The 115,343-nt window shown below is 32.5% G+C and carries 109 protein-coding genes, 2 pseudogenes and 2 other annotated features (2 of these 113 running past the window's edge); of the genes and pseudogenes, 13 read left to right on the plus strand and 98 right to left on the minus strand.

Annotated features, from left to right (window positions below):
• The 7 genes and pseudogenes from BN1075_RS06140 to BN1075_RS20640 all read right to left on the minus strand — a co-directional run.
• A protein-coding gene (locus BN1075_RS06140) for an ABC transporter ATP-binding protein (RefSeq protein ID WP_040192190.1) crosses the window boundary here: on the minus strand, positions 1 to 245 show its start. Its footprint begins 526 nt before the window's first position; the window shows 245 of its 771 coding nt (coding positions 1-245); the start codon lies at positions 243 to 245; the stop codon falls past the left edge of the window.
• A 169-nt stretch (positions 246 to 414) separates the two neighbouring features.
• Positions 415 to 1,443 (minus strand): ABC transporter substrate-binding protein, encoded by a 1,029-nt coding sequence (locus tag BN1075_RS06145; RefSeq protein ID WP_040192191.1) that lies wholly within the window; start codon positions 1,441 to 1,443, stop codon positions 415 to 417.
• Positions 1,444 to 1,577: 134 nt separating this feature from the next.
• Positions 1,578 to 2,228 (minus strand): response regulator transcription factor, encoded by a 651-nt coding sequence (locus tag BN1075_RS06150; RefSeq protein WP_040192409.1) that lies wholly within the window; start codon positions 2,226 to 2,228, stop codon positions 1,578 to 1,580.
• A 34-nt stretch (positions 2,229 to 2,262) separates the two neighbouring features.
• A complete protein-coding gene (locus BN1075_RS20625; protein ID WP_148315468.1) occupies positions 2,263 to 2,715 on the minus strand; it encodes a histidine kinase dimerization/phospho-acceptor domain-containing protein in 453 nt (150 codons plus the stop codon).
• Positions 2,716 to 2,965: 250 nt separating this feature from the next.
• Entirely contained in the window at positions 2,966 to 3,160 is a 195-nt protein-coding gene (locus tag BN1075_RS20630; RefSeq protein ID WP_052406422.1) for a hypothetical protein, read from the minus strand.
• Between the two features lie 108 nt (positions 3,161 to 3,268).
• Positions 3,269 to 3,586, minus strand: a pseudogene (locus BN1075_RS20635) (M15 family metallopeptidase); the annotation flags it as partial.
• A gap of 12 nt (positions 3,587 to 3,598) precedes the next feature.
• Entirely contained in the window at positions 3,599 to 3,877 is a 279-nt protein-coding gene (locus BN1075_RS20640) for a M15 family metallopeptidase domain-containing protein (RefSeq protein WP_052406424.1), read from the minus strand.
• 332 nt (positions 3,878 to 4,209) lie between these two features.
• On the opposite strand from BN1075_RS20640, the gene BN1075_RS21090 reads away from it, so the two are divergent.
• Both BN1075_RS21090 and BN1075_RS21095 read left to right on the plus strand, forming a co-directional pair.
• Entirely contained in the window at positions 4,210 to 4,524 is a 315-nt protein-coding gene (locus BN1075_RS21090) for a hypothetical protein (protein WP_081911503.1), read from the plus strand.
• A 136-nt stretch (positions 4,525 to 4,660) separates the two neighbouring features.
• Positions 4,661 to 4,990, plus strand: coding sequence for a hypothetical protein (locus BN1075_RS21095; protein ID WP_081911504.1), 330 nt, complete (start codon positions 4,661 to 4,663; stop codon positions 4,988 to 4,990).
• Positions 4,991 to 5,401: 411 nt separating this feature from the next.
• Here the strand turns inward: BN1075_RS21095 and hdhA are convergent, their stop codons facing one another.
• Positions 5,402 to 6,205, minus strand: a complete 804-nt coding sequence (gene hdhA, locus BN1075_RS06170; RefSeq protein ID WP_040192192.1) for a 7alpha-hydroxysteroid dehydrogenase — start codon at positions 6,203 to 6,205, stop codon at positions 5,402 to 5,404.
• Between the two features lie 264 nt (positions 6,206 to 6,469).
• Here hdhA and BN1075_RS06175 point away from each other — a divergent pair, with 264 nt between their 5' ends.
• Positions 6,470 to 8,239 (plus strand): M3 family oligoendopeptidase, encoded by a 1,770-nt coding sequence (locus tag BN1075_RS06175; protein ID WP_040192193.1) that lies wholly within the window; start codon positions 6,470 to 6,472, stop codon positions 8,237 to 8,239.
• 112 nt (positions 8,240 to 8,351) lie between these two features.
• On the opposite strand, the gene BN1075_RS06180 is transcribed toward BN1075_RS06175, so the two are convergent.
• From BN1075_RS06180 to BN1075_RS06190, 3 genes are all read right to left on the minus strand, one after another.
• The gene (locus BN1075_RS06180; protein ID WP_235777761.1) at positions 8,352 to 9,749 is read right to left on the minus strand and encodes an amino acid permease; all 1,398 of its coding nucleotides are present in this window, start codon (positions 9,747 to 9,749) and stop codon (positions 8,352 to 8,354) included.
• A 238-nt stretch (positions 9,750 to 9,987) separates the two neighbouring features.
• Positions 9,988 to 10,938 (minus strand): TDT family transporter, encoded by a 951-nt coding sequence (locus BN1075_RS06185; protein ID WP_040192194.1) that lies wholly within the window; start codon positions 10,936 to 10,938, stop codon positions 9,988 to 9,990.
• 11 nt (positions 10,939 to 10,949) lie between these two features.
• Positions 10,950 to 11,456, minus strand: coding sequence for a C-GCAxxG-C-C family (seleno)protein (locus BN1075_RS06190; protein ID WP_404988246.1), 507 nt, complete (start codon positions 11,454 to 11,456; stop codon positions 10,950 to 10,952).
• A gap of 309 nt (positions 11,457 to 11,765) precedes the next feature.
• Here BN1075_RS06190 and proS point away from each other — a divergent pair, with 309 nt between their 5' ends.
• Entirely contained in the window at positions 11,766 to 13,202 is a 1,437-nt protein-coding gene (proS, locus tag BN1075_RS06195) for a proline--tRNA ligase (protein ID WP_040192195.1), read from the plus strand.
• A 95-nt stretch (positions 13,203 to 13,297) separates the two neighbouring features.
• Here the strand turns inward: proS and trhA are convergent, their stop codons facing one another.
• From trhA to BN1075_RS22335, 3 genes are all read right to left on the minus strand, one after another.
• Entirely contained in the window at positions 13,298 to 13,966 is a 669-nt protein-coding gene (gene trhA / locus BN1075_RS06200; protein WP_040192196.1) for a PAQR family membrane homeostasis protein TrhA, read from the minus strand.
• Positions 13,967 to 14,110: 144 nt separating this feature from the next.
• The gene (locus BN1075_RS06205; protein WP_040192412.1) at positions 14,111 to 14,785 is read right to left on the minus strand and encodes a uracil-DNA glycosylase; all 675 of its coding nucleotides are present in this window, start codon (positions 14,783 to 14,785) and stop codon (positions 14,111 to 14,113) included.
• Between the two features lie 106 nt (positions 14,786 to 14,891).
• On the minus strand, positions 14,892 to 15,020 hold the full coding sequence (locus BN1075_RS22335) for a hypothetical protein (protein ID WP_268871535.1): 129 nt from the start codon (positions 15,018 to 15,020) through the stop codon (positions 14,892 to 14,894).
• Between the two features lie 297 nt (positions 15,021 to 15,317).
• Between BN1075_RS22335 and BN1075_RS20645 the strand changes: the two genes are divergently transcribed.
• On the plus strand, positions 15,318 to 16,652 hold the full coding sequence (locus tag BN1075_RS20645) for an RsiV family protein (protein WP_052406425.1): 1,335 nt from the start codon (positions 15,318 to 15,320) through the stop codon (positions 16,650 to 16,652).
• A 62-nt stretch (positions 16,653 to 16,714) separates the two neighbouring features.
• Here BN1075_RS20645 and BN1075_RS06220 read toward each other — a convergent pair.
• From BN1075_RS06220 to BN1075_RS06290, 16 genes and pseudogenes are all read right to left on the minus strand, one after another.
• A pseudogene (locus BN1075_RS06220) lies at positions 16,715 to 18,105 on the minus strand (MATE family efflux transporter).
• A gap of 153 nt (positions 18,106 to 18,258) precedes the next feature.
• Entirely contained in the window at positions 18,259 to 19,110 is an 852-nt protein-coding gene (locus BN1075_RS06225; RefSeq protein ID WP_040192198.1) for an ABC transporter ATP-binding protein, read from the minus strand.
• Between the two features lie 30 nt (positions 19,111 to 19,140).
• Positions 19,141 to 19,518 (minus strand): GntR family transcriptional regulator, encoded by a 378-nt coding sequence (locus tag BN1075_RS06230; RefSeq protein ID WP_040192200.1) that lies wholly within the window; start codon positions 19,516 to 19,518, stop codon positions 19,141 to 19,143.
• Positions 19,519 to 19,568: 50 nt separating this feature from the next.
• A complete protein-coding gene (locus BN1075_RS06235) occupies positions 19,569 to 20,237 on the minus strand; it encodes an ABC-2 transporter permease (RefSeq protein ID WP_040192201.1) in 669 nt (222 codons plus the stop codon).
• 11 nt (positions 20,238 to 20,248) lie between these two features.
• Positions 20,249 to 20,914 (minus strand): ABC-2 transporter permease, encoded by a 666-nt coding sequence (locus tag BN1075_RS06240; RefSeq protein ID WP_040192203.1) that lies wholly within the window; start codon positions 20,912 to 20,914, stop codon positions 20,249 to 20,251.
• Positions 20,914 to 21,777 (minus strand): ABC transporter ATP-binding protein, encoded by an 864-nt coding sequence (locus BN1075_RS06245; protein ID WP_040192205.1) that lies wholly within the window; start codon positions 21,775 to 21,777, stop codon positions 20,914 to 20,916. The genes BN1075_RS06240 and BN1075_RS06245 overlap by 1 nt, the downstream gene beginning before the upstream one ends.
• Before the next feature lie 337 nt (positions 21,778 to 22,114).
• Positions 22,115 to 23,296, minus strand: coding sequence for a murein hydrolase activator EnvC family protein (locus tag BN1075_RS20650; RefSeq protein ID WP_052406426.1), 1,182 nt, complete (start codon positions 23,294 to 23,296; stop codon positions 22,115 to 22,117).
• Positions 23,297 to 23,686: 390 nt separating this feature from the next.
• Complete coding sequence (locus BN1075_RS06255) at positions 23,687 to 25,477, minus strand: MutS family DNA mismatch repair protein (protein ID WP_040192206.1); 1,791 nt, start codon at positions 25,475 to 25,477, stop codon at positions 23,687 to 23,689.
• 330 nt (positions 25,478 to 25,807) lie between these two features.
• Positions 25,808 to 25,957 carry a clostri-philic family protein gene (locus BN1075_RS21890; RefSeq protein ID WP_197072279.1) on the minus strand — a complete coding sequence of 50 codons (150 nt, stop codon included), beginning with the start codon at positions 25,955 to 25,957 and terminating at the stop codon, positions 25,808 to 25,810.
• A gap of 225 nt (positions 25,958 to 26,182) precedes the next feature.
• A complete protein-coding gene (aspS, locus tag BN1075_RS06260) occupies positions 26,183 to 27,472 on the minus strand; it encodes an aspartate--tRNA(Asn) ligase (protein ID WP_040192207.1) in 1,290 nt (429 codons plus the stop codon).
• A gap of 273 nt (positions 27,473 to 27,745) precedes the next feature.
• Positions 27,746 to 27,969 (minus strand) — a binding site (T-box leader).
• Between the two features lie 152 nt (positions 27,970 to 28,121).
• Positions 28,122 to 28,520 (minus strand): hypothetical protein, encoded by a 399-nt coding sequence (locus BN1075_RS06265; RefSeq protein ID WP_040192208.1) that lies wholly within the window; start codon positions 28,518 to 28,520, stop codon positions 28,122 to 28,124.
• 81 nt (positions 28,521 to 28,601) lie between these two features.
• Entirely contained in the window at positions 28,602 to 29,951 is a 1,350-nt protein-coding gene (locus BN1075_RS06270; protein WP_042386992.1) for a sodium-dependent transporter, read from the minus strand.
• A 475-nt stretch (positions 29,952 to 30,426) separates the two neighbouring features.
• Entirely contained in the window at positions 30,427 to 32,046 is a 1,620-nt protein-coding gene (locus tag BN1075_RS06275) for an ABC transporter substrate-binding protein (RefSeq protein WP_052406427.1), read from the minus strand.
• A gap of 182 nt (positions 32,047 to 32,228) precedes the next feature.
• The gene (locus BN1075_RS20655) at positions 32,229 to 34,610 is read right to left on the minus strand and encodes a HAMP domain-containing sensor histidine kinase (protein WP_052406428.1); all 2,382 of its coding nucleotides are present in this window, start codon (positions 34,608 to 34,610) and stop codon (positions 32,229 to 32,231) included.
• Entirely contained in the window at positions 34,585 to 35,283 is a 699-nt protein-coding gene (locus tag BN1075_RS06285; RefSeq protein WP_040192209.1) for a response regulator transcription factor, read from the minus strand. The genes BN1075_RS20655 and BN1075_RS06285 overlap by 26 nt, the downstream gene beginning before the upstream one ends.
• A gap of 418 nt (positions 35,284 to 35,701) precedes the next feature.
• A complete protein-coding gene (locus BN1075_RS06290) occupies positions 35,702 to 38,365 on the minus strand; it encodes a cation-translocating P-type ATPase (RefSeq protein WP_040192210.1) in 2,664 nt (887 codons plus the stop codon).
• Positions 38,366 to 38,858: 493 nt separating this feature from the next.
• Here BN1075_RS06290 and BN1075_RS06295 point away from each other — a divergent pair, with 493 nt between their 5' ends.
• From BN1075_RS06295 to BN1075_RS06305, 3 genes are all read left to right on the plus strand, one after another.
• Positions 38,859 to 40,100, plus strand: coding sequence for a dicarboxylate/amino acid:cation symporter (locus tag BN1075_RS06295; protein WP_040192211.1), 1,242 nt, complete (start codon positions 38,859 to 38,861; stop codon positions 40,098 to 40,100).
• 215 nt (positions 40,101 to 40,315) lie between these two features.
• On the plus strand, positions 40,316 to 41,554 hold the full coding sequence (locus BN1075_RS06300) for a dicarboxylate/amino acid:cation symporter (protein ID WP_040192212.1): 1,239 nt from the start codon (positions 40,316 to 40,318) through the stop codon (positions 41,552 to 41,554).
• Positions 41,555 to 41,708: 154 nt separating this feature from the next.
• Positions 41,709 to 42,182: a YbaK/EbsC family protein gene (locus BN1075_RS06305; RefSeq protein WP_040192213.1), complete on the plus strand. Its 474-nt coding sequence runs from the start codon at positions 41,709 to 41,711 to the stop codon at positions 42,180 to 42,182.
• Between the two features lie 89 nt (positions 42,183 to 42,271).
• On the opposite strand, the gene BN1075_RS06310 is transcribed toward BN1075_RS06305, so the two are convergent.
• From BN1075_RS06310 to BN1075_RS06345, 8 genes are all read right to left on the minus strand, one after another.
• A complete protein-coding gene (locus BN1075_RS06310; RefSeq protein WP_052406429.1) occupies positions 42,272 to 43,135 on the minus strand; it encodes a C39 family peptidase in 864 nt (287 codons plus the stop codon).
• 233 nt (positions 43,136 to 43,368) lie between these two features.
• Entirely contained in the window at positions 43,369 to 44,868 is a 1,500-nt protein-coding gene (locus BN1075_RS06315) for a peptidoglycan-binding protein (protein WP_052406430.1), read from the minus strand.
• A 199-nt stretch (positions 44,869 to 45,067) separates the two neighbouring features.
• On the minus strand, positions 45,068 to 46,441 hold the full coding sequence (locus BN1075_RS06320) for a sodium-dependent transporter (protein WP_040192214.1): 1,374 nt from the start codon (positions 46,439 to 46,441) through the stop codon (positions 45,068 to 45,070).
• Between the two features lie 298 nt (positions 46,442 to 46,739).
• Positions 46,740 to 47,246 carry a hypothetical protein gene (locus BN1075_RS06325; protein ID WP_040192215.1) on the minus strand — a complete coding sequence of 169 codons (507 nt, stop codon included), beginning with the start codon at positions 47,244 to 47,246 and terminating at the stop codon, positions 46,740 to 46,742.
• 228 nt (positions 47,247 to 47,474) lie between these two features.
• Complete coding sequence (locus BN1075_RS06330; protein ID WP_042386994.1) at positions 47,475 to 48,260, minus strand: EcsC family protein; 786 nt, start codon at positions 48,258 to 48,260, stop codon at positions 47,475 to 47,477.
• Positions 48,232 to 49,143: a diacylglycerol/lipid kinase family protein gene (locus BN1075_RS06335; protein ID WP_040192217.1), complete on the minus strand. Its 912-nt coding sequence runs from the start codon at positions 49,141 to 49,143 to the stop codon at positions 48,232 to 48,234. Before BN1075_RS06335 ends, BN1075_RS06330 begins: the two co-directional genes overlap by 29 nt.
• Before the next feature lie 126 nt (positions 49,144 to 49,269).
• Positions 49,270 to 52,365 carry a ligand-binding sensor domain-containing protein gene (locus BN1075_RS06340; protein WP_148315470.1) on the minus strand — a complete coding sequence of 1,032 codons (3,096 nt, stop codon included), beginning with the start codon at positions 52,363 to 52,365 and terminating at the stop codon, positions 49,270 to 49,272.
• A gap of 452 nt (positions 52,366 to 52,817) precedes the next feature.
• Positions 52,818 to 53,927 carry a DUF362 domain-containing protein gene (locus tag BN1075_RS06345; protein ID WP_040192219.1) on the minus strand — a complete coding sequence of 370 codons (1,110 nt, stop codon included), beginning with the start codon at positions 53,925 to 53,927 and terminating at the stop codon, positions 52,818 to 52,820.
• Between the two features lie 546 nt (positions 53,928 to 54,473).
• Positions 54,474 to 54,739 (plus strand) — a binding site (T-box leader).
• Between the two features lie 134 nt (positions 54,740 to 54,873).
• Here BN1075_RS06345 and BN1075_RS06350 point away from each other — a divergent pair.
• Positions 54,874 to 55,428: a tryptophan transporter gene (locus BN1075_RS06350; protein WP_040192220.1), complete on the plus strand. Its 555-nt coding sequence runs from the start codon at positions 54,874 to 54,876 to the stop codon at positions 55,426 to 55,428.
• 102 nt (positions 55,429 to 55,530) lie between these two features.
• On the opposite strand, the gene BN1075_RS06355 is transcribed toward BN1075_RS06350, so the two are convergent.
• Both BN1075_RS06355 and glmS (BN1075_RS06360) read right to left on the minus strand, forming a co-directional pair.
• Positions 55,531 to 56,151: a DUF1847 domain-containing protein gene (locus BN1075_RS06355; RefSeq protein ID WP_040192221.1), complete on the minus strand. Its 621-nt coding sequence runs from the start codon at positions 56,149 to 56,151 to the stop codon at positions 55,531 to 55,533.
• 345 nt (positions 56,152 to 56,496) lie between these two features.
• On the minus strand, positions 56,497 to 58,323 hold the full coding sequence (glmS, locus tag BN1075_RS06360) for a glutamine--fructose-6-phosphate transaminase (isomerizing) (RefSeq protein WP_040192222.1): 1,827 nt from the start codon (positions 58,321 to 58,323) through the stop codon (positions 56,497 to 56,499).
• Positions 58,324 to 59,169: 846 nt separating this feature from the next.
• On the opposite strand from glmS (BN1075_RS06360), the gene BN1075_RS06365 reads away from it, so the two are divergent.
• On the plus strand, positions 59,170 to 59,835 hold the full coding sequence (locus BN1075_RS06365) for a hypothetical protein (RefSeq protein ID WP_148315471.1): 666 nt from the start codon (positions 59,170 to 59,172) through the stop codon (positions 59,833 to 59,835).
• Positions 59,836 to 59,900: 65 nt separating this feature from the next.
• Here BN1075_RS06365 and BN1075_RS20660 read toward each other — a convergent pair whose 3' ends face one another.
• The 14 genes from BN1075_RS20660 to BN1075_RS06435 all read right to left on the minus strand — a co-directional run bounded on the left by BN1075_RS20660 (position 59,901) and on the right by BN1075_RS06435 (position 72,410).
• Positions 59,901 to 60,491, minus strand: coding sequence for a GNAT family N-acetyltransferase (locus tag BN1075_RS20660; RefSeq protein WP_052406431.1), 591 nt, complete (start codon positions 60,489 to 60,491; stop codon positions 59,901 to 59,903).
• 15 nt (positions 60,492 to 60,506) lie between these two features.
• Positions 60,507 to 61,436 (minus strand): alpha/beta hydrolase, encoded by a 930-nt coding sequence (locus BN1075_RS06375; protein WP_052406432.1) that lies wholly within the window; start codon positions 61,434 to 61,436, stop codon positions 60,507 to 60,509.
• A gap of 113 nt (positions 61,437 to 61,549) precedes the next feature.
• On the minus strand, positions 61,550 to 62,899 hold the full coding sequence (gene glmM / locus BN1075_RS06380) for a phosphoglucosamine mutase (protein WP_040192224.1): 1,350 nt from the start codon (positions 62,897 to 62,899) through the stop codon (positions 61,550 to 61,552).
• A 145-nt stretch (positions 62,900 to 63,044) separates the two neighbouring features.
• Complete coding sequence (locus BN1075_RS06385) at positions 63,045 to 63,611, minus strand: chromate transporter (RefSeq protein WP_040192225.1); 567 nt, start codon at positions 63,609 to 63,611, stop codon at positions 63,045 to 63,047.
• Positions 63,611 to 64,150 carry a chromate transporter gene (locus BN1075_RS06390; RefSeq protein WP_040192226.1) on the minus strand — a complete coding sequence of 180 codons (540 nt, stop codon included), beginning with the start codon at positions 64,148 to 64,150 and terminating at the stop codon, positions 63,611 to 63,613. Before BN1075_RS06390 ends, BN1075_RS06385 begins: the two co-directional genes overlap by 1 nt.
• A 33-nt stretch (positions 64,151 to 64,183) precedes the next feature.
• Positions 64,184 to 65,062 carry a fumarylacetoacetate hydrolase family protein gene (locus tag BN1075_RS06395; protein WP_040192227.1) on the minus strand — a complete coding sequence of 293 codons (879 nt, stop codon included), beginning with the start codon at positions 65,060 to 65,062 and terminating at the stop codon, positions 64,184 to 64,186.
• 34 nt (positions 65,063 to 65,096) lie between these two features.
• The gene (locus BN1075_RS06400; protein WP_040192228.1) at positions 65,097 to 65,525 is read right to left on the minus strand and encodes a PPC domain-containing DNA-binding protein; all 429 of its coding nucleotides are present in this window, start codon (positions 65,523 to 65,525) and stop codon (positions 65,097 to 65,099) included.
• A gap of 95 nt (positions 65,526 to 65,620) precedes the next feature.
• Positions 65,621 to 66,040 (minus strand): hypothetical protein, encoded by a 420-nt coding sequence (locus BN1075_RS06405; RefSeq protein ID WP_148315472.1) that lies wholly within the window; start codon positions 66,038 to 66,040, stop codon positions 65,621 to 65,623.
• Between the two features lie 168 nt (positions 66,041 to 66,208).
• Complete coding sequence (locus BN1075_RS06410; protein WP_040192230.1) at positions 66,209 to 66,433, minus strand: hypothetical protein; 225 nt, start codon at positions 66,431 to 66,433, stop codon at positions 66,209 to 66,211.
• A gap of 21 nt (positions 66,434 to 66,454) precedes the next feature.
• Entirely contained in the window at positions 66,455 to 67,357 is a 903-nt protein-coding gene (locus tag BN1075_RS20665) for a polymer-forming cytoskeletal protein (protein WP_052406433.1), read from the minus strand.
• A 21-nt stretch (positions 67,358 to 67,378) separates the two neighbouring features.
• Positions 67,379 to 68,002, minus strand: coding sequence for a DUF4004 family protein (locus BN1075_RS06420; protein ID WP_040192231.1), 624 nt, complete (start codon positions 68,000 to 68,002; stop codon positions 67,379 to 67,381).
• A 63-nt stretch (positions 68,003 to 68,065) separates the two neighbouring features.
• Complete coding sequence (locus BN1075_RS06425; RefSeq protein ID WP_040192232.1) at positions 68,066 to 68,860, minus strand: polymer-forming cytoskeletal protein; 795 nt, start codon at positions 68,858 to 68,860, stop codon at positions 68,066 to 68,068.
• Between the two features lie 165 nt (positions 68,861 to 69,025).
• Positions 69,026 to 70,342, minus strand: coding sequence for an MFS transporter (locus BN1075_RS06430; protein ID WP_040192233.1), 1,317 nt, complete (start codon positions 70,340 to 70,342; stop codon positions 69,026 to 69,028).
• Between the two features lie 289 nt (positions 70,343 to 70,631).
• Entirely contained in the window at positions 70,632 to 72,410 is a 1,779-nt protein-coding gene (locus BN1075_RS06435) for a flavocytochrome c (RefSeq protein ID WP_040192234.1), read from the minus strand.
• A 226-nt stretch (positions 72,411 to 72,636) separates the two neighbouring features.
• Between BN1075_RS06435 and BN1075_RS20670 the strand changes: the two genes are divergently transcribed.
• Together BN1075_RS20670 and BN1075_RS06445 are read left to right on the plus strand one after the other, a co-directional pair.
• Complete coding sequence (locus BN1075_RS20670; protein ID WP_197072280.1) at positions 72,637 to 74,352, plus strand: cache domain-containing sensor histidine kinase; 1,716 nt, start codon at positions 72,637 to 72,639, stop codon at positions 74,350 to 74,352.
• A complete protein-coding gene (locus BN1075_RS06445; RefSeq protein ID WP_040192235.1) occupies positions 74,330 to 75,094 on the plus strand; it encodes a response regulator transcription factor in 765 nt (254 codons plus the stop codon). The genes BN1075_RS20670 and BN1075_RS06445 overlap by 23 nt, the downstream gene beginning before the upstream one ends.
• A gap of 110 nt (positions 75,095 to 75,204) precedes the next feature.
• Here BN1075_RS06445 and BN1075_RS06450 read toward each other — a convergent pair whose 3' ends face one another.
• The 11 genes from BN1075_RS06450 to cdaA all read right to left on the minus strand — a co-directional run bounded on the left by BN1075_RS06450 (position 75,205) and on the right by cdaA (position 85,555).
• Entirely contained in the window at positions 75,205 to 75,735 is a 531-nt protein-coding gene (locus BN1075_RS06450; RefSeq protein ID WP_040192236.1) for a 2-oxoacid:acceptor oxidoreductase family protein, read from the minus strand.
• A gap of 1 nt (position 75,736) precedes the next feature.
• Complete coding sequence (locus BN1075_RS06455) at positions 75,737 to 76,486, minus strand: thiamine pyrophosphate-dependent enzyme (protein WP_040192237.1); 750 nt, start codon at positions 76,484 to 76,486, stop codon at positions 75,737 to 75,739.
• A complete protein-coding gene (locus BN1075_RS06460; protein ID WP_040192238.1) occupies positions 76,486 to 77,556 on the minus strand; it encodes a 3-methyl-2-oxobutanoate dehydrogenase subunit VorB in 1,071 nt (356 codons plus the stop codon). Before BN1075_RS06460 ends, BN1075_RS06455 begins: the two co-directional genes overlap by 1 nt.
• 15 nt (positions 77,557 to 77,571) lie before the next feature.
• Entirely contained in the window at positions 77,572 to 77,781 is a 210-nt protein-coding gene (locus BN1075_RS06465) for a 4Fe-4S binding protein (RefSeq protein WP_040192239.1), read from the minus strand.
• Between the two features lie 197 nt (positions 77,782 to 77,978).
• Positions 77,979 to 78,656: a nucleotide-binding protein gene (locus tag BN1075_RS06470; protein ID WP_040192240.1), complete on the minus strand. Its 678-nt coding sequence runs from the start codon at positions 78,654 to 78,656 to the stop codon at positions 77,979 to 77,981.
• A 43-nt stretch (positions 78,657 to 78,699) separates the two neighbouring features.
• Positions 78,700 to 79,770, minus strand: a complete 1,071-nt coding sequence (gene buk, locus BN1075_RS06475) for a butyrate kinase (protein WP_040192241.1) — start codon at positions 79,768 to 79,770, stop codon at positions 78,700 to 78,702.
• An 11-nt stretch (positions 79,771 to 79,781) separates the two neighbouring features.
• Positions 79,782 to 80,687, minus strand: coding sequence for a phosphate butyryltransferase (gene ptb, locus BN1075_RS06480; RefSeq protein WP_040192242.1), 906 nt, complete (start codon positions 80,685 to 80,687; stop codon positions 79,782 to 79,784).
• A 16-nt stretch (positions 80,688 to 80,703) separates the two neighbouring features.
• Positions 80,704 to 81,795, minus strand: coding sequence for a butyrate kinase (gene buk / locus BN1075_RS06485; RefSeq protein WP_040192243.1), 1,092 nt, complete (start codon positions 81,793 to 81,795; stop codon positions 80,704 to 80,706).
• A 112-nt stretch (positions 81,796 to 81,907) separates the two neighbouring features.
• A complete protein-coding gene (locus tag BN1075_RS06490; protein ID WP_040192244.1) occupies positions 81,908 to 83,509 on the minus strand; it encodes an NAD(P)/FAD-dependent oxidoreductase in 1,602 nt (533 codons plus the stop codon).
• A complete protein-coding gene (locus BN1075_RS06495) occupies positions 83,493 to 84,737 on the minus strand; it encodes a CdaR family protein (protein WP_040192245.1) in 1,245 nt (414 codons plus the stop codon). Before BN1075_RS06495 ends, BN1075_RS06490 begins: the two co-directional genes overlap by 17 nt.
• Complete coding sequence (gene cdaA / locus BN1075_RS06500; protein ID WP_040192246.1) at positions 84,710 to 85,555, minus strand: diadenylate cyclase CdaA; 846 nt, start codon at positions 85,553 to 85,555, stop codon at positions 84,710 to 84,712. The genes BN1075_RS06495 and cdaA overlap by 28 nt, the downstream gene beginning before the upstream one ends.
• A 184-nt stretch (positions 85,556 to 85,739) precedes the next feature.
• On the opposite strand from cdaA, the gene BN1075_RS06505 reads away from it, so the two are divergent.
• Entirely contained in the window at positions 85,740 to 86,750 is a 1,011-nt protein-coding gene (locus BN1075_RS06505; RefSeq protein ID WP_040192247.1) for a hypothetical protein, read from the plus strand.
• A 183-nt stretch (positions 86,751 to 86,933) separates the two neighbouring features.
• Here the strand turns inward: BN1075_RS06505 and BN1075_RS06510 are convergent, their stop codons facing one another.
• The 33 genes from BN1075_RS06510 to map form a co-directional block, all read right to left on the minus strand.
• On the minus strand, positions 86,934 to 87,956 hold the full coding sequence (locus tag BN1075_RS06510) for a DUF4652 domain-containing protein (RefSeq protein ID WP_081911507.1): 1,023 nt from the start codon (positions 87,954 to 87,956) through the stop codon (positions 86,934 to 86,936).
• A 13-nt stretch (positions 87,957 to 87,969) separates the two neighbouring features.
• Positions 87,970 to 88,524 (minus strand): RNA polymerase sigma factor, encoded by a 555-nt coding sequence (locus tag BN1075_RS06515; RefSeq protein WP_040192249.1) that lies wholly within the window; start codon positions 88,522 to 88,524, stop codon positions 87,970 to 87,972.
• Positions 88,525 to 89,032: 508 nt separating this feature from the next.
• Entirely contained in the window at positions 89,033 to 90,217 is a 1,185-nt protein-coding gene (locus BN1075_RS06520; RefSeq protein WP_040192251.1) for a hypothetical protein, read from the minus strand.
• A gap of 679 nt (positions 90,218 to 90,896) precedes the next feature.
• On the minus strand, positions 90,897 to 92,435 hold the full coding sequence (citF, locus tag BN1075_RS06525) for a citrate lyase subunit alpha (protein WP_040192252.1): 1,539 nt from the start codon (positions 92,433 to 92,435) through the stop codon (positions 90,897 to 90,899).
• Positions 92,436 to 92,446: 11 nt separating this feature from the next.
• A complete protein-coding gene (locus BN1075_RS06530) occupies positions 92,447 to 93,316 on the minus strand; it encodes an HpcH/HpaI aldolase/citrate lyase family protein (protein ID WP_040192253.1) in 870 nt (289 codons plus the stop codon).
• Between the two features lie 11 nt (positions 93,317 to 93,327).
• On the minus strand, positions 93,328 to 93,591 hold the full coding sequence (gene citD, locus BN1075_RS06535) for a citrate lyase acyl carrier protein (protein ID WP_040192254.1): 264 nt from the start codon (positions 93,589 to 93,591) through the stop codon (positions 93,328 to 93,330).
• Between the two features lie 109 nt (positions 93,592 to 93,700).
• Complete coding sequence (locus BN1075_RS06540) at positions 93,701 to 94,258, minus strand: Fe-S-containing hydro-lyase (RefSeq protein ID WP_040192255.1); 558 nt, start codon at positions 94,256 to 94,258, stop codon at positions 93,701 to 93,703.
• A gap of 14 nt (positions 94,259 to 94,272) precedes the next feature.
• Entirely contained in the window at positions 94,273 to 95,115 is an 843-nt protein-coding gene (locus BN1075_RS06545) for a fumarate hydratase (protein WP_040192257.1), read from the minus strand.
• 34 nt (positions 95,116 to 95,149) lie between these two features.
• Positions 95,150 to 96,400, minus strand: coding sequence for a methylaspartate ammonia-lyase (locus tag BN1075_RS06550; RefSeq protein WP_040192258.1), 1,251 nt, complete (start codon positions 96,398 to 96,400; stop codon positions 95,150 to 95,152).
• Between the two features lie 71 nt (positions 96,401 to 96,471).
• The gene (locus tag BN1075_RS06555; RefSeq protein ID WP_040192259.1) at positions 96,472 to 97,923 is read right to left on the minus strand and encodes a methylaspartate mutase subunit E; all 1,452 of its coding nucleotides are present in this window, start codon (positions 97,921 to 97,923) and stop codon (positions 96,472 to 96,474) included.
• 20 nt (positions 97,924 to 97,943) lie between these two features.
• Positions 97,944 to 99,338, minus strand: a complete 1,395-nt coding sequence (gene glmL / locus BN1075_RS06560; RefSeq protein WP_040192260.1) for a methylaspartate mutase accessory protein GlmL — start codon at positions 99,336 to 99,338, stop codon at positions 97,944 to 97,946.
• 59 nt (positions 99,339 to 99,397) lie between these two features.
• The gene (glmS, locus tag BN1075_RS06565; protein ID WP_040192261.1) at positions 99,398 to 99,814 is read right to left on the minus strand and encodes a methylaspartate mutase subunit S; all 417 of its coding nucleotides are present in this window, start codon (positions 99,812 to 99,814) and stop codon (positions 99,398 to 99,400) included.
• A gap of 16 nt (positions 99,815 to 99,830) precedes the next feature.
• A complete protein-coding gene (locus tag BN1075_RS06570; protein ID WP_040192262.1) occupies positions 99,831 to 100,802 on the minus strand; it encodes a GntR family transcriptional regulator in 972 nt (323 codons plus the stop codon).
• Positions 100,803 to 100,972: 170 nt separating this feature from the next.
• Complete coding sequence (cwlD, locus tag BN1075_RS06575) at positions 100,973 to 101,701, minus strand: N-acetylmuramoyl-L-alanine amidase CwlD (protein WP_040192263.1); 729 nt, start codon at positions 101,699 to 101,701, stop codon at positions 100,973 to 100,975.
• A 199-nt stretch (positions 101,702 to 101,900) separates the two neighbouring features.
• Positions 101,901 to 103,520, minus strand: coding sequence for a Na/Pi cotransporter family protein (locus tag BN1075_RS06580; protein ID WP_040192264.1), 1,620 nt, complete (start codon positions 103,518 to 103,520; stop codon positions 101,901 to 101,903).
• 199 nt (positions 103,521 to 103,719) lie between these two features.
• Positions 103,720 to 105,495, minus strand: coding sequence for an oleate hydratase (locus BN1075_RS06585; protein ID WP_040192265.1), 1,776 nt, complete (start codon positions 105,493 to 105,495; stop codon positions 103,720 to 103,722).
• 137 nt (positions 105,496 to 105,632) lie between these two features.
• On the minus strand, positions 105,633 to 106,208 hold the full coding sequence (locus BN1075_RS06590) for a TetR/AcrR family transcriptional regulator (protein WP_040192266.1): 576 nt from the start codon (positions 106,206 to 106,208) through the stop codon (positions 105,633 to 105,635).
• Between the two features lie 366 nt (positions 106,209 to 106,574).
• Positions 106,575 to 106,793 carry a DUF3892 domain-containing protein gene (locus BN1075_RS06595; RefSeq protein WP_040192267.1) on the minus strand — a complete coding sequence of 73 codons (219 nt, stop codon included), beginning with the start codon at positions 106,791 to 106,793 and terminating at the stop codon, positions 106,575 to 106,577.
• A 195-nt stretch (positions 106,794 to 106,988) separates the two neighbouring features.
• Positions 106,989 to 107,381, minus strand: coding sequence for a 30S ribosomal protein S9 (gene rpsI / locus BN1075_RS06600; protein WP_040192268.1), 393 nt, complete (start codon positions 107,379 to 107,381; stop codon positions 106,989 to 106,991).
• A 31-nt stretch (positions 107,382 to 107,412) separates the two neighbouring features.
• Positions 107,413 to 107,847: a 50S ribosomal protein L13 gene (gene rplM, locus BN1075_RS06605; protein WP_040192269.1), complete on the minus strand. Its 435-nt coding sequence runs from the start codon at positions 107,845 to 107,847 to the stop codon at positions 107,413 to 107,415.
• A gap of 162 nt (positions 107,848 to 108,009) precedes the next feature.
• Positions 108,010 to 108,744 carry a tRNA pseudouridine(38-40) synthase TruA gene (gene truA, locus BN1075_RS06610; RefSeq protein ID WP_040192270.1) on the minus strand — a complete coding sequence of 245 codons (735 nt, stop codon included), beginning with the start codon at positions 108,742 to 108,744 and terminating at the stop codon, positions 108,010 to 108,012.
• Between the two features lie 18 nt (positions 108,745 to 108,762).
• Positions 108,763 to 109,569, minus strand: a complete 807-nt coding sequence (locus BN1075_RS06615; RefSeq protein ID WP_040192271.1) for an energy-coupling factor transporter transmembrane component T family protein — start codon at positions 109,567 to 109,569, stop codon at positions 108,763 to 108,765.
• A 31-nt stretch (positions 109,570 to 109,600) separates the two neighbouring features.
• The gene (locus BN1075_RS06620) at positions 109,601 to 110,455 is read right to left on the minus strand and encodes an energy-coupling factor transporter ATPase (protein WP_040192272.1); all 855 of its coding nucleotides are present in this window, start codon (positions 110,453 to 110,455) and stop codon (positions 109,601 to 109,603) included.
• Entirely contained in the window at positions 110,440 to 111,282 is an 843-nt protein-coding gene (locus tag BN1075_RS06625; protein ID WP_040192425.1) for an energy-coupling factor transporter ATPase, read from the minus strand. The genes BN1075_RS06620 and BN1075_RS06625 overlap by 16 nt, the downstream gene beginning before the upstream one ends.
• A gap of 152 nt (positions 111,283 to 111,434) precedes the next feature.
• On the minus strand, positions 111,435 to 111,776 hold the full coding sequence (rplQ, locus tag BN1075_RS06630) for a 50S ribosomal protein L17 (protein ID WP_040192273.1): 342 nt from the start codon (positions 111,774 to 111,776) through the stop codon (positions 111,435 to 111,437).
• A 12-nt stretch (positions 111,777 to 111,788) separates the two neighbouring features.
• Positions 111,789 to 112,736: a DNA-directed RNA polymerase subunit alpha gene (locus tag BN1075_RS06635; protein ID WP_040192274.1), complete on the minus strand. Its 948-nt coding sequence runs from the start codon at positions 112,734 to 112,736 to the stop codon at positions 111,789 to 111,791.
• 63 nt (positions 112,737 to 112,799) lie between these two features.
• The gene (rpsD, locus tag BN1075_RS06640) at positions 112,800 to 113,420 is read right to left on the minus strand and encodes a 30S ribosomal protein S4 (RefSeq protein WP_040192275.1); all 621 of its coding nucleotides are present in this window, start codon (positions 113,418 to 113,420) and stop codon (positions 112,800 to 112,802) included.
• A 19-nt stretch (positions 113,421 to 113,439) separates the two neighbouring features.
• The gene (gene rpsK / locus BN1075_RS06645) at positions 113,440 to 113,832 is read right to left on the minus strand and encodes a 30S ribosomal protein S11 (protein WP_035133342.1); all 393 of its coding nucleotides are present in this window, start codon (positions 113,830 to 113,832) and stop codon (positions 113,440 to 113,442) included.
• Between the two features lie 15 nt (positions 113,833 to 113,847).
• The gene (rpsM, locus tag BN1075_RS06650) at positions 113,848 to 114,216 is read right to left on the minus strand and encodes a 30S ribosomal protein S13 (RefSeq protein WP_040192276.1); all 369 of its coding nucleotides are present in this window, start codon (positions 114,214 to 114,216) and stop codon (positions 113,848 to 113,850) included.
• Between the two features lie 45 nt (positions 114,217 to 114,261).
• Positions 114,262 to 114,375, minus strand: a complete 114-nt coding sequence (gene rpmJ / locus BN1075_RS06655) for a 50S ribosomal protein L36 (RefSeq protein ID WP_003373491.1) — start codon at positions 114,373 to 114,375, stop codon at positions 114,262 to 114,264.
• A 15-nt stretch (positions 114,376 to 114,390) separates the two neighbouring features.
• Entirely contained in the window at positions 114,391 to 114,609 is a 219-nt protein-coding gene (gene infA / locus BN1075_RS06660; protein WP_040192279.1) for a translation initiation factor IF-1, read from the minus strand.
• Between the two features lie 8 nt (positions 114,610 to 114,617).
• Positions 114,618 to 114,881 carry a KOW domain-containing RNA-binding protein gene (locus tag BN1075_RS06665; RefSeq protein ID WP_235777763.1) on the minus strand — a complete coding sequence of 88 codons (264 nt, stop codon included), beginning with the start codon at positions 114,879 to 114,881 and terminating at the stop codon, positions 114,618 to 114,620.
• Between the two features lie 31 nt (positions 114,882 to 114,912).
• Positions 114,913 to 115,343, minus strand: the 3' portion of a protein-coding gene (map, locus tag BN1075_RS06670; RefSeq protein WP_040192281.1) for a type I methionyl aminopeptidase. It continues 313 nt past the right edge of the window; the window shows 431 of its 744 coding nt (coding positions 314-744); the start codon falls outside the window, past its right edge; it ends in the stop codon at positions 114,913 to 114,915.

Genomic DNA, 115,343 nt, shown 5'->3' on the forward strand with positions numbered 1-115,343 from the left:
AACATATACCCTAACTTACTTGAATACCCCTCTTGAAGTTCACCATCAATAAAAATTTCACCAGATGACGGTTTAATTAAACCTGCAATAATATTTAACAGAGTTGATTTCCCACATCCCGAAGGACCTACAATACTAACAAATTCTCCTGCCTCTACATCAAAGCTAATATCCTCTAAAGCAACAGTTTCAGCAGCAAGAGTATGATAATTCATATAGATATTTTTAACTTCTACTTTACTCATCTCTCCATCTCCATATCGTTTATACTATATTTTCTCTTTATCTAGCTCCGTAATCTTTTTAACTTATAGCTATAATTCAATATATGAAGACTTGCTTTATATTGACAATAAAACTTTAAAAGAAAAGCCATATCCATTTCTGGATATGGCTATATAGCTATTATTTAAATTACTTTATTGCTTCTGTACTGATAGTCGTATCAACAATATCAGCAAATGGTGGTCTCTTTGTAATAAGTTCTTTATCATAAGCTTGGATTATATCCATTAACCTATTCATATCTTCTTCATTTACAACTGGAGTCTTTGCATAAGCTTCTATCTTCTTGTAATTTCCTACTACTGTTGCAATAGTGCTTTCTTCGGTGCCCTCAAAGAAACTCTTAATTGATTTTGCTACAGTTGCATCATCGCTCTTCATTACCCAGTCTTGTCCTTTTTGAATAGCTCTAACGAATTTAACTAAAAGATCTTTATTATCCTTAATATAAGAATCTAAAGCATAGAAACATGTATATGGAAGATTTCCTGCGCCTTCTCCAACAGATGCAACTATTTGTCCATTAACCTCATTTGCAATAGCTGTTGCACTTGGTTCAAAAAGTGCTGCATAATCACCAGTTCCACCTAAGAAAGCTGCTGGAACAGCATCAAAAGAAATATTAGTAATTAATTCAATATCCGTATTCTTATCTATCCCTTTTTCATTTAAAACATATTCCAAAGCCATTTCTGGAACTCCACCAGGTCTTCCACCAATTACTTTTTTCCCCTTAATGTCGTCCCATGAAAAATTACTATGTTTATCCTTTGCAACTAAAAAAGATCCATCCTTTTGTGTTAATTGAGCAAATACCTTAGGCAAATCATCTCTGCCTTGATTATAAATATAAATTACCTGCTCCGGACCTGAGAACCCAATATCAACATTTCCGCTAATAAGCTGCTGCATAGTTTTATCTGCCCCTTGCCCTGTTGTTAAGTCAATTTTAATTCCTTCCTCTTCGAAAAAGCCTTGACTGATTGCTGCATACATTGGCGCATAGAAAATTGATCTTGTAACCTCGTTAAGCTTTATTGTTTTTAACTCATCACTGCCTTTAGCACTATCCTTTTTACTACTACACCCCGCAAACATACCTATAGTTAAAATCATAGCTGCTACGACACCAATTATCTTTAATGTGTTCTTTTTCATAATTTCCTCCTAAATGGTTTGTTTTATACTGCTATTGTATGTTGAAGTGTTCCTATGTGTTAATAATTCAATATATAAATTTAAAATAAAAAACTTTTTAAATTGGTAGCTTTTATCTACACCTCTAAAAAGTCTCATTCTTCAAATCTATATCCAACTTTAAAAACAGTTTTAATACTATCCTTTAAATTTAACTTTTCTCTAACCCTCTGAACATGAATATCTACTGTTCTCGTTTCTCCTACATAATCATATCCCCAAACTCGCTCTAAGATTTGTTCTCTAGATAATGCAATATTTTTATTTTTAATAAATAATAAAAGTAGTTCAAATTCCTTTAAAGTCATATCAACTATTTTGTTGTTTAACTTTACCACTCTTTGCTTCTCATTTATTTCCATATTCCCAAATCTTATAATCTCTTGTGACTTTCCATATCTTCTGATGACAGCTTCTATCCTAGCTAATAATTCAATATTCTCAAATGGCTTCACTATATAATCATCTGCACCTAATCTTAACCCTTTTACCCTATCCACAACAGATTCCTTTGCAGTTATAAATATAACTGGTATATCCTTTTTATTAATGTATGAAATTAACTCAAATCCGTTTATTTTCGGAATCATTACATCTAATAAAATTAAATCTAAATATTCTTTTTCAAATATATCTTTAGCTTTTTCACCATCCTCTGCTGTAACTACCTCATATCCAGCCATTTGTAAATTTATTTCTATTAACTCTCGTATAGGTCTATCATCCTCTACTACTAATATTCTCATTCTTCTTTCCTTAAATAATTTAATTTACTTATAGTTACACTGTATCTAAAACTCTTTCTTTAATAGAAACTCTTCCTTTACTTACATCTTCTTTTTTTATCATAATTAGCTTAATAAGAGTTGAGCTTAAATTCTCTAATCTCTTTCCTTGAGAGTTTATGTAATCTATAGCCTTAATCTTTATTTCATCATTAATGTTACCTTTTAATAACAAATCTGAATATCCAATTATTGAAGTAATGGGCGTCTTCATCTCATGGGTCAGATTATCTATAAATCTTTGCTTTGATTCATTCGCCCATTCTAATTCATGAATTTTATTATCTATAACCTTCATCATAGCATTAAAATTCTCGGATAAAGTATCTATCTCATCTCCACTCCCAGTGTACTCAGCTCTTTTTGAATACTCCCCCTTCTTTATACTATCTGAAACCTTAATTAAACCTTTTATTGGATTTGTGATATTTTTAGAAATAATATACATTCCAATTGCCAAGAGTATTGTAATAATAACACTTAATAAAAAAACAACTTATAATTATCAATCTTATTCTTACTTAAAAAACTTATATCTTTTGTTAAAACTAGCTTATGTGTTGTATCTCCTATTTTAAGTGCCGAACTCACAAATAATAGATTTTCTTCACCGACTTTTCTTATTATAAACTTTCTATTATCTACAGTAGCTTCCTCAACTTCACTTCTAACACCGTCTATAAAAAACTCCGAAGTATTTATGATATTTTCCCTTCTCCATCAAATAGTTCAATATTCTTTATTGAGGTTGCACCCGAATATAATATATATCTTTTAAATACAACCAAAAATCTCTCCCTTGAATATCTATTATAGCTTTCAATTAAATCTGAATTTAAGTATATAGAACTTCTTACGCTGCTGCTTTCATTTATTGTAGATTTTATTGCCATTTCTAAATTTCTATTGTATATATTCTCTATTATAAATATTCCAGCTCCATTAAATAAAAATATAAATAGAATTATTGAATATAAAAAAAAAGTGGAATTAAGCCACTCTTACTTATTTAAATACTCTTCTAATGTTAGTCCTGATTCTTCTATAGTTTTAGCTACCTCTACACCTACGTACCTAATATGCCATGGTTCATAATTATAACCTGTAGTATCCTCTTTTTCCTTCGGATATCTTAATATAAATCCATAGTCACTCATATTTTCCTGAAGCCATCTAAACTCAGGTGTTTTATCAAAATCTTCTGTTAGCGAAATATCATCTGCAGACATTAAATCTATAACTAATCCAGTATGATGTTCGCTATGTCCCGGTCTTGCAACGTATTTGTCAGCATACTCTTTTCCATAGTTACTAACCTCGTTATTATATAACTATTTTTGAAAATCATAGGTTCTATAACCTGCAGCAGCCATTAAATATATGCCTTCACCTTCAGCTTTCTCAAATAATATTTCAACATTTTTCACTGCTTCTTCTCTAGCTATATCCTTATTTATTATACTATTTATTCCTATAATAATTATTAATAAAAGTATTAATATTGATATGCACTGTCTTATCTTCCTCTTAATTTTTTTCTTTTTATTTACCTTCTTTTTATTTTTATAATTAATATTTCCATATCTTTTATCTTTCTCAATGTTCTTCATATTAAATCATCTCCTACGATAATTTAATATATACCTGCCATGTTTATATCTAATTTATATATTATTTCAAAGTTGTAAAATCAGCTTATTGTTTTATGTAATTATATACCAATTCATCAAATATACTGTAACAATATTATTATTTATGGAGGTCTGGAATGAATTTAATTAACAGCAGTTACTCTAAAAATTTTTATATTATTATTAGTTTAGAACTACTAGTATTCATATTCCTCATATCCTACATAATATATAACTTGAATTCAAAAAACTATGTTATGGTCATGGGATGACTCTTTCATACACAGCCTAATACCTGCGAAGCTTCAAATATGGATGCATCAGATATAAACTATGATAAATTTTTTAGACCCTCTTGCTCTGAAATATTGAATACTACTGATCTAAATTATAGCTTCTTCGATAAATATTTTAATAAAAAAACTAATGAAATTAACCTTGAGGACAGCCTTTTAAAAACTCCTGAAGATACTTTAATTAACTACTATACAATTTTAAAATCAGCTTCTTATTATGAAGAAAGCAGCGGTAAATACGCTGGCTGTGGTTCTATAGGCGCTGATAATGCCTACTATCCTGTAGCTTATAATTTTTTAAGTAAAGAATATAAAAAAATTAAATTATGAGGACTTTCTAAAATCCTTTATAAATATATTCCATATTAATCTTATTAAGCTAAAAGAAATCCCTATACCAAATACATCTAAAAACTTAAAAAGATATTTTGTTGAACTTGAAACCATAGAAGGTTCCGATAAACCTATGACTAACTTTGGGTATTACTACAGCTTTATTGATTTAACACAAGAAAAGGATTCATTCAAAATTTCCAACATGGATTTTTACGGAGAAGATTTTCTATGTACACCTTATCATGGCTGGCAATGGCAAGGTGAATCGGTCGTTGAAATTAAATATGGAGAATGGTGTAAGCTTATATCTGGAAATCCAACAACCCAAACTGATGATTATACAAAAACTATATACTTCGATGGTACTGATGGACATAAGTATATGATTGAATTTTTAACTATTACCAACAACACTGATGTGGAGGTTTCTCAATATAAGATGAGCAAAAATGGAAAGTAAGAAAGATTTCTCTTGAATCCTAAAAAATGCTTAAAACAACAATAACTTATAAGTACTCTAATAATATAAATATATCTTGTGGAAATTAAAATGAAAAACAAAAAATCTTAACTATTTCCATTATAGAACTATGTGTTGTAGCTCTATCTGCATTTGGACTTTCTAATTTACTAAAAAACATGATCAAAAGACTGCCATTGACTCTTCACCCTCAAATAAATCAACTTCTTCAGCAAATCCTAATGATGAAACCGCTTATGCAACAACTTCTAATGATGAAAAAATAAATGCCATTATAGATATTCTTGCTAAATCACTAAATAAAACTGCAGAACAATTATAACGTATAGCAAAACAGCTAACGCCTCATTTTCGTTAGCTGTTTTTATTATATAAGTTATACTTTTATATTTACTTACTTTTATCCATCATCTCTGAGAATTCAGCATATTGAGGAGTTCCTAGAGCATATCCTCCAGCAACCTCATGAATCATCCCTGTAACGTAAGATGAATCATCGCTTGCATAGTAAAGTACTGCTTTAGCAATATCTTCTGGCTTTCCAACCCTGTTTAATGGTACATGTCTTAAGAATGAATCCCTAAATTCATCACTCATATTCTCTAATGCTGCCTTAGTTCCAATTAATCCTGGAAGAACAGCATTACATCTAACCCCTTGCCTAGCATACTGAACAGCTATATTTTGAGTTAGCGAATTAATTGCGGCCTTTGAAACACAATAAGCAACTCTTCCCAAATCAGGTACAACTGATCCAATTGTAGATATATTTACAATACTTCCACTACCATTTTTAGCCATATGTGGTATTGCGGCTTTACATGGTAAATATACACTTTGCAAATTATCTTGAATTATTCTAAAAAATTCATCCGTATCTCCATTAACTACATCCCTATCTAATCTAGGATTAGTTCCCCCGTAGTTATTTACTAAAATATCTAGCCTTCCTTCAGCTTCTGCAACGGTATCTACCATAGAAGTATATGTTTGTGGCTCACGAGCATTAAAATATACAAACTTTGCTGTACCACCCTTATTTTCAATGTTTGATATAACTTCTTTTGCTAATTCCTCTGACCTTGCAGCTATATATACTAATGCACCATTCTCAGCTAGCACTTCAGCTGATGCAAGACCAATCCCTTTTGTAGCAGCTGTAACTATAGCTACCTTATTTTCAAGTTTTCTCATTACACTACCTCCTACCTTAAGCATTTAAATTTGAACCCCATCTAATATTCATTCGATGGAGTAAGTTTATGTTTCCAAATCAAAGATTCGGATATTCACTTAACATCTTAATAGTATCATTTACTAAATTTTCTTACAAACAACTTATTTATAAATTTATTTAACTCTATGTTAACAATTTTTATATTTTGGCATTCCCTCTTCAATTATATGATATAATATTGAAAATATTTCGAATATAGAAATAATAAGGAGATGATTTTTTTGGAATTAAACTGGAGTTTAAAGGAGCTATATCCATCCTTCCAGAGTGATGAATTTAAAAATGACTTTGAAACCCTGGATAAAATAATTGATGAATTTATTCATCTTGGAAAAGAAACTACTGGAATCGCCGTTGATATTAGAGATGTTCTTGAAAGATATATTTACATAAACACAGAACTCTCTAAAACCTCTAGAATGCTTGGTGCTATGACCCATTTAACTCTAAGCACAGATACTAAAAATTCCACAGCCCTACGTTATCAAGATATATTATCCTCTAAACTTAGCAATTTAGCCGAAAGTGAAGCACAGCTTACAAGGTGGATGGGACGCATAGAAAATCTTGATGTAATCATTGAAAGCTCACCTCTTCTTAAAGAGCATGAATTTATAATTAAGGAAGAAGCTGAAAAAGCTAAATACATTTTAAGCGACAAGGAAGAAGCTATAATAGCTAAAATGAAGACTACTGGGTCTAATGCATGGGAAAAATTAAAGAACATTTTAACCTCAAGCTTAATGGTTGATATAGAAATTGATAATGTACAGCAGCAGCTTCCTTTATCCGTAGTTAGAAATTTAGCTTATGAAGCTGACCCTATAACTAGAAAAGCTGCTTATGAAGCAGAACTTGCCAGCTATAAAAAAATTGATGATGGTATGGCTGCAGCTTTAAATGGTATAAAGGGCGAAGTTATCACTACTTCAAAATTAAGAGGCTTTGAATCTCCACTAGATGAAACTTTAGCTAATTCAAGAATGGACAAGGCTACTTTAAATGCCATGCTTCAAGCTATGGAAGAATATATGCCTGTGTTCAGAAATTACCTTAGGAAAAAAAGTGAACTTTTAGGACATAAAAATGGACTTCCTTTTTATGATTTATTTGCTCCTATGGGTGATATCGATATGACCTATTCTTACGAGGACGGCTGTAAATGTGTAATAGACAACTTCAGAACCTTCAGCGATGATTTAGCTGATTTTGCAAAAGAAGCTATTGAAAAATCTTGGATTGATGTTAAACCAAAGCAAGGTAAGGTTGGTGGAGCTTTCTGTTCTGGTATTCACCCAATAGGCGAATGTAGAGTTCTTCTTAATTATGGTGATACCTTCAGTGATGTTGTAACCCTAGCTCATGAGCTTGGTCATGGTTACCATGGTCACTGTTTAAACAACGAAAGCATATTAAACTCTGGATATCCAATGCCAATTGCTGAAACTGCTTCTACCTTCTGTGAAACTATAGTGAAAAAGGCAGCTATAAAAACAGCAACACCTGAAGAAAAATTTGCAATTCTTGAAGGAGAAATCTGTGATTGCACTCAGGTTATAGTTGATATCTATAGCAGATACTTATTTGAAAGTGAATTATTTAGAAGAAGAGAAGAAGCAAACCTTTCTGTTGAGGAAATAAATGAAATAATGCTTGATGCACAGAGAAAAGCTTATGGAGATGGCTTAGATCAAAACTACCTGCATCCATACATGTGGGCATGTAAAACCCACTACTATTATGCTGGCAGAAACTTTTATAACTTCCCTTATGCCTTCGGACAATTATTCTCCAAAGGACTTTATGCTGAGTATTTAAACCGCGGACAATCTTTTGCAGATGATTACAGAAAACTACTTTCTGTAACTGGCAAAAATAATTTAAAGGATATTGCTATGATTATGAACATTGATATTACTGACATTAACTTCTGGAGAAGCTCTCTTGAAATTATTAAAGGTGATATTGATGAATTCTTATCATTAAAATAAAACCAATTTCCCCAAAGTGAAATATCATAAATAAATATTAAAATCCCATGATTATATCATGGGATTTTATCATTTATCTAATTTAATTATTTCACCTTAAAATATGAATCTATTAAATATCCAGTCCTGCTGACTTTCTAATTTCATCTATATTTTTTGATTGCTTATTCTTTTGCATCATCATATATACGTATACTGGAATTCCAACAAGCATTAGAATAAATCCATACATTACTACTTCTGCACCGGTGCCATAAATTGCATAAATTGAGTATGCAAAGGCTAACAATGAGAAGAATGAACTCTTTAAGAAATTAATTAAACTGAAATCCTTTGATTTCTTGCAAAGTAATACTATCTCTGCTGCCGCTGTAAATGAATATGCTGGCAAGAAGGATAAAGTTGCAAGAAGAATCATAAAGTCAAATACACTTTGTAAGGAACCAATATAATTCATCAATAAAAGTAAGTTCATACACACACCATTAATAATTAAAGCTGCTACTGGTGTATTATATTTTGGATTTACCTTCTTAAATATCTTAGGGAATAATCCATCTTCTGCAGCACCAACTGCACATCTAGCTGTAGTTAAGAACCAGCCACAAGCTGCCCCTAAAGTTGATATTATAGCTCCAATGGCTATAAATGGTCCACCCCAACTTCCACCTGTCGCTGCGTCTATTATATCAGCCATTGGTGCATTTGAATTAGCTAAAGAAGCCTGATCCATAGCTCCCATTGCAGCAACGCTTATGATAATGTATATTATTCCAATTAATAATATTCCATATACTGTACTTCTTCTAATATTCTTTTCTGGATTCTTAATTTCTCCTCCTGCTACAGTTGCACTTTCAAGTCCAACGAAAGCCCATAAAGCAATTGCAATACCTGCTGGAAGTGTTCCCATACCTGAAACCTCTGGAGCAGAAACTGTACTCATAAAGCTTGGATTAAAATTAATGAAGGCTATAAAAATAAACACAACTAATACTGCTACTTTTAAAACTGTAGATACAACCCCAATCTTTCCAACATGCTTTACGCTCACAATATTTACAATAGTAAATACCCAAATAACTGCCGAACAAATTAGAATGGCGCTCATTGGATTGTTTGCGCCTGGGAAAAAATAAGTAAAATAACTCATAAATGCTGTAATTATCGCATCATTCCCTACCCATGATCCAATCCAGAAGGACCAGGCAATTAGAAACCCTGCAAAATCACCAAATGCTGCTCTTGTATAAACTACAGGTCCACCTGTTTTAGGCATCTTAGAGCCTAGGTTAGCAAAACTAAGTGCTATAAGTAATGAACCCACTGCTGTTAAAATCCATGCTATAATTGCAACCTTAGGGTTTGTAGCTCTTGCCATACTTCCTGGTGACATAAAGACTCCCGAGCCTATTACATTACCTACTACTATTGCCGTTGCCGCCCAAATCCCTAACTCTCTCTTTAGTTCTCCGCCATCTTGCATAATTTGACTATTCTTCTTAGCCATAATCTCCACTCCTACTAAAATAATAAAAATTGACGACTTAATAATACTAATTCTTTAACTAGCATCAAATAAAATAGAACAGCTTATAAGTTATTTAGTTTTAATTTTTTATTTTCCCCTTATCTACCACCTTCTTGATTAACAATATTTGCTAATTGTTTAACAAGATAATTATAGCACTTAGTATGTATTTTGGATATATATTCTTTTGTTATTTTATTTACAATAATGAAGATTTTTAACTACTTTTAACCTTTTGAGTCGTAACCTTTATAGCATCCTTAGCAAATATAAACATAATAAATCTTACTAAAACATATATAACTATAACGGCAGCTATAAACTCTTGAGCTTTAACCACATACTGAAGCCACGAAATACCTTTTCCTGCATTCATTAGTGTACCATTTGTTCCTTTTATCGCAATTGCACTTATAACCATAGGGAATGTAAACGCAGCATAACTTGGATAAAACCTTAAAGTTAACCCCTTAACTAAAAAACATAATCCAACTACATATAGTATTCCAACTAAGACTGCTAAAAAGTATAGCATCGAAATGTTTTTCTCCGTAAAAGAATTTAAGTATGCTGCTAAAGTAAGTGCTGCTGGTGCTGCAAAAATTACAGTGGTTGGCATTGCAGGTTCTTGAATCCCCTTCACAACCAATACTCTGTATCCTATGACAAACACTAATACTATTAATGTAGCTAATGCAAACCAGAAAATAGCTTGTCCAATTTTTTCAAAACCAAAGGCTGGGGCAGTTATCGACGCAGCTGCAATTCCAACATATACAATAAAGGTACTCGGAAATATTTTATTTATTTTAAATCCACATATAAAATTTTTAGTATACACAACAATTAAAACCACATGAATAATTACACCTAACCACCATAACCCTGCTCCAGCACTAGCTGAATAAGGTTTTAAGTATCCTGACAATATCATCATTGCCATTGAATAAGTTGGAATAACGCTTGCTATTACTGGATTATTCATTTCTTCCTTCACACTTTTCCAGCAAACTACCATTTTTAAAGTCAGTAAAATGAACATTATTGATGCTATGGCTCCAAATATATTTTTTGCCATAACTGTATAGCTTGATAACAAATTACCCAATGCGGCACATGCTAATATTACTGCTGCAAATGGTAATGGTATTTTTTTTATATAATTCATGATACTCCCCTTTACTCTGCATCAATATTTTTAATATTTAATTCTCTAACTATTATCTCTGCAGTTTTTTCTGCCATCTCTCCTGTAAATTTTACACATTGAGCCTTATGTTCACCTGATGCCATATCCATTCCTTTTGTAAGAATACTGCAACATGAAACCTTATTTTTCCCTCTGAAATATTCTTGAAGCTCCTTTGCTAGCTCAAGTGTTTTAACACTTCTTGGATCCTGTGGCGTGCTTCCAGCTGTTCTTCCAAAGAAATAACCAACACTTAAGACTGCTCCTGATATTGCTCCACAAGTACATTTTGTCTTTCCAATTCCAACCGGGAACCCTGATGCCATAGCTATCATTTCATCTGGCATGTCCAATTCAAAATTCTTTTTAATTGAAGCTACGATTGCCTCTGAACAATAGTACTCTCCTCTTTTGAAAAAATCCTCTGCATCAGCTTTAACCTTTTGTACACTTACTTCTTTAATCATAAATTCATCCATCCTTCCAATTTCATTCAATATAATTTATAACTCCCATAGCTATTATATTAACAACCCTCTTCATTTTCATTGATTATTCTTACTTTTAATAGATATTTCTCACCTATTCGATTTCATAATAACTAAAAGCACTAAAATCTAATAATCTTTTATACTTTTCAGTGCGAATTTTTCTTCAATTTAGTTTATACATTTGATATAATATAAAACTAGTGATAAATATACTTAAATCTGTTTAAAGTATTAAATATATTGATATATAAGGTGCTTTTAAGCCCTTATTTTTTCACAAAGCAACAAAATAAATAGAAATGAGGGAGTATTATTATGGCAAAAGGTAAAAAATTTGTTGAAGCAATTACCTCCATGGATGAGGATTTTGCAAAGTGGTATACTGACATAGTAAAAAAAGCTGAGTTAGTTGACTACTCAAGCGTTAAGGGATGTATGATAATAAGACCCTACGGTTATGCAATTTGGGAAAACATCCAAAAGAATTTAGATGAAAGATTAAAAGCAACTGGACACGAGAATGTATATATGCCTATGTTCATTCCAGAGAGCTTATTGAATAAAGAAAAAGATCACGTTGAAGGCTTTGCTCCCGAGGTTGCTTGGGTAACTCACGGTGGAAGTGAAGAATTAGCAGAGAGATTATGTGTTAGACCAACTTCAGAAACTCTATTCTGTGAACACTTTGCAAAAATCGTTCAATCTCACAATGATTTACCAAAACTTTATAACCAATGGTGTTCAGTTGTAAGATGGGAAAAAACAACTAGACCATTTCTAAGAAGTACTGAGTTCCTATGGCAGGAAGGACATACAATCCACGCAACTGCTGAAGAATCAGAAAAAGAAACAATCTCAATTCTTAACATGTATGCAGACTTCTGCGAGAATGTTCTTGCGATGCCTGTTGTTAAAGGAAGAAAAACAGATAAAGAAAAATTTGCTGGTGCTGAAGCTACTTATACTATAGAAAGCTTAATGCATGATGGTAAGGCTCTTCAAAGCGGAACCTCTCACAACTTTGGTGATGGTTTTGCTAAAGCCTTTGGCATCAGATACAACGATAAAAATGGACAATTACAATATGTTCACGAAACTTCTTGGGGAGTTACAACTCGTTTAATCGGAGCTATAATCATGGTTCACGGTGATGACAGCGGACTTGTTCTTCCTCCAAGAATAGCTCCAACTCAAGTTATGATAATCCCTATCGCTCAACACAAGGAAGGCGTACTTGAGAAAGCTGAAGAATTAAGAGAAAGAGTATCCAAAGTAGCAAGAGTTAAACTTGACAGCAGCGATAAAATGCCTGGTTGGAAGTTCAGCGAATGTGAAATGAAAGGTATTCCTGTAAGAGTTGAAATCGGACCTAAGGATATCGAAAATAATGAAGCTGTAATAGTAAGAAGAGATAACAGAGAAAAAATCGTTGTTTCTCTTGATGAATTAGAAACAAAAATAACTGAAACTCTAGAAATCGTACAAAATGCACTTCTTGAAAAAGCTAAAAAACATAGAGAAGAAAAAACTTACTCTGCTGTAACTTTAGAAGACTTCATCGAAATCGCAGATAATAAGCCAGGATTCATTAAGGCTATGTGGTGTGGAGATGAAGCTTGTGAAAACAAACTTAAAGAAGTTGCTGGAGTTTCTTCAAGATGTATGCCATTTGAACAGGAAAAGCTTTCTGACAAATGTGTGTGTTGTGGAAAAGAAGCTAAGACTATGGTTTACTGGGGTAAAGCATACTAATAAAAATGACTGCCATGGCAGTCATTTTTTTATGTAGAATTAAGAATTTATAATTAAAAATGGTGGTAGGAACTCCTTGAGGGAGTTCCTATATTTTATACTGCGTAAAACAAAATAGCAAAGAATTGCATTATGCTTCCCGCTATTACAAAAACATGAAAGATATTGTGCATATACTTTCTTGTTGAGCCTAATCCATAAAGAATAGCTCCAAAAGTATAGAACACTCCCCCAACAAACAAAAGCATAAAGCCTGGAAAGGTTAATGCTATAAATGCAGTTTTATAAATTAATATAACACTCCACCCCATACCGATATAGCATACCATTGAAAACACACCAAACTTCTCAAGATCAATAGCTGTCAACGTTATTGCTAATGCTGCAAAAGCCCACTCAATTCCAAATAAGCACCAGCCTAAAACTGGATTAACAGCTCTAATAGCACTTAAAGCTATTGGTGTATATGTTCCTGCAATAAGAAGATATATTGTACAATGATCAATTACTTGAAAAACCTTCTTCGCCATTCCAGGTCTAAGACCATGGTAAATGCTAGACATGGTATAAAGCATTATCATCGTTACCCCATAAATAACTGACCCTACAACACCATATGGATTGTGGTTAAGAGCTGCTGCAATTACACACAGCACAAGGACCACAATCCCTGCTACGGCTCCAACAATATGTGACACCATATTAAAAATTTCTTCTCCCTTAGTATAATTAGGTAGCTTCCTATCTGCAAGCTTTGTCCTCATATACTCCAACTCCTTTCTAAACACATTAACATAATTTCCTCTGTTACTATAATTATTCAAATATTATTGAACTTAATTACTATATTATGCAAAAATAAAAAGAGAGGTACAAAACTCCTCTCCTTTCACGTGAATTTAATTTTATTATAGATTAGGTATCTGCCAATTTATTTCTTTCTCGCCTAACTCCTTTAAGATTTCATTAGTTTTTGAAAAATGTTTGCACCCCATAAAGCCTCGAGTTGCTGATAATGGACTTGGGTGAACTGTTGTTAAAATGAAATGATTTGGGTTTGTTATAAGATTCATCTTCTCTTTTGCATTGTTACCCCATAGCAGGAAAACTATTGGCTTATCTCTTTCATTAAGCTTTTTAATTACCTCATCCGTAAAATTCTCCCACCCTTTCTTTCTGTGAGAATTGGCTTTTCCAGCTTCAACAGTTAAAACTGTATTTAAAAGTAATACTCCTTGTTGAGCCCATGGGACAAGATATCCATTATTAGGAATAAAACATCCTAAGTCATCACGAAGCTCTTTGTACATATTTTGTAATGACGGCGGTGTCTGTATACCTGGCTGAACTGAAAATGATAAACCATGTGCCTGACCTGGACCATGATAAGGATCCTGTCCAAGGATTACCACTTTAACCTCCTCATAAGGTGTTAACTTTAAAGCATTAAAAATATTATACTTATCTGGATAAATAACCTTTGTTTTATATTCATGTGTAAGAAATTCCTTTAACTTAAGATAGTATGGTTTTTCAAACTCCCCTGTTAAAATCCCATCCCATGAATTACCTAACTTCACCATCACAATCTTCCCTTCTCATATATCATCAATAGAAAACCCCACTGCTAACAGGCAATGGGGTTTCCCTTTTATATTATAACAATAAAATCATTATATTACCATGACGCTATTTAGAATATCTTCTCTTAGCTTTCCTCCATGGCATCTCTTCTGAAAATTCTTCTTTGAATTTTCTAAGTTGTTGTTTTGTTCTTGGACTAGTTGCTACGTGAGTTGCTTGATAAACATCTTTCATTAGCCGTTCCTCCTTAAAATTTCAATTCTATGTGAATTAGCAGAGCCGCAGTTCCTACTAGTAATAATTTATTCCTTCATAATCCCTAAGCTCTTCCATGACATAGATTTAAAAATTTCTTTCAAAACAAATAATGATTTTATTGGTATGCTATTATTATCTCCTTAATTTCTTTTATTATGTACTTAATAAAATTTAATTTTAAATTATTATATTCACCCTCAATTTAAAAACTAAAATCACAATTAACTATTTTTTGTATATTATAATAATGTAATACTATTAAGGAGAATATATATGTTAATTCGAAATCCTTACGTCACTAACCTAGATGCCATTGTTAATGACGAGTACTTAGAATTTGAAGAATTCTTCAGTGAAAATGGCGAAAGAGTATTTCCTCCATTTTTTCCTCCAAATAATAAACCAGGACCACCTAACTTTAATAATGAACCGGTTCCATCTAAACCACCTATGCCAGGTCCTCCTTCGAACCCAAATGATGTTCCTGGACCTCCACCATCCTATACTCCTAAACAGGCTACATCATCCAAAAGCTCTAACTCAAGCATGTTGAAAGTTTCACCTGGTTCATTAGCGCCATGTAGATATCAATATGTTTATGTATGGCAGACAAACGGTTCCTCCTATTGGGCATGGTTTACTAGAATAGATAGAACCACAGCTTCTGGATATCGCTGGAACGGTTATCGCTGGGTTTACTTTGGAGTTGATTTGAACAGAATCGAATCCTTTGAATGTTATGGCAGAAACCCTTTTAGAAGCACAGATAATGTTATCTCCAATCTTCAAACTCAAACACTTGCCCCATCAATGTTACAACTTGAATATCCTTTTATAAGTAATATGAAAACTGAAGACATAGAGAACATCATCAACACTGAAATAATTGATACATTGGATGATTTATTACAAAATCAAGTTTTAGTACCTGAAAAAGTAAACTTTCAAAAAGTTTTAAGCGCCTATGAAGTTCCTCTTGATGGATATGGTTTACTAAGCCTTGTTATGTCCCTAAGTACTTTAGTCGAAGGTGGAAAAAATCCTAGAATAACTTTTGATTCTCTTACTGTTGATTTAAATACAGGCAAAAAATATGATTTTGAAGATCTATTTAATTCTAAATCAACTTATAAAGAAGATATAAGCAAAATGGCTATGGACATTGCTAAAAAATCAAATGTTAAACTTGTTGTACCATATCAGGGAATTACCGATGGTCAAAAATACTATCTAACCCCTGAAGAATTAGTTTTATACTATCAGGTTGATGAATATACCCCTGCCAGCCAAGGTTTATTTAGAATACCTATCCCTTATAACCTAATAACAAAATATTTATCTCCAGAAAGTCCTATAAATAAGATTCTTAATCCTTCTAATGTAATTCCTGAGCCTCCATCAGCCGTCACTCCTCTCCCACAATCTGCTGAAGAAGGTGGAACTGCAATGGGGCCTGAATATCTTGGAACCTATACTGGGATAGTTCCTGAAGAGGAAGGTGGCTCTGCAATGAGCCCTGAGTATCTGGGCACTTATACTGGTGTCGTTCCAGAAGGTGAAAGTTATCCTCCTAAAGGACAACCAACCACTAATTCTCCACAAAAGTAACCAACTAAATAACGATTTATAAAAAAGCTTAGGTACAGCCTCACACTGTCCTAAGCTTTCTCTTATATTCCTATTTCTTCACTTGAATTCAACTTATTACTATTATGAAGCAAATCCTTCTTTTTAACAAAATACCAAAGAATAGATACAATTGTTACTCCTTTTAGCACCATAGAGATACTAATACTCCACCATACTCCGTTTAATCCCAATAATTCTGGTCTAGAAAGTATTAAGGCCATTGGTATTCTGGCTCCTGTTAAAATTATACTTACTACAGCAGGAATAGTTGTTTTTCCAAGCCCGTTAAATACTCCTACTGTCGTTATCTCTAAACACATAAACAACTGAGTATATCCCATGATTTTTAAGTAATCTTTTCCGACTAATATTGTTTCTGGTTCATTGCTAAATAATGAGAATATCCACTCTCCACCAAGTACTAAAAGTAAGGTAGCAAAAATACCAACTACACCTGCAAGTATAATGGTTGCTTTATATCCCTTCTTAATCCTGTCAAACTTTCCTGCTCCATAGTTTTGTCCAACGAAGGAGCTAAGAGCTGTTGAGAAGCCTCCAGCTGTCATCCAGGTAATTGCTTCAATTTGACATCCAACCTTTTGAGCTGCTATAGGAACCTCTCCCCATCCTGCAATTATTCTTGCAATTAGTATTGAAAACACTGTGAACAATCCACTTTGTATTCCAGCTGGCAACCCTAACTTACATAAACCTGCCACTGCTTCAAAATCCATTTTAGATAATAAATTTACCTTTAAGTACTTTTCCTTACTTTTTATCATAAAAAATATAAAGCATGCTACAACTATAGCCTGTGAGCCAATTGTAGCCAACGCAGCTCCAAGAACTCCAAGCTTTGGAATTGGACCTAAGCCAAAAATTAATATAGGGTCTAATACCATATTGAACACAAGTCCTATGGTGTTAATAATAAATGGCGTTTTACTATTACCTGAACCATTAAATATAGCTGTAAAAACTGGCATTAAATTTGTAATAACCATCCCCATTGCTATAATTGACAGATAAGATTCTGCCATGGAAACTACTTCTTTGCTTTCTAATCCAAAGAAGCCTATAAACTTACTTTTAAAGGTTAAAATAATAAGCCCCATTATAATTGAAGCTACTATTATCATCTGCAGTGAAGTTGTAACATATTTCTTGGCTGCTCTTTCATCCCTTCTGCCAATGCTTTGAGCAACTTTAATCTCTGCTCCTACCTTAGATATCATTGCTAATGCAACTGCTAATTGTGAAAAAAATCCTGCTGTTCCAACGGCCGCCAAAGCATTGGTTCCAGCCCTTCCAACCAAAGCATATCTGTTAAGTTATATGCCATTTGTATAAAGGATGTTGCCATTATTGGCAATGCAAGCTTAACTAACTTTTCTGCAATTCTTCCTTCTGTTAAATCAATTCTACTCTCCATATATCCCCCTTCTAACCCTTAAACAAAGGTTACTTAAACGCAATAAAACCTCATATATCCTAAGGATATATGAGGTAATATACTAATTTAAAATAATTATTTATAATTTTATTTTAATTCGTTTCTCTAAATAAATCAATATTTAAAATATTTTTATTTTTTATACAAAAGCATAATATCTTCAAGAGCGGCTCTTTCTAAAATAACCTTATCTCCAAGAAGTCTGCTTATTTCATCACCTTTATTCGTTATTGCTTCAAAGCCATAATTATTCTTACTTACCCCTTGGAATAAAGATTCAACTTCTTTTGTAAGAACGTCCTTGCTTCCTTTAACAATTCTATAATTATCCTCAATCTCATCCTTAGATGTTGAAAATACTATTTCACCGTCTTTTATGAAAGTTATATAATCAGCTATCTTTTCAAGATCTTCTGTTATATGAGTTGAAATAATTACACTAAGGTTTTCGGTTTCTAAAAGTCTTTGTAATTCTTCTAAAACTTCGTTTCTTACAATTGGGTCTAATCCTGCAGTTGGCTCATCCATTATAATAAGCTCAGCCCCATGACTTAAGGCAATACACAAAGAAAACTTCATTCTCATTCCCTTTGAAAGCTCTTTAAGCAACTGCTTCTTATTTAAGGAAAATTTATTTAGATATCTATTAAACTTCTCATTGTCCCAATTAGAATAAAGCTTTGCTACCATCTTCCCATTTTCCTCAAGACTAATATGGTCGTAATAATAACATTGATCATACACAAACCCTATTCTTTCCTTGACTTTTCTCTCAAACTTTAAGTTATCCATTCCAAATATATTAATACTTCCACTGTCACGCTTAACTAAGTTCATAATAATTTTTATCAAGGTACTTTTCCCTGCACCATTTTCTCCAATAAGCCCCATAATAAATCCTTTAGGCAAGTTTAAAGAAACCGACCTTAAAGAAAAATTTTTATATTCTTTATTTAAATTTTTAATTTCTAAAATATTCTCCATGATTATTTACTCCTCCTGCCCTTTGAATTGCTAATTAATTTCATGACTTAACACCTTTAAAATGTTACAGATTTCTTCCACTCCTATATCAGCCTTTGCTCCTTCCTCAAGAGCTTTTATTAAATATTCTTCCATATTTCTCATGATAGATTCCTTTAATAATTCTTTATCTTGAGCTGCTACAAAGGATCCTTTCCCAGGCAGAGTATAGATGAACCCATCTCTTTCTAATTCGTCATAGGCTCTTTTGGTTGTAATTACACTAATCCTCAAATCCTTAGCTAATCCCCTAATAGATGGTAACGGTTCATTCGGACTCAATTTATTTGTTAATATATCATCTTTTATTTGTTTTTCTATTTGAGAATAAATAGGCTCCCCTGAAGAGTTATTTATTATAATATTCATTGCTTCTCCTCCAAGACTTGTACTTTAAAGTACCTCTATTATATCACCATCTATAAATCACGTCTTCCATAGCTTCTTGCTGAAGCTACAGTCATAGTAAGGTATATTATAAATCCAATAAGAAACACCATACCAGCTAATAGCCAGGCATCTCTTCCACCAGCTTCTATTGACTTTATAATTGTAATCTTTAAATTTGGATTTATTCTATCCATTAGCCCACTTATCATTAAAGGCAGATTAGCTACCACAATAATAATTACAGCTGAGTATTTAGTCGCAACATCATAATCAAAGCGGTAATATACGTAATTCGGTATACCTATAAAAAGGATATAATATAAAAATGCGGCTCCCTGAACTAAAAATACAGTTACAAGAAAACTACTATCACTTAAGTTATTTATAACTACAATTCCTTGAAGCAGCAACGCTGTTAGGAAATGCATTATTAAATAATACATATACTTGCTAATTACAACATCTTTTCTTTTAACAGGAAAACTATTCATTACCACATCATAATTTTTTCTCATTTCCTCTGTTGCAGTAAATTTATTAACCACTATTGGAATCATAACGCTTCCTATTGTTGCTGTCATAAACGCTGCCATAGGATTTACCTTTACCAGAACAACCAAAACTGCTATAACTAGCAGTGTTATTACACTATATATATATCTGCTTGTTAGAAAGTCCTTTTTTAAAAGTGCTCCCACATTAATCCCTCCTAAAAATCTTTTTTATCATAAAAGATATATGAAACATATGCAAATAATCCAAGTAACGCCCCTACAATAATCACTAGGATTAAATTATTTACTAAAGCTGCACTTTCAATAAAACTATATAGTTGCTTAATTATCTGTGGACTGCTACTGCCAAATACTATATCATCCATTCCAACTATTCCAACCATTATTGCGAAGAATACAGCAAAATACCCAATTTTAGCCCATTTCAAACCTAACGCAAAGTATAACAAATAATAAATTCCTGTAAAAATCAACATGTAACTAACTACTAGCTTTACTTGACCCAAAGTTACTAGTAAATATTTTCCTGGCATCATTATATTTAAAATACTATTTAAAATTAAACCTACAATAGTCAAAATTCCTACCCATATTAAGTTTCCAAGGAATTTCCCAAACACATAATCACTTCTTTTACATGGACTACTTAAGATTGACATATACACCTTATCTCTTGATTCACCTTCAGTAAACGCTACACTTGTTAAGCCTCCCAGCATTATAAAGTAATTAAATACACTCATATTATCTGAACCAATTAAAAAGGGATATACAATTGCACATAACACAATTACTAAACCTCTAAAATTTTTATAAATAGATATATTAGTGCTCAGTTCTCTATTAATCATTTTCCACATTATTTCCCTACCCCCTTATTCACTGCCACCATAATTTCTTCAATAGATGGCTTCTCTATTACCAATTGCTTTTTAACTCCACTCTCAATTTTACTAATTTCTCTTGTAATTCCCTCAAAGCCATAAGGCGTTTCTATTAAACCATAAATTATATTTCTGTCAATCTCTCTTAATAGATTCTTATTTCCTTTAATCATCACATACTCATCTTGTAGCTCTGGAATTGACATAGAAAAAACTATTTTGCCATTTTTAATATAAGTTATATAGTCAGCTATCCTTTCCAAATCTGACGTTATATGACTTGAAATCAACATACCAACATTTTCATCCTCCATGACTTGTTGAAGCATCTCTAAAACCTGCCTTCTCATAACTGGATCAAGCCCAGAGGTTGGTTCATCAAGGATAATAAATTCAGCTTTGTGGCTTAAAGCTATTGCAATTGCAAATTTCATTTTCATCCCCTTTGATAATTCTTTTACTTTCTGCTTATCATCCAAATTAAATTTTCTTAAATACTTGTTAAATACATTCCAATCCCAAGCCTTATAAAACCCAGCAATTATTTTTCCATTATCTCTTATTGAAAGATTTTCATAATAAAAGCAATCATCATATACAAAGCCAATACGCTCTTTTATTTCTCGCTCATGCTTAACATTTTCTTTTCCAAATACTTTAATTTCTCCTGCATCCTTTTGTAAAAGATTCATTATAAGCTTTATTGTAGTAGTCTTTCCTGCACCATTTTCACCAATAAATCCCATTATAAATCCCTTTGGTATAACAAAAGAAATGTCATCAAGTTTAAAGTTTTTATATTTCTTTGTTAAATTCCTAATTTCTAATATATTCTCCATGATAACTCCTCCATTAGAACTCCGTTAATATTCAGTATATACAGTTGTAATAAAAAAATTCAAGTATTTCCTTTTTCAATACTTTCTTACTATATTAACAGTATATATTGTTTATATACACTATGTCAACATCATTATTAAACTTTTTAATAAAAAAAGCTTAAGGAAAATTCCTTAAGCTTTACACATTTATAATTTTTAAAAATAATATGGTGCTGAATCAACTCTTGATCCATCAATAATAACTTCAAAATGAATATGCGGACCAGTTGCCCATCCTGTAGCTCCAACATTTNAGCTTAAGGAAAATTCCTTAAGCTTTACACATTTATAATTTTTAAAAATAATATGGTGCTGAATCAACTCTTGATCCATCAATAATAACTTCAAAATGAATATGCGGACCAGTTGCCCATCCTGTAGCTCCAACATTTGCAATCTGCTGACCTCCTGAAACAGCTTGTCCAACACTAACTGATAATGATGAATTATGAGCATATAAAGTACTTATATCACCATGGTTAACCACAACTACATTTCCATAACCACTCATTACTCCAGAATAAGTTACTACTCCATCCTTTAAGGAATAAACTGGGGCACCATAAGGAGCACCAATATCAATTCCGTTGTGGAACTCTGACTTCCCACTTATTGGACTATATCTTGGACCATATGGAGACGTTATGCTATATCTAGTACCAGTTATAGAATACATTCCATCTTTAGAAACTGTAGTACTTCCCGTACTTTCACTGCCTGTAGATGTCGATCCATTTCCACGTGAAGGTCTATTAGCTTCTTCTTCTAAAGACTTTATACTTGCTAATACTTGATCAAATTCAGCTTCATTTGCTGCTAGAAGTTTTTCTGCTTCATCTAAATCTTCCTCAGCCTGCCTCATAAGATCCTTCTTTGCAGCTTTTTTGTTTTCTATATCTGCTAAATTGACATCTAAAGTTTTCTTACTTTCTTCTAAAATAGCCTTTTCATCATTAGACTCTTTTATATTAGCTGTAAGCTCTTGTTGTAACTTGCCATACTCTGCAATAACATCATTATTATGATTTGCCATTACAACTACTGTATCCAATCTCTGCAAGAAATCACCAAAACTATCAGACTCTATTAATAATTCAAGATATCCAACACCATTACTCTTATATAATGCACGATATCTTTTCCCCATTACCTCTTTATCACTTTCAAGTGCATTCTGAAGCTCAACTTCTCTAGTTTCAAGCTCTTCTATTTTTTTATTAGATTGACTTATCTGAGAATTCAATTCATTTATTTGTCCATAAACCGTATCTAATTCTTTATCTAACGCATCCATATCTGATAGTAAAACTTCTCTGTTTTTGTTTAACTCTTCAACCTTTTCCTTATCACTTTTAATTTGTGATTGGATACTTTCTGATTTTTCCTTAGCATCTGATAAATCATCAGCTAATGCTGTTGTTGTTACTAGGTTACAACAAACTAGTGCTGCAGCCAAAAATTTAACTCTTTTATTCATAATGTTCCCCCCTCTTATGAATTCTAAGTTTATATCTAAATATTAAATTTAGTCTTCATAACTTACTTATACATGTTAAAAGGCTTTAATTACCAACAAACATCTTAAACTCAACCCCTCTTTATCCCTGTTTACTATATTCGTCATAACTAAGCCAAACTTAAATCTTCTATACAATTAAAATATTTATTCATACTACTAATTCTAACAACCTGTTTATTTATTGTCAAGAAATTACAATGCTACATTTTCCACCATAACATCCCTAATTTCATTCTCTTTTTTAATAAATTTCAATTTAATTTCCAAATACTAATACTGTATATCGACCTTAAATTCATTTTTTCACATTAATATAGGGACAAAAATTTATTTTTGCCCCTATATTAATTATAATTCAATTCCTACAATCTTCATTAAGTATTTAGCATTAGTAGTTTTAGATACCCCTGATTTTAATTTATAATCAAAATATATCTTATTATCTTTATAATATTCTTTAAAATGAAAGTTTCTTATCCTTTCAGATTTCTCAAGTACACATAATTCCAAATCATGAGTAGTTATTGCCCCCATAACCCCTTCTCTATTTAGATTTTTAATCACTGCAAGGGCTCCCTCAATTCTGTCTCTTGAATTTGTTCCCCTAAATATCTCATCTATTAGAAAAATCATATTCTCCTGTCTACTTGCTCCCTCAATGATTTCTTTAATTCGAATAAGCTCACCATAAAAGGTTGAAATTCCAGCTTTCAAATCATCAGTTATTCTCATGGAGGTATACATATTCATTTTTGAGCACCTCATTTTTTTACTATATACAGCGCCTCCACAATAAGCTATAACTAAATTTATTCCTATAGTTCGTAAGAACGTAGTTTTACCTGACATATTTGAACCTGTAATTATAAGTATGCTTCTGCTCATCTTAATTGAATTATTAACTCTTGCTTTTTTTGATATCAAAGGATGACCTAAATCCTCTGCTTCAAAAATCATTGGTTCCTCTTCAATTATAGGAAATGTAACCTCATCACTGATATGATTTAAAACACTTATGCTCATTAAAGCCTCAACTTCTCCAATTGTATCCAGCCAATACTCAATAATATCGCTGTACTTCTCCTTCCAGCTTTCTATAGAAAAAATACATTGATAATCCCATAAAAATAACCCATTTAATACCATAAAAAAGAAGCCATTGTTACGCATATCAATTTTTTCTGCAATTCTAGTTAATTCCTTTATTGCACTTGCTGCTGATTTATCCTTGTTAAACAAGGATCCATAAATATCTCTAAGCATCTCTGTTTCAAACTTTTGATTTTCTAATAATTTAAGTATTCCTTCATAATCCTCTAAAGCTCCCTTAAAATAACTAATTGCTGCAAAGGCTCTGCTAATTCTCATTAATCCTGCAGCCCATGCCAACAATTGAAGGACTAAAAAAATTGTAATTAAATCATATAAATAACTGAGCTTAAATACTACGATGACCATTGAAACCGAAATAGTTACCATTGGCATATAATACAAAAATTTTTTCAACACTTTATTCTTAAACAACTTATTTTTATCTTTTATAAAGGCTAATAGTTTCTCCGGACTCTCCAAAGCACCACTTTTTCTTTTACCTTCATATTCCATGAACTGGCATAGTTCTAATTTATCTTTTAATTCATCTACAGCTTTTTGACGTTTACTAATATCCTCTGCACTAAAGTTAGAGTCCAATAATACTTTCGCTAGTCTATTTCTACCCTTCCAAGTAGAAGTAATATTAATTAACTGAAAAATCGATTCCTGTCCAACAATATCAAGGTCAAAAGAATATGGATGTGCCCTATCTACAAATTCACTTCCAATATCCTTAAAAGTTACCCATTCACCAGAAATTCTTTTTAAGTACTTATTATTTATATCTATCATTACTTCTGCTGCTTGGATTTTTTCTTTTATCTTCCCATGGTATATTATCAACCCTATAAAAAACAAAAGTAGTAATGAACTAATTACTATATTAATGACCAAAATAGGTTCCTTGAATAATTTGTATATATAGTATCCAGCTCCAATTGCTGTAACCAACCTCAGGTATCCAATTCTATCACTGCTTTTTTTATATAAATTAATTTCATTCTCATACTTTTCAATTCTTACTTTAAACTTTTCCTCAACCATTATAATCCCCCTAACTATTAATCCCTTTAAAATATTTTATAACTCAATATACTATACCTCTTATAAGTTATCCAAAATATCATTACAGAATAAAACTTTATATTTTTTGATCTCCTCTTTATTGTATCCATATATTGTATTTTATTCAAAGACTTTTTTATTATATTAATAATAATGAAAAATGAGTCAGGATGTACAATCCTAACCCATTTCCATTTTTGAAGCAACATTTAAAATTATTTTATAGTTGAACCCCTCAACTAATTGAAACACTATATATGTTACCTCATACCTTTTTAATTATGCATTATTTTTAAATTTAATTACTTATTACTCAAATTTATTGTCCTTATTATTTTGAAACACACTTGGTTGTTTCTGTGGACTTCCATGATTATCTTGCTGTTCATGAAGTTTTTGTCTTCTCTTTCCCTTTTGCATTGGATTTCCAATATTAGCTCTTCCATTACCTTGTTTCATTTTCACGCCTCCCTTCACCAATAGTTTCTACATATTTTTTACCTTTATGTAATCCATATAATTCTATAATTATTTATACTGATATTAAAATGGAGTAGATACTTTTCATCTACTCCATTTTAAATACTATATTATTTTCTTTTAAACAACTCATCCTTATAAGAGTATCTGCTATAACATTTTTGCAAATCCCATTTAAAGTTTATCATATATTTTATAAAGTTCTTAAGGAACTAGCCTTGTTCTATCCCTAGGAATCAATGTGGCTTCCCTGACATTTTCTAATCCTAACAGCTGAGCTGTAATTCTTTCAAGCCCTATTGCAAGGCCGCCATGCTTAGGCATTCCATATTTAAATATTGCTGTGTAACTTTTATAATTTTCTGGTTCTAAGCCTTTATATCTCATATTTTCAACTAACTGCTCATATCTATGAATCCTCTGTCCTCCTGTAGTTATTTCAAGCCCTTTAAATAAAAGGTCAAAGCTATGAGTTTCATTTTCGCCACAAGGCATGGTATACATAGGTCTCTTTCTTCTTGGATAATGAGTTAAAAATACAAAATCACATCCATACTGCTCTTTAACATGACGTGAAATTAGTTTTTCACCCTCTGGATCTAAGTCTCCTTTAAGCTCTGTTTTACCATACTTATTTTTCAATATTTCAATTGCCTCACTAAGCTTCATTCTTGGTATTGTTGAGTTTATTTGCGGAATTTCCATCTCTAATATACTTAAATATTTTTTTCCTTTTAATGAAATTTTACTAAGAATATATTTCAAAAGCTCTTCCTCTAAATTCATAACCTGATTTTCATCTTCAATGAAGCCCATTTCAAGGTCCATACTCACATATTCATTTAGATGTCTATTTGTATTATGCTGTTCTGCCCTATATACATGAGCAATTTCAAATACCCTTTCAAATCCAGCACCAACCATCATCTGCTTATAAAATTGTGGACTTTGAGCTAGATATGCCTTGTTTTCAAAGTACTTAACTTCAAAAATTTCAGTTCCACCTTCCGCGCCCTCTGAAACAATCTTAGGTGTAAATATTTCTATAAACCCTTGCGAAGTTAAATATTCTCTAAAACCTTCCACAATTAAATTCTGAATCTTAAATATGGAGTTTATCCTTTCATGTCTTAAACTAAGAACTCTATTATTAAGCATGGTATCTAAGTTCACATTAAGCTTCTCTGAATTAATCTCTATAGGAAGTTCTTCTTTTGTTCCATTAATAATTTCAAATTGCTCCACTTGAACTTCAAAAGAATTCAAAGAATTTTTACCTTCCTTAACAATCCCTTCAAAGGATACCACTGACTCTAACCTAAAATTCTTTTCTTCCATTGCAGTATTCTCTATGACACATTGAACAAGGCCCGTTCTATCTCTTAAGATGACAAAGGAAATAGACTTCAACTTCCTTATTTTATGCACCCATCCTTGTATTAAGACTCTCTCATTTATCATGCTGTTTAATTCATTAATTAATGTTCTCTTCATTAAAATCACTCCTTTTAATACTTTATAGTTTTTTATTAATACAACTTACTCTTCATAATAACTCCTTGGAGTTCCTTCCTTAATCCTTCATTTTAAATTTATAAAAAGAGCCCCTCAAACCAAACTTTGGTTCAAGGGGCAAAATCTGCGGTACCACCCTTATTAATTTAACTTGCTATAATAACTAATTTAAAACAGTTGCCCTAACACTACTCCATTTATCAACTTAATGAACGTTCAAGATTAAGCTAATAAAATAAAGCCTTCACTCCTGCTAGGAGTGAAGGCTATGTTCACGGTACCATCCTAATTTGATTAATTATAATTAATTAAATCATCTTTAACCCTTCTAACGGAGGAAGCCGATTTATCCTACTTCTATTTCAGATAAATATCTCCAGGATGTCCTTCAATGCTATTGTCCTCATAGAGCTTCCACTATCCTCTACTCGCTTTAGATACTATATAACATCTACTTTTCCCTTCAAAGAATTTTGTATATTTTCTATAAGTAAGCCTCGAAATCTTAATTTTGTCAGTGGAACTTACTCATTAGAGCACTCCTTCGAATAAATATGAGAAGGAGTTTCCTATATAATATTCCATCCAATCACATTTGTCAATATATTTTAAATGTTTAATCTTTTAATTAAGGTATAGTTACTTGAATTGCCTTCGCTCCCACTTGAGGTGGAATAGATTTTGTCATTACCTCACTGAGGACAAGATATATTGAATCTCCCTTATTTATTGAAAACTCTACTGGATTAACCTTTTCATATTGCTGATTCATATCCATTGGACATTCCTGAGGGATTATTAAGGTTTCTGGACTAACGATTGCAATAATCTCTTCCTTGTAAATAGTGCAGTTTTTAATATACCCCTTAGCTGTAATTCTCATAATATTATTTACTTCATCAATATCAACAGCTTCAACCTCTCCCATGAATATAGGACTTTTAGATTTTCTTGCCTCTGCGAAGGCTAAGGTTGTAAAGGTTAATAAAATTAATAAGGTTATTGATAGGACTTTTTTAATTTTCATAGCTCTGCCCCTTTTTATAATTATTTTTCAAGTTTATTTAAATTTAGTATTTCTAAAAAAAATAATTATATAACCTATTCATTAACCAATTCCGCCATAAATAGTTCCCAAAATAATAACTATGATTGTAACTGGCACAAAAACAAATTTTCCGAAACATACAAACCAGCTTCCTAACTTTCTCTTACACCCCTTATTTACTTCACTTAATATCTCCTCTTCCTTTAATACATAGAAAAATATAATGGCTACTATTAAAGCTGCTATTGGAGAAATAATTATTGTAACTAAATTTGTAAAATTATCAAAGCTTCCCATATTTACTGTTAGTGGCAGAGCTAATATAAAGCATGCTAACCCAATAGATATAGAAGTCCTTACTCTGTTTATTTTTGTTGAAGACATAACTGCTTCCACAATTCCCTCCAACATATTAACAGAAGAAGAAATTGCTGCAAAAATAATACTTAAGAAGAATAATATACTTAATAGTCTTCCAAAAGCCATGGATTGAAATATTGTTGGCACTGTAATAAATAATAAAGACGGACCTGCTGTAATATCAAGATTTAAGGCAAATACTGCAGGAATTATCATAAATGAAGCAACTAAGGCTGCAATAGTATCAAATAACGCAGTACTTAAAGCTGATGATGGAACATCAAACTTTTCATTAATGTAACTGCCGTAAACCACCATACCACAGCCATTTAATGATACTGTAAAAAATGCTTGTCCTAATGCCATAACCCAAGTTTCACCATTAAGCAAATGCTCCCATCTAGGTTTTAAAAGGTACTCCACGCCAGCCATTGACCCCTCTAAGCTTAAACTTTTAATTGTTAAAATAATAAATAGTACAAGCAGTAAAGGCATTATAATTTTATTTAGTCTTTCAATCCCCTTATTAATACCTAATGCAACTACAACTAAAGTTAAAACCACCGCTATTAAAAACCATGGAATGGTAGAAGTTGTTCCCGCAAAGCTGTCAAAGTAAGTTGATGCATTAATATTCATAATCTGCCCATTTAAGCTCATAAAGAAATATTTTAAAATCCACCCTATAACAATAGAATAAAACATAAATACTCCCGCTAAGCCAATTGGCGGAATAGCACCTATAATAGAGCCACCCTTTTTATTTTTTCTTTTAAAAACTGCTTTAATTCCACCTAAGGACCCTGACTTAAACATTCTTCCAAAGGTAAACTCCGTTACAAGACCAGTACTTCCTAATAAAAATACAAACAAGAAATATGGTATTAAAAAGGCTGCTCCACCGTATTTCCCAAGCTTATAAGAAAACATCCATATGTTTCCCAGACCTAAAGCCGCTCCTACACACGATATAATAAAACCAAATTTATTTGAGAATAAATCCCTTTTTTTAAGATTACTAGTATTGGACAAATTCTTTTCAATTTCCATTTTAACTCCTCCTAAATGAGCCTCCAAATCTCTGATTTGGCTAAGGCGAATTTACTCCTTGGAATATATAACAAGGAGCTTCAAATATATAAAAAAAGCCACATAGCTTTTTACTATGTGGCTAAATAGTCTGCCTAGGATCAACAAAAGCCACATAGTATACTCTACGTGGCTAAATTTAATCAAATTAAATATAACCACCATAGATACATTTCTCGTAAGATTTGTATCTATGGTGTTCTTTTATCTCATAAATACAAACCTTTATCTATAATAGTTATAATAATAGCTATTTAATTTTACAAAATTAAAGGTTGTACACTTATTCATTATTATTTCTCCTAAATTGAAAATATTTTTACTTTTCTTAATATGAATCCTATTATATTATTATATTTATAAAAATACAACCCCTATTTTTATATATAATAAAAAACTACGGTAGAGTCCCTAGCTTCTATCGTAGTTTTTATACCTATTTAGAAAGATATAACTTAGTCCAATCTCTAAAAAGCAAACCCCCACCTCTCGGATCTGCACTGTCTATACCTCGAACTTTATTTAGCGCAACCATAACCTTTCGTTCATAATTAATAGGGTATACAGCTGCATCCTCTGCTAACTTTAACTGAATGTCAGTATAAATCTTTTTACGTTTTTCATTATTCTGTTCGCCATCAGCCTTTTCCCATAAAATATCTATTTCATCATTACTGTAGCCCCATTGATTTAAAAAAGCATCGCTCTCAAAATAATCCCTATAGGCTTCTGGATTTCCACCAAGTTCATACCCTGTTACATAAAGATTACACTCTTCCTTTTTGTTTACAAGCACTTCTTGAAAGGCTTTTTTATCATAATCTCTTATTTCAACTTGAATATCAGCTTCCTTTAACTGACGCTGAATCTCCTGCGCATATTCCTTATGACCATCCTCTTCATTACAGTAGCCTAATGTCAATTTACCAATATCTATTGACGCTTTTTTCAAGAACTCCTTGGCCTTTTCAGAATCTTGCTCATATTCCTCTATTGATTCACCATCATAATAAAAATCTGTGCTTGGAAGAAGAATAGTTTTTGCTTCCTTTGCACCTTTTTCATCTCCATCATAAGCTGCAGCGATAATGCCTTTTCTATTTAATGCAAAGGAAATAGCTTTTCTAATATTAGCATTATTCATTACCTTTGTATTTTCATTGAAAGCTAAAAAATTTAATTTCCCTGCACAATGAGAATAATTTTGAAATTTGGAATCCTTTTCCTCTGACTTTTCATAAAGTTCATTAGTAGCTTCCATTAAACATATTTCTTCTTTTTCGAGTGCTTCCTGTTGATTTTCTTTCGGTATAACTTTTATTGTAATTGAATCAGCCTTTGGTTTGCCGCCAACATATTCATCAAATCTTACCAAAGTTATATATTCGCCCTCTTTACTTTCCTTATACTTAAAAGGACCCGAACCAATTGGGTAATTATTTTTTTCTGAGGCTGCTACAATCTTTTCACCTTCATAAACATGCTTTGGAATTGGGCATATCCTTGAAAGGTTATGAAGAAAACCAGCTTTTTCAAACGGAAGTTCAATCTTTATTGTAAAGTCATCTTCTTTCATTACTGTTATAGGCACCTTATTTACCATTAAATAAGGTCTTAACATGGACCCTTGACTTTCATCTAGAATCAGATTAAGGGTATAAATGACATCATCAGCAGTTATAGGTTTTCCGTCATGCCAGGTGAGTCCTTCCTTCATCTTTATTGTTATTTCCTTATTATCCTTAAACTCTACTAAATTTGCTAAACAATATGTAATGTCCATACCTTCATAAAGATATAGCGGCGCATATAAAATATTTGTCACTAAATTAGCTTTAGAAAGATCTGTAAACACTGGATTTAGGCTTCCCACCTTATTTTCTGAAGGCACTACAATGTCCCCGCCACCGCTTGTTCCACCAACATTGTTGCCAAACTTAGCATCATCCGAAAAGCTTCCTTCTCCATTATCTATAGAATTGTCGCTACACCCCGCTAATACACCCCCCATTGTAAGAACTATTAAAAGTACTGAAATCAGCTTTTTAAATTTCATCTTTCTTTTTAGAAGAATTTATATCAAAATTTAAATCCTTCTAAAGCTCACCTCCCACAAATTTATAAACTTTAATTTCACGATTTGTTTTATTTTGAGCAATTATTGCAATTATTATTAAAGAAAGATTTAAATAAAAACTAAAAGCTAGGAATATAAATTCCTAGCTTTTAAAACTTCAACTAACTTTGAGCTTCTCCGTTATCTACATCGAAAATTACAGTAGATTTAAATAAATCTCCATCTATATCAATATTAAATTCTCCCCCATGAAGATGAACAATATTCTTAGCAATTGCAAGCCCCAAACCTGAACCTTCTGTATGTCTTGACTCTTCACCACGCTTAAATCTTTCAGTTATTTCTTCTGGATCAAAATTTAATTCATAGGAAGATATATTCTTCATAGTTATATAAACCTTCCCATCGTATTCAGTTACATTTATATAAACTCTTGTTCCTTCAAGCGAATATTTTATTATATTGGAAATTAGATTCTCAAATACTCTCCAAATCTTTCTTCCATCTGCACTGATATATAATTTCTCCTTAGGAACTGAAAGTTTAAAATCTAAATTAGCTTTTTCAATTCTTCCTTCTGCTTCTCCTAACGTCTGTCTTAATAGAGCTACAATTTCAACCCTTGTAAAAGTAAGTTGCATTGCACCACTTGCTGCCTTAGAAGCTTCAAATAAATCATCAATTAATATTTTTAATCTTTGAGACTTCTTATCTAAAACCTCAACATAAGCTTTAGCTTCCTCTGGCTGCACATCACATCTTTTCAACAAATCCACATAATTTATAATTGATGTAAGTGGGGTTTTTAAGTCATGAGAAACATTAGTAATAAGCTCTGTCTTCATTTTCTCACTCTTAGTTTCATTAGCAATAGAAGTCCTCAAGCCTTCTTTCATATTATTTATGCTGTGTGCTAAATCCCTTAATGCACCTTTTCTTTTCTCTGGAATATCCTGGCTAGTTCTTCCTTCACTAATGTCCTTTGCTACTTTTGTAATTTTATTAAGATATGCTAAATCTCTTGTTGCAGTAAATATAAACAGAATAGTAGCTATAATAGCACCACATATTGCGATAATTAATCCAACCTCTGCAAATGCAACTATAAATAAGAAACCTCCAACTACTAAACCACAAACATAAATAGCTAGAATTAGAAATAGCTTTCTTCCAAAACTCTTCTTTTCAAGACATATTTGAACATACTCGTAGAATTTGACTAAGTAACTATCTTTAAGCAGTTGGCCTTTATTGTATTTTAAGACAACAACCTTAGCTACAACATATAAACCAGCCAAAGCCATAACCCATAATATAACATTTTTGTAGTTAAGAGTATTCCTGTAATTATTCATCCAATAGTGCTGATACATCATAGCTCTAATAACAAATAATACAATTAATCCAATAATACTGAATTCTATAGGGTACTCATTAAGTTTATTTGTTACATCATCAAGATAGGTCCCTTTATATTTCATCTTCTTTAAAACACCTAATAGGATAATAATTAATATTACTCCACCTATAAAACCCCATAGTTGCATTGATGTTATATTTTGGGCCTTTTCAAAATCTGCACTGCCATTATAAATATTATCACCTACCGCTAAATCCATTTGCCTTGGTATCGCAATATAAATATCTAAATCTCCTTGTGGTTGAAAAGTGCTGTTATGATTTCCATAATACTCATCCTCTAAGGTGTATTTTATTGTTAAATCATCATAATAGCTGCCATTGTATCGATGAATATTAGCTTTCTCTAAATCCTTTGGAGTCATCTTTTCTCCATCAATGTATATATAACTTTGCTTGCTATTCCCACTTATATGGTGCTCTGCAAAGTACCCGCTATTTCCTTGTAAAAGAGCTATTCCCTCCTTACTGCCTTCATAGTTAGACATCCATATGTTATTTGCCCTATCATATACAATATATTTTAAATTCTGCTGACTATCCAAATAATTCTTATTTCTTGTATAATCTACTGTCTTCTGTTCGACAATCATTTTCTTTAAGGCTTCATCATCATATCCTGACTCTTTTATAATTTCCTGACGAATGTTATCCTGTTCTTTCTTCCATCTGTTCTCATCCCAATCTGAAGTATCCCTTTGATAAAGCTCCTTAACCCTTTCTTCATACTCTCTATCGGTCTGCTCATTTGCCCAATCTCTAGCAATATTAAGTTCCTCTACTGTTATATTATTAGGATCTTTTACATAAGCTTCTGTTTTGTATAATTCTCCAAAGGCTAAAACCTTTCTAGTGAATTCATCAATGTCATCACCTAAAAAGGACCAATTATACATGCTTGCATCTTTAAATACATGTTTGTTCTGAATAAAATCCCTTCCACTAATAACAGTAAGAGCTATTGCCATAGTCAAGAAAATCAAAACTAACGTTCTTGCAAGCTTCATTCTTCTAAAATCTCTTACCATATCTTCATAAGATTCTTTATTATCAAATTTATTTTTTCTTATCTTACTGTCTGTTAAAACATTTTCTTCTCTAATATTTTTCGATTTTGTATCCAATGCCCCACACCACCTTTAAATATTTTGGCTCCTTAGGATTAATTTCTATTTTTTCACGAATCCTTCTAATATGAACCGCTACAGTATTATCCACATTATAGCTAGGCTCATTCCAAACCTTCTCATAGATTTCCTCCATGGAGAACACTCTTCCTTTATTCTTCAGTAATAATTCTAATATTTTAAACTCTATTGGAGTAAGCTTTACGATCTCTCCATCTATAAAAACTTCCTTTGTACTTACATCTAACTCTAGTCCACCACTTTTTAAACTATCACTTGAATCCTCTTGATTCAAATTGCCAAGAGTAATATACCTTCTAAGCTGTGACTTAACTCTTGCAATAAGCTCTAATGGATTAAAAGGTTTTGTAATATAATCATCAGCCCCCATATTAAGCCCTAAAATTTTATCTGTATCCTCTGACTTAGCCGAAAGCAAGATAATTGGAATATTCTTCTCTTCTCTAATCTTTAATGTTGCCCTTATACCATCCATTCTAGGCATCATAATGTCCATAATTATTAAATGTATATCATGGTCAACCAAAAGTTCTAGAGCTTCAACACCATCTCCTGCTCTATAAACCTTAAGCCCCTCGTTTGCAAGATATATCTCTATTGCATCCACAATTTCTTTATCATCATCTACAACTAATATATTATAATTCATTTTTCTATCCCCTTCCCAAATTACTATCTTACATTAATTTTATACCATTTTATCAATTACTATTAATTATAACATGATGATAATGAATTTTAATTTAGAATTTTAAATTGAGAATGTAAAATGATGGTTGAAATTTCTTCAGAATTTCTTTCATTCTATCTGTAATTCTAAACGCTAATCCTCTAGTTCAAGGTTATAATTTTATTTTAAATGTGAATTATTTCATATTGGCTAATATAAATCTTACAATTTTCTTAAGATAGAAGATCTGACCCATGATTTCTATGGGTTAATTCTGATTCTTTACCTTTCATTGCAATCTCCCTTAAGAACTTATCTTAATTTATATAAAAAAGAAATCCAGCTCATCTGGATTTCTTCAATAATTCTTAATTCGAAATTCAGGCATTCTTAATTACTAAGCTGCCTTTGTATATTCTGTATCAATGCTATTTTTTTGTTGCTTTTTTTCTTTATTTTTATCTATTAATTCCACAACCACTTTGTAGATTTGAATTATTACTGTTGGTACAAAAGCTAACCCGTATATAGCCAAAATTTGATTTAAAGCAAGTGGTGTTACTTCAAATAAATTCTGAAGGAATGGTATGAATAAAACACTATTTAAGAAGAATAATCCTGTACCAAATGCCATCCAACTATATTGGTTTGAGAATAAACCTAAAGTGAATATAGACTTCTTACCTCTACAGTTAAATCCATGAAATAATCTAGCTAAGCAAAGAGTTGCAAATGCCATTGTTGACGCTTCTCCATGTCCTGTTTTTAATCCCATATAGAAAGCTATAATTGTGAAGATACCTATTATTAATCCTTCTAAAGCTACTCCCCAAATAAATTCTTTTGAAAGAATTGATGCCTTACTGTTTCTTGGCTTATCTTTCAATAAATCTCTACGAGATTTTTCCATTCCGATTGCTATTGCCGGTAAGCTATCTGTCAATAGATTAATAAATAGTAAATGTACCGCTTCAAATGGCATTGGCAGAGCCATTAATGAAGTATATAAAACTGCTATTATTCCTGATGTATTACCAGATAAAAGGAATTTTATTGAGTTTTTAATGTTTGCATATATATTTCTTCCATTCGCAACAGACTTAACTATCGTCGCAAAATTATCATCTGTAAGTATTACAGATGCAGCGTCCTTGGATACCTCTGTTCCTGTTATCCCCATTGCAATTCCTATATCTGCTTGTTTTAAAGCTGGGGCATCATTAACACCATCCCCAGTCATGGCAACTATTTGTCCTTTTTCCTGCCAAGCTCTTACTATCCTAATTTTATGCTCTGGAGAAACTCTTGCATATACAGATATGTGTTCAAGATTTTTCTTTAATTCTTCATCTGACATTTTATCTAATTCTAAACCTTCAACAGCTCTATCTCCTGATTGAAGAATTCCTATCTGCTTAGCAATAGCTGAAGCTGTTATCTTATGGTCTCCTGTAATCATGATAGGCTTTATCCCTGCTGTTATACAATCAGCAACAGCAGCAGCTGACTCTTCTCTTGGTGGATCTATCATTGAAATCAGCCCCATAAATGTATAGTTATTTTCATCCTCAAGAGATAGTTCTCTAATTTCATCTATTTCCTTATATGCAAAGGCTAGAACTCTTAAACCATTTTCAGATAACATTCTATTGTTTAGCAAAATGCTATCTTTATCGTCTTGAGTTATCTCTCTAACTCCCTCACCTGTGTGGATTAATTTAACCCTATCTAAAATTACATCTAAAGCTCCTTTGGTGAACATAAGATTTTTACAATCAATATTGTGAAGGGTACTCATAAGCTTTCTATCTGAATCGAAAGGAAGTTCCTTAGCTCTTTCATACTTACTTCTTAAGTCTAACTCTTCTACCTGATACTTATGTCCAAGATTAACTAGTGCAACCTCTGTTGGATCGCCTATCTCTTTTCCCTTCTTAGATGTTGAATCATTACATAATATTGAGCTCATTAATAAATAGTTTTCTACAGTATTATTTAAATTTAGCTCTGTGTCTTCAACTAATTTATTATCTACAAAAATCTTCTTAACTGTCATTTTATTTTGAGTAAGAGTACCAGTTTTATCTGAACAAATAATTGATACTGAACCTAACCCCTCGACAGCTTTAAGCTTTTTAATAATTGCATTTTCCTTAGCCATCTTTTGAGTTCCAAGGGCAAGTACAATAGTTACTATTGAGCTTAGTGCTTCTGGTATTGCTGCAACTGCAAGTGCAACTGCAAACATTAGAGAATCAAGCATCGGAGTACCTCTATATACGCTTAAGCCAAATATCAAAACACATACTCCTAAAATACCAATAGCTAACTTTTTACTAAAATCATCTAAATTTTGCTGTAAAGGAGTCTGCTTTTCTTGAGTCTGCTCCATTAAGGATGCAATTTTCCCTATTTCAGTATTCATACCAGTGCCAGTCACAACTACTATAGCTCGTCCATAGGTTACTAAAGAACCTGAGAATACCATATTCTTTTGATCACCTAAAGGAAGTTCTTCTCTTTCGATGATATCGCTAATTTTATTTACACCTTCCGATTCTCCTGTTAAAGAGCTTTCATTTACTTGAAGTGAATAATTCTCTATTATTCTTCCATCTGCAGGAACTAAATCTCCAGCTTCTAAAACTAATATATCTCCAGGTACAACCTCCTTAGAGCTAACCTCTGTCTTTGTCCCATTTCTAAACACCTTAGCTGATGGTGAAGAAAGTGCTTTTAGACTTTCTAATGATTGTTCAGCTTTAAAGTGCTGAACTGTTCCTAAAACTGCATTTAAAGTAATAACGGCTACAATTACTATTGTACTTTCTAAATTCCCTGTTAATGCTGATATACCTGCAGCTCCAATTAAAATCGCTACTAGTAAATCCTTAAATTGACTAAGAAATACTTGAAGTACTGTTGCTTTTTCTTTTTCAGTTAATGTGTTGGTTCCATACTTCTGCAAATGTGCTTTTACTTCTCCGTCAGTTAAGCCTTGCTTTGTGGTGCCAAAATGTTTTAAAGTTTCCTCTGAAGACTTTGAAAAGAATTTTACCATGTGATTTCCTCCTATAAATTTCTACATTTTTCGAGCCAATTTTTAAATAAAAAAGAGACCCTTAATATAACTTTCACCAATAGTGAAAGCTATATTAAAAGTCTCGTAACCAAGTTGGTATATAACACCAGGAGTTTAAGCCGCGAATGTTGATGTTATATTTTCTACTACTCCCTCTTAATAGGAATTTATTTTTAATCTAATGAGCAATTTACTTCTGTCATTTTCTTATTATACGGAGATCAACTCGAAAATGCAATAGTATTTCCCACCAAAGTTTGTTAATTTTTATCCCACTATTTAACATGAAGTTAACACACCACTTTCCATTTATGCAATTTACTAATAATAACAATTCACTTTTCTATAAAATGAAATTTTATTTTATATAAATTTCATTTATCTCTTGAATATAGATTTTAAATATTATAATATATACTTATGATTTTTAAGAAACTATTCAGTATTATAAACAAACTTAGGAGGACTTAACATGAAGAAAAAAAGCCCATTAGCTTTCAAAATTTTAATCGGTATGATTCTTGGAATCGTAGTAGGATTCTTTTTTCAAAGTAATCCAGCCTTTGCTGTAAGTTATATAAAACCTTTCGGTACAATTTTCTTAAACCTTATTAAAATGGTTGTAGTACCCGTTGTTCTTTTTTCAATTATAGTTGGCGTTATCTCCATGAAGGACATCAAAAAAATTGGTTCTGTAGGACTTAAAACCATTGCATTTTATATGATAACAACTTGCATAGCTGTTACTTTTGGTTTATTTTTCGCTAACCTCTTAAACGTAGGTGGCGGATATCAGCTTGCAGGAGAAGCTCTTTCTTATGAAGCCGCTACTGCCCCAAGCTTCATGGACACCTTCGTTAACATTTTTCCTAGTAACGCAGTTGCTCCTTTAGCAAACGCAACAATGCTTCAAGTAATCGTAATAGCCCTATTCTTCGGCTTTGGAATAATTTTAACAGGAGAAAAAGCTGAACCTGTTGTAAAGTTTGTTGAAGCCTTCAACGAAGTTTGTATGAACATAATGAATTTGATAATAAAGCTTTCTCCTATCGGCGTATTTGCTCTTTTAGTTCCTGTAATTGCCGAAAATGGTCCAAGCGTTCTATTACCTCTATTAAAACTGATTGTTATAATTTATTTAGTGTACTTTATTCATATGGTTATTGTGTATTCTTTATCAGTTAAAGCTATAGCTAAAATCTCGCCAATAACCTTCTTTAAAAATATGTTTCCTGCCATGTCTCTTGCATTTTCTTCAGCAAGCTCCGTTGGCGCATTGCCTCTTAACTTAGAATGCACTCAAAAACTCGGTGCTAAAAGTGAAGTTGCAAGCTTTGTATTACCTCTAGGTGCAACCATCAACATGGACGGTACCGCAATATATCAAGGTGTTTGTGTAATATTTATAGCTCAAGTATTTGGATTTGATCTTTCAATCAGCCAGCAAATTACTATAATTCTTACTTCCACCTTAGCTTCCATAGGAACTGCTGGAGTTCCTGGAGCAGGAATGATAATGCTTGCTATGGTTCTTCAAAGTGTAGGGCTTCCAATTGAAGGCATAGCTCTTATCGCCGGTATCGACCGTATTCTTGATATGGGAAGAACAGTAGTAAACATTACAGGAGATGCTGCCTGCACAGTTTGTGTTTCTGCTATAGAAGATAAAAAATCAAACTTAACTAATAACACTCTCAAAGCTGTAGCTTCATAAATATAGTTTAATAAAAAATATGCTGTAGTAATCCCTATTTGGATTCTACAGCATATTTTTTATCCAAATTAAATAATCCATTGAGTTTATATTCATATTTTAGATAATTGAAATTTTCATATAGAAAAAATTTCAATATCATTCATAAATACGAAACACTTTTACATATAAATTTAATATAGACTTAATTTTATTTAATTTAAGGAGGGATATAAATGAAAAAACAAAGATCATTAGCTTTCTACATTTTGATTGGTATGATTCTCGGAATAATAGTGGGTATATTATTCCAAGGCAATCCAAATTTTGCAGTAAACTATATTAAACCATTTGGCACCATCTTTTTAAATTTAATTAAAATGGTTGTAGTTCCTGTTGTACTATTTTCTATCATTGCTGGTGTAATCTCCATGAAGGACATAAAAAAAGTTGGTTCTGTTGGTGTCAAAACCATTGCTTTCTATATGGTAACTACCTGTATCGCCGTAACTTTAGGCCTTATTTTTGCTAATATTTTAAGAGTAGGCGGCGGATATAAATTAGCTGGAGAAGCTCTTACTTATGAAGCAGCTGTAGCTCCAAGCTTTATGGAAACCTTCGTAAATATTTTCCCTAGCAACGCTGTTGCACCTCTTGCAAATGCAACTATGCTTCAGGTTATTGTCATAGCTTTATTCTTCGGATTTGGTATTATCGTTGCTGAAAAAAAAGCTGAACCTGTTGTAAAGTTTGTTGAATCCTTCAATGAAGTTTGCATGAAGGTCATGTCAATGATAATTAAACTATCTCCTATAGGAGTATTTGCTCTTTTAGTACCTGTTGTTGCCACCAATGGACCACAAGTGCTATTACCTCTATTAAAGCTAATATTAATCGTTTATCTAGTTTATATAGTTCACATGGTAGTTGTTTACTCAACTACAGTAAAAGTCATGGCAAAAATATCACCATTAACCTTCTTCAAAAATATGATTCCTGCAATGACCATGGCATTTTCCTCCGCTAGTTCTGTTGGTACATTGCCTCTAAACATGGAATGCACTCAAAATATGGGAGCTAAAAAAGAAATATCAAGCTTTGTACTTCCACTCGGTGCCACAATCAACATGGATGGAACTGCAATATACCAAGGTGTATGTGCAATTTTCATTGCTGAAGTATTCGGTTTAGAATTAACTATAGGTCAGCAGCTTACAGTTATTTTAACAGCAACCTTAGCTTCAATTGGTACAGCCGGTGTTCCTGGAGCAGGAATGATAATGCTTGCTATGGTACTTCAAAGTGTAGGCCTACCTATAGAAGGTATCGCTCTTATAGCTGGTATAGATCGTATTCTTGATATGGGTAGAACAACTGTAAATATTACAGGTGATGCTGCATGTACTATGTGCATTTCTGCTATGGAAGATAAAAAAATAAATAAATCCTCAAATAATAAAACTGTATCAAATTAAACTCATAAGTAAAAGCATGCTGTAGATGAACTTATCTACAGCATGCTTTTTATTTTATCGAAAATAAACCATTTATGTTTGGTATAATTGTATTAATGTTACTTCTTAGGTTGACACTTTAAATAATATATACAATTTATTGGAGGATGATCATATGGCAATAGAATTAGTTCGAGAATACTTTAAGGACCTTGGTATAGATGAGAGAATTCAAGAATTTGATGTTTCTAGTGCAACTGTTGACTTGGCAGCAAATGCTTTAAACGTTAAACCTCAAAGAATTGCTAAAACACTATCTTTTAAGACAAAAGACGGTGATAGCTGTATATTAGTTGTTACTGCTGGCGATGCCAAAATAGATAACTCTAAATTTAAGTCAAAGTTTTCTATGAAAGCAAAAATGCTTACTCCTGAAGAAGTAGACACCTTAGTAGGCCACAGTATAGGTGGAGTATGCCCTTTTGCCATTTCTCCTAACATTCTAGTTTATTTAGATGAATCTTTAAAAAGATTCAATACCATATTTCCAGCCTGTGGAAGCAGCAACAGTGCAATAGAGCTAAACTGTGAGGAGCTATTTAAATATTCAAATGCCATGGAGTGGGTAGATGTTTGCAAGATAGTATAGAATCAATCATTAAATAAAAGCTTCTCCTTCAACTTAGGAGAAGCTTTTAACGCCTTTGACTCTATCATTCTAAGTTCTTTACTTTTAAATTAGTTTACGACAACCACAGCCTGCTTACCTAAATCTTCATATCTTTGTTCAACAATCTCTTTTTTGTATGCAACCAGCCCATTATTATTGTATGGATCATTAAAATAATAACTTGTGTCATCATATCCAACTAAAACTAAGCAATGCTCTCCACCAATCCAGTGATATCTTAATCCATTACTCTTAAGCAGCCAATCTGTTCCTTCAGAAGGCGGTTCCATTTCTATAGTAGCCCACACTAAAACCGGTATTCCCTTTTCAATATATTTTTCCGTAATTTCTTCCAAGCTTGTACCAGTTATGTTTTCTGCTTTTTTTCCACCGTCTAATATCTTATTCATAGATTTGACTATAACAGGCGCAAAACAACCATAGCTATATGAACTCCTCGGATCTCCTATAAAGTACTCATTAGGATCTTCTGCAATTAAAATCCCATCTTTGGATTCTATTGTTGAGGTATCTAAATATTTATCCACATACTGATCTACGAATATTTCATACCCATAATACTGTAATAACATAGTCGCACTTACAACCTCACAGCCTGATGGATAATAATTTGTTTGATCTATATAGGGTACATCTATAATTCCCTTTCTCTTTGAAATCTTCTGTTTGCCACTACTAGGCACATTATTAACTACACTTCTAACTTCATGCTTTACCTCTTCATCTTCATTACTATTTATTTTTTGTGTTTCATTTATCCCCACAGCTTTTTTCCCTAGAGTGTTACTTCCTTGGGACATACCCATACTAAATGCTGAAATTGTAAACATTCCAAGCACAGTCCCACATAGAATCATCCTTTTAAGGCTTTTCTTTTTATCATATAAAGTTTTTTTCTTCAACTTTAGCATATACTCTTCTCCCTTTTAATATATTTATAGCTTAGCGCTTTTTACTAATCAGTATAATTTATTTCTACCTCGCCTTACATTTTACCTTTTATTACCATAAATATTTTTTCTCATTATTTCTACATACGATTATATTTATCAGCTTTATATTCTATCGAAAAATAAATAAAGAGAACTTTAAGGAGTTCTCTTTGTCTTATTTTATAGTATTTTTATTAAAATATACTTTATTTTTATTTCAGATCACAATATACCTCATATATTTTATCCCATGTTTGTTTTCCAACAATACCATCCACATCTATATTATTGAATTTCTTTTGAAATGCTAAAACGGCAGCCTTAGTATTCAAATCGAACTCCCCATTGACATCCAATTGAGGTATCACAGAATAATATTGACTTACTACTCTTAAATACCTTTGAAATTCCCTTACTGCGGCTCCCGAATCTCCATACCTCAACAAATATTCCGGTGATACTCCAATGTTATGTTCTTCATCATCTTCTATAAAATCTAAAAGCTTTTTAGTATTGTTATAAATTAATGAAATTTTATACCAAGTTACTCTATTCACTACTCCTGTAGAAGCAATGTTGAATATTTCCTGAAAAGTCTTAACCGCTTTATAAGTATCGTTATTAAATTCTCCCGTAATAATGTCAATTTTATTTATTGCAGTAAAATTCTCTGATATTTTATTAAGCTTTTTCTGAATACCTTCTACCATTTTGCCATTACTGCCGACCTTCAACTCATCACCACTATACTGTTCATCAAGTCCATAAACATCAGATATCTTTTCCAATCTGATATCATCCCCAAAATACTTTTTCAAAATCTCCAAGGCATCACATCCGTTATTTGCCATAACTACAGTTCCCCATTTTGATAAACCACTACCTGATTCACTTATTCCATTACATGATGATGCCAGAATTGGACCTTTTCCTTCTTTACTCTCAATACACTCATTAAATACTTCATCTACTATTCTGGATATATTATCATAAATATTTCTTCCACGAACAAATTCTTGATCATAAGCACTACAATTAGTTACATCAAAAGCATAACCCTTATTTTTATACCATTCCGTTTGTATTCTATTTAATACAAAGGATATTTCAGCATATACATTTGCTCTTATAGCTTCCACTGGCCATGTTGGATAAATCTCACTTGAAGCAACATTTTTAATATAATCTAAGAAATCAAGTGTTACATTTTCAGCATATGAGTTTGGTGCACCTAAATGAACAGTAACATATTCAGGTATTACCAATGGTACACATCCACCCGAGCCTATCTTTATACCTTCAATCCTGTTTCTCTGAGTTAACTCAAGCAGTTTATGTGGTGGAATAAATGTAAACTCTGCTTCCTCCATAAAGACTCTTTCCTTCTTAGTAGGAATCATTTCCACATTTTGAATGCTTATTATATCTGGAAAGATATGAATCCCCTCAATTGCAACATCTCTATATCCCTTAGCCCTTATATATATATCGTAACTTGAATAAGGAACATCCTTTGATGCTGGATTTTCTCCAACTGATCTATCAGGAGTATTGACAGTAACAACTTTACTAATTCCGCACTCATCTGTAGTCAAAATCTTACCATCTTCAAACTCTATTGCTGCACTCTCAATTATAAAAATATTTCCACCACTAACTGGCATAACATTTTTAGCTGAAAAAAGCTGTACCTTTATAAAACCTTTCCCCATGGTTTTCTCCTTTAAATTAATGTTCATATTATAATATGTTCATCCATGGAATTATGCTAATGTTATTTTAAATACTAAAGGTTTAGATATAACTTTATAAAAAAAAGAAACCTCTTTTGAGATTTCTTTTTTTATAGTAATACTTATTTTAACTAACTATTGTTTGTCTCTAAAAAAGAAATACTAATATATCTCATTCTTATAACTGAATACCAAACACTTTAGCTATAGCTGGTAATACGCCAATGGCATTTAGCCATATAAAGAATATTAAAACCGGAGCAACATATCTTATCATTAATATAAAAAATTTCTTAAATACAAATTTATATCTACCACCACTAGTTATTTCTTCAATCGCATTATCAACACCCCATACATAACCAATAAATATACACATTGATAAAGCCGCTAATGGCATCAATACATTTTCAGCTAAAAAGCTCATAAAGTCGAAGAAATTATATCCCATTATTAAAAAGTCACTCATAGGACCATTTGCTAATGAACAAGGAATTCCAACTAAAAATATAATTGTAGCAAGTCCTATTGTAGCTTTTTTTCTTTCAATCTTAAAGATATCAATAACAAATGAAACAACTACTTCCAATAAAGATATTGCAGATGTTAAAGCTGCAAATAAAATTAATACAAAGAATAAAATTCCAAAGAATTGTCCAAAAGGCATTGCATCAAATACTGATGGCAATGTAATAAACATTAAGCTTGGACCTGCTGTCGGCTCAAACCCAAAAGCAAATACAGCTGGTAAAACTGCTAATCCTGCCAACATTGCTACTCCAGTATCTATAGCTGGTATAATCAATGCATTTTTTTCAAGATTCTCTTCTTTTCCAAGATAACTTCCATAAGTTATTATCGCTCCCATACCTAGGCTCAATGAAAAGAATGCTTGTCCCATAGCTGCCATTACTGTACTAATTGTTACCTTTGAAAAATCAGGTTTTAAGAAAAATTTAATTCCCTCCATAGCTCCATCTAATGTAACTGAACGAATAACTACACCAATTAATAAAATAAATAAAGCCGGCATCATAACCTTACTTGCCTTCTCTATTCCTCCTGAAACCCCTTTCAAAACTATTATGCAGCACATTGCCATAAATATAAAATGCCACACAATTGGAGCTGTTGTGGATGAAATAAAGCTTCCAAAATACGCACCAGCTTCTGAACCAACGATTCCACCTGTAACATACTTACCAATGTAATTTAATACCCATCCTCCAATTACACTATAAAAAGATAAAATACAAAAACCAACTATTACACCTATAATTCCTGCAAAGGCCCATTTTTCATTAAGTTTTTTATATGCTCCTACTGCACTAAGCTGTGTCTTTCGTCCTATTGCCATTTCTCCAAGCATTATTACGAAACCAATAACAACAATCATTAATAAATATAAAACTACGAAGGCACCTCCACCGTTAGCCCCAGCCAAATAAGGAAACTTCCATATGTTCCCTAAACCTACAGCCGATCCTGCCGCAGCTAATATAAATCCAATATTAGATGCCCACTGTCCTCTTTGATTACTCTGACTATTCATTTGTTCATTTCTCCATTTCTCTTGTTTTTCTTTTATTTCATAAGTAAATTTAAAACTGTATACAATAAGTTGTAACGGATTTTTTAATTATAAATAAACTTTTCTTAAATTTCAATAAATTTTAGCTATATATATTTCATTTAACACATGAAAAACTTTTCAACTTTTTATTTTAATACAAATAGTATCCAAATTTCCAAATTTAATTACTTACTGCATTTTAAATTAAAAGTCTTTCAAATAAATTTTATCAATTAATAAGGAGGTAGATTTTACTCTACCTCCTCATTTAAAACTTTTATGTTGGTATTAATCCTGGATTTATTTGTGTTCCACTATTACCTTGTTTTGAATTCACCCTCTGGTCTATATCATAATTTTTTCTACTGATTACTGTTGCTATATATGCTAATAATGCTGCTACAAATGCATTATAGGATTTTGCTATTGCCACATTATCACGTTTATCACAAGGAGCATTTGCTTTTCTCATATAATCCTCATAATTTATAGCCAAAAAAACTGCAGTAATATAAAGAAACATGAAATTTGCAAACTCTGGTATATTACTCACATCTGGCATATTTTTACCATAGCTAGTATTATTAAGCGTGTCACATATATCAACCTTAGACCTATATATGTAATACAAATTCAAAACAATTGCAATGATGATTAATACTAATGTATCAGAAGATATATTTAATACATTTAAATTGTATTTTAACTCCTGAGTATCTACTTGTCCACTAGAGCTCTTTTTAGTTGTTGGTGTCCCTATTTGAAAAACTCCTGGAAAAACCATATACTCTCCTCCTAAGTGTCATATATATTCAATATATGATTTATCACTTTTTTTGTTTCAAAAACTTGAGAATTACTTCATACTAAAAGAGAATGTTCAAAGTAATTTTCCAATCATTTTGATACATTCTCTTCTCTCCAAACAAGTAAATTATCTTTTGTATGACTATACCTTATTATATTATTCATCTCTAATTATGTTCACAAAAACTCTACTCTTCAATTAATTTTAATATTTTTGCAAGTATCTTTTTTTATATTTTAATTTACTATAGGTACTTACTTTGTTTATTACCTTAAAATTTATAATTCCTCCGATTACTCCAATAATGGGAACGCCTTGAATAAATTTAGTTGTTAACATAGCTTGTGATAATACTTTAGACGTATTTCTAATCTCTTCATCTAATATATAATTATTAGGCTTATTATTAAAAATATCATCACTCAGCTGTTCTAATATACTATTATATTTTCTTAGTTCATCTCCAGAGGTTAATGCTCCACAAATCAGATTTAAAACATAGATCTGCTCAAACTCATCCTCATAATTAAAACCATAACTTAAAGCAATCTCATATACAGTCTTTAATATCATTGTAATAAATAAAGGTATATCAGGTATTCCTATTCCTAAAAGCCCCAATCCGCCACCTTCAACAGTTGATATTGTAGTGTTAACAAAATTACTTTTCTTAGAGATACTATCTAACTCCTTTATTTTCTTTTTAGTTAATGATTTCTCAATAGCATAATTTTTAATATCATGCTCAATCTGAAGTTTCTCTTTATCATAAAGCTTCTCAATATATTTAGTCCCTTTTGACAATACAGTATTAAATCCTTGATAAAAAGCATTATCAAGGGTAACCTTTATTCTATCAGGAATACTTTCTTCAACCTTATTGATTATTGGACTTACTTTTTCTTCATACACCTTACTATTCTTTTTATTTAATATTTTCTTTTCTTTCTTATCTATTTTTTTAAGTTGCTTGTCTATAATTTTCTTCAAAAACTTCACCCCCAGGTGATAAAAATTTATTTATTAACTCCTTATTATTATATATTTTTACCCCGTTTCTTATAACGCTAATTTTAAATTCCTTCCCCTTAATACTTTCTCCATCCACATTACAAACAACCTCTTCAGCACTATTAATTACAACATACTCACTTTGTTTCTTAGTAATAATAGCTAAGTTTTCATGTGTCCCTTTTATTAACTTCAAAAAACAAAAAGGAATCTTCAATTTTGAAACCTTATTTACAAAGTATATGTCAAAAAGCCCATCACAAAGTTGTGCATTCGGTGCAATATTAAATCCTCCACCATAATATCGTCCATTGCATATAGCCAAAAGAGTAAATTTATCCTTTTTCCAAAACTCATTAAGCTTTAGTTCTAACTCTTTAAACTTATATTTTATAAAGGTGTAAACAATACTAATATTATATATCTGAGTAGGTGGAATTTTAACTTTTTTCATTATCTCATGTGCATTATCAGCTATATCCCCATCAATACCAATGCAAGCAACATTAACAAAATACCTGTCATTAATTTTTCCCACATCCATTAAAAACTCTAACTTATCTATCCCCTCTAAAGTTCTATTGAAATCATTCCCACTACCTGCCGGTATAACTGCAAATAGATTTTTAGAACCAATAATTCCATTAACAACTTCATTCATAGTTCCATCTCCACCTACACTATATATAATACATTGAGATTCTTTATAACTCTCTGTTATTTTTGTTGCATCCATAGGATTTTTTGTATAGTGTATAATAAAGTCCAGATCCTCTTCCTGACAAACCCTTGCAATATTTTTTACTATCTTTAAACTCTTTCCTCCACCTGCCAGTGGATTTACTATAAAAACATGTCTCATTTATACCCAACCCCTAAAACAACCTTTATGTCATCTATCTAGATTTCTCTCCATAAAATTATACCATATTAATACAAATAAAAAGTCATAGATTTCTCTATGACTTTTATCACAAATTTAATTTAGTTATTCTACTGGCAGCTCAATAATAAATGAACTACCTTCTCCAACCTTACTTTTCACTTTAATAGATCCATTATGTAAATCTATAATTTGCTTTGTAATGGTTAATCCTAAACCACTTCCACCTTTAACTTCTGCATTAATATCAACAACCTGATTAAATCTATTGAATATTAATTCCTGATATTCTTCCGCAATACCTATTCCAGTGTCCCTTATGATTATTCTGACTTTATCATCTAAATCTTGTAATAACACAGTTATGCTTCCGCCTATTGGCGTAAATTTAGTAGCATTACTTATTAAATTTATTATACACCTTTCAATATCCTGTTGATCACAGCTAATATTTTTTTCCTCAACTTCAGGATCAATTATAAGTTCAATCCCCTTATCTTCTACATATTCCTTAAGACTTAGCGCCACTTCTTCAACTAAATAAACAATATCAACTTTCTTTTTGTTTATAGTATATTTCCCATGATCTAACTTCGAAATGTCTATAAGGTTATTAATAAGTGTAAGTAATCTAGTGTTGTTTCGCCTTATTATACTAAGGTAATGTTCCAGCTTGCTTTTTTCTAGATTATTATCACGATTTAATGTTGTAATAAGCTGTTCTGTAGTATGAAGAACATTTAGCGGCGTTCTTAATTCATGAGATAAATTTATAAAATAACTATTTTTATTTCTCTCTAATTTAATAACTTTTTCGAATAACTTTTTATTTTTATTCATTTCCGCTCTCAATTCATCTGTCCTTCTATCTACTAAAGCATCAAGTTTTTTAACTTTATTTTTTGGGTGTATAATTATTAACGCTATCATCACAATGTAACTAAAACTAGCAGGCCAACTAAGCCATATCGGTCTCTTTATCTCAAAATTAACATTACTTTCATCACTAACAAATCCTTTGCTATTTACAGCTCTTACTCTTAAATTATATTTACCAGAGCTTAGATTACTAAACAGTATACTTGTACTATCCGCTAGCCTCCACTCTGAATCTGCTCCTTCAAGTAAGTAATAATACCTAATTCCCCTTATATTTTTGTAATCTGGCAAAAATACATTCATTTTAATATTATTTTCATCATGCCTGAATTTCTTACCGTTTATATTCTCAACTCTCATTCCATTAACAGTAAAATCCTCAAATACTACATTCGTTATGTGTTCACTCACTTTTAAATCTTGAGGATAAAAAGAATTCATTCCATTTATACCCCCAAAAAATAATTCACCATCCTTAGCTTTTAAATATGCTTCACCATTAAATTCATTACTTTGAAGGCCATCAACTATATTAAAATTAATAAATTTATGATCTTCTAAATTATAAGTTGAAATTCCTCCATTTGTTGATAACCATGGCTGTCCTGAGTCATCAAACAATATTCCATAAATAGTGTTGTTAGCTAACCCATGTTCTGTGGTAAAATTAGCAAATTTATTGATTTCCTTGTTATAAACAGAAAGCCCTCCGCTAGTTCCTATCCAAATCCGCCCCTCTTTATCTTCTGCAATACAACGAATAGAATTATCAATAATTGATGAAGAATTATTTTCATCATAAATATAATTAGTAACTTCTCTTGTAAATGGATTAATTTTTGTTAGTCCTCCATTAACAAAACTTCCAAGCCAATAGTACCCCTCACTATCCTGGAAAATTGCTCCACTATACCTATCGTCAACATTTATATCTCCAAGTGCATAATTTATATCAATAATTTCATTAGTATCTACATTTAAAATACAGAAGCCATCCATTGTACCTATCCATAAATTATTTTTATCATCTAAAAATAAATTTTTTATATTTTTAGATACTAGTCCTTCTGCTTCTTTATAAACCTTCAAAGTGCCATTGCTTTTATCTATTATATTTAGCCCATTATTAGTACCTAGAAATATTAAGTCCTTATATCCTACTATGTCATTTATTCTATTACTACTTAAATTTAGACTATTGTCAACATTAACTGTTGCAATATTGTTTCTTTCCTTATCTAATATATTTACTCCATTGGCATTAGTACCAACCCATAAATACCCTTCATCATCCTCATAAATACCTTGAACCATATTTTGATTTATTGTTGTTTTATCAAAAGGATCATTTTTATAATGTTTAATACTATTAGTTGGATCAAATACACTAATTCCAGCATATGTTCCAACCCAAAGCATCCCACCTTTATCTTCAATAACTGTGAAAATAGAATCATCAACTAAACTTCTTTTGTCATAGGTTTTATGTTTATATAATTCCATTTTATCTTTACTGTCATTATATTTAATTAATCCCCCACTACTACTTATCCATAAAGTATCGTTACTATCTCTATAAAAATTCCTTATATGTTCTCCTGGTTTTTCTTCAAATCCCCAGGTTTCTTTATTATAATGTGTAACCTCTTTTGTCTTCATATTAACTTTAGCTGCACCATTAGAATAGGTTCCTATCCATACTACATCATTTTTATCACAATATACTTTATATATAATATCATCTGGTATTGAATCTTCAGTTCCATCACTAACGTATTGGACAACTTCTTTAGTTTCATAGGAAATTTTATTAAGACCTTTAGTTGTTCCTAACCATATATCTCCATTATCATCTTCATCTAAAGAATAGATTTCTTCACTCGTTAACTTCCCTTTTTCAATAAATGGTTCAAAGGAGTCAGTTGATTCATTGTATATATCTAAGCCTCCTATGGTACCAATTAGGATTTCACCATTTTTTAAGATTATCATATCTCCAATATTGTAATGTGATAAATTACCTTCATTTTTATCCTGTAGATAATTCGTTATAGTTCCCGTGCTATGATTAATCTTACTTACACCATTTATAGTACCTACCCATATATTGCCTTTATCATCCTCTTCTAAATCTACAATATAATTATTTACAATGCTGTTTTCATTCTTCTTCTGCTGCCGATACACCTTGAATTTATATCCATTATAACAATTTAATCCATCATTTGTCCCTATCCATATATATCCATTTTTATCTTGAAGCATAGTTTCTACCGTAGCTTGGGACAATCCCTCTTCTATAGTGATATTTCTAAAATTCATTCTATCAAATGCACTACATTCCAAGGTAAGATTAATCCATATAAAAAAACATATATAAAATACTATTCTAACTTTATTCCCTAATCCAGCTTCCATTATTTTATCCTTTTCAACAAAATTCTCTTTTATTAAATTATACTACACTACCATCACCATGTCATTGCTTTACTAGAATGCATTTTCCCATTTATTAACTATATAATGTATTATATTCTCTATTTTACATGTTATTATGTCAAACTCACATATTCTTTTGCAATCTATAGTCATAATTATAAACAATCAAAAGTATTATTATCCTTACTTTTCTCTTAAACACTCACAATAAAGAAATAAAAAAACACTGGATTAAATTTAAAGGTAAGGTTGAGCTTCTATAAAACAACATTGATAATTTAAAACCCTAGAAAGCAAAAGCTCCTAGGGTTTTCTTATAGATAATAAATATAATTTTAGATTTCTATTAATTCATATTCCTTATTTCCTAAACCTAATTTCACTGCATGATCAATACATACTTCCCAATTTGTTTCTGGATGAGTATTTATAAAGTGATCATGAGTATGGTGTTGCTTTTCACCTAGATAACTTGTGCTAATTGCCTTTTGCTTATTTGCAGCATCAACACAAGCCATATCTAATGCTACTGGATCAAAAGATGCAAACATTCCTACATCAGGTATAATAGCTGCATCATTTTCGCTGTGACAGTCACAGCATGGTGATACATCTATAACTAAGCTAATATGGAAATGTGGCCTTCCATGAAGAACTGCCTTAGAATATTCAGCAATCTTCTTATTCAAAATATCATTAGCAGCGTACTCTGAATTTCTTATTGCATCAAAGTTACAGTTACCTATACATCTTCCACAACCTACACACTTATCATGATTAATCTGTGCTTTCTTATTTTCATCAAAAGAAATTGCATCATGAGCACAAATTCTCTTGCAAGCTCCGCAGGAAACACATCTTTCTTTACCAATTGTTGGTTTTCCACTACAATGCATTTCCATCTTTCCAGCACGAGAACCACAACCCATTCCAATATTTTTTAAAGCTCCTCCAAACCCTGTTGATTCATGTCCTTTGAAATGGTTCATAGAAATAAAGATATCTGCATCCATTATTGCTTGGCCAATCTTAGCTTCTTCTACGTATTCTCCACCCTCAACTGGTACACGTTCTTCATCAGTTCCCTTTAAACCATCTGCAATAATAACATGACATCCTGTTGTAAATGGATTGTATCCATTCTCATATGCAGCATCAAGGTGTTCTAATGCATTCTTTCGTCTTCCAACATATAAAGTATTACAATCTGTTAAAAATGGTTTTCCACCATTAGCCTTTATTAAGTCCACTATAACCTTTGAATAATTAGGTCTTAAATAAGCTAGGTTTCCAGGCTCTCCAAAATGAATTTTTATTGCAACAAATTTTTCCTTAAAGTCAATCTCCTCAATACCCGCTCTTTTAACCAGCTTTTCAAGCTTTTGAAGTAAATTCATTGTTGAAGTTGTTCTTAAGTTTCCAAAATAAACTTTAGATTTTTCCATATTTTTTGCTCCCCCGTTTCTTTTATATAACCTTCCTTAAAAGTATTAACCCAATAATATACTAAAAATACTCTTAAATCCAATTTTTATTTTAACATACTAATTATTACTTTTACATTGTTCTAATTTCATTGTGTAATATATTCACATTTATAGAACCAAATTATAAATCATATCCTCTGTTCACTTGATGCGAATACACCCAAACTCTTATTTATCTCTGCATAGGACCTTTGGTATAAATCGATTTTGCCTCACAACCACTCTCATCCTTTACCCTTGAATATTTTATCTCAAAGCAATAGTAATTACTCTCTATATTAAATCATCATATTGTTTTGGAGTTATTTTCAATCACCCTGACATATTTAACATTTGAAAAGTAAGTATTTCCATAAAATATGTAAGATTTTAATTTGTATATCCGTGATAATTATACTTTTTATAGAAATTTTAGTTGACAATATGTAATAAAACAAATATTATACTATTAAGATGAATTTACTCATTCAAACTAATGTTGAAATGAGTTTCATTTTATTATATTTTAATCCTTTGATAAGGAGTAGTATCTAAATTTAGCTTCTATACAGAGAGTTAGCATTGGTGAGAGTCTAGCAAGAAAAAATTTAGTGAATGGACCTTTGAGGAGTAATTCGAAACCCGATTTTATGGGGGAGTAGTGTTTACCGTGGGCTGCACGTTATAGCAGATAAAGTATGTTAGTACTTGAAAATGAGTGGCATAATTCATGTAGTATTCTATTTATATTATGCAATTTAGGTGGTATCGCGGTTAACTTCGTCCTATATTTTTAGGATGGAGCTTTTTTTTATTCTTTTTTATTATCGAGGAGGTGATTTTGATGTTGTGAACCTATGCTGAATCAGCAAGTGATGAAAGTGAATGGATAAATTATTTTAAAAATTTTAGGAGGAATATTTTTATGAAAAGAAATTTAAACACTAACAAAATGGTTCTTAATGCATTACTGCTGGCTATAGGGGCAATTCTACATCAAATCACACCAGCCTTAGGATTTCCTATGCAGCCAGATATGGCTCTTGCTATGCTTTTTATTATAATCATCTTAAATAAAGATGATTATAAATCCTGTTTTGTGGCCTCTATTATTACTGGAATTTTTACTGCTATGACAACAAAATTTCCTGGAGGACAATTACCCAATATAATTGATAAACTTGTTACTTTTCAAATTACTTATATTCTATTAACTTTACTTATTAAGATTAAGTCAATAAATACTCTAAAATCTATAAAACAAAATAGTCTTTTAATGTGTATAATTCTTCCAATAGGAACTCTTATAAGTGGCACAACCTTCCTTACTTCTGCTATGTTTATAGTAGGTCTTCCAACTACATTCAGTGCTTTATTCTTAACCATTGTAGTTCCAACAACATTCTTAAACACAGCCTGTGGTATGTTTTTATTTAAAATAATTTTAACTTCATTAAAAAGAAGTTCATTAGTCAACTAGAAAACTTTCGTAGTTGATTAACCCTTTATATTATAGTTAGATAAAAAGGAGCTAGATTTTATCTATGCTCCTTTAAAGACTACTTACATCTAAAATATATTATTAATATAGTTTATCGTGATAGTATCCCTGTGATAAATATACTGCTGCTAAAGGATTATGTCCAGTTACTCTATCTTTAACTGCAAATACTGTAACTGGAGCATCCATATATTTAATCGCTAGTGTATCATGTCCTACACATAATCCTAAAATAATATTAAAATCCGTATGCTCTTCATTAAGAAGTAACGCTTGTCCTATCGGATTGCACATAACTTCGTCTTTGCAGTTTCTAATAGTCTGATCTTGACTTATTCCTATATCACTCTTGGGATATGCTCCATTTTTACAGAGCACTGAAGAAACTTGAAATCCATGATATTCTAAAATATTCTGTACATCTCTAGCTTCTTTTTGAAGTCCGACACAAAATGCCATTCCAATTTTTTTATATCCACATTTCTTCATGAAGTTAATAGTTTCCTCTAATCTTGTTTGTTTACAATACCCTTCAGCCTCAACCAAGGCTGCATTATTAGCAATCATCAAATTCTCTTCATTTTTATATAGTTCCATAGCTTTACTTTGAACTTTTTCATTCTTGCTAGGACACTCATCAAGACTTTTTTCTAGATTTCTGCTCGAACATCCATGAAAACCACATTTTGAACAGTTAAACATACTCATTCCCCCTAATCTTCCCATTCATGTTTCCTATATACTAATTATAAACATATTATCCATGTTTTGTATTAAACCTCTTTACTATTTTATTAATTTAATAATATAATTTTTTATATCTTCAAATCCACTTGTATATAATTATGAAAAACTGTCTATAATTAAAATATCAAAGTAATTTTCATGAAAGATGTTAGACCCCCATCTAGCATCACCCATCCTTTGATGAAATTCTGAAAAAGAATTTCCTCTTTATGTATTTAATTTACACATACTCAATTAAAACTTGAGTAAAAAAATGAGCTTTTACTATTTGTAAAAGCTCATTTTTTTATATATTATTTATTATTCTACTGTTACTGACTTAGCTAAATTTCTTGGCTTATCCACGTCACAGCCTTTTTCAATTGATAGGTAGTAAGATAAAAGCTGCATTGGAATTATTGCTACAACTGGTGTAAATAAATCCATTACCTTTGGTATAAATACTACATTTTCAGTAGATTTTTCGATTTCAGTATGGCCTTCCTGCGCTACTGCTATTACATTAGCACCTCTTGCTATAACTTCCTTCATGTTACTTACAGTTTTATCAAATAAATCATTTTGAGTAGCTAAAGTTACAACTATAGTTCCATCCTCGATAAGAGCTATAGGACCATGCTTTAATTCTCCTGATGCATAAGCTTCAGAGTGAACATAAGATATCTCTTTAACCTTTAATGAAGCTTCCATTGCCACAGCATAATCTGTACCTCTTCCTAAGAAGAACATATCAGTATGCTCTTTTATTCTCTTAGCTAATTCGTGGATTGATTCTTCAGATGCTAAGGCAGCTTCTACCTTCTCAGGTAAAGTTGACATTTCCTTCTTCATATCCTCTAAGTCATGTGGATCAACAGTACCCTTCTGCTCTGCAAAGAATAAAGCTATTGTATACATTGCTATTAATTGAGTTACATATGCCTTTGTTGAAGCAACTGCAATCTCTGGTCCAGCCCAAGTATATAAAATATCATCAGCTTCTCTAGCCGCTGAACTTCCAACAACGTTTGTTACTGCAATAACTCTTGCGCCTCTTTCTTTAGCCATTTTCAAAGCAGCTAAAGTATCAGCAGTTTCTCCTGATTGACTTACAACTATCATTAAAGTATTTTGGTCTATAATTGGATCTCTATATCTGAATTCAGATGCTATATCAACCTCTACTGGTATTCTAGCAAGCTTCTCAATAACATACTTTCCAACAACTCCAGCGTGGTAAGCAGTTCCACAGGCAACTATATAAACTTTATTCAACTTTTCAATCTGCTCTTTTGTAATGTGTATATCATCTATATTTACTGGATGACCTGGAACAATTCTTCCAGCCATAGTATCTTTTATTGCCTTTGGCTGCTCGTGAATTTCCTTCATCATGAAGTGCTCATATCCGCCTTTTTCAGCTGCATCCGCATTCCAAGTTACGTGGAATACTTCCTTCTCGATTTCTTTCTCGAAGTCGCCATAAATCTTAACTCCATCTTTTGTCATTACAACGAATTCTTTGTTTTCTAAAAGATAAACGTCTCTTGTTTGGTTTAATACTGCTGGTATGTCTGAAGCTATGAAGTTTTCTCCATCACCAAGACCAACTATAAGTGGGCTTTCATTTCTAACTGCAACTAATCTATCTGGTTCATTTTTGCAAATAACACCTATAGCATAGCTACCTTCTAACTTTTCAGTTGCTTCCATAACAGCATTTAAAAGATCACCTTTATAGTAATAATCAACTAGATTTGGTATTACCTCTGTATCTGTCTGTGATTTAAAAGTATATCCTTTAGTCATTAACCACTCTTTTATTTTAATGTAGTTCTCAATTATTCCGTTGTGAACTACAGCTATTGTTCCATCTCCATTTGTATGAGGATGTGAATTTACATCTGATGGACTTCCGTGTGTTGCCCATCTAGTGTGCCCTATTCCAACATATCCTTCAATTGGGCTTTCCTCTAATGCCGCCTCAAGGTTAGCAAGTCTGCCTTTACGCTTTGCTACATTTACACCGTTCTCGTTTAATATAGCAACCCCTGCAGAGTCATATCCTCTGTACTCTAACTTACTTAACCCCTCGATTAATAAAGGTGCCGCTTCTCTCTTTCCAAAATAACCAACTATTCCGCACATAATTTTTTCCTCCCTAAATGTCTTTTTTATTCTTAATTAGAAATACCTCTACATGAATAAGAAAAACCTTTGATTTAGTATAACCTTTAAGTATGAATCTTAGTAATAATATGCAAGTCTCCTACTGTCCATATTATTGAGAACACTAAAAGAAGGTGCTTAAATAGTCTTTAACCATTTACATAAAACACTATCCACATCTTAAAAAATACTAATCAACCTATCCACATTTAGTTAAGGTTTTACACATGATTGCTTTGTAACAAAAATCACTTTCTGCTTTTATCAATCGTTAACGGTAGTGCGATACCGTGGGGCATCCGCCGAAACCTCGATACTCCCCATCCTCGTCAACTACGTGTCCGTGTGTTTATAAAAACTTATAACTCGTCCACTTAGCCCTGGCGCTTAGTTTTAGTTAAAATATATATCATTTTTCACTAGGTTTTTAAAGTGACTTTTTAAATAATATTGGCCTATCTCTTGGATAATCTTGGCCACTTTTAACAATAACCTCATTTTATTATATTCACAATACATCTATTGGTCAATGGTATTAATTTAATGTTTAAATATTATTGTTACTTTTTTGTATTTTTTTATAAGTATATTGCTATTTTTTTAATCTTTCTAAATATCCTATGGACAGCGACATATCATATACGCACTCTTCAGCTCCCTGCGAACCTAGAATATAATTCAAATCAATGTTATAATTATTTAATCATACATAATATATGAAAATTCTAGAGGTATACTATGAAACTTTTAAATAAAATTATAAATACAATTCTAATTATAATAGCAGGCTTAATACTAGGGATCTTTCTTTTGCACCAGGCGCAAATGAACAGAGTATTTGGAACTGAATCTACAAATTTAGTTAATCCTAATACCCAGAGCTTTGAAGAAATACTTTCAAGTTCTAAAGAAATTGCTATGGAAAAGAAAATTCTATCCATTAGAAAACATTATTACATTATGAGCGATGGTGTTTTAATTGGAGAGGTTAAAGGAAAATTATTTCCTTTCTTTGGAGATGTTCTAGAGCTTAAGGATATCCATGGCAATATCATAAAAAAAGAAAGCCAAATTAAAAGACTTGGATTAACTCAAGTGAAACTTTTCAACGTATCAATCGATAGACTTGCTCAGATAGAAGATAGTACCCAAACTATTACTGGCTACATTGGCGAAGAAAAACTAAAAGATTGGTGGAAAATAAAGCGCATACAGTACTTTTACAATAGTGACTTTGAAAAAGAAGGTACTGGTAAACCTGACTCTTTCTTCTTAAATAAGGATTTTAAAATTTTTGATAATGATGGTGAGGTTGATTATGTAATCGATGGAAATTTCTTTAGCCCAACCTCAAACTTCACTTTAGATATTATAGATAATAGTGACATAGCCATTGAGGATGTTATTTTCTACACTATTATTGAAAACTCAATAATAAATAGTAAACTTAGCGAGTCTGGTTCAAGCAGCAGTTCAACAAAAACAAAATAAATCTTGCACATAAAAAGGTTCTAGATTTGATTTTATCAATCCTAGAACCTTTTAATATATATTTCTTACAGTATTATCTTATGCTTCATAATAACTAAATTGCCTAAGCCCTGACTCCTTGTCATAATACTTTTCTTTACTTTATCAACCTTATAGCCAAGCTTTTCATAAAGCTTTTGCGCTTCCGGATTTGTAGTTAAAACATCTAAATTAAATTCATCAAAAATCAAATGTTCATGGATATAATTAAACAATTCTATAGCAACACCTTTTCTTCTGTAGTCCTTATCTACCGCTACAAAATCAATATAGCATTGATTTGGCTCACTCACTACGGGTTTTCTCATAATCATTTTTAGCTGCCAGCTAAAAATTGCTCCTTTTATTTTTCCAAAGTGATTACAAAACTCTTTTTTATTAACATTTACCACTCGCCCCTTGCAATTTGAAACTGCAATAAAGCCAACTACTCGCTTTCCATCTAAGGCAACATATATCATGTCATAAATAAAAGATTTTTCAAAGCATTCTATTAATGCTTCCTTATCATTAGAAAACTTTTCAAACATATGCCCAAAACTCTCTATGAAAATTCTAGACATATTCCTCGAGCTTTCTTCATCCAAATCACTTAAATTTTTAATACTATATCCCAACTCCAATAACCTCCATTAATGATTATAATATTTATCTAAAAAGTCACTAACGACTTTTTCATACTGTTTTATATTTTTCACCAAAGCCTCAGCATGTTTAGCTTTTGGTGCAATATACAATTCCTTTTTATCATTTTTGGCGTCAAACAACTCTTTCCCCATATAAGTTGGAACATAATCATCGTCTTCACCATGAATAAATAAAATAGGTGTATCTGTATTAGATACAACTTTTATTGGACTTACCTCTTCGATATTAAATCCTGCTCTCATTTTAACAAGCTTTGCCGCTAATGGTATAAAAGGAAAACTTGGCAGCTTATATCGTTGCTTCAATTGATACTCTAATAACTTATGCAAATCTGAATATCCACAATCCGCTATAACAAATTTTGGTCTTTCATCTATTTCTAAATGAGAAAGAACAGTTGCAGACCCCATAGATTCACCATGCGTAGCCACTTGAACATCCTCTCCATAAGTTTTATAACACCAATCAACAACCTTTTTTAAATCATATTTCTCATAATACCCCATAGTTGTAGGAGCCTTTCCGCTCAGTCCATGATTCCTATGGTCATAAATTAAAACCTTAAAGCCTCGATTAATAAACATTTCAGCATATTTTATAGAGCTATATTTACTCCAGGTTATACCATGAACTAATATCATGACCTTAATTTTTTCTCCTAATTTCTCATAGTTATCATCTTCTAACAACTCACAGGATAGGTTGTACCCATAATCAGATGATATATAAAAATCGGTTTTATTCCAACTGTTATATAAATTTTCATCTAAACAATTACGATCTACACATCTTTTATAAGTATCATGGTAGTTTTTAACCAAAGGATGAATAACTTTGCTGGATAATAACCATGAAAATATAAAAAAGCCTGCGATAACTAAGGCTACTCCCCCAAAAATCACATACCCTAACATTTAAATTTCCTCCTAAAGGCAATTGCATCTACTTGTAGTATATCATATTTTATTATACGTTCATAATCAATAAAAAATAAACGGAAGAAAAAATATTTTCTTCCGTCTATAAATTAGCAGTTTGCTTTTACCTCTATTTTTTTAGCTAACTCATGAGCTATCTTATCTATTTCTGCTTGGTTTTCACCCTCTAGCATAACTCTCACTAATGGTTCTGTACCTGATGGTCTGATTAATACTCTCCCTGAACCAGCCATTTTAGCTTCTATTCCTCTAATATCCGCTGCTATTTCATCATCTACCTCATGAATATTTTTCTTATCATTTGGTACTTTTGCATTAACAAGAACTTGTGGAAGTTCCTTCATTCCACCCGCTAATTCACTTAATTTCTTACCCGTTTCTTTAACTGTTGCTGCAAGCTGTAATCCTGAAACTAATCCATCACCAGTTGTATTGAAATCTAGAAATATAACGTGTCCTGACTGCTCTCCACCTATTGAAAAACCGCCCTTCGCCATCTCTTCTAATACATATCTGTCACCAACTTTTGTTGAAACAGTTTTTATTCCGGCTTCTTTTAAAGCTATGTGCAATCCTAGATTACTCATAACAGTTACAACAACGGTGTCATGATTAAGTTGTCCTAAAGCTTTTAAGTGTTTTGCAGCTATAACCATCATATGGTCTCCATTAACTAGTTCCCCATTTTCATCAACTGCAAGACATCTGTCTGCATCACCATCAAAAGCAAGTCCAAAATCACAATTGTTTTCTTTTACAAACTTCATCAAATCTTCTGGATGTGTTGAACCACAGTGTCTGTTTATATTAATTCCATCTGGTTTATTGTGAATTGCAAATACTTCAGCTCCAAGCTTCTTAAGTGCTAATTCTGAGGTTTTATATGCTGCTCCATTAGCGCAATCTATTGCTATTTTTAATCCCTCTAGGTTGCCTTCAATTGTTGATATTGCAAAATCAACATATTCCTGAACACCTGTATCAACGATTGTTCTTCTACCTATATGTTCCCCTACTGGAACTTCTACGCCTTCAAAGTTACTTTCTATTAATGCTTGAATCTTGTCCTCTAATTCATCAGTAAGCTTAAAGCCATCTTTATTAAAGAACTTTATTCCATTATACTCTACTGGGTTATGAGATGCTGAAATTACAACTCCTGCATCTGCTCCATATTTTCTTGTTAAATACGAAACTGCTGGTGTTGGTACAACTCCAACTGATATTGCTTCAGCTCCAACTGATAAAATTCCAGCTATCAAGGCATGCTCAAGCATATCTCCTGAAATTCTTGTATCCATTCCAACTAATATTTTAGCCTTGTGAGTTCCTTCAGTTAATACACATGCTCCTGCTTTTCCTAATTGGAAAGCAAGTTCCGCTGTAAGTTCACTATTGGCAACTCCTCTTACTCCGTCAGTTCCAAACATTCTACTCATATTTTTTCTCCTCTTATACGCATTCTTTCATCAAAATTGTTTTGCTACATATTACTTAGCTTCCACTTCTTGTCCATCACCTGCGTGTACAAAAGCTATTATAATACAAAATATGTATCTCTACAATAAAAGTTTCTTAGTGAACTTAAAACTTAAATATAATCCCTACAACCGCTGATCCTGCTATAATTCCTAGTGGATGTGTCTTAAATTTTTTAGTTATAAAGAAAAGACTCGCAAATAGCACAGTAGATTTTATATTTATTATGTCCACAATATTATGACTTTGTGCAAACTTTTCAAAGGTAAAAATGGATATTTTTAAAACCTCAAAGCCTGCTGTTGCAATTAATGCTGTTACTGCCGGTCTTAAGCCATAAAAAGCCGACTTTACAATCTTATTTTCATTAAATTTATTTAAAAATTTTGCAATTATAATAATTATTATAACAGAAGGTAAAACTAATGCTACTGTTGCAAGAATTCCACCTAAAATCCCACCTGTTTCATAACCAACATAAGTTGCCATATTTATTCCGATAGGACCTGGAGTTGATTCTGAAACTGCAATCATATCAGCCAGTACAGCTCTATCAAACCACGGATATTTATCTGCTATATCATATAAAAATGGAAGTGTTGCAAGCCCTCCACCAATTGAAAATAGCCCTGTCTTAAAGAATTCAAGAAAAAGCAATATATAAATATTCATTAATTTACACCTCTTTTTCTACCTGCCAGTATACCAACAATAATGGCTCCAATGACAACATATACTGGTGACAAACTAAATATAAGAGAAACAACAAATGTTACTGCAAAAATTATAATCCCCACAACATCTTTTACTCCACTTTTCCAAAGCTTTATTATTGCATTCAAAACAAGAACTCCAACAGCCACCCTTATTCCTGCAAACGCTTGCTGAACTATTGCTAAATCTGCAAAATTGCTAATAAAAGCTGCTATTATCATAATAATAACTAAGGATGGAAATACAACTCCAGAAGTTGCAGCAATCGCCCCTAACACACCTCTATTGTTATATCCAACAAAAGTTGCTGTGTTTACAGCTATAATTCCTGGCGTACATTGGCCAACAGCATAATAATCCATTATCTGCTCTTCTGTTGCCCATCTTCTATTTTCAACAACTTCTTTCTGAAGCATTGGAAGCATAGCATATCCGCCTCCAAATGTTAACCCTCCAATTCTGCAAAAGGTTAAAAATAAATCCCAAAGATCTCTCATCTAAATTCCACCTTCTCCCTTTCTTTAGTTCCACTATAAAACTATATTTTTCAAAACTCCAATTCCTTCTACTTCACACTCCACAACATCCCCAGATTTAAGAAATTTAGGTGGCTCAAAACCCATTCCAACCCCTGAAGGTGTTCCCATGGATATTATTGTTCCCGCCTTTAGCGTCATACCTTGACTAAGCTCATGAATAACGTGTGGTATATCAAAAATCAACTTATCCGTTGAACTATTTTGTCTAAGTTCACCATTAACTCTTGCTTGTACTTTTAGGCTTAAAGGATGATTAAATTCATCTAAAGTTACAATCCAAGGCCCCATAGGCGTAAATCCATCAAGACTCTTACCAAAATAAAATTGCTTATGTCTTGTTTGAAGATTTCTAGCACTTACATCATTAAGAATAGTATATCCAAACACATACTGATAAGCGTCCTCTTTAGCAACATTCTTAGCATCCCTACCAATTACAACAGCTAATTCCACCTCATAATCAAGACTATCTACAATCTCTTTATGACTTTCTATCAAGCCTCCATGTGGTACAGCTTCATTAACCCTTTTTGAGAAATAAACTGCATAAGGTCTTTCCCCCTCAAACTTTTCATTATGAAATTTAGCTGACTCTTCAGCATGATCCATATAATTAATTCCTAGGCATATTATATCTTGCTCTGGTACTGGTATCGGCGCACACAAAGTCACCCTTTCAATATCCTCACCTACAACACCCTCAGCCTTCTGACTTAACTCCTTTAATTTTTCACCTGTTGTACTTTTTATAAACTCTAGCATAGTTTTCTCTATTACGCCTAACTTATTTAAGTCTACAACTTCTCTTTTATTGCTTTTAACAAGCCCCAAGTATTGCACATTATTCTTTTCAAATGTAATTAACTTCACCTGAATCCCCCCATTTTAACTTTAATCCCTAAGGTTATTTATCAAATTTCATTAAATTTAATCCTATATCTTCACTAAATTCTCTGTCAACTTCTCCATCTATAGCAGTAATAAAAATCTCTGAAGTTGCACTTATTACTCCATAATTTAAATGTCCACAGTAGAATTTATTTTCCATCACGTTTCCAATGGTAATATGTAAATGTAAATATGGCTTTTCTTTCATGGTTGATATGTTTCCAACCAATGCAGAAATCTCAAAATCACCCCTATATGTTATGCTATCATACTTTTTATTTACAGTATCGTAAATTCCTATCTTAACCTCATCCACAGCTCCAATACCTGAAACTGAAGCTAGTTTAATATTTTCCTTCTCCACAAGCTCTGTGAGCTTTTCAATTAACTCTTCTCCCCTTGGGATTTGAACCACATATTGATTGCCAAATTTTCTATATTCCATATCCATCACTCCTCTACTACATTTTAGTTTTCACAGAAGAAAACCCACGTATTGATTATATCACTACGTAGGTTATTCTTTCCAACTTATTTATTTTAGTATCCATCAGCTGTCTTTTTTGCAAATCCACAATATCCACTTTTAAATACTTCTTCTAACCCCACTAAACCTTTTTCTCTCCAATAATCCACAAGATAAAACATTCCAGATATTGCAGCATATTTTTCCTTATATTTTCCACAAATAGCATCATTCAAAAACTCGCGTTGCTTATCAATATCAGTTTCAACCAAAGCTACTCTCATTGTCTTTCTGCATTTTTCTTTTACCCCTTGCCACTCTTCAGTATCCCATTGGACTTCATTGATATCTTTATCTTCAAAGGATATTAAATGAGCAAAAGCCTCATGAAAGGTATTGGCATCTAAATTTATTAAGTAATTCTCACTTTCAATATCCTCATCAATCCCTTGTATAGTTTTCCCGATACATACATGACACAATTCATGTGTCAACAAGCTATGAACTACACTTGGAATATCACATTTGCCCTCATATTTTGTCCATAATCCTAAATCAAGAATAACACTACTCTCACTATTGAGTGCCCTTAAAACTGTTGCATCATAGGGTTCTGGATATCCTACTATAAGATTAATAGTAACGTTATCTATGATTTCTCTTCAATTGAAGAATAATTTTTCCCATATTTCAACATTGCAAGGAATAAAGTTTTCTAGTCCACTTTTTATATGGTTAAAAATTCGCTCCACTGATTCTCGATGTTGTTTTTCATATGAAGGCTCTACAAATGTATGTCCATCGCTTTTGAAAAACCATTCATCCTTATACCTACTAATATCCTTTGCATGGATATTATCATTTACAATCTCAGCTCTAATCCTCATAAACTATTCCCCATTTATCTCTTATTCTATAATCACACTTTCTCTTACTACTGCATTATCAAGAACAAGAAGCTCCCCTGTGTATTCCACCTTATCAACCTCACAGCCTTCACCAATTATAATCTTGTGACCTCTAACAATCTTAACCTTTGAATTTTTAAGCATAATATCATCGCCTTCTATACAGTCACAGCAAAGTCCACTGCCTTTTGAAATACTGAACGGAAATAAAGAGATACTTAGCTTTTTCTTTTTCCCCATGTCATCAGATACTCTGATTTTCTTGCCACCAATTTCTTTTATCTTATGGTCACCATGCATGCTTATATATACTTCTTCTCCATTAACTAAACCATTACACTCAACTTCTCCATGAAAGTATAATTTATCTCCTTCAATAGCCTTCTCAGCTATTACATCCCCGTATATATTTACTTCTTCTCCTACAATTGATTCACACCTATCAATATCTCCATATACCTTTATCTCTTTTCCTTTAACATCCTTTCCTAAGGTGCAATCTCCCATAATAGTTACATTTCCTCTGCAAAGAAGGCTCTGTTTACCCTCTAAATCTCCCATGACTTTTGCATTTTCACAGTTTATATCTCCTTCAATGTCCATGTCTCCATATATTTTAAGGTCCCCACCTATAGCTATACTACCTTTAATATTGGCATCTCCCATAACCTTCATGGTTCCACAGCTGACATTTGACCTTATATCTACATCACCATTAATCTTGAAATCTTCCTGGCAATAAATCCTCCCTCTTATCTCACCATCTCCACTTATGGTAAGCGTTTTGCAGGTTACGTCTCCATTGATATTAGCATCCCCACTGATTTGCACATTTCTATAAGTCCCACCATTGCTATCAATGTCATCACTTATTTTTAAATCACTATACTCCTCTAAGTTCATCTCACAATACCCCCATTGATTCTAAAGTGTTAATTTAAACTTTATAGCTTCACTTGCAATCTTTATATTAACTTCTCCAACAATTTTACTGCTTTCATCTACAAGGATACCTTCATTGAAAGCGGCTAAGCATACTCCTACACCTAATCTTCTAATAAAATACACTGTACCATTACTTGCTTCCAACTTAGGATATTCTTTGTCTATGAATCTTACCAAGATTTCTATGTCACTAATTGATAAAACCCCTGAATCCAGCTGACTTTGCAAGACATACATAATAAGCATATCCTTAAAGCTATATTCATCTTTAACTCCAAACATATCTTTATAAATCACCAATGCTTCAGCTGTAATTACTCCACATTGAAGAAGATACTCTTCACCTGAATCATTAACTACTGTTTTATCTGAAAACACTTCTGCTAATTCATCTAATGGCATCTCATCTTTTAGCTCTATTATTTTATTAATTCTTTCAATTATCTTTTCCTTTGGAAAAAAGGTTTCCTGCCCCGTATAGCTAGACTTCTTTATAAACCATTCCTCTGGAATTAAATCTTTCCTTTTCCATCTGTACAATTGTCCATATGATATTCCCGTCATATCCAATATTTCTTTTTTAGAAATTAATTCCTCATCCATTCTTTATTCCCTCCATAAATGGCTTACAATAAATTTTCATTGGTTAAAGTTCTCTTAATATTATTAAAGTTTAATAGTTTCATCTATAATAGATGTTTCACTCTTCACTTCAAAGCTATCACTGTATTCTATCTTCTTAATCTTACAGCCTTCACCAATGATTATTTTACCACCTCTAACTACATCTGCTATAGTATTTTCTAAATAAATTTCATCAGCCTCAATAGTCTTAGCTACTAAATAATCAAAATCTTTTCCTCCAAACATCTTTAAGAAAAATCTAGATACTAGCCCTCTGCCTTGTATCCCTTTTGATACTGTAACCTTTGTAGCACCAATTTCTTCAATCTCTGTTCTGCCACCAACTTCAATATTTACCTGATCTCCATTAACCATATTATTTGTTCTTAAAGAACCTCTAATATCAATAATTTCCCCTTCGATTCCCTGTCCTACACTTACAGCTCCATATAATTTAACAGCTGTGCCACTAATTCTGCCTCCAACCTTTCCAGACCCATTAATTGTAAATTCATCACCTTTAAAATTGCCTTCAACAACCCCACTACCGCTTATAGTAAAACTTCCACCATACACTGAACCTTCAACTTTTCCACTACCACTTATAGAGCCCCTTGCACATTTTAGATCTCTTGTAACCTTTCCACTTCCACTGATTCCAAAATCATTAGTGGTAATTGAACCATCCACCTTGCCGCTTCCACTGATTCTAAATCTCTCACAGTTTAAATCTCCAATAATTTTCCCACTTCCACTGATAGATACCACATTATATCTTCCTCCGCCAGCACTTCCACTACCTGATATTCTTAAATCTCCAATTTGATTATTTTCCATAATATATCCTCCGATTCACCTCATTATTTGTATATATCTATTTTATTTCAGTTCACTTATTCACACATTTCATAGAAATTATTATTAAAATACTTCATAAATAACCTAAAATAAGATAACCTCATCTCTAATCTATTTTCTGATAAAACTACGTTAGTCCTTATTCTAATCAGCAGCTACTTGACAACTTTTTTCTCCATAACTTATTTTATTGGTACGAGTTATTAAAGTCTCAACATCTTCAACCTCTGGATCAAAGTTAATCATTGGTCTTAACCCCTTAATAAACGCGAATGCCAAAGTTAATAATAGTGTACAGCAAAGTAGGATAAGCATAGCTATTCTTATTGGAAGAATCTCTCCTAGAATTCCACCAACTGCTAATCCAAGCGGAGTAAGTCCCATAGAAAATGTATTAATTAAGGCAAATACTTTTCCCCTCTTTTCCTCAGGTATAATAGTCATTAGTACAGAATCAAAAATTGTATTTCCCATAATATTCAAAGCAAAGGATATAGTTGCTACTGCTAAAATTATATAATAATTATTAACAATAGGAATTAATAAAAACAGCATTGCCATAGGTAAAAATGTCCCTACAATTATAAGATATCTTTTGTTATTTTTAATATTTACTACTGACAAAAGTCCACTTCCTATTATCATTCCAACAGAACTCATTGCCATTAAAAATCCATATTTCTCAGCACCAAGATAACTTGCTTCATTAAATAGTGGCAGCATAAGTACAAAAGCCGCATTGAAGAAGAAGTTAAGTCCACAACTTATAATAAACATGTTTCTTAAAGCTTTAAAATTCCACACAAAAGATAAACCACTTTTAAAATCTTCAATAAAAGTTACTTCACCATTATTACGTTTTATATTTGGAATACTTATGAACATTTCAGTAAAAGCCGAGAATAAATAAGATATTCCATCAAATAAAAACATGTATGGAGCACCAACTACTACATATATCACTCCGCTAACAGCACTTCCGAGAGAACTAGCTCCAGCCTGCGCTAAACTTGTAACTGAGTTTGCCTTAACCAATTTACTCTTATCTACAATATCAGGCTTTACAGAAGTTATTGCTGGATTGAAAAACGCTGAACATACGCTTGTAACTACTCCAACCACAAAAACCATCCAAACTTCTAAGAAACCACTAAGCGCTGCAATTCCAACAAAGGTAGATAAAACCCCTCTTATAACATCTGCTATAACTATAATCTTTTTTCTATCCCACTTATCTACTAGAACTCCAGCAAAAGGCCCTATGATTAATCTAGGAGCCATTGATGCTGCTTGCAATATTCCCATTAATGCTGTAGAACCTGTTACATTTAACACCCAAAAGCTTAATGCAAAAGAATAAATAACATCTCCTAGATAAGATACCAACTGTCCCTGCCATAACAAGAAAAAATCCTTATTCCATAATTTAATCTTTTTTTCTCCCCCTTGATTTTCCTCCATACTTAACACCTCTTTCACGTAATAATGTTACATAACTTAAATAAAAATAACTTATTTAAGCTAGCACTTCATTTTATAGCTGTTTATTAACCTCATTTACTATATTTTAATCGTAACATAACATTGTTACGCTGTAAATAGGTTTGTTTCGTTACTCTCATCAAACTTTCCGACAATTTATATTAAAATAAAACAAAACGGTACTATGAAATTAACTTTTTAATCTCATAGTACCGTTTATAGGGGTATTCTTTATTAAGGGTTGTTTATATAAATTATTAATTTATATTTATTTTACAGTTGCAGCATTTCTTCCTGCAATTCTACCAAATACAGTTATATCTGCTATGGCATCACTTCCAAGTCTGTTAGTTCCGTGAATATCTCCAGTAACCTCACCTGCAGCATATAACCCTTTGATTACTTCACCATTTTTATCTACAACTTCAGCATTTGTATTAATCTTAATTCCACCCATAGTGTGGTGTATAGCTGGTTTAGATTTCATGATATAGTATGGACCTTCAGCAAATGGTACAAGTTCTCCTCTTTTGTTAAACTCAAGGTCTTTTCCATTTTGTGCATACTCATTATATTTAGCTACTGTATTCTTTAATTCTTCAGCATCAATTCCAAAGAATTCTGCTGCTTCTTCTATTGTATTCGCTTTTACAAGCTTCTTCTCTGCGATTAATTGATCATACTCTTTTTTATGTTTCACATTGACTTTACTTGCTTCCATAGCAGATTCATCCCAGAACATGTAAGATACACTATCAGTCTGCTCTACTACTGCTTTAGAGATTACATCTCTTCTTTCTAATTCTTCAACAAATCTCTTACCTTCTTTATTAACAAGAATTGAACGACCTTCTAATCTTACATCTCCAACATAAAGAAGTGTTCCTGTTTCCGGATCACAAGTTGGGTATGTTTGGATGTATTCCATATCAACTATATCAGCACCTAAAGCTTCAGCCATAACAATTCCATCTCCAGTACTTCCTACACTATTAGTGGAAAGAATTTTTTCATTCATATCTGGATTATGCTTTACTCTCATTTCTAAGTTTGAACCAAATCCCCCAGTAGCAACTATTACACCATTAGTAGCATTATATTTTATTTCTTCACCCTTGTAGTCAGCCTTAATAGCTACAACCTTACCATCTTCTTGCACTAATTCAGTTGCCGCTGTATTTAAGTGAGTTATAACTCCAAGCTCTTCAGCCTTTGCAGATAACTTTTCTATTAACTCCACTCCACTTGCATCCTTTGGAACAAGACTTCTTTTAACTGAGTGACCACCAAAGAATAACATGTAATCTTCAAAGGTAACTCCAACTTCATCTCTAAGCCACTCTGCATCTTCAGTTGCATTATCAGCTAATACTCTTACTAACTCTGGATTATTTTCATTATCTCCACCCTTTAATATATCTTCATAAAATTGGTCCTTACTATCTTCAATTGCTTCTTCACCTTGAAGCCAGTTACTTGGAGCAGCCATTTCTCCACCTGAAATTAAAGTGTTTCCTCCAACCATAGGCATCTTTTCAACTAATATTACCGATGCACCATTTTGAGCAGCTTCGATTGCAGCAGTTAATCCAGCACCACCACCACCAAGTACAATTACATCTGCTGAATACTCAGCTTCACGAACTTCATCTTCAGCTTGTCCTTCTTGAGCAACTAATTTATCAGCTGATACACCAGTCTTACTAAACGCATCCTTAACAGCTTCTAATATACCTGTTGAACTTAAAGTAGCTCCACTTACCATATCAACTTCAATAGTATTTTTAGCTACCATTTCTGCAGACATTTTATCTAAAGCATCAGCATATCCTGGAGTCTCACCATGCTCTTTAACCTTAATATCCTCTATTTTCTCATCTTTCATTGTTAATTCAACAACAATCTTTCCACCTTTTCCATTTCCCTCTCCGGTATATGTTCCATCTGGAATTCCACTTTTACCTGCTGTATTTTTGCTTCCACATCCTACTATAGAGGCACTCATTAAAGCACAAAGGACAAGTGTAATTATTCTTTTATTTCTCATTAAAATTTCTCTCCTTAGCATTTTATATTCTATCTCATTGATTTTCAAATCAACTTATAACCTGATACTCGAGCAAACATTGTTATATACTTATCATTCTTTTTATATTATAGTATAGGTTGTACACTTTGTATTTGTAATTCTTTTCACAAAGTTGTACTTTTACGAACTAATTTAACTAAAGAAAGGATAGAATACGCTAATGAAGCTCCGAACCAAAATAATTATGTTATTCACCTCTTGTGTAACCTTTGTTTTATTAGTTTTCTTACTCTTAGCAAAGGAAACCATTATTAAATCCACAGAAAACCTTACCTATAACCTAAATACTCAGCTTATTGAATCTAAAACATTAGATGTTGGGCTATGGTTAAATCAGCGTATTAGTGAAATTCGTATAATAAGCCAATCTGAAGAAGTTATGAATATGGATATGGATAAGCTTCAGCCCTATATAAACAGACTCAATGATAGACTTAGTACACATTACGGTAACCTTTATGGCACATTTGCTATTGGGAAAATTGATGGAAAAGGCTGGGTAACCGAAGAACAAACTATAGATGTATCTGAACGAGAATATTTTAAACATGCAATGTCATCTACAAATGAATACGTTATTAGTACTCCTGTATTCTCTCATACTAATAATGAACCAATAGTTTTAATTTGTTATCCTGTTTATAATGAAAATGGTGTTAAAAATGGATTTATCAATGGAGCTATTTCTTTAAATAAAATATCACAAATAGTAGAAGGGATAGATTTCTATAACTGTACATCCTGGATAATGGATAATAACGGTAATATATACACCCCCCAAAAGCCTGATAATATAAGTATAGAAGATTTAAATCTTCTTAAGGAAAAAATCAATCTCAATACTTCAACGAAGGTTGGAACTTATAATATAATGAATAATAATAAAATTGAAAGTGTAATTTTTCACTCTGCTATTCCTAATACAAACGGTTGGTCTCTTTGCAGTATGGTTTCTTCTAAAGAACTCACAAAGGATATAGATAATTTAATTTATTCAATATTTATTATATGGATTTTTATACTTATAACTTCCATTGCTCTTTGTACTATGTTCAGTCATTCAATTTCAAACCCAATTAAGAAACTAACTACAGCTATCAATAGTATTGAAGATGGAAACCTTGATGTGTTTTGTGAAGTTAATCCTAAAGAAAAGGATGAAATTGCCGTTTTAGCTCATAGCTTTAACAGTATGGTTGAAGAAATCAAGTTTCTTATGAATAGAATTTATGAAGAAGAAAATGAAAAACGTTCTGCAGAGCTTAAAGTTCTTCAATCACAGATCAATCCACACTTTTTATATAACACCCTAGACAATCTTCAATGGAAAGCCTATGACTATGATGCTGTAGAGATTGCAGCTATGATTGAAGCCCTTTCAAACTTTTTTAGAATCTCTCTTAGCAATGGTCAAGAATTTATACCACTAAGCCAAGAAATAAAACATGTTGAAAATTATTTATTCATACAGCAAAAAAGATATGAAGATATACTTAAATTTAATATTGAATTTGATAAGTCCTTAAGCGAGATAACAGTGCTAAAATTAATAATTCAGCCCATAGTAGAAAATGCCATTTATCATGGCATCAAAGCTAAATTAAGCCCAGGATATGTGAATATAAAGGTTGTAGCCGATAATGAATTTATCTATATTTCAGTATGTGATGATGGTATTGGAATTGATAAAGAAACTCTTGAAGAACTAAACAAATCACTTAATGTAAAAAATGAAAATTTCGGATATGGTCTATATAACGTTAACCAACGAATTAAACTTGTATATGGTGAAAATTCCGGTGTTAAAATTGAAAGTATTCTTAACAAAGGTACTACAGTTACTATAAAAATACCATTATCAACTAAGGAGTTAAAATATGATAAGAACAGTAATTGCTGATGATGAAAAAGTTATAAGAAATGGATTAAAAAAACTACTTGAAACCTCTGGTCTGCCTTTATCTATATCAGAGCCAGCTTCAAATGGTACAGAAGCTGTTGAGATAATTAAAGCTTTTCTTCCTCAAATTATATTAATGGACATAAATATGCCTGGTATTAAGGGTCTACAGGTAATTGAAACCGTAAAACCTTACATACCCGATGCAAAAATTATTATAATTTCTGGCCATGATGATTTTCAATATGCTCAAAGAGCCTTACAGCTTGGAGCCTTTGACTATCTTTTAAAACCAATAAATAAAACTCAGCTTATTGATGTTATAAAAAAGGCTATAGATACTCTTATGCCTGCCGAAAAGAATCCCAGCTTTATAGAACCTGTAAAGCTGGATAATGGCAATTCAATTTCAGCTAAGGCAGTAGAATATATTAAGGACAACTATAAAGATTGTGAGCTTACTCTTGCAACTCTATCAAAGCTATTTCATGTCAGTGAATCCTACATGACGAGAATAATTAAGCAAAGAATTGATAAAAGTTTTTCTAACTTCTTAACAGAACTGCGTATGAATGCTGCTGTGAATATGCTTACTACTAGAAGTGACCTAACAGTGGGTCAAATCGCTGAAATGGTTGGCTTCTCAAGCCATCATTACTTTTGCAGAGTATTTAAATCCTCAACAGGGCTTTCGCCATTAGAGTATAAAAATAAATATAGAAATAAATCTTTAAATTTATAAATAAAAAATTCTCCCTTTAGCAAGGAGAATTTTTTATAAGTTAAGGAAACTCCACCTCACATGCGTTCGGTGGAGTAAATTCACATTAGCCAAATCATAGATTTGGATGTTCACTTAACGTAACTTGCTCCAATTTCTAGAGCTTTTTTATTTACTTCATAGAATTTTTCTTTTCCATGATCCTTTAAAGATTGAAGTAATACTTCCATAGATACAATCTGAGTTTTAGCAACTAATGCTCCAAGAAGCACCATGTTAGCAATTTGCTTGCTTCCAATTTTATCAGCTTCTGTTTGAGCAGGAATTCTAATCACATCAATATCTGTTCTTTCAATTTGTCTCTCTATTAAATCACTGTCTAATATTAATAATCCACCTGGCTCTAAGTCTTTTTCAAACTTATCTAAAGATGGTCTATTCATTACAACTAAAGATGTTGGATTTACTACAATTGGAGATCCAACTGGATCGTCTGATAAAATTACTGAACAGTTAGCGGTCCCTCCACGCATCTCTGGACCATAAGATGGAAGCCAAGAAACATTCATGTTTATATCCATTCCTGCATAAGCTAAAAACTTACCCATGGAAAGGATTCCTTGTCCACCGAAACCAGCAAAAATTATATCTTGTGCTGCCATATTACTTCACCTCCATAGTTGTGTCTTTTTTTACACCTAGAGTATAGAAAGGCATCATATTATTTCTTAACCACTCTAAAGATTCTTCAATTGATAAGCCCCAGTTTGTTGGGCAGATTGATAAAACCTCAACCATTGAGAAGCCCTTTCCAGCCTCTGCATTTTCAAAAGCTTTCTTTATAGCTTTTTTAGCTTTAATAACATTTGGAACATTGTCTACAGATACTCTTTCTACGTAGCATGCCCCATCTAAAGTAGCTATCATTTCAGAAACTCTTATTGGATGACCATTAGCTTTTATATCTCTTCCATAAGGTGTTGTTTCTGTAACTTGTCCTGGTAATGTTGTTGGAGCCATTTGTCCACCAGTCATTCCATAAATACAGTTATTTACGAAGATAGTAACTATATTTTCTCCTCTAGTTGCTGCATGTACAATCTCAGCAGTTCCTATTGCCGCAAGGTCTCCATCACCTTGATATGTGAATACCATTTTATCTGGATTTGATCTTTTAATTCCAGTTGCTACTGCTGGTGCTCTACCATGTGCAGCTTCAAACATATCACAAGCAAAATAGTCATAAGCTAAAACTGAACATCCAACCGGAGCAACTCCTATAGTTTTATCTATTATATTTAACTCTTCAAGTACTTCCCCTACTAATCTATGAATTGTACCATGAGTACATCCAGGGCAATAATGGGTAGGTACATCTAACAATGCCTTTGTTGGCTCAAATACTACTGCCATTATCTAGCACCTCCAATATACGCTTTAACATTTTCTAAAATTTCTGTTGGCTTTGGAACCATTCCGCCAGATCTTCCAAAGAACGCAACTGGTTTTCTTCCATTAACTGAAAGTCTAACATCTTCAACCATTTGTCCACAGCTAAGTTCCACAGCCATATAACCATGCTTAGTATTGCTTAAAGTTTTTTCAAAGGCTTCCGCTGGGAATGGCCATAAAGTTATTGGTCTAATTAAGCCTAACTTTATACCTTCCTTCTCTGCTAACTTAATAACACTTTTGCATATTCTTGAAGTTGTTCCGTAAGACACTAGTATTAAATCAACTTCTTCTTCACAATTATATAATTCATACTTAACTTCATTTTCTTTTATTGCTTTATATTTTCTTTGAAGATGCTCATTGTGCTCTTCTAACTTTTCTGGTTTTAAGAATAAAGAATTAATAACATTATGAGTTTTTCTTGTTCCTAAGCCATTAGCTGCCCAAGTTTTTTCAGGGAGTTCTCTCTTTGGTCTTTCGGTGAACTCTACTGGTTCCATCATTTGACCAAGCATTCCATCACCCATAACCATAACTGGAGTTCTATATATATCAGCTACATCAAAGGCATCTTGAACCAAATCTACCATTTCTTGAATAGAGCATGGTGCATAAACTGGCATGTTGAAATCTCCGTGTGCTCCACCTTTTGTAGCTTGGAAATAGTCTGATTGTGCTGGCTGAATACCGCCAAGTCCTGGGCCGCCTCTTACGATATTTATTATTACGCAAGGAAGTTCTGCTCCAGCGATATAGGAAATTCCTTCTGCCTTTAAGCTTATTCCAGGTGAACTTGAAGATGTCATACATCTTACTCCTGTACCTGCTGCTCCATAAATCATATTTATAGCAGCAATTTCACTTTCAGCTTGTAAAAACACTCTGCCGATCTTAGGCATTTGTCTTGATAGATATGCTGATATCTCTGTTTGTGGTGTTATTGGATATCCAAAGAAGCACTGACATCCAGCTTCTATTGCAGCCTGTCCTATTGCTTCATTACCTTTCATTAATACTTTTCCTGACATAAAACCAACCTCCTATTATTTCTCAACTGTAATTACTAGGTCCGGACACATTCTTCCACAGGACGCACAGCCTATACACTTGGCCATATTTTCCTCTGTCACTGTAGCAGGATGATATCCCTTTACGTTTAGTTCTTCAGAGTAAGTTATAATGTTCTTAGGACATACGATTATGCATTGACCACAGCCCTTGCATCTTTCTTCTCTAAAAGTCACCTTTGCCATACCATTTACCCCCTTATGCAAAATAAAACTATTCACCTTGATGTAAACCTTTAAATTGCAACTTCTAATGATGTTATTCCTAAATGATTCTTTTATTCCAAGCTTAAATTTAAGCTAAACCGGACTTTCCTTAAAATTACTCTATAATATAATTTAATACCTTATTTTTAAAGATGTCAATTTAGCACAGTGTAGTGCTAAATTGAATCTTTTCTCCATGGTGGAAGCATATAAATGTGTATAGGAAATAATTCTCCTTCTACCTTTCCTTCCACCAAGGACTTTATCTCCTCAGAACAGCAGGTAAACTTATGTGGAATTCCCAACTCCTTTGATAGCTTTGAAATTTCCTTATCACCACGGATAATATCCTCTGGTTTAGTTTCAAAAGATAAGTTTGTATTTGAAACTAGTTTTGTTACCTTTAATCTTGAAGACGTTTCTATTTCTCTTAAAAACTCGACAGTGCCTTTGTCCGTTGCTGTAAGAGGTCTATTTAAATTTACCACAAAATACATATCATAAGGTTCATCCCTAAAATATCTATTATACTGTCCTAAAGCAATAGCCCCCACATCATCTCCACCAACATCGAAAACAACATCAAATTCTTTATCATTAAATACTGAACGAACTTCTGCTGGAACAACCATTAATTCTGCATTTACAAACTCTGGATTGGAAGCTATAACTTTAATGCCATAATTTTCTGTAAGTTCTTTTTTTAAATCTCTCACACAAAAGTATGGATTTACAATATCTAAATCCACTAAAGCTACTTTTCTTCCTGCCTTTGCTAAATTAATTGCATAATTGATGGCAATCTCTGTTTTACCACTTCCAAAGTGCCCTGTAAAAATACGTATTCTACTCATTGTATCCCCTTTCAGTCGAAAAACTTGTCTATAACTTAAAAGATTACTTATATTCTTTTGCCGTTTCTTCACCCTTTAAAACTCTAAGTCCACCTTCAGCTAAAGCTAAAAGTTCATCTTCACCTGGATAAACAACTACTTGTGATATAAATTCCACTCTTTCCTTTATGTAATTAACTACATATTTAGAATAAGCTATTCCGCCTGTAAGAAGTATTGCATCAACCTTGCCTTGAAGCACTGCTGCGCATTTTCCTATTTCCTTAGAAACTTGATATGCCATTGCATCAACTACTAATTGAGCCTTCTTATCTCCTTCATCTGCTTTTTCTTGTGCCTTTCTTGCATCATTAGTTCCAAGATAAGCAACCATACCGCCTTTTCCATTAATCTTCTTTTTCATCTCTTCTTTAGTGTATCTGCCACTAAAACAAAGATTAACTAAATCTCCAACTGGAAGTCCCCCTGCTCTTTCAGGTGAAAATGGCCCTTCTCCATCAAGGGCATTATTTACATCTACAACTCTTCCGAGCTTATGAGCCCCAACTGATATTCCTCCACCTAAATGAACTACAATAAGATTTAAATTTTCATACTCATTTCCAGTTTCCTTCGCATACTTTTTAGCTATAGCCTTTTGATTTAGAGCATGAAATATACTTTTTCTCTCTATTTCTGGCATTCCAGAAACTCTAGCTATATCATCCATTTCATCTACAACAACTGGGTCTACAATAAATGCTGGTATTTTTAGTCCATCTGCTATTCCTTTAGCAATTATACCTCCAAGGTTAGATGCATGTTGTCCTTGAACTCCTGATTTTAAATCAGCAATCATGACATCGTTTACTTGATAAGTTCCACCTTCTATTGGCTTTAAAAGTCCGCCTCTGCCAACTACTGCGTCAAGTTCTTCAATTCTTATATTTCTTTCTTTTAATACTTTGAGTATTACATTTTCTCTAAAACTTAATTGATCATAAATGCCTTTAAAGTTTCCAATCTCATCGGCTGAATGCCTTAAAGTTTCAACTAACACTGAATCATTATCATAATAAACACCTATTTTAGTCGATGTTGATCCTGGGTTAATTATTAATTGTTTAAATGCCATGATTATACCTCCTAGTTTTTGTTTGCTACTAATGAAGCCATTGCAATTGAATTAAGCTTTGACTCAGGTGAATCTGCTCTTGAAGTAACAATTACTGGTGCTGAAGCTCCCATTAATAATCCACCATTTTTACAGTCAGTAGTATAAGTTAAGCACTTATACACTCCATTTCCAGCTTCTATATTAGCCATCAAAAGAATATCTGCTTCTCCAGCTACTGGACCTGATATTTTCTTATGCTGTGCAGCTTCCTTTGAAAGTGCATTATCAAGAGCTAATGGTCCATCAATAATACAGCCCTTAATTTGGCCTCTCATGTTCATTATTGCTAAGCTTGCTGCATCAAGTGTAGCCTGCATAGAAGGATTTACAACTTCTACTGCGCATATAGGTGCTACCTTTGGAACATTAATCTCAAGTGAATGTGCTACTTGAACTGCATTTTTAACAATATCAACCTTTTCTTTTAATTCAGGATACATATTAAAGGCAGCATCAGTTATAAATAAAAGTCTATTATATCCTGGTATTTCAAAGACACCTATATGTGACATTTGTTTTCCCGTTCTTAATCCAAACTCCTTATTTAGTACAGCCTTTAAAAATGTTGCTGTATCAACAAGTCCCTTCATCATCATGTCTGCTTCCCCTGAAGAAACCAACTTAACAGCTTCTAATGTTGCCTGAGTGATATCCTTTACATCCACAACCTTATAGTCTTCAATATTCATGTTTAAAGACTCTGCTATCTTTTCTATTTCGTTCTTATCACCTACTAATATAGCTTCAGCTATGCCGTTAATCTTAGCATCCCTAACAGCTTCAAGTACAGGTTCATCTTGCGCTACCGCTACAGCTACAGTCTTCATTGGCTGTGACTTTACCTTTGATAATACCTGTTCAAAACTCTTAATCATCCCTTCATCCCCCTATTTAATTAATTATAACTTTATCTTCATAAATCTTTGGCTCTTCCTCACCATTTAGAACTCTTTGAGCCCCTTCAGCTAAAGCCTGCATTTCATTTTCTCCTGGAATAACTTCTACTGGTGCAATAAAGCGAACGTTTTCATTTATCCAATCAACAACTTTTTGATTATATGCCATACCTCCTGTTAAAATTACTGCATCAATTTTTCCACTTAATGCTGTTGACATAGCACCAATTTCTTTACTAATTTGATAAGCCATTGCTTTAAATATAAACTCTGCTTCTTTGTCCCCTTCGTCTATACGCTTTGATATTATTCTTCCATCATCAGTGCCTAGATAAGCTAATAATCCCCCTTCTCTGGTTATCTTATTGATTATCTGAGCTTGAGTGTATTGTCTGCTGTAACACATCTCCACTAAATCTCCTGCTGGAAGTCCCCCTGTTCTTTGTGGTGAAAATGGACCATCGTGGTTTGCATTATTGCAGTCTAAAATTTCCCCCCCACTTACTGGAGAAATAGTTATTCCCCCTCCAATATGAGCTACGACAAACTTACTTTTGTCATAATCCATACCTTTTTCAGCACAATATTTCCTTACCACTGCTTTAATATTTAAAGCATGCACCAAAGACCTTCTTGGAATCTCTGGCAATCCTGATATTCTAGTTACCTCTTTAACTTCGTCCACCGCAACTGGGTCAACTATGTAGGATGGTATTCCTAGTTTTTCAGCTATTTCAAAGGCAATAATTCCTCCAAGATTGGAAGCATGTTGCCCTTGATAGCCTATTACTAAATCATCTAGCATTTTATATGTTATTTTATAAGTTCCACCTGGCATTGGTCTTAAAAGGCCCCCTCTGCCAACAACTGCAGCAAAGTTCTCAAGTTTAAAATCTTTTTCATGCAGCCAGTTTAAAATTCCCACTGTTCTCATATCCTTTTGTTGAACTATATGAGCAAACTTTTTAATTATATCAGTATCATGAGATATGTTTTCTGTACTTATACACTTGTTGTCTAGATATATAGCTATTTTCGTAGATGTCGAGCCTGGATTGATTACTAAGATATACTTATTATTGTTCATTCTCATTCCTCCACACTAAAATATTCCTATTTCTCTATTACTATGTGTTATATAAAATACTATGATACTTTTATATTATCAGTGTTTTTCTACATTTTCAATAAAATGTATATTATTTTGGTGAGTACTCTGTAATTATTTTTTCTGCAACACGAAGTCCATCTACTGCTGCAGATATAATTCCACCTGCATATCCAGCCCCTTCACCTGTAGGATATAATCCTTTAACATTAACGCTTTCATATTCTTCATTTCTATTTATTTTAACTGGTGCTGAAGTCCTTGTTTCCATTCCAGTAAGAAGAGCGTCTTCTCCAGCATAACCTGGAATTCTTCTATCAAAAACAGGCAGTGCTTCTTTTATCGCATTAACCACATAATCAGGCGCACACTTTCTTAAGTCGGCAAACTCAGTACCTGGTGTATAGGTAGGCTCTGTTTTTCCAAAGTTCTTTGATACTCTATCCTTTAAAAAGTCTTGAACTCGTTGAACTGGTGCATTATAGTTGCTTCCACCAACTTCAAATGCAAGTCTCTCATATCTCCTTTGAAACTCTATTCCTCCAAGAGGTGTTGTATCCTCAAAATCCTGTGGAGATATAGCAACAACTAAAGCTGAATTGGCATTAACATTATCTCTTTTATAATTGCTCATTCCATTAACTACTACAGCATTCTCTTCTGAAGCTGCTGCAACCACATAGCCTCCAGGACACATACAAAAACTGTATATACCTCTATCTAACTCTTTGCTAGTATAGGTAAGCTTATAATCTGCAGCTCTAAGCTTTGGATGTGCTGCAAATTTGCCATACTGGTTTTCATCTATTAAAATTTGAGGATGCTCTATTCTATATCCTATTGCAAATGGCTTTGGAGACATGGATACGCCCCTTTTAAAAAGCATTTCATAAGTATCTCTTGCACTGTGCCCTGTTGCAAGTATCATATTCTCACAAGGAACCTGCTGTCCATCAATAGTTATTGAATATAACTCCCCATTCTTTATTTCAATATCTTCAAGCTTAGTAGAAAATCTAACCTCTCCACCATAGCTTTTTATTCTTTCTCGTATATTTCTTACAACATCTTTTAATATATCTGTTCCTATATGTGGTTTACCCATATAGGCAATTTCCTCTGGTGCTCCTGCTTCTACAAGTTTTTCAAGAACATAACCACATCTATGATCCTTAATTCTAGTGGTTAATTTTCCATCAGAAAAAGTTCCTGCTCCACCCTCTCCAAATTGAACATTACTTTCAGTATTTAGTTTTCTATCATACCAAAAGTTATTTATAGATTTAGTTCTCTCTTCTACAGCCTCTCCTCTTTCAATAACTAAAGGATTGTAACCTCTTTCTGCAAGCAGTAATCCTGCAAATAACCCTGCAGGTCCCATTCCGACAACCACAGGTCTATTATGCATTTTCTTTATACCTTCATGGAAATCAGGAGTATAATTATCTCCTCCTGGTCTTATATCAGAACTTTTACTCTTGTTTAAAATTCTCTCTTCATTATCACAAGCTACTTCAACTGCATAGTTGAATTTTATTGCATCTTTTTTTCTTGCATCGATTGATTCCTTTATAATTTTAAAGGATTTAAAATTTTCTTCTTTTACACCTAGTTTTTTAGCCACCTTATGTTTTAAGGTGGCTAAACTATCTTCACTTATATCTAATACTAAATTATTAACCTTGATTGTCATTATTCCCTGTCTCCTCATTTGTTTTTTTAATAACTACCGTTACCTTTGCTGGTGTTGTGCTCTTTAACTGTATATTTTCCGGAATTCCAGTAAGTTCAACCTCTAACTCATGGCTTCCCTCTAGCATACCATTTAAATTCACTGTAGCCTTAAAAACATCTACGGTAAGAGCATTAATAGCTTCTTCTGAGCCATTAACTATTACTTCTACTGTAGGATTTTGCTGTTCTAACACTAGCTTTTCCCCTAAATTGACATAATTAATAGGTACCGTAAATTTCTTTTCTTGATATTTTGTAACAACTATCTTAACTTGAACATATTCTTCACCATTAACTGTTCTTACATTTTCAGGTATGACCAATGGAACATCTAGAGTTGTACTGTCTGTAATCTTACTTAAATCGATTTCTCCTGTATTTATATAAGAAAGACCATCAACTACTGAACTCTCCCCTGCAACCTCAATTGAATTAGGCACACTTGTTACACTTTCAATGAAAACATTCTGTGGTGCTGTCCCTACTGTTCTGACATTAACATTTAAGCTTTTCCCCTTTGCAACTGTAACATTAACCTGTACATATTCCTGTGCCAAGCTTACACCTTTAATTTCTTTACCTTCTTCATTTACTAGCTTAACCTTCAGATTCTTAGTAATATTTTGTGATGCATCTGTTAAATCTACTTCAACCTCACCTCTTGCTATTTGATCTATAATCCTCTTAGGACCTTCAACCCTCACTATATTAGGATTTACTGTAGGTTCCCCATTATAGAACCCTTCTGATACTTTTCCAACAGTAGTAGCTGATATATCCACATTCTTCTCTACCAAACTATCCACATCAATCTTAATATTTAATGCATCAGCATTAGCAATTGTAACCCCCGTAGGTGATTCCTTTATTTGCACTGGTACTTTGTTTTCTCCAGGAGTTAATCCATAACCTTGCAAATCAACAGCTAATTTAAAATCTTTATTTTTATCTAGATCATTTACTACCGATGCAGGGGCCTTAACTGATAAGTTTATATAAAAATCCTGTTCAATAAGCACTAACCCTTTGTCAGCAAGAGTATCTGCATTTAAAACCTCTACAGGCACATACTTTAAAACGCTAGTTATGACAGGGTCTTCACTACTACGGACATACATCCATAGAACTATTGCCGCAACTAGACAACAAATTCTAATTATTACATCTTGTCTTTTTTGCTTATCCATAGTTTTACCCTCTCCTTGAATGAATCTTTATTACTTTGTCTGTTCCTCATAATTTTTAAAAGCACATTTCTAAGCTTTTCTTTATCATAATTTCTAAGTAATCTTCCATTTAAAGCCATTGAAATAACTCCTGTTTCCTCTGAAACAATAATGGTAATACAATCTGTTACTTCAGTAACTCCAATACCAGCTCTATGTCTTGTTCCAAGTTGTTTGTTTAATTTATCATCATTAGTAAGTGGTAAAAAGCAGCCTGCCGCAACTATCTTATCATTTCTTATGATGGTAGCTCCATCATGAAGTGGTGTATTTACAACAAATATATTTTGAAGTAATGCCGAAGACACATCTCCATTTATCTTTGTCCCTGTATTAATAATATCTCCAAGCCCTGTCATTTGTTCAATAACAATAAGGGCCCCAACTTTTTCCTCTGCTAAAGCTTCTACTGCAATGACAATTTCATTTACTACTCCAATCATAATTTCTTCATCTTCATAGATTATTTTATCAACAAAAGATGTTCTTCCTATATGCTCTAAAGCCTTTCTAATCTCAGGTTGAAAAATTATAATGATGGAAATAACGCTGATTGTAAGTGTATTTTCTAATATCCAATTTAGCATTGTTAAATTTAATAAATCACTTACTGGAATTAATAAAAATATTAAAATAATTCCCTTCAAAAGCTGTTCTGCTCTTGTTTCCTTTATTAAGGAATAGCCCTTATAAAATATAAAATACACAACTAATATATCTATTACTGAAAAAATAGAAAATCCTTTAAAAATGTTAATCAATGAATTTAAGCTTTCCACATGGTCACCACCTTACGATAATACTACTTCAATTATACACCAAACCTTGATTTTGGAGTATAAAAATTCCTGTGAAATAAAATATTTTCTTCTTAAATTTATTAGCATTCCATGAATATTTTAGTATTTACCATAATATAAAGAATTATGATATATATTTAAAATACAAAGGGGGATGCTGTAGGTGAGAAGGATTAATTTAAAATTTGATAATAAGGTGGCTAAATGGTCGGCTATTGCTGTAGCAGTATTAGTTTTATTTTTTATAAGCTATAGTATTTTCAGCCTATTTTCACCAACTAAAGAACAAATGTATCTTAATGACTTAATGGATAATATTAAAGATATAAATAATGAATGTAAAGATTTTATTGATGACAGTAAGATAAATACTGAAAAAGCTTTAAAAACTCTTCCTAAAATGCGAGAAGGTTTATATAAAATAGCTCTAGATGCTGGAAGTAGTAAGTATGCTAACGAACCTAAATATACAAGTGCTTATTCTAATCTTTCAAAAGGTCTAAATGAAAATATATTACTTCTAGATCAACTTAGTGCAATGATCAGTAATCCTTATGGAAAAGATATTGAACTTGCTGGAGAAAATCTTAAAATCTATAGAGATACCTCCGAAAATTACTATAATTTAATTGAATATAAAAATTCTACTTTTTCTTTAGGTAATTCTATGAAGGGAATGATAAATGAAACCTTAGATTACTGTATTTCTTCAAATAACGCAAAAAAAATTGAGGAGATAAAAACAGCTGAGGCAGAAATGTTCATCTCTAAATTAAATGAACTAACAATTTCTATGGATAAACTAATGATTAACTACTATGAAAAAGTTATGGACTGCAGAACTAACAAAATGACTTATCAGCTTCTTATAGCTAAACTAGATGATACCATCTCAAAAATGGATTCAGTAAAAAGTATACTAAGTCAAATGTCCATTCCAAATGAATTTTTACCTTTATATAATAATTTTTCTGAAGTTGTAAATCTGTACAGCAAATATTTATTTGATGTTAAATATGCTATAGTTACTGAAAGTGTCCGTAGAGATAAAACAGATATAACAGAAGATTATATGGATTCTTTATATGACTCCAGCAGTAAAACTTACGAAGATGTTCAAAAGAAGTATAAAAATTTTACAAAGGAATATAATAAGATTAAAGGCAATAACTAAATAGGAGATGAATTGAATGAAAAAATTCATGGTAATTCTTTTAGTTTTATGTAATCTTCTTGTTCTTCCGCCATACAATATAGATACATTAAATCGAATTAACCCAGTAAGAATTGAAGTATAACAATATTCATATAAAAAAGAGAGACAGATTTTCTGTCTCTCTTTGCATATTTAAAATATTTACTTTATAACATCACCTAAGTTATAATCTTTAATCCTTCTCTCTTCATTAACAAACTCATTCATGATTTCATCTGTATATCTTTTTAATTCTATAACTAAATCACTTCCATCTCTATACACATGTTCATAACTAATTCGTGATGAATCCTCTACAGTAGCAATTAACATCTGTTGAGCATTGTTCACATTCATTACAACTATATCAACTCCATTAGCTAAAGTTCCATATGCAAATCCCTGCACAATTATAAGATGTGTATCATCATACCAGCTAATAGAAAGTGGTGACATTTGTTTCTCCCTATCTTTTAACTTTACTTCAAAGGTTACATTATTAGAATTATTTTTCACATAAATTATTCCGATACCCTCTTCTTGTGCATATTGACCTTTTCCAGCAATAGTTGCTTCATAAACTCCATCTTCAGTAGAAATATATTCTGTATTAGCTTCTATACTAGGGTTAGTCACAGCTGTCATTGTATATAAATCCACATAATTAACTTTTCCAGAGTCCTGAACGTTCCCCACCATAGGATTACTTTCATCATTTTGTGAAGCTTCTGCTGGTGTTTCAGCACTATAGTTTTGCTCCTCATCTTGGTTTATCCGATTCCTAAGCTTTGGAGATGACTGTTCTGATCTCGCATTATCTTCCACTCCCTTAGCCTCTCCTATACCATTATTTATATAATTTAAGGCAATAGGACTAATAGCAATGCAGATAAATAATGCTGCAGCAATAGGTGCCATATATTTTATCTTTTTATGCTTTGATCCATTTGCATATTTATTTTTATCAATTGTATCCATTACCTTTGGCGTTATACTTTCAAACTTGATATCATCTATAGAAAAAGCTGCCTTAAATGCCTCATATTCTACAATCTCTTCTTCATATGCCTCCCTACAGCTTTCACAAGTTAAAAGATGCACTCTTATTTCTTCATCCACCTCAGCAGGTAAATTCCCTTCGATGTATTCCGCTAACTTCTCTTTACACTGACTACATTTCATCATTTATCCTCCTACCTTATTTGTAAAAGACCTTGAACCCATCTCTTACCTTATAGTATCTTCTCTTTACTGTAGTTTCTGTAATATTTAAAATCTCTCCAATATCTTTAAACGTCATCTCTTCTGTATATCTTAAAGTTACAATCTGCTTATCTATTTCATCCAACGTCTTTAAGTACTTTTCAACTTTCTCCTTCGTCTCCACAAATTCTATAGATTCTTCAGGTCCCATTTCTGTTGATGACACATCATATGCTTCATCAATGTCGCTTTCAAAAACCTTTCTATACTTTCTTGTGTAATCTATAGTCTTATTCTTAGCTATCTGCAAAATCCAATTTAAAAAGCTATATTTGTTATCATACATATCCAGCTTATTATATACAGTTATGAAAACTTCCTGAGTTATATCCTCACTAGCTTCCTTTTGCTTAAGCATCCCATAAACGAATCTCAGTATATTAACTTGATATTTTTCTACTATAAGTTCAAAGCTATTCACATCGCCCTTAAGTACATTGTTAACAAGAATAATATCTTCAACAGGCACCGTTTTATCTGACCCCATCATCTTCGTTCCCTTCTATATAAATTAATACGATAAAAAATTGCTAAAGTTCATGCGCTAATACCAAAATATCAGCGTTTTAGTTTTTTGTTATTATTTCAATATACTATAATTATACTACAACATATAGTTACATTTATTAAAAATCAATTACAATTTTTAGGGGATTAATCATTCCATAAAAACTTAGAACTACATTTTTCTACTCAGAATAGGGTAATCTATATTATTAACTGCAATTTCTCGGGAAATACTTCACATTTCCACATAAAGTTACATAATTATATACTACATAAAAAAATGCAGATCTTACTCGAAGCTGCATTTCTATTATAGCTAATATATTAATAAAATCTAATCTGATACAAACAAAGCATACTATTTGATAATTTAAAAATTCTAATCATATAATAGAACTGTTTTTGATATCAATGAATTCTTATAGATTTACTATTAGTATAGTTCTTAGAACTACTATCAAACAAATGATGTATCACCATAACTACTAGTGTCATATTAATAAGCTCAACATATTTGAAGCATTATTGGTCAAAAAATAATCATTATAAATATCATCAATATCTTCATCAAATAAAGCTTTAAACTTAGCAAAATTAATCTTTTCTCTTATATACTTATCTAGCATCTTACTCATGATTTTATCCATATTATTGGTTCCAATTTTATTTTCTATGGCATTTAATGCTAATGCACCAAATGTATAAGCTAAATCTCCACAATCGTAAATATGATATTCTTGTATAGGATGTGGTTCATATCCATTATCTTTAATCATTTTTAAATACTGATTTTTATAATTAGTCATTATATCCTCTTGAGATTTAATGGCTAATGCATTACACACTCTAGCAGTAAAATATTGCGTTATTGCTTCATCAAAAAATCTTGATTTTTGAACTGTAACATCACATAACGGATTCCAATTTGTATGAATTAATTCATGAATTAATTGTTCATATTCACTAACTCCATCAATAGTAATAAACATTGTATTTGATAAAACAAAACTTCCATATCCATGTGGAATAACAATAACTTTAAAATCTTTTATTTTTTCGTTTTTAAATCTATTCATATATTCATTTGTACTTTTAATAATGCTATCTATCTTCATAATACTATTTTCTGCGAGATTCATATGGTATATTTCTCCAAAATAACCGCTATATCTCTTGAACTTTCCAACTGCGAAAGTAGGATTATAACCTTCATAAGTAAATTGATTAATTTTGTCTAAATTGGTACATAACATATATTTGCTATTCATTTTTATTATAATTTGAAATTTTTCGTTAGTAGTTGGATATAACATTTTAGCTAAGTACTCCTCAGACTCTGGAATCTCAAATGTAGGATAAAAGACAGTTTCTCCTCTTAATAAATAAAAATCATCTGTAGTCTTTTCTTTAACATATGGATATCTTCCAGTAGAGCCATCAATAATCCCTTCATATTCAATAATAACCTTATGCGATTCATCTAATAACTCAAATGAAATAATTTTATAATTATATCTTATTTCTATTACTTTATAATTTACTATTTTATTATCACATAAAATAGTATTGATAATGAAACTTCTGTTAATCGCAAAGCAACTTTTATTTATATCTTCTACATCTATTTCATATCTCCCTTTAATGACTGATGATAACTCCAATCTAAGTCTTTTCATTGTCAATCACACCTCGTTCTACTCATTTACATCACTAAATCACTAACTGTATCTACAATACAATATCATCTTTTTTAGTTAATGTTTATTTAATAATCGCTTATAATTAAGTTCATATATCACGTTGTTGTCGGGAATATTATTATGTATATATCTATTTTTATATATTCTATAATTATATTTATTTCAACTCCATAGATGGTTATTGTAACTATCACCTTTATGCAAAAGGCTATTAATGTTATAAAAAATGTATTTATTATATTTTTTATGAAACGCTTTGATACCTTTTGCTCTTTCAATTCTTCAAAACTTCACAAATTCTATCTCTTTGCTCATCTTTACCTACAAAAATAAATTTTAAAATTAATTCACTAAACTCCCCTCTTACTTATTATTTCACAAATCCCATATTAAGTAAACAAATTGAGATAGTTGCTTTAACGTTAACTAAAGTTGTAAAATCATGGCATAATCGTTTAGTTATTCAGCAAGACGAAATTCGCTGACATCTGAAGTATATTATAAAATTAATTAAATAATATTAAACAAATTCATCATACAAAAAGAGAGTAGGTAAATTTGTGTTTACACAAATCTATCTACTCTCCCTGAAAAGTGAGCATATATCATTTATTAAGTCCACTATTTGATGATGTTCTCAAATTCTCAACTTATTTTATAAAGCTTTTTTTATTACATCTATAACAGTTCCATCTCTATACTCAACAACACCGACGATTTCATCTGTCACCTCTATTGACTTTGGTGCTCCTGTAAGACTCTCTGCAAGTTCCTTAAGTTCTTCTATTGTAAACACCTTTAGGTTTGTTTCTTTTAATTTTTCAATTAAATCTGTTCTTCTAGGGTTAACAGCAATTCCTCTTTCTGTAACAATGACATCTATTGTTTCCCCTGGAGTTGTAACAGTTGTCAAGCTATCCTTTATAATTGGAAGTCTTGCTTTTGTAAGCTTTGTTACTATTATAGTCAGTTTTGCGCCTGCTGCTGTATCTGCATGACCACCTGAGCCACCCATAATAGTACCATCAGAGCTTGTAGTAACATTTACATTAAAATTAGTATCTATTTCTGTTGCTCCAAGTATTACTACATCAAGCTTATTAACTACAGCTCCCCTATTGTGAGGATTTCCATACATAGATGCTGACATAGTCATATGTCTTTGATTTACTCTGCAAGATTCTACTGCCTTTAAGTCAAAACATTGAACATCTAATAAGCTTTGGAATAATCCTTCCTCAAACATATCTACAATATATCCTGTTATTCCCCCCGAAGCAAATGACCCCTTAATTTCATGATGTTTCATATACTCTCTAAGCTCGGCTGCAACTGCTAAAGATATTCCTCCAGCTCCTGTTTGGAAAGACATCCCCTCTTTAACTAATCCAGATGATATCATAACATCAAGGGCAGTTTTAGCAATTTTAAGTCCTATTGGGTCTTTAGTAATCTGTGTTGTACCTGATACTATTCCTGCTGGATTTCCAATGGATTCTACCTTAACAACATAATCTACATAGCTTTGACTAATTTCTATTGGAGAATTAGGATATGGAACTACATTGTCTGTAATAGCCACCACCCTATCAGCATATTGTGCATCAGAAACAGCATATCCTAATGCTCCACAGGCTGATTTACCATATAACCCATTTATATTACCATAGTCATCACTGCATGGTGCTGCAATAAATGCTACATCTATATGCAAATCGCCACTTTCTATAGCTCTAGACCTTCCACCATGGGTGTGCATTATTGCAGGATACTTTAATTTCCCCATGGAAACAGCTTCTGCTACAGGACCTGACATATAGTTTGCATATATTTTAGTTACTGTTCCATCCTCGATATATTCTACTAATGGTCTATGAATTGGGAATATAGAGCTAGCAGCTATGGCTAAATTTTTTATTCCTCTTCTAGCAACAGCCTCCATAACCATATTTAAAATATAATCCCCATTTCTTAAATGATGGTGGAAAGATATACACATTCCATCAGAAATATTCACAGCATCAAGAGCTTCCTCTATAGAATTAAGCAGCTTACTTTGTCCTGGTATCCCTGGCCTAACCTTTGAAGTAGCTGTTGTTACTTCGCCCATGTTTTCAAAAGCACCTTCAAAAGCTTTAACCTCTCCATACCCTTCAATATAATCTGGTAAGCTTCTTCCTAATATATTTTTCATGACAACACCCCCTATATAAGCCCTAACTGTCGGCTTAATGCCACAGTAGTTTTTGCTCTATTTATAATTGGTGCATCCACCATTTTACCATCTAAAGAGAATACTCCCTTTCCTTCTGCCTCTGCCTGCTCCATGGCATCAAGAACTCTTTGTGCATGAATAATCTCTGATTCTGTTGGAGCATAAATGCTATGAATAGTATCTATCTGTCTTGGATTAATTGAAGCTTTTCCTGTCATTCCAAGAGATTTTGCAAGAATTATATCCTTTTTTAGACCTTCAAAATCATTAGTGTCTGTAAAAGGTGTATCTATCGAGTCAACTCTCATAGCTCTGCAGGCTACTGCAACTCTATTTCTCGCAAATAAAATTTCATTACCTTCCTTGGTTCTCTTTATACCTAAGTCAGAGGTTAAATCCTCTGCTCCAAGAAGCACTGCTGTAACTCTATCCGATGCTTTAATTATATTATAAACATTTTCAACACCATAAGCTGTCTCTACTATAGGTATTAACTTAATTGATTTATTTTCAAAGCCTTCTTCAGCTTCTATTAAATCAAGTCTTCTGCTTACCTCTTGCAATTCTTCCTCTGTTGCCTTTGGAATCATTAATGCATCAGGCTTAACTCGTGAAATCACATCAATATCTTCTGTAGCAAATTCTGTAGTTAGTGGATTAATCCTTACAACAACCTCCACTTCACTGTAGTCTACAGTTTTAATTGCCTCTCTTACCAATATTCTTGCACTATCCTTCTCCGTTAAACTTACTGCGTCCTCTAAATCTAATATTATAGAATCTGAACCCAAAATTGCTGCATCTTGTACCATTGCAGGATTATTACCTGGCATAAATAACATTGTTCTTCTTAGCTTCATAGCTCCACCTCCTATTGTGCTCTCTTAACAGCAGTCTCAACCCTTGCTCGTATTGTATAATCTAAGGCACCTTTATCTTGAGCTCTAACAATAGTATCTTCCACTCCAAGCTCTACTAAAGTATCTATTATAGTCTTTTTAATCTGCTCTCCAAACTGCTTAATAACTAAACTCTCAAGTTCAACCTCTATACCACCATTCTCATTAGGCATAAGAATTATGTATATATCGCTGGACTCGAGAGTTCCTGATTTAGATATTTTATTTATTTTCAACACAATCAACTCCTTTGGAATTTTAGTGATTATATTCACTCTTTATAACTTAGAATATAGGAAACACCTTCTATATCAAGAAGGAGCTTCCTTAATCCTATACTATACATTATCTAATTGATTCTAAATATGCTCTTTGTCCTTGTTCGTAAAGATTGTTACCTTCACAATCAATTACAACTACTACTGGCATATCCTCAATCTCAAGTCTTCTTATAGCTTCTGCGCCTAAATCTTCATAGGTAACAACTTCAGCTTTTTTTACACATTTTCCAATTAAAGCAGCAGCTCCACCTATGGCTCCAAAATAAACTGCTTTATTTTTCTTCATAGATTCCACTACTTTTTCATTTCTTAGGCCTTTTCCTATCATTCCTCTTAAACCTTGCTCTAAGAGTGCAGGTGTGTAGTCATCCATTCTATAGCTTGTTGTTGGTCCTGCTGAACCGATAGGCTGCCCTTCCTTAGCAGGAGTTGGTCCAACATAATAAATTACGCTGTCCTTAACATCTATAGGAAGCTGTTCACCTTTATCTAAAAGTTCTACTAACCTCTTATGGGCAGCATCTCTCCCTGTATATATAACGCCACTCAGAAGTACAGTATCACCAGCTTTTAAGTCCCTTACCTTTTCCTCTGTAAGAGGTGTTGTGATTCTCTTTTCCATAATACTCCTCCTATTTACAGTTCTATCTCTGCATGTCTTGTAGCATGACAGTTAATATTAACTGCTACCGGCAAACCAGCAATATGGGTTGGATAGGTTTCTATATTAACTGCTAAAGCTGTAGTTTTGCCTCCAAAGCCCTGTGGCCCTATCCCCAGCTCATTTATAGCTTCAAGCATTTCTTTCTCAAGTTCCGCATAGAAAGGATCTTCATTTCTCACATCTACACTTCTAATTAAGGCCTTCTTAGCAATATTAGCAGCCTTATCAAAGGTACCACCAATTCCAACACCTACAACTATAGGAGGGCAAGGATTTGGCCCTGCCTCCTTAACAACTTTTATAATAAAGTCTTTTACACCTTGAAGCCCATCTGAAGGTTTTAACATCTTAATCTGACTCATATTCTCAGACCCAAACCCCTTTGGTGCTACTGTGATTTTCATTTTATCTCCTGGAACTATATCATAGTAAATTATCGCTGGAGTATTATCCTTTGTATTTACTCTGTTTAATGGATCCTTAACTACAGATTTTCTAAGATATCCATCTCCATATCCTTGTCTAACGCCTTCATTTATAGCTTCTTCAAGACTTCCATCAGTAACCTGAACTTCTTGTCCTAGTTCAACAAATACACATGCCATTCCTGTATCTTGACACATTGGTCTGTCTTCGTTGCATGCAATATCAGCATTTACTAAAATATTATTTAGTATTCCCTTTGCGATGTCCCAAGGCTCTTCATCATGATACTTCTGAAGTCTATTTTTTATATCCTTGCCTAAATAATAGTTTGCGTCAATACAAAGCTTTCTTACAGCTTCAGTAACCTTACCAGCTTCAATATTTCTCATCTTAGTTCCTCCCATGGTCTTACTATTAAATAAATTATGCTAATTTATTTCTTCTATTTACTAAAGCAATAACTCTATTCATTTCGTTATTTACTATCATATATCCTTCATCTACACCCATTCCTGGTTTAGCAAGACATTGATCAGCACCACAAGCCATGGCAATGTTTGTACAAATCTCTGCAGAACGGTTTGTTTCATTACAAGTTCCTCCGCAGTAAGCCCCCATGCCCTTTTGTTTACAGTATAAGATAGCTTCTATTGTATTATTTACTCCACCTAAGTCTGGAGTCTTTATTTGAAGCATATGACCTGAATTATTATCTGCGAAGAATACTACATCCTCATAAGTATTGCACCATTCGTCTGCAACTAACTCTACATTTATGCCTCTTGTATCTAACTCTGTAGTTAAATCTCTTAAAGCTTCCATTTGTCTTTCTCTATGTTCAACATCCATAGGCCCTTCAATTCTTAATTTGAATGGCTTAGCAGCTTCTTCTAAAGTTGCTATGTAATCAGCCATAGCTTTTGTATCATAGTTGAAGGCAACTCCTATAGTTCCATAAACGTCCATGTGGAATATTGGACTATAATCTTCACTTGTTCTTAATTTAAGAACTCTATCACTTAACCACTTAACGTAGTCTCTAAGTTTCTCGCCCTTTAATCCAAGCTTCTCTTCAACATTATTGATAAGTGCGTGAGGCATTACGTCTGCACCTTTTATTATCATCTTATCTGAATTGTTATATCTATCATCTCCAGATTGAGTAAAGATAGGAATTCTTTTTATTTCAACTCCAGTATTATACTCATCTCTAACAACTTCAGCCATAGTTACCTTTTTAGCTTTAGCCACACCATCAAGAATAGCTTGAGTTATTCCATATCTGATAGCTGTATGAAGTCTTTTCCCATCAACTGTCATTGTATCAAACTCTTCTGCTAATTCCTTAAAGCTGTTTAATTCTCTTCCAATAAGCTTTGGAGCTATATCCTTTTCTATAACAGGAATAAAATCCTTTGCTAAGAATAATGGATCTCTTCCGCCTGCTCCTGAGTATTGAACTGCTGCACAGTCTCCCACTGCAACTTGACCATCTTCTAATATAAGCATTACTGAAATAGACTCACCCGCTTGTCTTACAGCTGCAAATCCTTCTGTTACTGGATCTCCAACATAAGTAAAGCCATCATGTCCAGATCCTGCTTTTATAGCTCTTTGGTCATCAAAGTAAAATCCTGTTCTTCCTGCAGAACATACTACATCAACAATTTTCATTTTTAATTGCCCCCCTATTTTTCTATTAATTAAAACTGCTTAATAATTCTGTTTTTGATAATTAATCTTATCTATTCTGGTCTTCCAATTAAGTGACCTTTTCCAACGGCAAAGATATCGTCAACTGTCATTTGGAATCCAACTGCACGTTTCTCATATCTTCCTCTTTCATCAAGCTTTCTCATATTAAATGCTTTAAGCTCTGCATAGAATGGTACATTACCAAACTTAAGATATCTAACAGCTCCATTATTATCTCTAGCAGGCATCATCTTTCCTGCATTATATTTACTTGGTGCAAACGGAATATCTAATATTCCCATTTCAAAAGCTTTAACTACACCTTTAGCTAAATCCCCTTGACCAGCTTCAAACACCTTATCTACAATACATCTTGTTTCAGCTTTAATCACACCAATCTCAATTCTAAGCTCATCTGATAACTTCATATGTTGACCTGCAAGAAGAGTTAATGTCATCTTCGTAGCTTTAATACCTTGAGCATTAGCTTCCTTTGTAGGAATTCCTATTGCTTCATGAGGTGTTTTAACTATAACCTTTGTTGCTCCAGCAAGACATGCAACTGCAGAACCTGTAGATATTATTCCAAAGGCCTTAGCTTCATCTGCTGGGAATCCACCCATCCATTGATGGAATACAGTTGTTAGGAATACATCATCATACCCATAAGCCCTTAAATAATCACTGCATTGCTCCTCAAGAGCTCTTATAGCTGCCACATCTTGAACTAAGTTACCACATTGACCATATCCAACAGTAAGATTCTTAACTCCTTGCTCAGCTGCTAAAAGGGCTTCTATTATTGCAACCGCATTTGACATACTTGGTGGAACTAAAGTTCCAGTTAAAGGACCAAATGGCTCTCTATTTATTGAAATACCTTGTTCTTCATAAAAACCAACAAGTCTATCACAATACTGCCAATCTAATAATGTTTTTTCAAGGGTAACACTTTTCGCATAAGGAATGTTATAAGAAATACCTCCACCTTCATTTGAAGTCCAGCCTGATGCGTGAGTTATTTCAGCAAGTAATCTACCATCTGGAGTACCGTGTCTAGATTGTAATGGCAGATTTACATTTTCGAAAACTTGTCTACATCCCTTAACTCCATGGTTTACTCCAGGAAATCCATTAAGAAGAGATCTTCTTGCTTTGATACTTTCCTGTATACCAACTTCACATTCATCGTATCTATTTTGTCTTGTATAACTATCTATAGTTGTTGGTAGAAGGTCTGCTCCACCCTCTCTATCTAGATAGTTAAGTAATTCAATATGACTATCAATTAAAGCAACTCCAGCTCTAGGCTGAGCTAAAGTAATTCCTGCTTCCTTTGCAGCTACAAGCTTCTTAGCAAAGTTTTTGTGGTCTGGAATCCTTTTGTTATATTCTATAGCTTCCTGTAAATCTACTTCACTTCCTGTTTGCCATTGAGCTAATACTTCTTTTCTCACCTTAAAAAAGTCTTCTTCGGTCCACTTCTTATTTTGTAATTCCACTTTAATTTACCCCCCAGTAATTACACTTCAACTAAATATTTCTTCAATATCCTTACGGCTTTGTCTGGATAATCTTGAGCTAAAAGCCCCATGGATGATAATATATATGTTTTATCTATCAGCATCTTCGGATTCTTTGGCCTTAAAGATACTGCATTTTCTTTATCAAAAGTTCCCGCTTCCATGATTGCACCTGGATTGCTGCTATGAACTAATACCCCCCCAGTTCCAATCATATATTTAACTTCCATTAAATCTTTTCCAAGTTGATTGTACACAGCTCCCATTGGTGTATATATACACTCCACAGTTCCGCAGTGTCTTTCCATTGATAATTCTGTGGCAACCTTTCCCATAGCTTCATCAAATAAAATGTCTTCTTCCGTTTCCGGAACCATTCTTATATTTTGATTTCTATATTTACAGCTGCTTTCTATATCAATCTTTCTCTCTGTATCTCCTAAATATTTTCTCATTTTTCTACTTCCAGCAGCTTCCCAAAGAGACATTGCTGAATATCTCATACCTAGGTCTCCTTCTACAGTTCTTTTAGCATAAGGCTCTTCTAACCCCTTCATATTTACTCCACCTTTGGTAGGTTCCCCATAACCAATAGAGTGAATATCAGTGGTAGCACCACCAATATCAACAATGATTAAATCTCCAATGCCATCCTCTTCATCACTACCTTGTCCTAACACCTGTGCTGCCTTAAGAACTGCTGCAGGTGTAGGCATCAAAATTCCATTAATAAAGTTTTCTGCATTAGATAAGCCCTTAGCATCTGTAATTCTATCCATAAACACTTTTCTAATTTCTTCTCTTGCTGGCTCGACATTTAAACTATTAAGCTGTGGCATTACATTTTCAGTAATACTGAAATAAAAGCCTGCTTCCTTAAAAATTTCTCTTATCTCATCATTTGCAATTTTATTACCCGCAACAACTATAGGTAGGTTTATGTTGCCTTCTACAAGCATTTTTGCATTATGAATAATACACTGCTTGTTCCCACCATTAGTCCCTCCAGCTAAAAGAATTATATCTAAATCTAATCCCCTTATTTCTTCAATCTCATCCTTAGTTAGTTCATAACTATATACCTTAATGACCCTTGCACCAGCCCCTAAAGCAGCTCTTTTGGCCGCCTCTGCAGTAAGATCTGGAACCAACCCAACAGCAACCATTTTTAGACCACCAGCTGCTGATGAACAAGCAAGCTTTTTAACGAAGTTTACTTCCTTACCTTCCAACTGTCTCATTAGCTCTTCATAAGCCTTATTAAAACCTATCATTATATCACTGTCTATAGTTGTTATATCCTTTGCTGTAGCCAAAATTTCCTCATTATCAACATCTACAGCTGTCAACTTAGTGTAAGTGCTACCAAAGTCTAAAAGTAAATACGCATTCATGGAAAACACCTTACCTTTTCATAATATTAATTATATTCTGTAATTTCGCTCCAAAAAAATTATTCAGTTATTTTTAAATCTTCTTTTAAATCATGGATAGTTGTATCAACACTTGTTCCTGGTGGATATACTCTATCAAAGCCCATCGCTTTAAATCTATCATAAACTTCATTCCAATCCTGTTTACCAACTACTATATTTCCACCAACATAAATTAGAATACCCTTAAGTCCTGCCTCATCACATTTTTCTCTTAGGCCTCTGCAGTCAATTTCGCCATGGCCGTATAGAGATGAAACTATGATTGCATCTGCATTAGTTTCCACCGCAGCGTTAATAAAATCTTCCTGTGGTGATAGAACTCCAATGTTAATAACTTCAAATCCTGCCTCAGTTAGTGCATAATCTAAAATTTTGTTACCTACTGCGTGACAATCTGCTCCAATAACACCGAGAACTAATTTCTTTTTTTCCATTTTTGAATCCTCCCAATTAATCATTCTGGCACTTTGTTTCAACAATTTTTGATTTAAGCATTTTAATTGATTCTGAATCTATAATATAAGAAAACTCTATGAGCTCCTTATTAGCAATATTAAGCTTGCGAACCTCATTGAATCTGGCTGGTGTTACTATTAATACATCAGCATAATCAATTGCTTCCTTTAACTTCATCTCATCTTTTCCATTAAAGTATTTTACTTTTAAGTCTCCAATTCCAGCCTTATCAAGAGCAGACTCTATTCTAAATATAAACTCCTCCGATAAGCATATGAATGAAAACTTTGTGTTTACTGGATGTCTTGCAATTCTGACTATTGATTCTAAGTTGGGACCAGTAGCTACACCTAAAACCTCTTTCTCCATTCCATATAGTAATTGATTAACTTCATTGGCATGGTTAAATGGTGATATTACTATCTGACACTTGTTTAATCTATTTTTTGTTTCTTCATCCATATCATTAAGCTGTTTTAGTGTGAATGGAATCGTATTCATCCCTGTTATCTCTCTGATTTCTTCACTAAAAATCACAGCTTGTTCATTATTACACTCAACAAAAGCAGAAGTGATTCTATTAATGGCTTCACTTTTTTCCCTTACTCTGCTAATTACTAAGTCTAGAAAATCCTCTGACTCGATGCCGCACTCTATCGCTTCCTCTAAAGCTATGTCTATTAGCTTGTATACCTTATGAGCTCCTTCATCAGTCTTCCATGACAATACTTCCTCTGCCACAAAAGTCCCTCGGCCCCTAATAGACTTTAATACACCTTTAGCTTCTAACTCATTATAAGCTGAGCTTATAGTGTTTCTACTAATGCCTAATTCTTTTGCTAATTCTCTTTCTGTTGGCATCTTTGTTCCAACTCTTAGTGAGCCATCTTTTATAAGATATATAATCTGTTTTTTCACTTGAATATAAAGAGGTATTCTATTATTTCTATTAATTTTAATGTTCAATGCTGCACCCCCTCAAAATTGGATTAATGGATTAATCCAATCCTTCCTTATAGTAACATAGGGTATAGTAATTTGCAACAAAGAATATATCCAAAATTTATAAAAAACCTACTTTGTTTTACAAAAGTAGGTTTCTTTGTCCATTTACCTCTATTTTCCTCTATTTCTCTTTATTTTAAATAATTATTTATAGCTTCTGCCAATGCATCTGCAATTTTCATCTGGTAATCCTCTGTTTTTAACATTTCACATTCCTCTTGATTACTTAAAAATCCACACTCAACTATAATTCCAGTCATTTCATCATTGTCTCTTAGAACCTTATATTGAGTTCCTGCTGCCTTAGCCTCCCTTTTATTATTAGGGTCTAGCTTTTCCTTTAAGGTGCTTTGAACTAGTGTGCCTAATTCTTGACTGCCTGAATAATTAGAATACCAAACTTGAGCTCCTTTGCAGCTTGCCTGTGGAAATGTATTAAGGTGAATACTGACAAACACATCACAATTAGTTTCTTTCTTTAGCTTTACTCTATTATTTAAGTCTTCTATTTTCTTTTCTCTCACAGATTTACCCTCTGTATATAAACCTGTATCTTCCGTCCTAGTATACTCCACTTTATATCCCATACTCTTCAAATTGGCACCTAAAAGGATACCAATATTTAAATTAATGTCCTTTTCAGGAGTTCCATCCTTAGACAATGCTCCGCCATCGATCCCCCCGTGACCAGCATCTATAAGAACTATTTTTTCTCCTGCTTCCTGTTCTTTCAGCTCATTATATGTTGTTACTGCATGATTAACATTAATTAATGACATGCATATAAAGCATAGAACAATTACTGAAACAATGCTTATTAGTTTTTTATTTTTTACTTTATTTCCTATTGTACTCCCCATCCTTAACATTATTACGTATTTATATCTATTCACTAATTATGAAGTTTAGTAGTGTTTTTTCTAATTTATATAACTATTATAATTTAGAATATAAGTTTACGGTCAAATGCCTTACAAATACCTTATCTGCATAATAAAAAACAAACTCCAGCTTTGAAGTTTGTTTTTTAACTCAGTATTATGTTATGTATATTGATTACTAGTTGGCTATCATTCCAGCTATATTCATTGAGTGGTCTCCGACTCTCTCTAAGTTACTTATTAAATCTAAGAATACAGCACCTACTACTGCATCACATTTACCTGAATTTAATCTTCTTATATGTGACATACGTAAATCCTTTTCTAAAACGTCTATTCTATCTTCAAGTTCACTTACTTTTTCTACCTTTACATTATCATATTCTTTAAAACACTCAATGCTCATTTCTAATGCATTAGTAGTATACTTAAACATGTTCTTTAATTCTTCAAGGGCTTCTTCAGATATTTGAAGCTCCTTTGATATTCTTTCACTAGTTAAATCTGCAATATTTTCAGCGTGGTCTCCTATACGTTCTATGTCATTTACTACATGGAAGTATGCACCTACACAGTTCTTTTGCTCTTCACTTAGTTCTGAATTCGAAAGCTTAACTAAAAATCTTGTTATATCATGGTTAAGAATATTAATTATCTTCTCATTTTCATAAACTTTTTCTATTAATTGTTCATCCGCATTTTCAAAAGCAGTCATGGAAAGCTCTAAATTTTCTCTTGCTTTTTCTGCCATTCTAATTATTTCATTTGTAGTTTGTCCAAATGCAATTGCTGGTGTTTCAAGCAATCTATCGTCTACATACATTAATCCAGCTACATCTTTCTCATCCTCCCCTGGAAGAAGCTTATTTACAAATGCTACTAAGTGTTTAATGAATGGTAATAAAATAATTGTATTAACTACATTAAATAACGTATGAGCATTAGCAATTTGTTTAGCAACAGCAGCATCTCCACCTGTTGGACTAATTGCTAATATCATTCCTGTAACTATAGACATAGGAATTATTAAGAATATTATCGTCCCTATTATTTTTATCGTTAAATGCAATAGTGCAGCTTTTTTAGCAGTTCTAGAAGTTCCTATACTTGATATTAATGCTGTTACACAGGTTCCAATATTATTTCCCAATAGTATTGGAATAGCCACTGATAATGGAAGAGTTCCAGCTTGAGCTAAAGCTACTAGTATTCCTGTTGACGCTGAAGAACTTTGAAGTACTGCAGTCATAATAGTTCCAATAAGAACTCCAAGAATTGTACGCCCTTCTAAGCTTAATATCAAATTATTAAATATATCTGATTCCTTAAGCGGCGCCATAGAGCTAGACATTAAGTTTAGTCCTAAGAATAATATTCCAAATCCTAGTACAATGTTTCCTATTTCTTTAACTTTTCTCTTCTTTGTAAATAAAACCATGCAAGCACCAATTGCTAAGAATATAGGTGCAAAATTATTAAACTTAAATGTTATTAATTGAGCTGTAATTGTAGTTCCAATGTTAGCTCCCATTATTACAGCTGCAGCTTGATATAAATTCATTAATCCTGCATTTACAAAACCAACCACCATAACTGTAGTAGCACTACTGCTTTGAATAATCGCAGTTACAATTGTTCCTGTAATTACACCCTTAATAGGATTAGATGTTAGCTTATCGAAGATGCCTTTTAGCTTGTCCCCCGCAGCATTCTCAAGACCATCTCCCATCATGTTCATACCATATAGGAATAATCCAAGTCCACCTAAAAGATTAATAATTGTAAATAAAGTGTCCATTAATTTACCTCCTGGGCCTTCATAAAAAATATAAATATATTGTTAAGTCCTTAAAATTCCCTATTAATAATACACTATATTCATCTCATAAGTTAAGTTAATTTAACTTTTTTAACATGAATTTAACATTAGCATTTCAATTTTTAATATCCCTAAAACTATATAAAAAATCCCCCAGAATAATCTGAGGGATCTTAGCTTAAATAACATTATATTCCTTTAATAATTTTTCGATATCTGTTCCTTGAATTTTCTTTAGAACTTCCTTTAAGGCTAATTTTTCTTTAATTCCTAAGTGCATTTCTGTTATTTTCTTTCCATCTCTTAACTGAACTGTTGCATTTAATAAATCACGAATATCAAATACACTTCCCCAAACCTCTGGTACACCTCTATCAATATTTAATAAGGTATATACAGCTTCCATTCCTGTACGCATTGAATATTCGGTAGTAAATATAGTATCTCTCTTGGTTTCTGCAAATTGACCTAAGAAAGCAAAGTTAACAGCTCCTTCTGGTACTACAGATGGTCTATCACCAGCACTACGTGGCATAAAGAAAGCTGTAATGTATGGCATCATACATGGAATTGTATTAGCACTATTCTCTGCCATATCCTCTATTTGATCTACTGGTACTCCAAGATGATATAACCATTCCATACAGATTTCCTTACCTGTACATTCTCTCATAGTCTTTTTAATAAAATTTCCTGGTTTATCACTAAATAATCCATAAACCCATCCAACTAACTGACCATCTGGCTGTGAACGGAATTGTGGCTGACGATTGAAGGTCCAGCTAAGAAGCCAGTTTGAATCCTTTACTGTTACAATACCTCCTGTTACAACACCGCCACTAAAAGGATTTCTCTTACAGATATTTTCTACATATGGTGGTATTCTATCATCTAATGTAGTTACAGTAGCTGACATCCAATTACTTTTCTCTGGATCATAACAGAATTTATCCGGGTTACCAAAGGCAGAATCTTGAGCTGCAATCTTACGCCACATATCCCAGCCTCCACCTGCTTTAATTTCCTTATTAAATGGTGCTGGTGCATGTTGACTACCTAAACTTGAATTTTCAACACACCCCCCATTAGTTATAAAAATTAAATCATTCTCTGTTAAATCAATATAATCTGTTTTTCCTTCTGCTATTATCTCTATCCTTGAAGCTTGTTTTTTAGCTCCCTTAATATCAAATTCAACATTGACAACTTTAGTATTGTAATGAAACTTAACATTATAAGACTCTAAATATTTTATCATTGGAAGAATCATTGATTCATATTGATTATACTTTGTAAATCTAAGAGCTTTAAAATCTGGAAGGCCACCTATGTGATGTATAAATCTCTTAATATATAGCTTCATCTCTAAAGCACTATGCCAGTTTTCAAAAGCAAACATAGTCCTCCAATATAACCAGAAGTTTGAGTTTAAAACCTCATCATCAAATACATCTGTAATACGCTTGTCATAAAGCTTCTCATCTGGTGTAAAGAATAATTCCATAATCTCTATTGCACCTTTGTCTGATAATCCAAACTTTCCATCTGTATGGGCATCCTCACCACGATTTGTTGTTGCTCTCATAAGTGAATAATTAGGATCTTTTTTATTTAGCCAATAATACTCATCAAGTACACTTACACCTTCAGTTTCGATAGATGGGATTGAACGGAACAAGTCCCACATAACTTCAAAGTGGTTGTCCATTTCTCTACCACCACGCATAACATATCCTAAATTTTCATATAGATATCCATCACAAGCTCCTCCTGGGATAGGCTCCTTTTCTAATATATGAACTCGCTCTCCATTCATTTGACCATCTCTAACTAAATAACAAGCTGCAGTTAAAGCTGCCAACCCTGAGCCAATAATATATGCTGATTTATGTTCCACGCCTTCTGGCTTCTCTGGACGAGCAAATGCCTCATAATTTCCACTTGAATAATACATAAAATCTACCTCCATTTTTCAATCAAATTATCTCCTTATCTATATATTACTCTCGTCAAAAATAACTTCTATAAACAATAAAAGCTAGTTGATTAAACTTTAATCAACTAGCTTTTATTGTTTATATTTTTATCATTTTATTCCTTATGATGAATTTTATCTATTCTATATTTATCTAAAGCTTTTGCAACATCCCCTTCTATCAATAAACTCAATCTCTCCACTATATCCTCCGGCTTTTCCCTCATATCGTCTTTAATCCAATCTAACATTAAACCAACAAAGGCAAATTTATAAAAATTAGCAATAAACTTCTTATCAACTTCTTTAACCTTCATCCCCTGTGCCTGATCCTCTACAACATCTATCAGTAGCTTATATGTAATCTTATATAAATACAGCTCTACCTGCTCTCTGCTCACTGAACGATAAACATTCATAATAAAAGGTTTATTATCTAACACAGCATTAAAAATTTGAAGCAATCCCTGCTGCCAAGTATCGTAAGTCTTTTTACCATTTAAGGCTCTTGAAGCATCTTCCTCACAAGACCACTCTACTAAATCATATATATCCTTAAAATGATAATAAAAAGTCATTCTATTCATCCCGCAATCATCGGTAATATCGTTTATTGTAATTTTATCTAAAGGCTTCTTAAGAAGCATATTCTTCAACGAAGCCTCTAAAGCTCGTTTTGTAACTTGTGACATATTAATACCTCCAAATATCTATAAAAAAATATTAATAACTTTATCACTATATTACATTAAATACTTACTATCTATAATAAAATCCTTAAATATTTCACTTAATCTTTACAACTTTCCATAGACCTATAGTCAAATAAAAATAACCATATCTATATTCTCTGTTAATTTTTACATTTTGCTTAACCTTCTGTATAATATTTATGTTTGAGCATGCCTTAACTTCTCATACACATTATTAATATGTTTCATTAACACTTCATGATTTCCAACTAACTATATCTTATTTATATAATGATTAAGTAGTTTTATTAGCATCCAATAAAACACAAAGGCTATGCGCTTAAGCACATAGCCTTAACTCTTAAATTATAATTGTGGTAAATCTTTTAATGAATAGTTATCTTCGCCTCTTTTACTTTTTATACTTTCTTCACCAGCTCTATTGGTGAAGGTTTGAAGTCCTTCAATTTCTCCTGACTTAATTCCAGCCAAGCACTGGTTATGATCTAGTACTTTCCCATCTTCTGTTTGATAAGCAATAATTCTATCCTCTTCATCTCTTTTAGTGGCAATTATTCTAGTCATAATTGATTTCCTTCTTTCCTAAGTATTCGTAACCCCTTCACGGTATTAAATCTTTTAGCATAACTAACTTAATCCTAGAAGTTAACTATGCTTGTATATATTATCTTCAAAAACTAAAATATAATACAAAAATATAAAAAAACCTTGGAACTATAAAATTCCAAGGTTTGTATAAATATGTTTCTGATCGAAATATTATCTCTTAGAGAACTGAGAAGCTCTTCTAGCTTTCTTAAGACCGTATTTCTTTCTTTCTTTCATTCTTGGGTCTCTTGTTAAGAATCCAGCTTTTTTAAGTTCTGGTCTTAAGCTCTCGTCAGCTTTTAATAAAGCTCTAGAGATTCCGTGTCTGATAGCTCCAGCTTGACCTGTGTATCCACCACCGTGAACATTAACTAAAACGTCGAATTTATCTTTAGTTCCAGTTAAAACTAATGGTTGGTTAACTACATATTTTAAAGTATCTAATCCAAAGTAGTTATCCATATCTCTTTTATTTATTACAACTTTACCTTCGCCTGGTACAAGTCTTACTCTAGCAACTGATTTCTTTCTTCTACCTGTTCCAAAATGTTGAACTTTTGCCATTGTTTATTCCTCCTTACAATAATACTATTTATTAGTATTTTAACTCTAATACTTCTGGTTTTTGAGCGTGGTTATTGTGCTCTGCTCCTCTGTAAACAGTTAGCTTCTTAGCCATTTGTCTTCCAAGAACTCCTTTTGGAAGCATTCTTCTTACAGCTTCTTCGAAAACGAACTCTGGCTTTTTAGCTAAAGCTTCTCTGTAAGGTGTCTCTTTTAATCCGCCTGGATATAAAGAGTGATGTCTTAACATTTTTTGATCTAATTTCTTACCTGTTAAAACGATTTTCTCTGCGTTAACAACTATTACGTAATCTCCACAATCAACGTTTGGAGTAAATTCTGGTTTATTTTTACCTCTTAATATAGAAGCGATTTGGCTTGCTGCTCTACCTAAAGTCATTCCTTCAACGTCAACAACATACCATTTTTTTTGAATTTCGCCTGGTTTAGCTAAGTATGATTTCATTTGATTACCTCCCTGATTTTTAACAAATAATAATATATGATAAAGATCCGGGGCCATTGGATCTTACTCACAAATTTTATTTCATCATTATTCTATACGAATTATACGAACAAAATTTATTATAATACAATTTACCGGGTGTGTCAACACATTTTATTATTATTAATAATAAACTTCAAATAAGCACAACCCTTGTGGTGGACAAGTTTTTCCCGCTCTTTTGCGTTCTTTGCTTTCCAGTATTATTTTAATATCAGACGGCTCTTTTTTGCCAATTCCAACATCAATTAATGTTCCTACTATAATTCTTACCATATTATATAAAAATCCATCAGCAGCTATATAAATTTTTATATATTCATTTTCTTGCACAACTTCTAATTTAGTTATTGTTCTTACTGTGGTTTTCACTGAGCTTCCTAAATTTCTAAAAGCTTCAAAATCATGAGTACCAACAAAAAATTCTGCTGCTTCTTTCATTCTATCTATATTTAATTCATGCTTAACATGATATGCAAAATTTCTGCACATGGGCATCCTGCTTTTCGTATTCACAATAGTATAAGAATACATCTTTCCTACACAGTTGTATCTAGCATGAAATGATTCATCTACCTCTGCTGAATCTATAACTGCAATATCCTCTGGAAGATGAAAATTCAATGCTTCCCGAAAACTTTCCGCTGGAATCCTGCTTTTAGTCGTGAAATTACATACATATCTCTTAGCATGAACCTTGCTGTCTGTCCTGCTGCATCCAATGATGCTTGCTTCTTCTTTCGTTAATTTACTTAGAGCTTCTTCAACAGCTCCTTGAACAGTAATTCCTTTAGGCTGCTTCTGCCATCCTAAATAATTAGTTCCATCATATTCTAGTGTTAACTTAATATTTCTCATAAATATCATCTTCCTCAATTATAGCCAAATTCTCATAGCTATAATTATTCCTGTTAATCCAAACATGACTGCTGTTGCTACATAATCCTTAGATGTAACCTTAAGGATTTTCATTCTAGTTCTTCCAGTTCCACCTCTATAACATCTAGCTTCCATTGCCATTGCAAGTTCATCGGCACGTCTAAATGAACTTATAAATAGAGGTACTAAAAGTGGAATTAAACTTTTAGCTCTTTTTATAATACTTCCTGTTTCAAAGTCTGCTCCTCTTGCCTTTTGAGCCTTCATTATCTTGTCTGTTTCATCCATAAGTGTTGGAATAAATCTTAATGCTATAGTCATCATCATGGCAAGTTCATGAGCTGGTACTCCAATCTTTTTAAATGGCCCTAAAAGCTTTTCTATACCATCTGTCAATTCAATTGGTGAAGTAGTAAGGGTTAATAAAGAAGTCCCTATAATAAGGAATATAAGCCTTAATACCATAAATACAGCGGTTCTTATACCTTCTGCATATATCTTTATAATCCACCATTGAAATAGAGGCTCTCCTGTTCCTCTTGTAAGGAATAGATTAAATAGAGCCGTTATTAACATTAATATAAAAATAGGCTTTAATCCCTTATAAATATATTTAAATTTTATCTTAGAGATCTTAATAGCCAAAAATACAAATGCAAAAATTACAATATAACCTGTGAAGTCATTTATTAAAAATAGATCGACTATAAATAATATAGAAAGTAATATCTTTACTCTGGCATCTAACTTATGAACGAATGAATCCCCTGGTATATATTGTCCTATTGTAATATCTTTAATCATCTTTACTCCTCCAAAGCTGTGTAAAAGGAGCTTATTGCTTTCCTATTATCTTAAGCAGCTCTTTTTTTGCTTGTTCTAATGTAAAAATATCATCAGGTAACTTAAATCCAATTTTATTTAATTCTCTCATAAGATATGTAACCTGAGGTACTCCAAGACCAACTTTTTCTAAAGTCTCAACTTCTTTAAATACTTCTTTAGGTGTTCCATTTAAAACACACTTACCTTCATCCATAACAAAGATTTTATCTGCTACCTTAGCAACATCCTCCATACTATGAGATACAAGGATAATAGTCATATTATATGTCTTGTGTAGCTTCTGAAGTTCTCCTAATATTTCGTCTCTTCCCTTTGGGTCTAACCCAGCTGTAGGCTCATCTAATATAAGAACCTTTGGCTCCATAGCAACAACCCCTGCTATTGCTACTCTTCTCTTTTGTCCTCCACTTATATCAAATGGAGATTTATTTTTATAAGTCTCATAATCAAGACCTACCATTTCCATAGCCTTTTTAGTTCTAGATAAAATTTCGTCTTCAGTTAATCCAAGATTTCTAGGACCAAACATTATATCAGCTTCTATAGTTTCTTCAAACAACTGATACTCCGCATATTGAAAAACTAATCCTACTTTTTTTCTTATGTCTGTAAGTTTAACTCCTTCTGCTGTGATATCTACACCATCAACAACTATTCTTCCACTGCTTGGTTTCAATAATCCATTCATATGTTGAATTAAAGTTGATTTTCCTGAGCCTGTGTGACCAATTAAAGCTACAAATTCTCCATCATTTATATCTATAGATACCTTATCTAAAGCAGTCTTTTCAAAAGGAGTTCCCTGCATATATATGTGAGTTAAATTTTCTATTTTAATTGACATAATTCATTCACCATCTCATCTATAGTTAATACATCTGTTTTAATATTAACACCTGATTTACTTAATTCATAAGCCAATTCTGTCATCTGTGGTACATCTAAACCTAAGTTCTTCATTACCTCCACATTTTTAAATACTTCTCTTGGTGTTCCATCTACAATTACTTTACCTTGATCCATAACATAGATTCTATCAGCTTTAACTGCTTCTTCCATAAAGTGAGTTATAAATACTATAGTTATCCCGTGATTTTTATTTAAATCAAGGATAGTTTCTACAACCTCTTTTCTTCCTGAAGGATCTAACATTGCTGTTGGTTCATCAAGTACTATACATTCAGGCATCATTGCTAGTATCCCAGCTATAGCGACTCTCTGCTTTTGTCCACCTGATAAAAGATGTGGTCCATGCTTTTTATATTCAGACATGTTAACTCTTTCAAGGGCTTCATCAACTCTTTTTCTTATTTCCTTAGGCTCAACCCCTAAATTCTCTGGTCCAAAAGCTACATCTTCCTCAACAATAGTTGCAACAATTTGGTTATCTGGATTTTGGAATACCATTCCTGCTTTGCTTCTAACTTCCCATATATTCTCATCTACACTGGTATCATAGCCAGCCACAATTACTTTTCCCTCAGTAGGTACTAATAATCCATTTATATGCTTAGCAAAAGTAGATTTACCTGAACCATTGTGACCTAATACAACTACAAATTCACCTTTATTTATAGTTATATCAACCCCATCAATGGCAACCTTAATATTGCCTTCACTATCTGGTGGATAACAAAATTTTAAGTTTTCACTAATGATTTCTGGTACCATTTTATTGGTTTTATCATCCATTATTATTTGATCGTCTTTTAAGTTATTATTAGTCTTCATCTACCATCCCTCCATTAGAGAGTTCCTACTTAAAGTTAAAATGATATAACAAAACGGGGACTAAGTTAGCCTTACTTAATCCCCTTGAGTTATTATACTAATTCTAATATTACAACCTCTGCTCCGTCGCCTCTTCTTGGGCCCATCTTTAAGATTCTAGTGTATCCACCATTTCTCTCAGCGTATTTTGGAGCTACGTTATCAAACAAGTTCTTAACAACGTCCTCTTCTGTAATAAATGCAAGTACTTGTCTTCTAGCATGAAGATCTCCTCTTTTAGCAAGAGTGATCATTTTTTCTGCTAATCTCTTAGTTTCTTTAGCTCTAGCTTCAGTAGTTTCAATTCTACCGTGCTTTAAAAAGCTAGTAGTAAGAGCTCTAAGCATTGCTATTCTCTGATCAGTTGGACGTCCTAACTTACGTTGCTGTGCCATATCTATACCTCCTTACTCTTCGCTAGGTTTGAAATTTAATCCTAAGCCTTCAAGCTTTTGCTCAACCTCTTCAAGAGATTTCTTACCTAGGTTTCTCACCTTCATCATGTCATCCATTGATTTCTCTGTTAATTCTTGAACTGTGTTTATACCAGCTCTCTTTAAGCAGTTAAAGCTTCTAACAGATAAATCAAGTTCTTCTATAGTCATTTCTAGAACTTTTTCTTTCTTATCTTCTTCTTTTTCTATCATGATTTCAACATTATCTGCATGATCAGTTAATGTCATGAATAATTTGAAGTGTTCGATAAGAATCTTAGCTGATAAACCAATCGCTTCATCAGGTCTAATTGTTCCATTAGTCCAAATTTCTATAGTTAATTTATCGTAATCTGTGATTTGTCCTACTCTAGTATTTTCAACTGTGAAGTTAACTCTTTTAACTGGAGTATAGATAGAATCTACTGGAATAGTAGATAATGGTTTGTCATCAGTTTTGTTCTTGTTTTGAGAAACATAACCTCTACCATTACTTATATTAATCTCCATATATAGCTTACCACCCTCATCAAGTGTAGCAATATGAAGATCTTTGCTTATAACTTCTACGTCACTGTCAGTTTTTATATCTGCACCAGTAACAACGCCAGGGCCTTCAGCATCAATATAAATTGTTCTTTGGCCTTCTCCAGACATTTTAAGGGCTAATCCTTTTATATTAAGGATTAACTCTGAAACATCTTCTTTAACTCCATGAATTGTTGAAAATTCATGTAGTACACCATCAATTTTAATCGAATTAGCAGCAACTCCAGGTAGTGAAGAAAGAAGAATTCTTCTTAATGCATTACCTAAAGTTATTCCATAACCTCTTTCTAATGGTTCAACAACAAATTTGCCATATGTACCATTTTCAGCGGTTTCAACACATTCTATTTTTGGCTTTTCTATTTCTAACATATATAACCCTCCTTCTAAATTTAGTGGTTTTAATATATCGAGGGCAACTGATTACATTATTGACTACTTGCTGTATAACTCTACGATTAATGTTTCGTTAACAGGAACGTCTATGTCTTCTCTTGCAGGTAGAGCTACTACTTTACCTTCAAATGATTCAACATTTCCTTCTAACCAATTTGGTAATGTTTTTGGATTTTCAGCAAATACTTTGAATTTCTCAGAAGATCTGCTTTTTTCTCTTACTGATACAACATCTCCAGCTTTAACTGTGTATGATGCAATATCAACTTTTTTACCATTAACTAAGAAGTGTCCGTGGTTTACTAATTGTCTAGCCTCAACTCTTGAGCTTCCGTATCCTAATCTGTAAACAACGTTGTCTAATCTTAATTCTAGTAATCTTAATAGGTTTTCACCTGTGATTCCTCTTTGCTTTTCAGCTTTCTCATAGTATTTTCTAAATTGTCCTTCTAGAACTCCATAGATTCTCTTAGCTTTTTGCTTTTCTCTTAATTGAGTTCCATAGTTTGACATTTTCTTTCTGCTTTGTCCGTGTTGACCTGGTGCATAACCTCTTCTAGCGAAAGCACATTTCTCAGTGAAACATCTGTCACCTTTAAGGTTAAGCTTTAGACCTTCTCTTCTACAAAGTCTGCATTTAGCTCCAGTATATCTTGCCATTAATTACACCTCCTGTTAATTAAACTCTTCTTCTTTTTGGTGGTCTACAACCATTGTGTGGAATTGGAGTTACGTCTTTTATTAAAGTAACCTCTAATCCAGCTGCTTGAAGAGATCTGATTGCTGCTTCTCTACCAGCTCCTGGTCCTTTTACGTAAACTTCAATACTCTTTAAGCCATGTTCCATTGCTGCTTTAGCTGCAGTTTCTGCTGCCATTTGAGCTGCGAATGGAGTACTTTTTCTTGATCCTCTAAATCCTAATCCACCAGCACTTGCCCATGATAATGCATTTCCTGCTGCATCAGTAAGCGTAACGATGGAATTATTGAAAGTAGATTTAATGTGTGCAGCACCGTGCTCAACATTTTTTCTCTCTTTTTTTCTTCTACTTCTAACTTTCTTTTGAGCCATGATATTCCCTCCTTACTATTTCTTCTTACCTGCTATAGTCTTCTTAGGACCTTTTCTTGTTCTTGCGTTAGTTTTAGTCTTTTGACCTCTAACTGGAAGTCCTTTTCTATGTCTCATTCCTCTGTAGCATCCAACATCTTTAAGTCTCTTGATGTCTAGAGCTATTTTTCTTCTTAGGTCACCTTCAACCTCTAGGTTTTTGTTTACATAATCTCTTATAGCATTTACTTCATCTTCAGTTAAATCCTTAATTCTTGTGTCCGGATTTATTCCTGTAGCTGCAAGTATTTCTTGAGATTTTGGTAATCCGATACCGTATATATAAGTTAGACCTACTTCAACTCTTTTCTCTTTTGGTAAGTCAACACCTGCTATTCTTGCCATCTACGATCTACACCTCCTAAGTATTTCTACTCACTTTATTATCTATTAACCTTGTTTTTGTTTATGTTTAGGATTTTCACAGATAACCATTACTCTTCCTTTTCTTTTTATAACTTTACATTTTTCACATATAGGTTTAACTGATGGTCTTACTTTCATAGCTAACCCTCCTTATTACTTATCTCTCCAAGTTATTCTCCCACGAGTCAAATCATATGGAGAAAGTTCTACTGTAACCTTATCGCCTGGTAAAATTCTAATAAAATTCATTCTTAATTTTCCAGAAATATGAGCAAGTATCTTGTGTCCACTCTCTAATTCAACTTGAAATGTTGCATTAGGTAATGTATCTATTACCACACCTTGCATTTCGATTATATCATCTTTTGACATAAGGGTAATCAAACCTCCTCTATTATATCTTCAACCTGCAAAAATTTACGTATCTTAGAATTGCTGATCCTTCCATCAGATAGGATAGCTTCTCTAATCTCGTCAGCCATAAGATTTGTGAATCCTAAATGCTTAAGTTTCTTTTTCTTAGGCTTTTCAATTTTTCTAAGGTCTCCATCTGAAATATAGACATACTCAGCGTCTATTATACCAATTATGATAAAGTATTTTCCTTTATCTCTTCCTGATTTTGAATGTACTACCTTTCCCAAAAGGTTATGCTCATCCACGCTAGTCACCTCATTAGCTCAAAGTTAGTATTTCTACTCCAGAATTAGTTATTGCTATAGTATTTTCATAATGGGCAGACAACTTTCCATCAGTCGTTACTACAGTCCAACCATCTGGCATGATTTTAACTTTATAATTTCCCATATTTATCATAGGTTCAATTGCAAGTACTACACCGTGTACTAACTTAGGGCCCCGGCCAGCAGTGCCGTAATTAGGAACCTGCGGATCTTCATGCATAGAAGTTCCTATACCGTGTCCAACAAAATCCCTAACCACAGAATATCCATAGCTTTCAGCATACTTTTGTATCGCAGCTGATATATCAGTAAGTCTATTTCCTACTACGGCCTTTTCAATGCCCTTAAAGAAAGATTCTTTAGTGACATTTATTAAATGTTGTGCTTCTTTAGAAATACACCCTACTGGAAAAGTTCGTGCAG

It is taken from the genome of Clostridium culturomicium (assembly GCF_000821305.1).
GTDB classification, from domain to species: Bacteria; Bacillota; Clostridia; order Clostridiales; family Clostridiaceae; genus Clostridium_J; species Clostridium_J culturomicium.

Excerpts from the sequence above, each read along its gene's own strand:
- citF (WP_040192252.1), bottom strand. The coding sequence starts at position 92,435 with ATGAAAAATATATTAGGAAGAAGCTTACCAGATTATATTGAAGGGTAT.
- BN1075_RS06470 (WP_040192240.1), bottom strand. The coding sequence starts at position 78,656 with ATGAGTAGAATACGTATTTTTACAGGGCACTTTGGAAGTGGTAAAACA.
- BN1075_RS06255 (WP_040192206.1), bottom strand. The coding sequence starts at position 25,477 with ATGGTTGAGGAAAAGTTTAAAGTAAGAATTGAAAAGTATGAGAATGAA.
- cwlD (WP_040192263.1), bottom strand. The coding sequence starts at position 101,701 with ATGGGGAGTACAATAGGAAATAAAGTAAAAAATAAAAAACTAATAAGC.
- BN1075_RS06625 (WP_040192425.1), bottom strand. The coding sequence starts at position 111,282 with ATGGTACCAGAAATCATTAGTGAAAACTTAAAATTTTGTTATCCACCA.
- BN1075_RS06520 (WP_040192251.1), bottom strand. The coding sequence starts at position 90,217 with ATGAAAAGACTTAGATTGGAGTTATCATCAGTCATTAAAGGGAGATAT.
- BN1075_RS06460 (WP_040192238.1), bottom strand. The coding sequence starts at position 77,556 with ATGTCAGGAAAAGTATTAATGAAAGGTAATGAAGCAATAGGACAGGCT.
- BN1075_RS20670 (WP_197072280.1), top strand. The coding sequence starts at position 72,637 with ATGTTATTCACCTCTTGTGTAACCTTTGTTTTATTAGTTTTCTTACTC.
- BN1075_RS06530 (WP_040192253.1), bottom strand. The coding sequence starts at position 93,316 with ATGAAGCTAAGAAGAACAATGTTATTTATGCCAGGTAATAATCCTGCA.
- BN1075_RS06385 (WP_040192225.1), bottom strand. The coding sequence starts at position 63,611 with ATGAATATTTATATATTGCTTTTTCTTGAATTCTTTAAGACAGGGCTA.
- BN1075_RS06180 (WP_235777761.1), bottom strand. The coding sequence starts at position 9,749 with ATGGCTAAGAAGAATAGTCAAATTATGCAAGATGGCGGAGAACTAAAG.
- BN1075_RS06310 (WP_052406429.1), bottom strand. The coding sequence starts at position 43,135 with ATGCTAAAGTTGAAGAAAAAAACTTTATATGATAAAAAGAAAAGCCTT.
- BN1075_RS06495 (WP_040192245.1), bottom strand. The coding sequence starts at position 84,737 with ATGGATAAGCAAAAAAGACAAGATGTAATAATTAGAATTTGTTGTCTA.
- BN1075_RS06345 (WP_040192219.1), bottom strand. The coding sequence starts at position 53,927 with ATGGAAAAATCTAAAGTTTATTTTGGAAACTTAAGAACAACTTCAACA.
- BN1075_RS06265 (WP_040192208.1), bottom strand. The coding sequence starts at position 28,520 with ATGAAAATTAAAAAAGTCCTATCAATAACCTTATTAATTTTATTAACC.
- proS (WP_040192195.1), top strand. The coding sequence starts at position 11,766 with ATGGCAAAAGGTAAAAAATTTGTTGAAGCAATTACCTCCATGGATGAG.
- BN1075_RS06455 (WP_040192237.1), bottom strand. The coding sequence starts at position 76,486 with ATGGCAGTAGTATTTGAGCCAACAAAGGCATTGTTAGATGTACCTACC.
- BN1075_RS06450 (WP_040192236.1), bottom strand. The coding sequence starts at position 75,735 with ATGGCAGCACAAGATATAATTTTTGCTGGTTTCGGTGGACAAGGAATC.
- BN1075_RS21890 (WP_197072279.1), bottom strand. The coding sequence starts at position 25,957 with ATGAAACAAGGTAATGGAAGAGCTAATATTGGAAATCCAATGCAAAAG.
- BN1075_RS06465 (WP_040192239.1), bottom strand. The coding sequence starts at position 77,781 with ATGGCAAAGGTGACTTTTAGAGAAGAAAGATGCAAGGGCTGTGGTCAA.
- hdhA (WP_040192192.1), bottom strand. The coding sequence starts at position 6,205 with ATGAGAAAACTTGAAAATAAGGTAGCTATAGTTACAGCTGCTACAAAA.
- BN1075_RS06400 (WP_040192228.1), bottom strand. The coding sequence starts at position 65,525 with ATGGAATATAGAAAATTTGGCAATCAATATGTGGTTCAAATCCCAAGG.
- BN1075_RS06300 (WP_040192212.1), top strand. The coding sequence starts at position 40,316 with ATGAAAAAACAAAGATCATTAGCTTTCTACATTTTGATTGGTATGATT.
- BN1075_RS06620 (WP_040192272.1), bottom strand. The coding sequence starts at position 110,455 with ATGTCAATTAAAATAGAAAATTTAACTCACATATATATGCAGGGAACT.
- BN1075_RS06545 (WP_040192257.1), bottom strand. The coding sequence starts at position 95,115 with ATGAGAAATATTGAAGCTGGTAAGGTTACTGAAGCTGTAAGAAAGCTT.
- BN1075_RS22335 (WP_268871535.1), bottom strand. The coding sequence starts at position 15,020 with ATGAAAGATGTTTATCAAGCAACTCACGTAGCAACTAGTCCAAGAACA.
- BN1075_RS06270 (WP_042386992.1), bottom strand. The coding sequence starts at position 29,951 with ATGGAAATTGAAAAGAATTTGTCCAATACTAGTAATCTTAAAAAAAGG.
- BN1075_RS06635 (WP_040192274.1), bottom strand. The coding sequence starts at position 112,736 with ATGTTAGAAATAGAAAAGCCAAAAATAGAATGTGTTGAAACCGCTGAA.
- BN1075_RS20650 (WP_052406426.1), bottom strand. The coding sequence starts at position 23,296 with ATGAATAAAAGAGTTAAATTTTTGGCTGCAGCACTAGTTTGTTGTAAC.
- glmL (WP_040192260.1), bottom strand. The coding sequence starts at position 99,338 with ATGAATGCGTATTTACTTTTAGACTTTGGTAGCACTTACACTAAGTTG.
- BN1075_RS06320 (WP_040192214.1), bottom strand. The coding sequence starts at position 46,441 with ATGAATAGTCAGAGTAATCAAAGAGGACAGTGGGCATCTAATATTGGA.
- BN1075_RS06205 (WP_040192412.1), bottom strand. The coding sequence starts at position 14,785 with ATGGTGAAGTTAGGTAATTCATGGGATGGGATTTTAACAGGGGAGTTT.
- glmM (WP_040192224.1), bottom strand. The coding sequence starts at position 62,899 with ATGAGTAGAATGTTTGGAACTGACGGAGTAAGAGGAGTTGCCAATAGT.
- BN1075_RS21095 (WP_081911504.1), top strand. The coding sequence starts at position 4,661 with ATGACTAACTTTGGGTATTACTACAGCTTTATTGATTTAACACAAGAA.
- BN1075_RS06375 (WP_052406432.1), bottom strand. The coding sequence starts at position 61,436 with ATGTTAGGGTATGTGATTTTTGGGGGAGTAGCCTTAGTTATCGCAGGC.
- rplM (WP_040192269.1), bottom strand. The coding sequence starts at position 107,847 with ATGAAATCATACTTAGCTAAACCAGGCGAAATTCAAAAAAAATGGTAT.
- BN1075_RS06595 (WP_040192267.1), bottom strand. The coding sequence starts at position 106,793 with ATGACTAGAATAATTGCCACTAAAAGAGATGAAGAGGATAGAATTATT.
- rpsI (WP_040192268.1), bottom strand. The coding sequence starts at position 107,381 with ATGGCAAAAGTTCAACATTTTGGAACAGGTAGAAGAAAGAAATCAGTT.
- BN1075_RS20665 (WP_052406433.1), bottom strand. The coding sequence starts at position 67,357 with ATGAACTTAGAGGAGTATAGTGATTTAAAAATAAGTGATGACATTGAT.
- trhA (WP_040192196.1), bottom strand. The coding sequence starts at position 13,966 with ATGAGGACAAAGCTTGCAGATAGGAAGCTACCTAATTATACTAAGGGA.
- BN1075_RS06510 (WP_081911507.1), bottom strand. The coding sequence starts at position 87,956 with ATGATGAAATGTAGTCAGTGTAAAGAGAAGTTAGCGGAATACATCGAA.
- glmS (WP_040192222.1), bottom strand. The coding sequence starts at position 58,323 with ATGTGCGGAATAGTTGGTTATTTTGGAAAGAGAGAAGCGGCACCTTTA.
- BN1075_RS06145 (WP_040192191.1), bottom strand. The coding sequence starts at position 1,443 with ATGAAAAAGAACACATTAAAGATAATTGGTGTCGTAGCAGCTATGATT.
- glmS (WP_040192261.1), bottom strand. The coding sequence starts at position 99,814 with ATGGAAAAAAAGAAATTAGTTCTCGGTGTTATTGGAGCAGATTGTCAC.
- infA (WP_040192279.1), bottom strand. The coding sequence starts at position 114,609 with ATGTCAAAAGATGATATAATCGAAATGCAAGGTGTGGTAATAGATACA.
- rpmJ (WP_003373491.1), bottom strand. The coding sequence starts at position 114,375 with ATGAAAGTAAGACCATCAGTTAAACCTATATGTGAAAAATGTAAAGTT.
- BN1075_RS06590 (WP_040192266.1), bottom strand. The coding sequence starts at position 106,208 with ATGTCACAAGTTACAAAACGAGCTTTAGAGGCTTCGTTGAAGAATATG.
- BN1075_RS06585 (WP_040192265.1), bottom strand. The coding sequence starts at position 105,495 with ATGTATTATTCAAGTGGAAATTATGAGGCATTTGCTCGTCCAGAGAAG.
- rpsD (WP_040192275.1), bottom strand. The coding sequence starts at position 113,420 with ATGGCAAGATATACTGGAGCTAAATGCAGACTTTGTAGAAGAGAAGGT.
- BN1075_RS06240 (WP_040192203.1), bottom strand. The coding sequence starts at position 20,914 with ATGTGGAAAATGATTAATAGAGAACTGAGCACTAATATATCTATTTAT.
- BN1075_RS20640 (WP_052406424.1), bottom strand. The coding sequence starts at position 3,877 with ATGAAGAACATTGAGAAAGATAAAAGATATGGAAATATTAATTATAAA.
- BN1075_RS20630 (WP_052406422.1), bottom strand. The coding sequence starts at position 3,160 with ATGGCAATAAAATCTACAATAAATGAAAGCAGCAGCGTAAGAAGTTCT.
- BN1075_RS06445 (WP_040192235.1), top strand. The coding sequence starts at position 74,330 with ATGATAAGAACAGTAATTGCTGATGATGAAAAAGTTATAAGAAATGGA.
- BN1075_RS06245 (WP_040192205.1), bottom strand. The coding sequence starts at position 21,777 with ATGGAGAATATATTAGAAATTAGGAATTTAACAAAGAAATATAAAAAC.
- BN1075_RS06185 (WP_040192194.1), bottom strand. The coding sequence starts at position 10,938 with ATGAATTATATAAAAAAAATACCATTACCATTTGCAGCAGTAATATTA.
- BN1075_RS06390 (WP_040192226.1), bottom strand. The coding sequence starts at position 64,150 with ATGAGAGATCTTTGGGATTTATTTTTAACCTTTTGCAGAATTGGAGGG.
- BN1075_RS06540 (WP_040192255.1), bottom strand. The coding sequence starts at position 94,258 with ATGGAAAAGAGAATCACAACACCTCTTACAGAGGAAAAGGTAAGGGAC.
- aspS (WP_040192207.1), bottom strand. The coding sequence starts at position 27,472 with ATGAAGAGAACATTAATTAATGAATTAAACAGCATGATAAATGAGAGA.
- BN1075_RS06275 (WP_052406427.1), bottom strand. The coding sequence starts at position 32,046 with ATGAAATTTAAAAAGCTGATTTCAGTACTTTTAATAGTTCTTACAATG.
- BN1075_RS06305 (WP_040192213.1), top strand. The coding sequence starts at position 41,709 with ATGGCAATAGAATTAGTTCGAGAATACTTTAAGGACCTTGGTATAGAT.
- BN1075_RS06550 (WP_040192258.1), bottom strand. The coding sequence starts at position 96,400 with ATGAAAATTGTTGATGTAGTATGTTCTGCAGGAAGAACAGGATTTTAC.
- buk (WP_040192243.1), bottom strand. The coding sequence starts at position 81,795 with ATGAACAATAATAAGTATATCTTAGTAATCAATCCAGGCTCGACATCT.
- BN1075_RS06350 (WP_040192220.1), top strand. The coding sequence starts at position 54,874 with ATGAAAAGAAATTTAAACACTAACAAAATGGTTCTTAATGCATTACTG.
- BN1075_RS06355 (WP_040192221.1), bottom strand. The coding sequence starts at position 56,151 with ATGTTTAACTGTTCAAAATGTGGTTTTCATGGATGTTCGAGCAGAAAT.
- BN1075_RS06150 (WP_040192409.1), bottom strand. The coding sequence starts at position 2,228 with ATGAGAATATTAGTAGTAGAGGATGATAGACCTATACGAGAGTTAATA.
- BN1075_RS06325 (WP_040192215.1), bottom strand. The coding sequence starts at position 47,246 with ATGGTTTTTCCAGGAGTTTTTCAAATAGGGACACCAACAACTAAAAAG.
- BN1075_RS06335 (WP_040192217.1), bottom strand. The coding sequence starts at position 49,143 with ATGAGACATGTTTTTATAGTAAATCCACTGGCAGGTGGAGGAAAGAGT.
- buk (WP_040192241.1), bottom strand. The coding sequence starts at position 79,770 with ATGGCATTTAAACAATTAATAATTAACCCAGGATCAACATCGACTAAA.
- BN1075_RS20645 (WP_052406425.1), top strand. The coding sequence starts at position 15,318 with ATGTTAATTCGAAATCCTTACGTCACTAACCTAGATGCCATTGTTAAT.
- BN1075_RS06365 (WP_148315471.1), top strand. The coding sequence starts at position 59,170 with ATGAACAGAGTATTTGGAACTGAATCTACAAATTTAGTTAATCCTAAT.
- BN1075_RS06315 (WP_052406430.1), bottom strand. The coding sequence starts at position 44,868 with ATGGGGAAAGGTTTTATAAAGGTACAGCTTTTTTCAGCTAAAAATGTT.
- BN1075_RS06295 (WP_040192211.1), top strand. The coding sequence starts at position 38,859 with ATGAAGAAAAAAAGCCCATTAGCTTTCAAAATTTTAATCGGTATGATT.
- BN1075_RS06425 (WP_040192232.1), bottom strand. The coding sequence starts at position 68,860 with ATGGAAAATAATCAAATTGGAGATTTAAGAATATCAGGTAGTGGAAGT.
- BN1075_RS21090 (WP_081911503.1), top strand. The coding sequence starts at position 4,210 with ATGGATGCATCAGATATAAACTATGATAAATTTTTTAGACCCTCTTGC.
- ptb (WP_040192242.1), bottom strand. The coding sequence starts at position 80,687 with ATGATTAAGAGTTTTGAACAGGTATTATCAAAGGTAAAGTCACAGCCA.
- BN1075_RS06290 (WP_040192210.1), bottom strand. The coding sequence starts at position 38,365 with ATGGTAAAATTCTTTTCAAAGTCTTCAGAGGAAACTTTAAAACATTTT.
- BN1075_RS06410 (WP_040192230.1), bottom strand. The coding sequence starts at position 66,433 with ATGAGGATTAGAGCTGAGATTGTAAATGATAATATCCATGCAAAGGAT.
- BN1075_RS20625 (WP_148315468.1), bottom strand. The coding sequence starts at position 2,715 with ATGTATATTATTTCTAAAAATATCACAAATCCAATAAAAGGTTTAATT.
- BN1075_RS06225 (WP_040192198.1), bottom strand. The coding sequence starts at position 19,110 with ATGGAGAATATTTTAGAAATTAAAAATTTAAATAAAGAATATAAAAAT.
- BN1075_RS06420 (WP_040192231.1), bottom strand. The coding sequence starts at position 68,002 with ATGGATGAGGAATTAATTTCTAAAAAAGAAATATTGGATATGACGGGA.
- rplQ (WP_040192273.1), bottom strand. The coding sequence starts at position 111,776 with ATGGCACAGCAACGTAAGTTAGGACGTCCAACTGATCAGAGAATAGCA.
- rpsK (WP_035133342.1), bottom strand. The coding sequence starts at position 113,832 with ATGGCTCAAAAGAAAGTTAGAAGTAGAAGAAAAAAAGAGAGAAAAAAT.
- BN1075_RS06515 (WP_040192249.1), bottom strand. The coding sequence starts at position 88,524 with ATGATGGGGTCAGATAAAACGGTGCCTGTTGAAGATATTATTCTTGTT.
- BN1075_RS06580 (WP_040192264.1), bottom strand. The coding sequence starts at position 103,520 with ATGGACACTTTATTTACAATTATTAATCTTTTAGGTGGACTTGGATTA.
- BN1075_RS06340 (WP_148315470.1), bottom strand. The coding sequence starts at position 52,365 with ATGAATTTTAGAAATATCACTATAGAAGAGGGATTGTCCCAAGCTACG.
- BN1075_RS06435 (WP_040192234.1), bottom strand. The coding sequence starts at position 72,410 with ATGAGAAATAAAAGAATAATTACACTTGTCCTTTGTGCTTTAATGAGT.
- BN1075_RS06430 (WP_040192233.1), bottom strand. The coding sequence starts at position 70,342 with ATGGAGGAAAATCAAGGGGGAGAAAAAAAGATTAAATTATGGAATAAG.
- BN1075_RS06230 (WP_040192200.1), bottom strand. The coding sequence starts at position 19,518 with ATGAATATTATAATAAATAACTCTTCAGGGGAGCCTATTTATTCTCAA.
- BN1075_RS06615 (WP_040192271.1), bottom strand. The coding sequence starts at position 109,569 with ATGATTAAAGATATTACAATAGGACAATATATACCAGGGGATTCATTC.
- BN1075_RS06285 (WP_040192209.1), bottom strand. The coding sequence starts at position 35,283 with ATGAATTATAATATATTAGTTGTAGATGATGATAAAGAAATTGTGGAT.
- BN1075_RS06490 (WP_040192244.1), bottom strand. The coding sequence starts at position 83,509 with ATGACAATCAAGGTTAATAATTTAGTATTAGATATAAGTGAAGATAGT.
- rpsM (WP_040192276.1), bottom strand. The coding sequence starts at position 114,216 with ATGGCAAGAATAGCAGGTGTTGACTTACCAAAAGAGAAAAGAGTTGAA.
- truA (WP_040192270.1), bottom strand. The coding sequence starts at position 108,744 with ATGAGAAATATTAAGTTAACACTAGAATATGATGGAACTAATTATTTA.